The organism is Amycolatopsis sp. NPDC051903 (assembly GCF_044452505.1).
Classification (GTDB): Bacteria; Actinomycetota; Actinomycetes; order Mycobacteriales; family Pseudonocardiaceae; genus Amycolatopsis.
In genome coordinates, this window is sequence record NZ_JBITBT010000012.1 from 1 (window position 1) to 96,883 (window position 96,883).

General features: G+C 70.3%; 100 protein-coding genes, 1 tRNA gene and 1 pseudogene. 41 read left to right on the forward strand and 61 right to left on the reverse strand.

Features of this window, described 5'->3' with window-relative positions; all coding sequences use genetic code 11:
* Nucleotides 1-193: pseudogene (locus ACIA77_RS24520) on the forward strand (IS5/IS1182 family transposase); the annotation flags it as partial.
* A 704-nt stretch (nt 194-897) separates the two neighbouring features.
* On the opposite strand, the gene gcvH reads toward ACIA77_RS24520, so the two are convergent.
* Entirely contained in the window at nt 898-1,299 is a 402-nt protein-coding gene (gene gcvH / locus ACIA77_RS24525; RefSeq protein ID WP_395888294.1) for a glycine cleavage system protein GcvH, read from the reverse strand.
* Between the two features lie 115 nt (nt 1,300-1,414).
* Entirely contained in the window at nt 1,415-2,212 is a 798-nt protein-coding gene (locus ACIA77_RS24530; protein ID WP_395888295.1) for a DUF427 domain-containing protein, read from the reverse strand.
* Between the two features lie 1,020 nt (nt 2,213-3,232).
* Here ACIA77_RS24530 and ACIA77_RS24535 point away from each other — a divergent pair.
* From ACIA77_RS24535 to ACIA77_RS24550, 4 genes are all read left to right on the forward strand, one after another.
* Nucleotides 3,233-4,099 carry a DUF427 domain-containing protein gene (locus ACIA77_RS24535; protein ID WP_395888296.1) on the forward strand — a complete coding sequence of 289 codons (867 nt, stop codon included), beginning with the start codon at nt 3,233-3,235 and terminating at the stop codon, nt 4,097-4,099.
* Nucleotides 4,096-6,819, forward strand: a complete 2,724-nt coding sequence (locus tag ACIA77_RS24540) for an AAA family ATPase (protein ID WP_395888297.1) — start codon at nt 4,096-4,098, stop codon at nt 6,817-6,819. Before ACIA77_RS24535 ends, ACIA77_RS24540 begins: the two co-directional genes overlap by 4 nt.
* Before the next feature lie 68 nt (nt 6,820-6,887).
* Nucleotides 6,888-7,037 carry a hypothetical protein gene (locus tag ACIA77_RS24545; RefSeq protein WP_395888298.1) on the forward strand — a complete coding sequence of 50 codons (150 nt, stop codon included), beginning with the start codon at nt 6,888-6,890 and terminating at the stop codon, nt 7,035-7,037.
* A gap of 38 nt (nt 7,038-7,075) precedes the next feature.
* On the forward strand, nt 7,076-7,435 hold the full coding sequence (locus ACIA77_RS24550; RefSeq protein WP_395888299.1) for a hypothetical protein: 360 nt from the start codon (nt 7,076-7,078) through the stop codon (nt 7,433-7,435).
* Between the two features lie 44 nt (nt 7,436-7,479).
* On the opposite strand, the gene ACIA77_RS24555 is transcribed toward ACIA77_RS24550, so the two are convergent.
* Together ACIA77_RS24555 and ACIA77_RS24560 are read right to left on the reverse strand one after the other, a co-directional pair.
* Nucleotides 7,480-10,245, reverse strand: a complete 2,766-nt coding sequence (locus ACIA77_RS24555; RefSeq protein WP_395888300.1) for an ATP-binding protein — start codon at nt 10,243-10,245, stop codon at nt 7,480-7,482.
* Between the two features lie 248 nt (nt 10,246-10,493).
* Nucleotides 10,494-11,036 (reverse strand): hypothetical protein, encoded by a 543-nt coding sequence (locus tag ACIA77_RS24560; protein WP_395888301.1) that lies wholly within the window; start codon nt 11,034-11,036, stop codon nt 10,494-10,496.
* Between the two features lie 405 nt (nt 11,037-11,441).
* Here ACIA77_RS24560 and ACIA77_RS24565 point away from each other — a divergent pair, with 405 nt between their 5' ends.
* The 3 genes from ACIA77_RS24565 (at nt 11,442) to ACIA77_RS24575 (ending at nt 14,560) form a co-directional block, all read left to right on the forward strand.
* Entirely contained in the window at nt 11,442-11,741 is a 300-nt protein-coding gene (locus ACIA77_RS24565) for a putative quinol monooxygenase (RefSeq protein ID WP_395888302.1), read from the forward strand.
* A gap of 536 nt (nt 11,742-12,277) precedes the next feature.
* Nucleotides 12,278-13,177, forward strand: coding sequence for an alpha/beta fold hydrolase (locus tag ACIA77_RS24570; RefSeq protein ID WP_395888303.1), 900 nt, complete (start codon nt 12,278-12,280; stop codon nt 13,175-13,177).
* A 756-nt stretch (nt 13,178-13,933) separates the two neighbouring features.
* A complete protein-coding gene (locus ACIA77_RS24575) occupies nt 13,934-14,560 on the forward strand; it encodes a nitroreductase family protein (protein ID WP_395888304.1) in 627 nt (208 codons plus the stop codon).
* A 31-nt stretch (nt 14,561-14,591) separates the two neighbouring features.
* Here the strand turns inward: ACIA77_RS24575 and ACIA77_RS24580 are convergent, their stop codons facing one another.
* The 4 genes from ACIA77_RS24580 to ACIA77_RS24595 form a co-directional block, all read right to left on the reverse strand.
* Entirely contained in the window at nt 14,592-15,101 is a 510-nt protein-coding gene (locus tag ACIA77_RS24580; protein ID WP_395888305.1) for a MarR family winged helix-turn-helix transcriptional regulator, read from the reverse strand.
* Between the two features lie 89 nt (nt 15,102-15,190).
* A complete protein-coding gene (locus tag ACIA77_RS24585; RefSeq protein ID WP_395888306.1) occupies nt 15,191-16,315 on the reverse strand; it encodes an NADH:flavin oxidoreductase in 1,125 nt (374 codons plus the stop codon).
* A gap of 120 nt (nt 16,316-16,435) precedes the next feature.
* Entirely contained in the window at nt 16,436-16,999 is a 564-nt protein-coding gene (locus ACIA77_RS24590) for a redoxin domain-containing protein (protein ID WP_395888307.1), read from the reverse strand.
* Nucleotides 17,000-17,105: 106 nt separating this feature from the next.
* On the reverse strand, nt 17,106-17,792 hold the full coding sequence (locus tag ACIA77_RS24595) for a metal-dependent hydrolase (RefSeq protein WP_395888308.1): 687 nt from the start codon (nt 17,790-17,792) through the stop codon (nt 17,106-17,108).
* An 866-nt stretch (nt 17,793-18,658) separates the two neighbouring features.
* On the opposite strand from ACIA77_RS24595, the gene ACIA77_RS24600 reads away from it, so the two are divergent.
* Entirely contained in the window at nt 18,659-18,844 is a 186-nt protein-coding gene (locus ACIA77_RS24600; protein WP_395888309.1) for an NADPH-dependent FMN reductase, read from the forward strand.
* Here ACIA77_RS24600 and ACIA77_RS24605 read toward each other — a convergent pair.
* Nucleotides 18,769-19,026 (reverse strand): NADPH-dependent FMN reductase, encoded by a 258-nt coding sequence (locus tag ACIA77_RS24605; protein ID WP_395888310.1) that lies wholly within the window; start codon nt 19,024-19,026, stop codon nt 18,769-18,771. The genes ACIA77_RS24600 and ACIA77_RS24605 overlap by 76 nt on opposite strands.
* 516 nt (nt 19,027-19,542) lie before the next feature.
* On the opposite strand from ACIA77_RS24605, the gene ACIA77_RS24610 reads away from it, so the two are divergent.
* Nucleotides 19,543-20,880: an MFS transporter gene (locus ACIA77_RS24610; protein WP_395888311.1), complete on the forward strand. Its 1,338-nt coding sequence runs from the start codon at nt 19,543-19,545 to the stop codon at nt 20,878-20,880.
* A gap of 349 nt (nt 20,881-21,229) precedes the next feature.
* On the opposite strand, the gene ACIA77_RS24615 is transcribed toward ACIA77_RS24610, so the two are convergent.
* Nucleotides 21,230-21,640, reverse strand: a complete 411-nt coding sequence (locus ACIA77_RS24615; RefSeq protein ID WP_395888312.1) for an Lsr2 family protein — start codon at nt 21,638-21,640, stop codon at nt 21,230-21,232.
* Nucleotides 21,641-22,167: 527 nt separating this feature from the next.
* Nucleotides 22,168-22,240, reverse strand: a tRNA-Asn gene (locus tag ACIA77_RS24620).
* A 167-nt stretch (nt 22,241-22,407) separates the two neighbouring features.
* Here ACIA77_RS24620 and ACIA77_RS24625 point away from each other — a divergent pair.
* Entirely contained in the window at nt 22,408-22,587 is a 180-nt protein-coding gene (locus ACIA77_RS24625; RefSeq protein WP_395888500.1) for a hypothetical protein, read from the forward strand.
* 103 nt (nt 22,588-22,690) lie between these two features.
* Here the strand turns inward: ACIA77_RS24625 and ACIA77_RS24630 are convergent, their stop codons facing one another.
* From ACIA77_RS24630 to dnaG, 3 genes are read right to left on the reverse strand one after another with little or no spacing between them, the layout of a single operon-like run.
* Complete coding sequence (locus ACIA77_RS24630) at nt 22,691-23,461, reverse strand: trans-aconitate 2-methyltransferase (RefSeq protein ID WP_395888313.1); 771 nt, start codon at nt 23,459-23,461, stop codon at nt 22,691-22,693.
* Between the two features lie 56 nt (nt 23,462-23,517).
* Nucleotides 23,518-24,042 (reverse strand): hypothetical protein, encoded by a 525-nt coding sequence (locus ACIA77_RS24635; protein ID WP_395888314.1) that lies wholly within the window; start codon nt 24,040-24,042, stop codon nt 23,518-23,520.
* 1 nt (nt 24,043) lies between these two features.
* Nucleotides 24,044-25,963, reverse strand: coding sequence for a DNA primase (gene dnaG / locus ACIA77_RS24640; protein WP_395888315.1), 1,920 nt, complete (start codon nt 25,961-25,963; stop codon nt 24,044-24,046).
* A gap of 52 nt (nt 25,964-26,015) precedes the next feature.
* Here dnaG and ACIA77_RS24645 point away from each other — a divergent pair, with 52 nt between their 5' ends.
* Nucleotides 26,016-26,954, forward strand: coding sequence for a sigma-70 family RNA polymerase sigma factor (locus ACIA77_RS24645; RefSeq protein WP_395888316.1), 939 nt, complete (start codon nt 26,016-26,018; stop codon nt 26,952-26,954).
* A 4-nt stretch (nt 26,955-26,958) separates the two neighbouring features.
* Here ACIA77_RS24645 and ACIA77_RS24650 read toward each other — a convergent pair whose 3' ends face one another.
* The 13 genes from ACIA77_RS24650 to ACIA77_RS24710 all read right to left on the reverse strand — a co-directional run bounded on the left by ACIA77_RS24650 (nt 26,959) and on the right by ACIA77_RS24710 (nt 40,260).
* Nucleotides 26,959-27,525: a carboxymuconolactone decarboxylase family protein gene (locus ACIA77_RS24650; protein ID WP_395888317.1), complete on the reverse strand. Its 567-nt coding sequence runs from the start codon at nt 27,523-27,525 to the stop codon at nt 26,959-26,961.
* Nucleotides 27,526-27,594: 69 nt separating this feature from the next.
* Nucleotides 27,595-29,427, reverse strand: coding sequence for a glycosyl transferase (locus tag ACIA77_RS24655; protein ID WP_395888318.1), 1,833 nt, complete (start codon nt 29,425-29,427; stop codon nt 27,595-27,597).
* Entirely contained in the window at nt 29,427-30,515 is a 1,089-nt protein-coding gene (locus tag ACIA77_RS24660; protein WP_395888319.1) for a serpin family protein, read from the reverse strand. The genes ACIA77_RS24655 and ACIA77_RS24660 overlap by 1 nt, the downstream gene beginning before the upstream one ends.
* Nucleotides 30,516-30,595: 80 nt before the next feature.
* Nucleotides 30,596-31,873, reverse strand: coding sequence for a deoxyguanosinetriphosphate triphosphohydrolase (locus ACIA77_RS24665; protein WP_395888320.1), 1,278 nt, complete (start codon nt 31,871-31,873; stop codon nt 30,596-30,598).
* A 30-nt stretch (nt 31,874-31,903) separates the two neighbouring features.
* A complete protein-coding gene (locus ACIA77_RS24670) occupies nt 31,904-32,557 on the reverse strand; it encodes a YdcF family protein (RefSeq protein WP_395888321.1) in 654 nt (217 codons plus the stop codon).
* Between the two features lie 51 nt (nt 32,558-32,608).
* Nucleotides 32,609-33,214: a response regulator gene (locus ACIA77_RS24675; protein WP_395888322.1), complete on the reverse strand. Its 606-nt coding sequence runs from the start codon at nt 33,212-33,214 to the stop codon at nt 32,609-32,611.
* Nucleotides 33,211-34,350, reverse strand: a complete 1,140-nt coding sequence (locus ACIA77_RS24680) for a sensor histidine kinase (RefSeq protein ID WP_395888501.1) — start codon at nt 34,348-34,350, stop codon at nt 33,211-33,213. Before ACIA77_RS24680 ends, ACIA77_RS24675 begins: the two co-directional genes overlap by 4 nt.
* 111 nt (nt 34,351-34,461) lie before the next feature.
* Nucleotides 34,462-35,202 carry an ABC transporter permease gene (locus ACIA77_RS24685; RefSeq protein ID WP_395888323.1) on the reverse strand — a complete coding sequence of 247 codons (741 nt, stop codon included), beginning with the start codon at nt 35,200-35,202 and terminating at the stop codon, nt 34,462-34,464.
* Nucleotides 35,199-36,161 (reverse strand): ATP-binding cassette domain-containing protein, encoded by a 963-nt coding sequence (locus ACIA77_RS24690; RefSeq protein WP_395888324.1) that lies wholly within the window; start codon nt 36,159-36,161, stop codon nt 35,199-35,201. Before ACIA77_RS24690 ends, ACIA77_RS24685 begins: the two co-directional genes overlap by 4 nt.
* A 143-nt stretch (nt 36,162-36,304) precedes the next feature.
* A complete protein-coding gene (locus ACIA77_RS24695) occupies nt 36,305-37,693 on the reverse strand; it encodes a glycine--tRNA ligase (protein ID WP_395888502.1) in 1,389 nt (462 codons plus the stop codon).
* Between the two features lie 94 nt (nt 37,694-37,787).
* A complete protein-coding gene (locus ACIA77_RS24700) occupies nt 37,788-38,429 on the reverse strand; it encodes a class F sortase (RefSeq protein ID WP_395888325.1) in 642 nt (213 codons plus the stop codon).
* A 79-nt stretch (nt 38,430-38,508) separates the two neighbouring features.
* Nucleotides 38,509-39,147, reverse strand: coding sequence for a class F sortase (locus ACIA77_RS24705; RefSeq protein ID WP_395888326.1), 639 nt, complete (start codon nt 39,145-39,147; stop codon nt 38,509-38,511).
* Between the two features lie 6 nt (nt 39,148-39,153).
* Nucleotides 39,154-40,260: a hypothetical protein gene (locus ACIA77_RS24710; protein ID WP_395888328.1), complete on the reverse strand. Its 1,107-nt coding sequence runs from the start codon at nt 40,258-40,260 to the stop codon at nt 39,154-39,156.
* Nucleotides 40,261-40,744: 484 nt separating this feature from the next.
* Here ACIA77_RS24710 and ACIA77_RS24715 point away from each other — a divergent pair, with 484 nt between their 5' ends.
* Nucleotides 40,745-41,050, forward strand: coding sequence for an ArsR/SmtB family transcription factor (locus ACIA77_RS24715; RefSeq protein ID WP_395888503.1), 306 nt, complete (start codon nt 40,745-40,747; stop codon nt 41,048-41,050).
* A 2-nt stretch (nt 41,051-41,052) separates the two neighbouring features.
* Entirely contained in the window at nt 41,053-41,487 is a 435-nt protein-coding gene (locus ACIA77_RS24720; protein WP_395888329.1) for a Fur family transcriptional regulator, read from the forward strand.
* A 5-nt stretch (nt 41,488-41,492) separates the two neighbouring features.
* Here ACIA77_RS24720 and ACIA77_RS24725 read toward each other — a convergent pair whose 3' ends face one another.
* From ACIA77_RS24725 to hrcA, 18 genes are all read right to left on the reverse strand, one after another.
* Complete coding sequence (locus ACIA77_RS24725; RefSeq protein WP_395888330.1) at nt 41,493-42,338, reverse strand: TIGR03943 family putative permease subunit; 846 nt, start codon at nt 42,336-42,338, stop codon at nt 41,493-41,495.
* A complete protein-coding gene (locus tag ACIA77_RS24730; protein ID WP_395888331.1) occupies nt 42,335-43,351 on the reverse strand; it encodes a permease in 1,017 nt (338 codons plus the stop codon). The genes ACIA77_RS24725 and ACIA77_RS24730 overlap by 4 nt, the downstream gene beginning before the upstream one ends.
* Before the next feature lie 123 nt (nt 43,352-43,474).
* On the reverse strand, nt 43,475-43,891 hold the full coding sequence (locus ACIA77_RS24735; RefSeq protein ID WP_395888504.1) for a YbjN domain-containing protein: 417 nt from the start codon (nt 43,889-43,891) through the stop codon (nt 43,475-43,477).
* Nucleotides 43,892-43,896: 5 nt separating this feature from the next.
* Nucleotides 43,897-44,715, reverse strand: coding sequence for an isoprenyl transferase (locus tag ACIA77_RS24740; protein ID WP_395888332.1), 819 nt, complete (start codon nt 44,713-44,715; stop codon nt 43,897-43,899).
* A gap of 83 nt (nt 44,716-44,798) precedes the next feature.
* Nucleotides 44,799-45,578: a DNA repair protein RecO gene (recO, locus tag ACIA77_RS24745; protein ID WP_395888333.1), complete on the reverse strand. Its 780-nt coding sequence runs from the start codon at nt 45,576-45,578 to the stop codon at nt 44,799-44,801.
* 49 nt (nt 45,579-45,627) lie between these two features.
* On the reverse strand, nt 45,628-46,095 hold the full coding sequence (locus tag ACIA77_RS24750) for a CD225/dispanin family protein (RefSeq protein WP_395888334.1): 468 nt from the start codon (nt 46,093-46,095) through the stop codon (nt 45,628-45,630).
* Nucleotides 46,096-46,161: 66 nt separating this feature from the next.
* On the reverse strand, nt 46,162-47,367 hold the full coding sequence (locus ACIA77_RS24755) for an RDD family protein (protein WP_395888335.1): 1,206 nt from the start codon (nt 47,365-47,367) through the stop codon (nt 46,162-46,164).
* Between the two features lie 197 nt (nt 47,368-47,564).
* Complete coding sequence (locus ACIA77_RS24760) at nt 47,565-48,014, reverse strand: DUF2752 domain-containing protein (protein ID WP_395888336.1); 450 nt, start codon at nt 48,012-48,014, stop codon at nt 47,565-47,567.
* The gene (locus tag ACIA77_RS24765; RefSeq protein ID WP_395888337.1) at nt 48,011-48,349 is read right to left on the reverse strand and encodes a CD225/dispanin family protein; all 339 of its coding nucleotides are present in this window, start codon (nt 48,347-48,349) and stop codon (nt 48,011-48,013) included. Before ACIA77_RS24765 ends, ACIA77_RS24760 begins: the two co-directional genes overlap by 4 nt.
* 63 nt (nt 48,350-48,412) lie before the next feature.
* On the reverse strand, nt 48,413-49,312 hold the full coding sequence (era, locus tag ACIA77_RS24770; protein WP_395888338.1) for a GTPase Era: 900 nt from the start codon (nt 49,310-49,312) through the stop codon (nt 48,413-48,415).
* Nucleotides 49,312-49,647: a cytidine deaminase gene (locus tag ACIA77_RS24775; RefSeq protein ID WP_395888339.1), complete on the reverse strand. Its 336-nt coding sequence runs from the start codon at nt 49,645-49,647 to the stop codon at nt 49,312-49,314. Before ACIA77_RS24775 ends, era begins: the two co-directional genes overlap by 1 nt.
* On the reverse strand, nt 49,640-50,989 hold the full coding sequence (locus tag ACIA77_RS24780; RefSeq protein WP_395888340.1) for a CNNM domain-containing protein: 1,350 nt from the start codon (nt 50,987-50,989) through the stop codon (nt 49,640-49,642). Before ACIA77_RS24780 ends, ACIA77_RS24775 begins: the two co-directional genes overlap by 8 nt.
* 9 nt (nt 50,990-50,998) lie before the next feature.
* Nucleotides 50,999-51,562, reverse strand: a complete 564-nt coding sequence (gene ybeY / locus ACIA77_RS24785) for an rRNA maturation RNase YbeY (protein ID WP_204094687.1) — start codon at nt 51,560-51,562, stop codon at nt 50,999-51,001.
* A complete protein-coding gene (locus tag ACIA77_RS24790; RefSeq protein ID WP_395888341.1) occupies nt 51,559-52,635 on the reverse strand; it encodes a PhoH family protein in 1,077 nt (358 codons plus the stop codon). Before ACIA77_RS24790 ends, ybeY begins: the two co-directional genes overlap by 4 nt.
* A 108-nt stretch (nt 52,636-52,743) precedes the next feature.
* Complete coding sequence (locus ACIA77_RS24795) at nt 52,744-53,100, reverse strand: histidine triad nucleotide-binding protein (protein ID WP_395888342.1); 357 nt, start codon at nt 53,098-53,100, stop codon at nt 52,744-52,746.
* Nucleotides 53,101-53,687: 587 nt separating this feature from the next.
* The gene (locus ACIA77_RS24800) at nt 53,688-54,440 is read right to left on the reverse strand and encodes a 16S rRNA (uracil(1498)-N(3))-methyltransferase (RefSeq protein WP_395888343.1); all 753 of its coding nucleotides are present in this window, start codon (nt 54,438-54,440) and stop codon (nt 53,688-53,690) included.
* Between the two features lie 3 nt (nt 54,441-54,443).
* The gene (gene dnaJ / locus ACIA77_RS24805; RefSeq protein ID WP_395888344.1) at nt 54,444-55,607 is read right to left on the reverse strand and encodes a molecular chaperone DnaJ; all 1,164 of its coding nucleotides are present in this window, start codon (nt 55,605-55,607) and stop codon (nt 54,444-54,446) included.
* A 35-nt stretch (nt 55,608-55,642) separates the two neighbouring features.
* Entirely contained in the window at nt 55,643-56,668 is a 1,026-nt protein-coding gene (gene hrcA / locus ACIA77_RS24810; RefSeq protein WP_395888345.1) for a heat-inducible transcriptional repressor HrcA, read from the reverse strand.
* 212 nt (nt 56,669-56,880) lie between these two features.
* Here hrcA and ACIA77_RS24815 point away from each other — a divergent pair, with 212 nt between their 5' ends.
* The 5 genes from ACIA77_RS24815 to ACIA77_RS24835 all read left to right on the forward strand — a co-directional run bounded on the left by ACIA77_RS24815 (nt 56,881) and on the right by ACIA77_RS24835 (nt 60,033).
* Nucleotides 56,881-57,468 (forward strand): YbaB/EbfC family nucleoid-associated protein, encoded by a 588-nt coding sequence (locus tag ACIA77_RS24815; RefSeq protein WP_395888346.1) that lies wholly within the window; start codon nt 56,881-56,883, stop codon nt 57,466-57,468.
* The gene (locus ACIA77_RS24820; RefSeq protein ID WP_395888347.1) at nt 57,468-57,791 is read left to right on the forward strand and encodes a type VII secretion target; all 324 of its coding nucleotides are present in this window, start codon (nt 57,468-57,470) and stop codon (nt 57,789-57,791) included. Before ACIA77_RS24815 ends, ACIA77_RS24820 begins: the two co-directional genes overlap by 1 nt.
* Nucleotides 57,788-59,056: a WXG100 family type VII secretion target gene (locus tag ACIA77_RS24825; protein WP_395888348.1), complete on the forward strand. Its 1,269-nt coding sequence runs from the start codon at nt 57,788-57,790 to the stop codon at nt 59,054-59,056. Before ACIA77_RS24820 ends, ACIA77_RS24825 begins: the two co-directional genes overlap by 4 nt.
* Entirely contained in the window at nt 59,053-59,544 is a 492-nt protein-coding gene (locus ACIA77_RS24830) for a hypothetical protein (RefSeq protein ID WP_395888349.1), read from the forward strand. Before ACIA77_RS24825 ends, ACIA77_RS24830 begins: the two co-directional genes overlap by 4 nt.
* A gap of 192 nt (nt 59,545-59,736) precedes the next feature.
* Entirely contained in the window at nt 59,737-60,033 is a 297-nt protein-coding gene (locus tag ACIA77_RS24835) for a hypothetical protein (RefSeq protein WP_395888350.1), read from the forward strand.
* Here ACIA77_RS24835 and ACIA77_RS24840 read toward each other — a convergent pair.
* The 4 genes from ACIA77_RS24840 to ACIA77_RS24855 form a co-directional block, all read right to left on the reverse strand.
* Complete coding sequence (locus tag ACIA77_RS24840; protein ID WP_395888351.1) at nt 60,020-60,595, reverse strand: TetR/AcrR family transcriptional regulator; 576 nt, start codon at nt 60,593-60,595, stop codon at nt 60,020-60,022. The genes ACIA77_RS24835 and ACIA77_RS24840 overlap by 14 nt on opposite strands.
* Nucleotides 60,588-61,415: an oxidoreductase gene (locus tag ACIA77_RS24845; protein ID WP_395888352.1), complete on the reverse strand. Its 828-nt coding sequence runs from the start codon at nt 61,413-61,415 to the stop codon at nt 60,588-60,590. The genes ACIA77_RS24840 and ACIA77_RS24845 overlap by 8 nt, the downstream gene beginning before the upstream one ends.
* The gene (locus ACIA77_RS24850) at nt 61,412-62,275 is read right to left on the reverse strand and encodes an aldo/keto reductase (RefSeq protein WP_395888353.1); all 864 of its coding nucleotides are present in this window, start codon (nt 62,273-62,275) and stop codon (nt 61,412-61,414) included. Before ACIA77_RS24850 ends, ACIA77_RS24845 begins: the two co-directional genes overlap by 4 nt.
* Before the next feature lie 111 nt (nt 62,276-62,386).
* On the reverse strand, nt 62,387-63,883 hold the full coding sequence (locus tag ACIA77_RS24855) for a CoA-acylating methylmalonate-semialdehyde dehydrogenase (protein WP_395888354.1): 1,497 nt from the start codon (nt 63,881-63,883) through the stop codon (nt 62,387-62,389).
* A 141-nt stretch (nt 63,884-64,024) separates the two neighbouring features.
* On the opposite strand from ACIA77_RS24855, the gene ACIA77_RS24860 reads away from it, so the two are divergent.
* Nucleotides 64,025-65,683, forward strand: a complete 1,659-nt coding sequence (locus ACIA77_RS24860; protein ID WP_395888355.1) for a PucR family transcriptional regulator — start codon at nt 64,025-64,027, stop codon at nt 65,681-65,683.
* 28 nt (nt 65,684-65,711) lie between these two features.
* Complete coding sequence (locus ACIA77_RS24865; protein WP_395888356.1) at nt 65,712-66,080, forward strand: SSI family serine proteinase inhibitor; 369 nt, start codon at nt 65,712-65,714, stop codon at nt 66,078-66,080.
* On the opposite strand, the gene ACIA77_RS24870 is transcribed toward ACIA77_RS24865, so the two are convergent.
* The 3 genes from ACIA77_RS24870 to ACIA77_RS24880 form a co-directional block, all read right to left on the reverse strand.
* A complete protein-coding gene (locus ACIA77_RS24870) occupies nt 66,077-67,723 on the reverse strand; it encodes a DUF4153 domain-containing protein (RefSeq protein WP_395888357.1) in 1,647 nt (548 codons plus the stop codon). The genes ACIA77_RS24865 and ACIA77_RS24870 overlap by 4 nt on opposite strands.
* Before the next feature lie 217 nt (nt 67,724-67,940).
* Nucleotides 67,941-68,987: an ATP-binding protein gene (locus ACIA77_RS24875; protein WP_395888358.1), complete on the reverse strand. Its 1,047-nt coding sequence runs from the start codon at nt 68,985-68,987 to the stop codon at nt 67,941-67,943.
* Nucleotides 68,984-69,679: a response regulator transcription factor gene (locus ACIA77_RS24880; protein ID WP_395888359.1), complete on the reverse strand. Its 696-nt coding sequence runs from the start codon at nt 69,677-69,679 to the stop codon at nt 68,984-68,986. Before ACIA77_RS24880 ends, ACIA77_RS24875 begins: the two co-directional genes overlap by 4 nt.
* Before the next feature lie 220 nt (nt 69,680-69,899).
* Here ACIA77_RS24880 and ACIA77_RS24885 point away from each other — a divergent pair, with 220 nt between their 5' ends.
* The 6 genes from ACIA77_RS24885 (at nt 69,900) to ACIA77_RS24910 (ending at nt 76,663) form a co-directional block, all read left to right on the forward strand.
* On the forward strand, nt 69,900-71,441 hold the full coding sequence (locus ACIA77_RS24885; RefSeq protein WP_395888360.1) for an NCS1 family nucleobase:cation symporter-1: 1,542 nt from the start codon (nt 69,900-69,902) through the stop codon (nt 71,439-71,441).
* Nucleotides 71,392-72,234 carry a nitrilase-related carbon-nitrogen hydrolase gene (locus ACIA77_RS24890; RefSeq protein ID WP_395888361.1) on the forward strand — a complete coding sequence of 281 codons (843 nt, stop codon included), beginning with the start codon at nt 71,392-71,394 and terminating at the stop codon, nt 72,232-72,234. Before ACIA77_RS24885 ends, ACIA77_RS24890 begins: the two co-directional genes overlap by 50 nt.
* Nucleotides 72,234-73,622 (forward strand): dihydropyrimidinase, encoded by a 1,389-nt coding sequence (gene hydA, locus ACIA77_RS24895; protein ID WP_395888362.1) that lies wholly within the window; start codon nt 72,234-72,236, stop codon nt 73,620-73,622. Before ACIA77_RS24890 ends, hydA begins: the two co-directional genes overlap by 1 nt.
* A gap of 10 nt (nt 73,623-73,632) precedes the next feature.
* Nucleotides 73,633-74,631 carry a TIGR03842 family LLM class F420-dependent oxidoreductase gene (locus ACIA77_RS24900; protein WP_395888363.1) on the forward strand — a complete coding sequence of 333 codons (999 nt, stop codon included), beginning with the start codon at nt 73,633-73,635 and terminating at the stop codon, nt 74,629-74,631.
* Between the two features lie 163 nt (nt 74,632-74,794).
* Entirely contained in the window at nt 74,795-75,313 is a 519-nt protein-coding gene (locus ACIA77_RS24905; RefSeq protein WP_395888364.1) for a pyridoxamine 5'-phosphate oxidase family protein, read from the forward strand.
* 189 nt (nt 75,314-75,502) lie between these two features.
* Complete coding sequence (locus tag ACIA77_RS24910; protein ID WP_395888365.1) at nt 75,503-76,663, forward strand: type I restriction endonuclease; 1,161 nt, start codon at nt 75,503-75,505, stop codon at nt 76,661-76,663.
* 49 nt (nt 76,664-76,712) lie between these two features.
* On the opposite strand, the gene ACIA77_RS24915 is transcribed toward ACIA77_RS24910, so the two are convergent.
* From ACIA77_RS24915 to ACIA77_RS24925, 3 genes are all read right to left on the reverse strand, one after another.
* Nucleotides 76,713-77,933, reverse strand: coding sequence for a serine hydrolase domain-containing protein (locus tag ACIA77_RS24915; protein ID WP_395888366.1), 1,221 nt, complete (start codon nt 77,931-77,933; stop codon nt 76,713-76,715).
* A gap of 10 nt (nt 77,934-77,943) precedes the next feature.
* Entirely contained in the window at nt 77,944-78,759 is an 816-nt protein-coding gene (locus ACIA77_RS24920; RefSeq protein ID WP_395888367.1) for a siderophore-interacting protein, read from the reverse strand.
* A gap of 81 nt (nt 78,760-78,840) precedes the next feature.
* Nucleotides 78,841-79,248: an SgcJ/EcaC family oxidoreductase gene (locus ACIA77_RS24925; RefSeq protein WP_395888368.1), complete on the reverse strand. Its 408-nt coding sequence runs from the start codon at nt 79,246-79,248 to the stop codon at nt 78,841-78,843.
* A gap of 98 nt (nt 79,249-79,346) precedes the next feature.
* Between ACIA77_RS24925 and ACIA77_RS24930 the strand changes: the two genes are divergently transcribed.
* Nucleotides 79,347-80,054, forward strand: coding sequence for a TetR/AcrR family transcriptional regulator (locus tag ACIA77_RS24930; protein ID WP_395888369.1), 708 nt, complete (start codon nt 79,347-79,349; stop codon nt 80,052-80,054).
* Here the strand turns inward: ACIA77_RS24930 and ACIA77_RS24935 are convergent.
* Nucleotides 80,044-80,964, reverse strand: a complete 921-nt coding sequence (locus ACIA77_RS24935) for an NADP-dependent oxidoreductase (RefSeq protein ID WP_395888370.1) — start codon at nt 80,962-80,964, stop codon at nt 80,044-80,046. The two genes, ACIA77_RS24930 and ACIA77_RS24935, sit on opposite strands and share 11 nt — an antisense overlap.
* A gap of 72 nt (nt 80,965-81,036) precedes the next feature.
* Nucleotides 81,037-82,257 carry a radical SAM family heme chaperone HemW gene (hemW, locus tag ACIA77_RS24940; RefSeq protein WP_395888371.1) on the reverse strand — a complete coding sequence of 407 codons (1,221 nt, stop codon included), beginning with the start codon at nt 82,255-82,257 and terminating at the stop codon, nt 81,037-81,039.
* A 261-nt stretch (nt 82,258-82,518) separates the two neighbouring features.
* On the opposite strand from hemW, the gene ACIA77_RS24945 reads away from it, so the two are divergent.
* From ACIA77_RS24945 to ACIA77_RS24985, 9 genes are all read left to right on the forward strand, one after another.
* Entirely contained in the window at nt 82,519-82,605 is an 87-nt protein-coding gene (locus tag ACIA77_RS24945) for a putative leader peptide (RefSeq protein ID WP_350540000.1), read from the forward strand.
* A 118-nt stretch (nt 82,606-82,723) separates the two neighbouring features.
* Entirely contained in the window at nt 82,724-84,415 is a 1,692-nt protein-coding gene (locus ACIA77_RS24950) for a nitrite/sulfite reductase (protein ID WP_395888372.1), read from the forward strand.
* Nucleotides 84,412-84,570 carry an Insertion element protein gene (locus ACIA77_RS24955; protein WP_395888373.1) on the forward strand — a complete coding sequence of 53 codons (159 nt, stop codon included), beginning with the start codon at nt 84,412-84,414 and terminating at the stop codon, nt 84,568-84,570. The genes ACIA77_RS24950 and ACIA77_RS24955 overlap by 4 nt, the downstream gene beginning before the upstream one ends.
* Entirely contained in the window at nt 84,567-85,262 is a 696-nt protein-coding gene (locus tag ACIA77_RS24960) for a phosphoadenylyl-sulfate reductase (RefSeq protein WP_395888374.1), read from the forward strand. The genes ACIA77_RS24955 and ACIA77_RS24960 overlap by 4 nt, the downstream gene beginning before the upstream one ends.
* 10 nt (nt 85,263-85,272) lie before the next feature.
* Entirely contained in the window at nt 85,273-86,250 is a 978-nt protein-coding gene (gene cysD / locus ACIA77_RS24965) for a sulfate adenylyltransferase subunit CysD (protein WP_395888375.1), read from the forward strand.
* Nucleotides 86,250-87,512 (forward strand): sulfate adenylyltransferase subunit 1, encoded by a 1,263-nt coding sequence (locus ACIA77_RS24970; RefSeq protein ID WP_395888376.1) that lies wholly within the window; start codon nt 86,250-86,252, stop codon nt 87,510-87,512. Before cysD ends, ACIA77_RS24970 begins: the two co-directional genes overlap by 1 nt.
* Entirely contained in the window at nt 87,509-88,240 is a 732-nt protein-coding gene (locus tag ACIA77_RS24975) for a sirohydrochlorin chelatase (protein WP_395888377.1), read from the forward strand. Before ACIA77_RS24970 ends, ACIA77_RS24975 begins: the two co-directional genes overlap by 4 nt.
* A 183-nt stretch (nt 88,241-88,423) precedes the next feature.
* Nucleotides 88,424-89,050 (forward strand): cyclase, encoded by a 627-nt coding sequence (locus ACIA77_RS24980; protein WP_395888378.1) that lies wholly within the window; start codon nt 88,424-88,426, stop codon nt 89,048-89,050.
* 84 nt (nt 89,051-89,134) lie between these two features.
* On the forward strand, nt 89,135-89,908 hold the full coding sequence (locus ACIA77_RS24985) for an enoyl-CoA hydratase-related protein (protein ID WP_395888379.1): 774 nt from the start codon (nt 89,135-89,137) through the stop codon (nt 89,906-89,908).
* 302 nt (nt 89,909-90,210) lie between these two features.
* Here the strand turns inward: ACIA77_RS24985 and ACIA77_RS24990 are convergent, their stop codons facing one another.
* Genes ACIA77_RS24990 through ACIA77_RS25000 form a run of 3 tightly spaced genes read right to left on the reverse strand, consistent with a single transcriptional unit; the run spans nt 90,211 to nt 91,246 of the window.
* Nucleotides 90,211-90,576, reverse strand: a complete 366-nt coding sequence (locus ACIA77_RS24990) for a barstar family protein (RefSeq protein ID WP_395888380.1) — start codon at nt 90,574-90,576, stop codon at nt 90,211-90,213.
* Nucleotides 90,573-91,037 (reverse strand): ribonuclease domain-containing protein, encoded by a 465-nt coding sequence (locus tag ACIA77_RS24995; RefSeq protein ID WP_395888381.1) that lies wholly within the window; start codon nt 91,035-91,037, stop codon nt 90,573-90,575. The genes ACIA77_RS24990 and ACIA77_RS24995 overlap by 4 nt, the downstream gene beginning before the upstream one ends.
* 11 nt (nt 91,038-91,048) lie before the next feature.
* Complete coding sequence (locus ACIA77_RS25000) at nt 91,049-91,246, reverse strand: hypothetical protein (protein WP_395888382.1); 198 nt, start codon at nt 91,244-91,246, stop codon at nt 91,049-91,051.
* Between the two features lie 60 nt (nt 91,247-91,306).
* Between ACIA77_RS25000 and ACIA77_RS25005 the strand changes: the two genes are divergently transcribed.
* The 3 genes from ACIA77_RS25005 (at nt 91,307) to ACIA77_RS25015 (ending at nt 95,029) form a co-directional block, all read left to right on the forward strand.
* A complete protein-coding gene (locus ACIA77_RS25005; RefSeq protein WP_395888383.1) occupies nt 91,307-92,272 on the forward strand; it encodes a zinc-binding dehydrogenase in 966 nt (321 codons plus the stop codon).
* Nucleotides 92,273-92,432: 160 nt separating this feature from the next.
* On the forward strand, nt 92,433-93,455 hold the full coding sequence (locus ACIA77_RS25010) for an alpha/beta fold hydrolase (RefSeq protein WP_395888384.1): 1,023 nt from the start codon (nt 92,433-92,435) through the stop codon (nt 93,453-93,455).
* Nucleotides 93,456-93,562: 107 nt separating this feature from the next.
* Nucleotides 93,563-95,029 carry an amino acid permease gene (locus ACIA77_RS25015; RefSeq protein ID WP_395888385.1) on the forward strand — a complete coding sequence of 489 codons (1,467 nt, stop codon included), beginning with the start codon at nt 93,563-93,565 and terminating at the stop codon, nt 95,027-95,029.
* A 40-nt stretch (nt 95,030-95,069) separates the two neighbouring features.
* On the opposite strand, the gene ACIA77_RS25020 is transcribed toward ACIA77_RS25015, so the two are convergent.
* Entirely contained in the window at nt 95,070-96,119 is a 1,050-nt protein-coding gene (locus ACIA77_RS25020; RefSeq protein ID WP_395888386.1) for an NAD(P)H-dependent flavin oxidoreductase, read from the reverse strand.
* A 211-nt stretch (nt 96,120-96,330) separates the two neighbouring features.
* Here ACIA77_RS25020 and ACIA77_RS25025 point away from each other — a divergent pair, with 211 nt between their 5' ends.
* Complete coding sequence (locus ACIA77_RS25025; RefSeq protein WP_395888387.1) at nt 96,331-96,777, forward strand: pyridoxamine 5'-phosphate oxidase family protein; 447 nt, start codon at nt 96,331-96,333, stop codon at nt 96,775-96,777.
* Nucleotides 96,778-96,883: the final 106 nt, after the last annotated feature.

Below are 96,883 nucleotides of genomic sequence, written 5' to 3' on the forward strand. Positions count from 1 at the left end.
CGACGGCACCGATCTTCCGGAATGGAAGGAACAACTCAACGCCGGGCATCGCAAGGTCCGGGCCCGTGTCGAGCACGCGCTGGCGCGGATGAAGTGCTGGAAGATCCTGCGGGACTACCGGCGCGCCGCCATCACGCTGGGCGACACGGTCTCCGGAATCGCACACTTGCACAACATCCTCCTCGCTGGCTGACCGCAACACCCAGCAACACCAACAACAGCATCAGTTACGAGACATCACTTAGGAGCCAACCAGGTGCGATCGCTTCATCACGCGGCTCTTTCTGCCCCCCGGCGACAGCGTCGTGGCCCACACACCGGCTTACCCCGGCGGGCTGCAATTGTTCCAAGACGCCGGCGCGCTGATCGCGCCGGCGGACGTGGACAGTGTGGCGGCAGCTGCCACCGAGCATCGTCCGCAGCTCGTTGACTGGCGAAGAATTCTCCGGCACGGCCGTCACCAGCACCCCGTCGCGAGGCAAACGGAGGGACACACCACCGGCGACCGCGGTGCTCGCCGGGCGGCGACGACGCCACCGATGTTGCGAGGTTCTTCGCTTCCGCCGTCGACGGCATCACGGCCCCGGCAAGTGACGCGTCCGCAGCCTCACCACACACGGTGAAATCGGGTCGGCAGGCGGCAAGGTCCGCTGACCACGGCCAGCTCGGAACGCCATTCGACCGGGCCGGCCAAGACCGGAGCGTCGAACCGGTTCGCCAGCGCCCGCAAGCCCTCGAACAACTCGACGCGCACGAGAGCCGTCTCCAACCAGCGGGTCGAAGCAGAGCAGGGGCGGACCGGCCGCGCGACGTCGAAGACCTTGTGACAGCTGACCGCGTCGCGTGACAACTTTGCTTCCCCAGGAGGGATCGGGTCGGCCACACCAGCCGGCGCTTTCACCCGGCCGTGATTCTCCGGTACTCGTCGGCGGCCAGCAGCTTCTCCTCGCCCGAGCCCTGCGCGGCAGAGTCGTCGATGACACTGAGCTCGACCAGCCAGCCGTCCTGGTACGGGTCGTCATTGACGATCTCCGGACTATCGGCGAGGAGCCTGTTGACCTTGGTGACGACTCCGGACACCGGGGCGTACACCTCGGACACGCTCTTCGTCGATTCGATCTCGCCGAACACCTCTCCGGCCACGAACTCCTCGCCCACCGCGGGGAGGGTGAGCGTGATCAGGTCGCCCAGGGATTCCTGGGCGAAGTCGGTGATTCCCACCCTGGCAACACCGCCGGGCAACATTCGCACCCACTGGTGCTGGGCGGTGTACCGGACGTCGGGATCCACTTCGGCCATCGTTGCACAACCCTCTCTGACGGAATGACGTTTCGGACAGGGAGCCGGTTTCCCCGTCCGCCGGCGAGCGCCACCGGCTTCTCAACGCCCTGCGGCGCGCGGTGGACGAGTCAAGTCAGCGACGCGGCTGCGGCGCGGGCACGAGGACACCGTCCAGCTCGATCTCGATTAGTCCTGGGTCGAACCCGACGAGATCCCCCGGCTCAGGGCTCGGTGCCTTCCACAGCCGAGCCGCGCGCTGCACACCAGCCACGTCGAAGTAGCTCAAGTCGTCCCCAGGTGTGCCGTCCTCGTGCGGGGCGCTTTCAACCAGAATCGAGGGCTCGACGTCCGCCCGCGGGACGCACCAGCGAGGAAGACAGCCGGTCTCGTAGACCACGGCCGGCCTGCTCGAGGCAACTACAACGGTGCCGCCGACCTTGACCACGAGCCTTCGCGAGGTCCGGCGCACATCGACCCTCCGATACGGATCTGGTGCCCCGGCGGCGATGCACTCGCCTTCTTCGCAGAACTCGTCGATCGCGCGCACGCAGAACCCGATCATCTGCGAGAAGTCCGTCGCGTGGGCGGGCGGCTCGATGTGGTGGAAAGCAGCTCGCTCGTAGGTCCGATCGCCTGTGTTCACCGCGTACCAGGCGGTCTTCCCCAAGTCGACGTGACTGGTCACCACGCTCCGGAAGTCAAGGCACTCGACCCGGACGTCCGCCGCGGGAAAGTAGACCACCGGCCGACGTTCTGGCTCGTGCAGCAACACTGCCCTCTCGCTGTCGGCCAGCCAAGTCGAGTCGAAACGCACCCGTAGCCGCCGACGGGCGGGCTCGACGTAAGGCAGGCGTGCAGGCAGCGAGCCGGGTACCAGGAACCGGCCGCGCGGCCGTTCCTTCTGCGGTACCGCCAGCCATGGCAGGGGCACTGTTCACAACTCCTCATCGACCGGATTCGCGAGCAAAGCCGGCTGGCTCCGTCAACAAGTCCCAGTGGGAATCAAACTACGACCGTTCAACTGTCCACTTCGCTGACCACTTCACGGTGTCAGTCTTTCGTAAGACGTCCGAACCTCGGGGACAGCCGGGAGATCCGAGCGCGTGCCCGGCCCATCATGGTGTCGCCCGGGGGTTCGTCGACGCAGGACTTCACCGGCACTTTGACCGAAGGACCGTCAAATCGTGGCGGTGCGGACCTCGCCTGCGATCCGGCCGTGACAAGCCGGCTCGAGCCACGCCGTGGACAGGAGCGGGGCCACCTTCGAATCGCAACTCACTGAGGCAGGCGCTCCATCGAGAGACGACTGCGTCATGATCGAGCACGGCCGCTCGAAGCACCGCGTCGCACGAGCGAAGCACGGCGGTTCCTCCTCCTGGGTGCGAATGTTCCTCCTGCGACACCCAAGCTGCCGGTCGATTGTTGCGATCGACTTGAGCGACCTTTGATCACCGAAAACGATCAAGGGCAGGGTGTCATCCCCGCCCACGCGCGTTTCCCCACCGTTCCGGCACGCGGAACGATGTCATTCTACCGAGTGCTCGAGAGAAGCCAACTCGGGAAGCGCCGACCCGTTGCGCACACCGCTCACCTGGCATGACCCGGGTCTGTCAGGGATGACACCACAGCGCGTCGCGTACCCGGGAGGGGTCCGGCTACCCACCGGGGGATGCACTCAAGACGCCACCGGCCGCAGGCTTGGCCAGTGGATTCGCGAGGCGTGGTGCGAAGAACGACCGATTTGCCCCAGCTGATGCCGAGGACGGTACTCAGCGCGGACTCCGACAGCAAGGACCCCACCAAGAGAGATTGCGCAGCGCGGCCGGCTTGCGCGAAAAGCACCTTGGTTCAGGGCGCGGAGCGCCTCCTCGATGCCGACCGCGCCGGGCCGACGTCGTCACGCGGACAACGGCTCGCAACCCGGCCACGCCTCATCGAGAAAGTTGCACTCATGGGCCTCTCCTGGCACCAAGGCCCGCTCGCGCCGGACGCGGCCGGGCGGTTCCTCACAACCGTCCCGCTGCCCGAGCGGATGCCGTTCGCCGAGCCACTCGGCCGGCGGATGCGCGTCCGGTTCGCCGGCACCTGGATCGCCGACAGCGAGGACGTCGTACTGCTCCACGAACCGAGCCGCCACCCGGTGGCGTACTTCGCCGTTGAAGACATCCTCGAGGAGGTTCTGGTGCCCGCCCGACACACGACGCATCACCAGGACTGGGGAAAGACCACCTGGTACGACGTCAGGACTTCCTCGAAGTCCGCGCGGCACGCCGCCTACCGCCACACCGACCTGCCGGACTACGCGGACGATCTGCGAGGCCGGGTCGCGTTCGTGGGGCGTGCGATGGAGAGCTTCTTCGAAGAAGACGATCAAATCCTCGGCCCCGCCACGGACCCTTACCATCGCGTCGACATCCGACGAGCCGACCGCCACCTCACGGTCGCCGCCGATGGCCGGATCATCGCGGATACGAAAAAACCGTTGGTTTCCTACGAATCGAACTTCGCACCACGGTGGTTCGTCCCCAGGACAGATATCGACCTTGACGCCCTGACCCTGATGGAGTGCCGCACGGTCAGCCCGTACAAGGGCGACTGCAGCTACTACGCGGTGCTGGGACGCCCTGCGGCGGCGTGGTCGTATGAACGGCCGCCGACGGAGGTGCAGCGTCTCGCCGGGCTGGTGTCCTTCGAACCGAGTTCGCTCGAGGTCCGCGTGGACGAGGTGCTCTTGGCTACGGAACCCGAGCAACCGGGCCAATTCGAACACGTCGCCGCCGGCCCCAGAGGTGGGCGAACACCAGGAGGCCGGGCATGACCACGGTGGCGGAAAGCCGGAGAGCGGCGCCCGTGCCGGCCACCCTTGAAGCAACCAAGACTGCAGCCAGCCCCCTCACCGGGCGCAAGTGGGAGATCGCGCGGCTGAACGAACTCGTGCACTCGGCGGTGACCGGCCATGGCGCCGGCCTCGTAGTCCGAGGGGTCGCGGGGATCGGCAAGTCCGCGCTGCTCGCCCAGCTGGCGGAGCTCTCCCCCGCGCACCGGGTCATCCGTCTCGACAGCGCTGCCGCAGAGGCCAACCTGCCCTACTCGGCTCTGCACCAGCTCTGTTCCGAGCTGTCGCACGAGCTCCAGCAGCTCGAATCCCACCATCGGCAAGCGCTGGAGACTGCCATCGGCCGGCGACCGGCTGACGGCGACGACCGGCTCCTCACCTGCGTCGCGCTGGTCGAGCTGCTCTCCCGCGCGGCCGAGCCGCAGCCCCTGGTCTGTCTCGTCGACAACGCACAGTGGACCGACCGCGCCTCCGCGGATGCTCTGGCGTTCGCCGTCCGTCGCCTCAGCTCGGTGCCCGCAGCACTGGTGTTCGCGTCCCGCGTCAGCTGCTTCGCCAGTCTCCCGGAACTCTTGCTCGAAGGGCTGGAGCACGCCGGCGCGCGTTGGCTTTTCGAGTCGGCGCTGCCCGCGCCGTTGGACGAACGGGTGGTCGACCGGATGGTGGTCGAAGCCGACGGCAACCCCCGAACGCTCCTCGAGTCGGCGCGATCGAGCTCCCCGTCGGACCTCGCCGGCGGTTACGGCGTGGTCGTGCCGGCGCAGCCACGTGACACCACCGCCGTCGAATCGCTGACACACGACGGCAAGCTTCTCCTGCTACTGGCCGCGGCCGAGCCACTCGGTGATCCGGTGCGGCTCTTGCGAGCCGCGGCCCAGCTGGGCATCGATCCGCCGGCCGCCGACGAAGTCCGATCGGCCGGCTTGCTCTCCTTCGGAGCGTGGGTCACTTTCCCCGACCCCCGGTGGCGCGGCTCCTACTACGGAACCGCATCCGCGGCCGATCGACGTCGCGCTCACGGTGCGCTGGCAGCTGTCACAGATCCGGCGCAAGAACCCGACATCCACGCGTGGCACCTTGTCCACTCCCGCGTCGATCCTGATGATGCGATCGGCGACGGCTTGGCCAGTGCGGCGGCCATCGCGCGCGATCGCGGAGGCCGCCCCGCCCAAGCGGCTTTCCTCGAACGTGCGGCGACGTACACAGTGGACCCCAGGCTACGGACAGCCCGCGCGGTCGCGGCCGCTGACGTGAGCTACGCGGCCGGCGCCGCCGACACGGCTGCCCGCCTTCTGGCCACGGCGGAGCTCGGGAGCCTCGGTGCCGCGGACCGAGCCCGCGCGGACCACCTGCGCGCCGTGATGGAGTTCGACCTCCACCGCAGCCCCTCCACCGTCGCGGGGCTGGTCGAATCGGCGAAGGGAATCGAGCTCATCAACCCCCAGCTGGCTCGGCCCGCCTACCTCGAGGCACTCAGCGCGGCGATCTTCACCGGTCAGGTCGACGCAATTCGAACGGTGCTGCCCCGGCTCGCCGAAGAGACCCCGAAAGGCTCCGACCGGCTGCTCGAGGGTGTGATCGAACGGTGCACAGGCGGTTACGCCGGTGCGGTGGAATCGCTGAAGCTCGCTTTGAAGACGCTGGACAGCGACCACGAGGAGAGCGCACGATCGCGGGTGCTCGCCTGTTTGGTCGCGGCCGACTTGTGGGACGACGGCACCTGGCACGATCTGACCGCAGCGGAAGTCGATCGGGCCAGGCGCTCCGGCTCTCGTTCCGTCCTGCCGTACTTCCTCACCCACCGGGCACTCGTGGAGATCCACACAGGACATTTCGACGTCGCCCGCTCACTCGTCGCCGAGGCCAGGACAATCACTGACGCGACCGGGCGGCCACCGTTCCCCCATGCAGAAGGTGTGCTGGCGGCCTGGCGCGGGGAAGCGCCCCACGAATTGTCTGCCGCCGCGGAACGGGGAGCGGGCTCGATGAGGTCGCTCGCGCAGTACGCGACGGCCGTCCTCGGCAACGGAACGGGTCACTACGCACGTGCCGCGGAGGCGACCCGCGACTCGTGCATGGGCGATCGACTCGAACTGCAGGGCTGGTCCGTCGTCGAGTTCATCGAGGCCGCCGTTCGCTCGGGCGACCGCGACGCGGCGTCAACCGCGCTCGAGCGCCTCTCGGACCACGCATTCCTCACCGGCACCGAGTGGGCGCTGGGTGTCGAAGCTCGATCACGCGCACTCTTGCGCGAAGGCCGTGACGCCGAGGACCTCTACCTCGAAGCGATCGAGAGGTTGAACCGCTCCTGCATCGCCACCCAACTGGCCCGCACGCAGCTCGTCTACGGCGAATGGTTGCGCAGGCAGGGCCGGCGTATCGACGCTCGCAAAGAACTACGAGCCGCATACGACGCGTTCGCCGGGATGGGTGCGAACGCGTTCGCCGGCCGAGCCTTGCGTGAGCTGCTCGCCACCGGTGAACGAGCTCGGCGGCGCACCGCGGGGACGAGCTCCCGACTGACCCCTCAGGAACAGCGGATCGCCTCGCTCGCCCGGGACGGCCGGTCGAACCCGGAGATCGCTTCCGTGCTCTCGATCAGTCCGCGGACCGTCGAATACCACCTGCACAAAGTCTTCAGCAAGCTCATGATCACCTCACGAAACCAGCTTCACCTCGTGCTGGCGTCCTCCGAAACCTGAACTTCGCGTCATCGTCAGCGTTCTCCGATGACCGGACACGCCGCGCCGACAATCGCAGAGTGGCGGTAATGGCCGTGCTCGATCTGGCCGGGTTCCTCCGTGAGCACGACACCGAGGTCCTCAAGATCCGGCGACCGGTGCCGCTTGACCACGTCGGGGCGCTGGTCGGCGAGGCGACGAGCACGACGATCCCGAGACCGGGCAGGACAACCAGATGAACCCGCGCTGCGGAGTCAACGACGCTCTTCCGCTGGCAATGGGATCCCGTTTCCTGAACACGAAGATGGTGGTCGCGGTCGACCCCGACGTCGACGTCCACGACCCTCGCGACCTGCTGTACGCGATGGCCACCAGGGGCCGCCCCGACCGGGACGTGATCACCCTGGGAAACACGCGGGGCTGGCCGTTCGACCACTCCGCGGACCCGATCACCGCAGCGCTGCCGGACACCGCCGACACCCGTTACGCGAGTCTGTCCGGCCGCTGGGGCATCGACGCCACCGAGCCACCACAACACCACGCGCCGGCTCGAACCGCCTACGAACGCGACTGGCCCGCCCACTGGGGTCGCGTCCGGCTGAACGGCTACCTGAAAAACCCCGTAGTGGAGGCCTGATGTGGTGGATCGAGCATGATCGGATGAATCCTGCCCGCCGGCGGTCAAAGTCCGTCCGGTAGCTCGGTCTGCAGCTGGCTACGCGACGTGATGCCGAGCTTCACGAACACCTTGCGCAAGTGGTACTGCACGGTGTGCGCACTGATGAACAACCGCGCCGCGATCTCCGCATTCGACAGCCCGTCCTTGGCCATCCGAGCTATGTGCCCTTCCTGCGCGGTCAGCTCGTCAGGTCTGGTCGCATCGACTCGTTTGCTCACTCCTCCGCCGGCTGCCTTCAGTTCCCGGCCCGCTCGTTCCGCGAACGCCACAACACCCATCGTCTCCAGCATCTCGTGAGCCGTGCGCAACTGCTCACGAGCTTCGTTCTGGCGGCGCTCCCGGCGAAGCCACTCCCCGTAGAGCAGGTGGGCGCGCGCGAGGTCCACGCGGAGATTGGTGTGGCCGAAGCGGGTGATGGACTCTTGGTACAGCGTCTCGGCTTCGCAGCCCTCGGAAATCAAGGCCTTCGAACGGAACTGAACGCCCAGCGCCCAATCGGAGCCGGCGACACTGGTCGTCTCGGCGAGACGGCGGTAGGCGTTCTCCGCCGTCTCGGTGTCCTGGCTGCGAACGGCGGCTTCGATCAGTTCTACGTGGGGCCACAAGAGCGTGACCGGGCTCGCGTCGAAACTCGCCGCGCGCCGGCCCATGGTGAGAGCCTCGCGATAACGTCCCAGTCCGTTGTAGAGGACTGCGCTGGCCCACTCGGCCGCAGTCGACCCCGCCCCCTCTCCGCGCCGAGTCGCGTCCAACAGAGCCTTTTCCTGCACGCTGGCGCCGATCGCCGCATCGCCGCGAAGGGCCGCCAAACCCACTCCGCCGTAAGCGGTGAGGCCGGCGCCCGTCGCGGCCAAGATCGCCTGCGCTTCGTGCGACACTCGCGCCGCCTCGGTCAGTTCCCCGAAAAAGAGGCAGGCGAGGGCACGCACGTCCAGAGCGAGCGACAGTTCCGGGAACGACCCCATCTCGCGGGCGAGCCGCACGTGGAGTGCCGAGAGCACATCCCAGCGCTCGTCGTCCCAGACTCGCATGGCGTTCGTGCTCGCAAACCACAACCAGCGCAACGTGCTCTCCGGCGACATCCCGGTTCCGTACTCGGCCAACCCCCGGCGGATCGTCGGCAGCCCGGCTTCGTAGCCGCAGGTGAACGAAGCGACCAGCCCGTCCAGGAAAAGGTCGGGTGCGCGGGACTCGGCAGGTTGTGGTGCGGCTGCCGCCGCTCGGGCGACGGCAGCGAGGTCTCCTCCGGGACTGGCGAGCCGGCCCACGAAGATGGCCGCGGCCATCGCCTCCAGGTAGGTTTCACGAGACTGCACGACGTCGATGGGAGCCAGGCGACTCGCCGCTTTCAGCAGCAGCGGGGGTCCGCTGCCCCGGTTCGTGACGAACGCCAGCTGCGCGCGGATCACGTCGATCAGAGCGAGCTGTGATTCGTCGAGCGGACCGGATTCGGCCACCGATAGCAGGTCAGGTACCGCATCGAGAGCGCCGGCCTTCACGTGGATGCGGGCGGCAGCGAGCGCCCGCGTGGTGCGGCGTGCCGGGTCCAGCGTCAGCATCGTCGCGCGCCGAAGAAATCCGGCTGCGGCCGCCAGACCACCGCGAGCCTGTGCCCTGGCGGCCGAGTGCTCGAGCGCCGCGGCGACCGCTTCGTCCGGTCCGACCGCGGCTTGGCCGCGGTGCCAGGCACAGCGGTCGGGGTCGGTCTCACGATCGATGGCTTCAGCAAGGGCCCGGTGGGCCTGCTGTCGCGCTGGCACCGTCGCCGATCGGTAGACCGCCGACCGCGCCAACGGATGTCGAAACCGGACGCGGGTGCCGAGCTCGACCAGACCCTGCTCGATCGCCGGGGTGATCGACGCCGCGTCGATCCCCAGCCAATCGGCAGCGCGCCACAACAGTGCGGGATCGCCGGACGGCTCGCTGGCCGCTACCAACAGCAATCGTCTGGCCTCGTCGGGTAGTGCTTCGACCCGGCGGCCGAAGCTCCCTTCGATGCTGCCGGACAGCGACACGGCGCCGGGCAGCCCGAACCCACCGGCGAGCTCGGTGGGAGTCAGCCCCTTGGGCAGCTCCAGCAGGGCGAGGGGGTTCCCGTGGGTCTCGGCAACGATCTGGCGCCGGATCCGCGAATCCACCGGCCCGCTGAGGACCGTCTCCAGCAGCGTTTCCGCCTCGGCCGGTGGCAGGCCCGCCACGGAGCGCTCAGGCAGACCAACGAGGTCATCGCTCACCACGCGGGTGGCGACGAGCAATCCGATGGACTCCGTACCGAGCCGCCGAGCGACGAAGGCGAGCGCCTGCGCGGACGCTGTGTCGAGCCATTGGTGATCGTCGACGATGCAGATCAGTGGCTGTGTTTCGGCCGCCGCGGAGAGGAGGCTCAACGCGGCAAGGCCGACCTGGAACCTGTCCGGGCTCGGCCCCTCGCAGAGGCCGAAGGCGGTTCGCAGCGCCCCGCGCTGAGGTCCAGGCACCTGATCGAGCCGGTCGAGCAGGGGAACGCACAACTGGTGGAGCCCGGCGAACGGCAAGTCGATCTCCGATTGCACCCCGTTGCTGCGCACTACCCGGCAACCCAGAGCCTGCACCGCCACGTAGTCCAGCAGCGCCGTCTTCCCCATGCCCGGCTCGCCGTGCACGACCAGGGCACGGCTCTCGCCGGAGCGGACATCGCGGATGAGCTGATCGACTACGGCGCACTCGGTCCGCCTGCCGATCAGCTCCGCCGCCCGTCGCCATTGGGGCAGTCCTTGGGGCAGTTCCACGCCGCTACGATAACTACTCGTCAGCAAGCTGTGGAATACCTGATTGAGCCCGTAAGGATGTGATAATGGCACCCTGCTAAGAGCGGCCCGTCCACTGGCCGCAAGCCCCGGGATGCCAGGTGAACAACGTGAAACCAATTCCGGCCGTTGACCGATTAGTCAGGTCATTCGATTTGTTTGTTCGTCGCACTTGAACTCCGTCCAGCTCAGCGCGGCGAACCGCACACCAACCGATCTCGCGGTCGACATCAGGGCGCCACGGCCTCGGCGCGCTCCCAGCCGCGAGGCCGGGCTGTCGTCCTCCCGTTGTCGGCAATGGAGGACACGCGCCACTCACCCGACTGCTTGAGCAAGCTCAGGATGTTCGTTCCCCAATGGTGAACCGCGCCATCAACCAAGAAGTCGTAGTGCGCCCACACCATCGCGATGTCGTCGTCGACTCGGACGAGCGGGTCGTGGAATCGCTCGTCAAGTTCGGCAGTACCGCCCGGCAGGAGATCGGGGAAGTCCGCGAACGGTACCAGCTGAACCTCATGGTCGCGCGAACGCACAGAAACGCCGCCGGGAACCAACAATGCCCGCATTCCTTCCTTGTCGCGACGCGCAACGGTGTCAAGCAGGCGCGCGACAGCGTCGAGCACCTCCAGCTCGTCCTTTGAAACCCGAGAGCGGAAGCCGCCCCGCCCGTCTCCCATGTCGATCCTTCCAGGATTCAGCTCGTGGAGCACGCCGAACTGCTCCGCCACGGCCAACGGGGCTTGGTTGCTCAGCATGACGCCACCGCCCCCCACGGAGATACGAGATTTGTGTCGGCGATCTGGGCGATCAAAACTGCCGGCGCCGGAGTTGCACTGGCCGCCGAAGCGTGATGCTCCGCGACCCGGAAGCGGTGGTAGCCGCCGAGCAGATCAAACCTTTTTGCGAGCTCGACAGTCACGCGGAGGGCCCCGGACCGATCCCGTTCAATGGTGGAAATGTCGAGCACGGACAACGGAACTGACAACACAAGGTCAATTATAACAGAACCCACAGTGCCCCGTGGCACGACTTTTGTTGCTCGTAACAGCAGCGAAGGACCACAGGTTCCGGTTATCCACCCTCGACCAGGTAGCACACCAGGGGAACCACAGATGCGAGGCAAGCAACACTGTGATTGGCTCGAAGCTGCCAAGGAGCACATTTCCAGGAGATTCTTCATGACTGTGGCACAAATCGTCTACATCAGCCCTCAAGACGGCAAGATGGCCGAGGTGGAGCCTTACCTGCGCCGTCTCGTCGAGGCCGCCGGCCGGGAAGACGGCACCTTGATCTACCTGCTGAACGAGAAAGATGGCGAATTCGTGCTGTACGAGATGTACGCGAGTGAAGACGCCATGAACCTTCACAACGAGAACGAAGCACTGCACGAGCTGGGCAGCCGCGCCGGCGAGCTCCTCACCGCCCCGCCCACGATCGAGCGGGTCTCCTACCTCGCCGGGACGGGCCAAGCCGGCTGAGTCTGCACCGCTGGTCACCGCCGTGAGCGGTCTGGTCAGTGGACCGCTCACCGAGCGCACTGGGCCGAAGAGCCATCGGCAGCTGATCCGTTCGCGACCGTCGCCGCGCATCGAGTGGTTTCCCCGCCTCGGCCCCCGAGCCTGTGGGGAAACCACTCTTCCGCGGAGAGCACAGCTTCGGCCCTTGTCTTTTCTTCTCCTTGCATCGAGCACGTCGCAGCGACGCCGCGGGGAATCCCCTGTGGCGACGCCGTGAACCGAGTACCTCTCACCCGGCCTGATAATGTGGTTCCTCTGCGTGGACCCACGATGATCCGTGCGCTGCCACCGCTTCGCATCGGGGCAAACCCCGGCAAGCTCCCCAGCCGATCACCGAGACCGTCCTTGCTCTGGCCACGAGCGATCTTCACCGACATGCGCATCCGCCCGCGCAACAGCCCGGGATGGCGAACATCGCTACCCATCGGGGGATGCGCCCGTTCGCCCGCTGCCGTCATCGTGGGCTGACCGCAGCGGGCGCGCCGAACGGAGCAAACATGGCATCGGTCCACCACCGCAACGCGAGCGTGGACGGGCAACGGCTGTTCTACCGGGAAGCCGGTCCGAAGGACGCGCCCACGGTCGTTCTCCTCCACGGCTTTCCCACGAGTTCGTGCACGTTCCAGAACCTGATCCCGCTGCTGGCCGACCGTTACCACGTCATCGCCCCCGATCACCTGGGGTTCGGCTTCTCGGATGCCCCACCGGTCGACGAGTTCGAGTACACCTTCGACGCACTCGCGAACCTGACCGCCGGCCTGCTCGGCCAGCTCAAAGCCGAACGGTTCGCCCTTTACGTGCAGGACTACGGGGCTCAGGTCGGCTGGCGGCTCGCGCTGGGAAACCCCGGCGCGGTCACCGCGATCGTGTCGCAGAACGGCAGTGGCTACGAGGTCGGTTTCGCCGACGAGTTCTGGAAGCCGGTGCGGGCGTACTGGGCTGAGAGGACACCTCGGACCGAAGCCGCCCTGCGCCAGGCATTGACGCTGGACGCCGTTCGGTGGCAGTACATCCACGGCGTACCGGATCCCAGCCTGATCGGCCCCGACAAGTGGTACCTGGACTTCGCCATGCTGTCCAGACCGGGTAACGACCTCGTGCAACTGCGGCTCATGGCCGACTACGCGCGAAATCTCATCCTGTATCCGCGCCTGCACTCCTACCTGCGCGAGAGCAAGGTTCCGCTCCTGGTCATCTGGGGCCGCAACGACGAGATCTTCCGGCTCGAGAGCGCGCTGGCCTTCACCGCCGACGCCCCGCACGCCGAGGTGTACCTGCTCGACGGCGGACACTTCCTCCTGGAAAGTCACCTCGATACCGCCGCCGGCGCGACCCGCCACTTTCTCGACCGCGCGCTGCTGCCGGCTCCCGTGAGGAGAACTCCCGTTGCACCTTGACGCAGAGACAGAGCTGTCGGTGGCCGGCCCCTCAGCTCACCCCTCGGGCACGGGCACCCGGCGCCGCGCCGGTCGATGACGACTCCGAAAGAGGACGACACAACCCCCGTGATCACACCCGCAATGGGCCCGATCCCACCCCTCTACGTGCCTTGGGCGTCGGAGGGAGCGCGGAAGAAAGCTCGGCCCTGGTCTGCCGTGGCCCGTGCCGTTCATCAGCTCGGCCGCATCTTCCACCGGAGCGGACAATGACAATCTTTCCTACATCCCCTGCGATCCCCGGAAGACGCGCAGATCGAAGCGACGACCGCCACCGCCTTCACCGGTCATTTCGACGCTGTCCAGCCAATGCTGGCCCCGTTGGCGACATGACGGCCGAAAGGCACCAGCAGTGTTGTCGCACCACAGGGCGATCGCACCTGCCCTGGTGAACGTCCGCATCGGCGAACACCCCCAAACTGCAGTCCCTTGTCGACAGTGGTGATGAATCCACTGCAGTTACCGATCGCCGGGAGTCCCGGGCGGACTACCGTCGGGTGGCCGTCGCCACCTCCGGATGTCCTTCACGCTAATCCAGTTCGGATTATCGGACCACGCACTGTGCACCTCGGCGAGAATGATCGAAGAGGCGACAATCCAGTGGCTGTTCGGTCAGTCGGCCACGTACCGCACCATTCTGGCTGCGGGCCTAAGCCGCACTGAAGTAGCTTTCTCATAGACCCTTTTCGACCCTGCGCGAGGCATCACGGAGCTCTCATGGATTTCGACCACATCTTGGCCACCACACCTGCCGTTCGGCGCAAGCTCGACCTCACCCGCCCGGTGGAAACGGAAGTGCTCGCCGAGTGCCTCGAACTCGCGCTGCACGCCCCCTCACCGGCCAACCAGCAGTCGTGGCGGTGGATCGTCGTTCGCGACCAGCAAGTCAAGAACCGGCTCGGAAAGCTCTTCCGCGAGATCGGTCTTCCCTATCTGGAGCAGTATCGGCCCCTGGCTGAGGCCGACCCCACCTTCGCACGATCGTTCGCGTCGGGACGTCACCTGATCGACGTGATCGATCAGGTTCCGGTATTCGTGGTGCCCTGCGTCGAAGGTCGTCCCACCGGGAACAACGCCTCCGACGCGGTGCTCTACGGTGGCATCTTCCCCGCGGTGTGGAGCTTCTTGCTGGCCCTCCGGTCACGCGGTCTCGGCGCACCCATCACGTCCTACCACCTCCAAGCGGAGGCCGAAGCGGCAGAGATCCTCGGAGTACCGGAAGGGTACAGCCAGGCTTGCCTGCTCCCGGTGGCCTACACGACCACCCGTGATTTCAAGCCCACACCGCGCCGGCCGGTGTCCGAAGTGGCGTCCCTCGATCACTGGGACAACCCGCTTTTGTGAGCGGCTGTCGCGGCTCGTCATGACGACGAGTTCAGGGGGCCGAGTGGAAGCCTCCGCCTCCTGAACTCGCGGTACCGGGTTCCGTGGGATACCCGCAATCGGGGGTGTGCCGCAACCGGCCCACCAACGTGGTGAGAAGATGCCGCAGGGTCTTCAATTCCTCTTCCCGCAGCCCCATGGCATCGCCGACGACTTGAGGCACCCGCGCTGCCCGGGCACGAAGTGCAGCGCCATCGTCGGTGAGCGCGATCGAAACTGACCGCTGGTCATCTGATCGCCGTACCCGGCGGACCAGACCGTTTGCCGCCAGGCGCTTCAGCAAGGGCGACAGCGTGCCGGTTTCCAGGTGCAGGGCAACGCACAGGTCCTTGACGGAACTGTCGCCGTACTCCCAGAGTGCCAGGAGCACGAGATACTGGGGATAGGTCACGCCCAATTGGTCCAGCAGCGGCCGGTACAGCGAGGTCACCGAACGGCTGGCCGTGTACAGGACGAAGCTCAACTGGTCATCGAGCACGCAAGATCTGCGCGCGGCGTCCATCCGAACCTCCGATACTTTCCGTGTGCGAAGTCGCCGAATCGGCACCCGGACTGTCGCGGTACACCGTGGGAGTCCGGGCGCCGACCGGCTCAGAGGTCGAGTTCCCAGTCTTTGATGTCGGCCAGCGGCCTGAACGTGTCCGGGTGGGGCTCGCCGGAAATCTCCAGTCCCGAACGAACGCGCTGGGGCCAGTCGCGCTGCGCGAGCGCTCCCGCGCCGATCGCCACAACGTCGGCGGTCCCGGACTCCAGGATGAACAGGGCGTCCTTCGGGTCGTGCAGGTGCCCGTTGACGATCACCGGCAGCCCGCTGAACTTCTTCGCCAGCCCGGCAAGAGTTGCACCTCCAGACGCGAACGCCGGCTGCAACGCCCGGTACTCAGTGGTGTGGAGGAAATGCACGCCAGTGCGAGCGAGGGCGCTGAAGATGATTTCGGCGTCCTCCTCGCCTCCGGCCCAGCGGTGTTCGTAGTCGCTCACCTTCGACTGGGAGATGCGGATGCCGACCGCGATCTCCGAGCCAACCGCCTGGAGCACTTCGTCAACGACCTCGACCGCCAAACGGAGCCGGTTTTCGACGCTGCCGCCGTATTCGTCGTCTCGCCGGTTGAGGTAGTCAGTGAGGAACTGGTCGATCAGGTAGCCGTTCGCACCGTGCACCTCGACTCCGTCGAACCCGGCCGCCTGGGCTCGGCGAGCGGCGTCCGCGAAACCTCGGCGGATGGTCACGATCTCGCGCGCGTCCAAAGCCCTCGGGGTGGGGTAGGGTCCGTGCCCCCGGTAGAACGCAAGCTGCTCACCCTTGGGGGCAACGGCTGACGGCCCCACCGTCTCGCGGCGATGGCGGTTGCCCTGAGACTGCGCGCCGGCGTGCATGAGCTGAGCGAACATGGCACTGCCCTCCGCGTGCACTGCGCCGACCACCGGGCGCCAGGCATCGGCCTGCGCCGACGTCGCCAGACCTGGCTGGTGCAGGTACCCCTGGCTGTACTCCGCGTCCGGGTAGACGCCCTCGGTGATGATCAGCCCGAACCCGCCACGCGCGAATCCCCTGTAGTACCGCGCATTCCGGTGCGTGACCAGGCCGGTTTCCGTCGCGCTGATGCGAGTCATCGGGGACAGCGCCGCGCGGTTGCGGAGGCCCACACCTCCGATGCTGTACGGAGTGAACAGAAGCTCGTCGGTCGTGCGACGCCGTCCGGCGAGGTCGCTCATGGCTGTCTCCAGGGGTCGGGAGGTACACGGCGGCAACGGATCGCCGTCGCGTGGATGCGGGCGCGAACGAATTCGGCCGACCGCGGTGGTGAGCCCGACGGCTCACCACCGCAAGCAGCCCTACTTGTACGGGTAGTGACGGGAGTGGTCACCCGCCTCCCAGGCCGCGACCAGGTCCGGAGTCGTCGGGTCCCAGTCCAGGCGGATCTCGCGAGTGACGTCACGCAGATCGCGGCGCAGATCTTCGATCGACGGGCGGCCCCAATACCAATAGCCGTTGTACACGCTGTGAACCACCAGACCCGGCTTCAGCACCAACGTGTACGGGACCATCGGGTTGTGCGTGGGGTCCGTGTACTCCTGGATCTCGAGATCCTGCTGCACCTTGCGTCCCACATCGGACAAGAAGGTCCACTGCGCGCCCACGGCGTCGCGAAACTCGTTCAGCTCGAACTGGTTGTCCGTGGCGATGGTGACGACCTGCGTGTACGAGACCCTGATCTCCGGGTGATGAGCCGCCAGCTGCAGGTGCTGCTGGTGGTCCTTCGGGCAGAAGTGCCCGCGCGAGAGAACGAGGATCAGGGGATCGCCACCCTGGAGTTCACTCAGTTTCCGGCGAGTCCTCGTGTGATCGGTCAGCTCGTAGTCCGGGAAGATTCCACCCGGCACGATGTCGGCACGCATCTTCTTCTCCTTGTGTCGCGGACGGCGTAACAGCACCACAGGAACTTCTCCGCGGCGTCACCGTGGACCGAGCGGACCTCGCCCGGCCCACGAAGGTGGCACCCCGTCAGACTTCCGTCGACTGACCCGGCTCGAGAATGACGGTCTTGGCCCGGGTCGCCGCGGCCACCGCCTCGGAGAACGCGACAGCATCCGCGGCGATCGTCGGGAATGTGTTGTAATGCCCCGGAATCACGACCTTCGGCCGCAGCTTCGCCACCGCCTTGACCGCGTCCGCCGCGTCCATCGTGTACTGACCACCGATCGGCAAGATCGCCACGTCGAGGCCCTCGTCGCCGATCAGCTCCATGTCCTGGAACAACGCGGTGTCACCGGCCACATAGATCGTCCGCCCACCCAGGCGAACCACGAAACCCGAAGGCACACTGGCCGCAACGAACGCGCCGTTGTCGTCAACGGTGGAACTGTGTACCGCCGGCACGAACTTCACGGTCGCAGCGCCGGCCGTCACCGTGCCGCCGATGTTGCCCGGCGTCACGTTCACGCCCTTCGCTCCCAAGAACAGGCCCAGCTCATATGCGGCGACAATCGGAGCATCAGTCCGCTTGCTGATATCGAAAGCGTCGCCCAGGTGGTCGCTGTGCCCGTGCGTCACCAGGATCGCCGTCGGATTGAGCTCGTCAGCCGCGATCGCCGCCGTCGGATTCCCGGTGAGGAACGGGTCGACCAGCAACACCGTGTCCTCGTGCGCGATCGTGAAAACCGCGTGGCCGTACCAGGTAACAGTCGTCATACTGATGCGCTTCCTTCTCGATGAATACAGCAGCGAACAGACAGGACGGTTCAGGGCACGCGAGGCGCCGGGACGCGCCTGTACTCGAACGCTCGGTCAAGGTCCGACTGCGATAGTGGGTACGACTGCCGCCGCTTCGCATCGGGGCCGCCCCTAGCCAACTCCCCAGCGGATCATCATCGGGGTGTTTTCCCTGCTCGAAGTGATGCCGATTGCGACAGGCGCGGGGTAATCAGCGGTTCGGCGGTACGACGGCAAGCGAACCCGCGCCGAGGTGAGCGCAAGACTCGCTACCCGCCGGGGGATGCCCCGGTCCCGCGGCGGGCTCCAGCACACGACCGCCGTGAACACCGCCCGCGGATCCGTCCGCGCACGCCCACCACCCTGCGCACGCACTTGCCAGAAAGTCCAAAAGAGACACGCTCTCAGTCTTTCAGTGGAGTATTTCTGCGTTCCGACGCAGGAGACCGCAGCCATCACAGCACGTGACTCACGAATCTCCTGTCGGCTGAGCCTGCCGACGGCCGCGAACCCGGCATGGGTGCTGCCACCGCGCTCGTTCGAACGCCAAGCCGGCATCACGACGGGTGCCTACCGGGACACCTTCGGCACAAGCTCCACCCAGCCCGACTCGTCCGTGTGGGGTACCTCGCAGAACCCGGCACGCCGAAAACTTGAACGCTCAAGTCAGAGTCGATACGTTGACATGAACGTTCAACTGTCAACGGTGAGTTCAACCCGCGCGCCGCGTGGCAACGAGCGGGTTCCGCCCGAACCCCGGTTCACCCAGCCCGGCGGATCGACGGTCGGCAGCGCAGCTCAGCGACCGACCTCGAACCGTGCGGTCCCTGAATGGAACCAGCCCCGTGAGTGACCTGAAGATCGCCGTCATCCTCGGCAGCACCCGGCCCGGCCGCAACGGCAAGCAGGTGGCCGACTGGGTCTTCGAGAAGGCCAAGGGCCGCGCGGACGCCGACTACGAACTCGTCGACCTCGCCGAGTTCCCGCTGCCGCACCTGGACGTGGCGCGGGCGCCGCCGAGGGAGCCGTAGGACACGAAGGCCGCGGCTTTGTTGTTCCACTCGCCGTAGAGGTAGTCGATCGCGTTCTTCAGCACCGCCGAGGTCGAGTGGTTGTACTCGGGGGTCACGAAGATGAAGCCGTCGTAGGAGGCGATCTTCGCGGCCCACGCTTTGGTGTGCTCGCCGGCGTACTGGCCCAGGCTCGGCGGCATCGCCTATCGAGCACCTGCGCGCCATCTGCAGCGAGCTCCAGCTGGCGCACGTGCGCCAGCAGCTGTCGTTCTCCCTGTTCACCGACTTCGAGAACTTCTCCCAGTTCACCCCCGCCGCGCAGCACGACCACGCTGTTCGACCAGCGCGAGACCTGGACACGGGCACTCAACGCAGTGCGAGCCTGATCTCCACGCCAATCGACCAGGTGGCTCCAGAGCCGTGCTCGCAGTGTCCTGGAGCCACTACATCGTTTCCTCATCGGCAACCTCTGCCGCTGCACCGGATACGTGAACCTCGTCGCGGCGACGCGCGAAATCGCCTGCCGTCGGAGGAATGACAAGGCGATACCAGAGTCCTGATCCGTGAACCTACCGTTGTTGCTCGTTTATGACGAGTTCAGCCGCCGATACCTCCCGCGCCCTCTCGCTGCGCCTTCCGGCTGCACTCCTTCTTCCTCGCGGTGACGTCGGCACACTCGCTTGACGAGCGACTCCTCGTGGACTTGGATCCGCTCCATGTCAACGAAGACATCCGCACCCGGTAATCGAATCCTCACCAAGGTCGCCATCCGGATCATGCCGTTCCTGACCTTGTTGTACTTCGTCAACTACCTCGACCGCGTGAACATCGGGTTCGCCGGCCCGAACGGAATGAGCAAGGAGCTCGGGCTCTCCGCTACGGCGTTCGGGTTCGCGTCGGGCATCTTCTTCCTGGGGTACTTGATCCTCGAGGTCCCGAGCAATCTCGCGCTGCACCGCTTCGGCGCGCGGCGCTGGCTCGCCCGGATCATGATCACGTGGGGTGTGCTCGCGACCGCGCTGGCGTTCGTCCCCAATGCGACCACCCTGATCATCCTGCGGTTCCTGCTGGGTGTTGCCGAAGCCGGCTTCTTCCCCGGCATCATCCTGTACCTGACCTATTGGTTCCCCGCGGCGCAACGCGCGAAGGCCGTCGCGTTGTTCATGGCGGCGATTCCCGTTTCATCGGCCATCGGCTCGACCATCTCGAGCCTGCTCATCGCGCACGGGAACGGCGCCTTCGGCCTCACGGGCTGGCGGTTCATGTTCCTCGTGGAGGGCATCCCCTCGATCCTGCTCGCGTTCGTCACCTGGTTCTACCTCACCGACCGGCCGGAGAAGGCCAAGTGGCTCACCGAGGACGAGCGCACGTGGCTCTCCGACCAGCTCGCCGCGGAGCGCCGCGTCACCGAGACCGAGCACCACTGGCCCCTCAAGAAGGCGCTCACCCACCCTCGGATCCTCGCGCTCGCTTTCGTGTACTTCGGGATCGCCTACGGGTTGTACGCGCTGGGCTTCTTCCTGCCGACCATCATCTCCGGCTTCGGCGCCGAGTTCGGCACCAAGCTGTCGGTGACCCAATCCGGCCTCGTCACCGCGATTCCGTACGTCATCGCGGCCGTCGTCATGGTGTTCTGGGCCCGGCACGGCGACCGCACCGGCGAGCGGAAGTGGCACGTCGCGCTCCCGATGATCATCGGCGGCATCGCGATCCCCATCGCGTTGTACCTCGGCAACCCCTACGCCGCGATGGCGGCGGTGACCATCTGCGCCGTCGGCGTGTGCTGCGCGCTGCCGACGTTCTGGGCGCTGCCGTCGAACTTCCTGGCGGGCACGGCGGCCGCGGGCGGGATCGCACTGATCAACTCACTGGGCAACATCAGCGGGTTCGCCGCGCCCTACGTCACCGGTTGGCTACGCGATCTCACCGGCAGCCAACGCACCGGACTGTGGGTCGTCGGCGCCTGCATGGTCGCCGGAGCTCTGGTCGCCGTCGCACTTGGTGCGAAGCCGCGGACTGTCTCCCCCACCACAACGAGCAAGGCCCGCCGCTAGCTCCTGAGGATCAATGGCGCCGAGCGGGCGAATTCGGACTTGCCGAATTCGCCCGCTCGCCAGAGATCCTTTCCTTCGGGGCGAGGATGTCTGTGTCTCGCAAGTGCCGTTCACAGAACCGAACCACGATGTGAGATCGCTGATCTTCTTGGCGTTGAAGGACAACCCTGAGAACGCGCCTTCGGCGGCGACACCCCATACAACACCGCACGTCGCGACGCCACCGATGCTCGGGCCGGCGGCTGCGAGACATGAGTTGGCGGTAGCGGCCGCCGAGCCTGGCCGGGCCACACAGAGAAGCGGCCATCCGGCCATCCCTGGCACTCGAGAACCAGACCCGGCGTCAACCTCAGCTTCGTTTCCGTGCGGCCGCGACCTTTTTTCGCGTGCGGCGCTGGCGCGGGCCCTGCTCGTTCGCCACCTGTTGAGACTCCTCGTACGCGGTAACGATCTCGGACGCGAGCCGGCCACGGTCGGATACTGCGTAACCATTCTCGAGAGCCCACGCGCGAATTGCCCTCGAGCGTTCACGATCAGCCGTCGTCGCGGCCGCCGGCCGCTCGGCCACGGTGCGAGTCTTCCTGCCACCCACTCGCCGTCCCGCAGCGATATAGCCGGCGAGCTCCTCGCGCAACGCAGCAGCGTTGCCGTCCGAGAGGTCAATCTCATAGGCGACCCCGTCCATACCGAACTGGACCGTCTGGCTCGCCAAGCTGCCGTCGATGTCGTCGAGCATCTCGATCAAGACTTTCTGCGCCATACCTCACCTCTCAAAGGTCTGGTCATCATTACAGCCCCCAACACGACCAAACAATAGCATTGTCCAAAATGGGCGACACCCATCATTAAGTGCGTCAGTCAGTAAGCAACAGCAACTCGCCAAACGTAAAGTGGACACGCGACTTTGAGCGACGCCGACTTCGGCCACCCAGCCGATCGCACTGCCAGCGACTGCGACCCACCAGATCTAGTCCGACACGAAGCGCGCACACCCGCCCGGCGATCCACCAGCCAGCGGCGCCACGGCCCGCACATCGCCCGCTCGCACCTGGCGACCGCGGATGCGGCACCCGGACACCCACCGGCCTCGGAAGCCCGCCCGCCCAGCGGGCAGCTCACCCGCCACCCGATCCACGGGCCAGGACAAGCGGCAACTGTGAGTTATCAATTCGTTACCTTCAGGTTCGGCACCTGAGCAGACGGGACGACAACGAACCAGCAGTGGTCCGCTAAATCGCGCCTACTCAGGGGTAACGAAAAAGCCCAGGTCGCTGACCTGGGCTTGCGCTCCCCCGCTTGGACTCGAACCAAGAACCCTCCGGTTAACAGCCGAATGCTCTGCCAGTTGAGCTACAGGGGATCGTATTTCGTTGTGGTGGCCGGATCGCTCCGGCCGATGGAAAGAACTTTAGCGCATGCCTCCCACCACCCGAACAGGGGGCCCCGGTGTAGGGATCACGCCCCGGGGGCACCGGATTGCTGGACAATGGAGAGTCGGGAGTCCGACGAACGAGAGGCGTGGCGCAGATGAAGAAGTTCCTGCTGGGCGTAGGTCTGGGGTACGTGCTGGGGACCAAGGCCGGCCGGGGACGGTACGAGCAGATCGTGCGCACCTACCGCAAGGTGATCGACCACCCGATGGTCCAGGGCGCGGCCGGGGTGGCGCGGGCGAAGGTCGGCGAGAAGTTCGAGCGGGGCCGCGGCTGAGGCGGCCCCACCGGCGACGAGGGCGTGAGCGTGCCCGGAAGCGGTGAGCACGCTCGGCCCGTCGTGCGCGGACGCCCAGCGGACGAGCCAGGCCCCGCGTGGATCAGGCTTCCGGGATCCGGGCGACGAAGAAGATCCGCCGGAACTCGAACCACGTGGTGCCGTCGGGGCGAGGTGGGTAGGCGTCGTCGAGGAGGGGGGCGAGTTCGTCGCGGAAGCGGGCCCAGTCGGGGTCCGGGAGGGCGGCGCGGACGGGGCGCAGGGCGGTGCCGGTGATCCACTCCAGCACGGCGCGGTCGCCGGCCAGGCGCTGCATGTAGGTGGTCTCCCAGGCGTCCACGAGGCAGCCCGCGTCGGCCAGCAGGGACGCGTATTCCAGCGGCGACGAGACCGCCTCGTTCTCGCGCAGGACGAGGGAGCCGAGGCGCGACGACCAGGCCGGTGAGCCCGCCAGTTCACGCGTGATGCGGTGGGACGGGGCGCCGAAGTTGCCCGGGACCTGCACGGCCAGCACGGCGCCCGGCGGCAGCTGCGAGACCCACCGGCGCAGGAGCTCGTCGTGGCCGGGCACCCACTGGAGGACGGCGTTGGAGACGACGACGTCGGTGTCGGGCTGCGGGGACCACGACCGCACGTCCTCGAGGCGGGCGTCCACGCCGCGTTCGCGGGCGGCGGCGACCATCTCCGGCGAGCTGTCCAGTGCCTCCAGCGCGGCGCCGGGCCAGCGGCGGCCCAGGTCGAGGGTCAGGTTGCCCGGCCCGCAGCCCAGGTCGACGACGCGGCGCGGCGCGTCAGCCGGAATTCGCGCGATGAGGTCGTAGAACGGGCGGGCCCGCAGGTCCGCGTAGTCGAGGTACTTGGCCGGATCCCACATGCGTGAACCTCCCGGGTAGATAAACCGTACGCCCGTACTGAGTACGAGCGTACTGCTCACTCCCCCGGGTTGGCCAGCTTCGCGGCGACTTCGCCCGCGATCGCCTCCACGAGCGCCAGGTCGGTGCCCGGATCGGGGCGCACCTGGATCACCACGCCGTCGCGGCCGGGGAGCTTGCGCTGCACGAACCACGCGCCGCCGGTGCCGAGTTCCTGGCGGTGGCGCGAGCGCACGGACCCGTCGACGCGCAGGCGCACCTGGTGCGGCACCTTGCCCGGCGCCGGCAGCCGGTACCGCACCGGCGCGCGGTCGACGAGCACCACGACGTCGCCGTAGTTCCCCGTCTCCTCGGATTCCGTGAGCACGAACTCGCCCTCGCCCCAGGTCGCCTTGCCCACGAGGTGCCACCCGACGCGCCGGGCGCCGCCGCCGTCCCCGGGGATCCACAGGCCGAGGCTGGTCACCACCAGGTGGCCACCACCCTCGACGGCCGCGACCGCGACCACGTTCTCACCGCGCTCGAGCTCACCGGGGAACCCCGCCGGAAGCCCGCTGCCGAACAGGCGGCTCAGCACACCCATGTCAGTCCCACCCGGACGCGGCCTGCTCGCGCAGCGCCTTGCGGTACTGCTCCAGCGCGACGAGGTCACCGAACAGCGCGCGGTAGTCGTCGGGCGCCTCGACCGGCGAAAGCCGTTGCAGCTTCGACTTGATCTCGCCGATCTGCCGGCCCACGAGGTTCTCCTGCACACCCGCGAGCACCCCGGAGATGTAGCGGGAATCGACTTCACCCTTGGCGCGCAACGGTTCCACGGCCAGCTCGCTCAGCACGCGCCGCACCGTCCCTTGCGGACAGTGCTGGGCCGCCGCGTCCAGCAGCGCCGGCCCGGTGAGCCCGGACGCGGCCCCGCCGGCCTTGAGCACGGCCAGGTGCACGGCGACGTACGCGGGGTGCGTGAACGCCTCTTCCGGCAGCGAGTCGTACTCCGGCCCGGCGATCGCGGGCTGCTGCAGCGCGGCCTTGAGCGCCTCGCGCTGCCCGATGAACCGCGGGTCGTTCGGCGCGGGCCGCGGCAGGTCCTGGTCGGGCGCGGCCGGAGCGGCGGCCTGCTGCTGCCGCGCGGACGGGCGCAGCTGCTGCTGAGCGGGCTGCCCGCCGCGCTTGGCCGCGGCCCCGGCGGCGCCGCGCACGCGGTTGACCACCTGCGCCACGTCCTGCCAGCCGACCCACCACGCGAGCTTCGAGGCGTAGCCGTCGCGGCTCGCGCGGTCCTTGATGGCCGCGACCATCGGCACGGTCTTCTGCAGCGCGGCCACCTGGCCGTCGACCGAATCGAGGTCGAACTGCTTCAGCGTGCTCTTGATCACGAACTCGAACAGCGGCGTCCGGCGCGCCACGAGGTCCTTCACGGCGGCGTCGCCCTTGGCGATCCGCAGGTCGCACGGGTCCATGCCGTCGGGCGCGACCGCGATGTAGGTCTGCCCGGCGAAGGTCTGGTCGCCTTCGAACGCCTTCAGCGCCGCCTTCTGGCCCGCCTCGTCGCCGTCGAAGGTGAAGATCACCTCGCCGCGGAAGGCGTCGTCGTCCATCATCAGCCGGCGCAGCACCTTCATGTGGTCCTCGCCGAAGGCCGTGCCCGACGAAGCGACGGCCGTGGGCACGCCGGCGGCGTGCATCGCCATCACGTCCGTGTAGCCCTCGACCACCACCACCTGGTGCCGCTTCGCGATCTCGCGCTTGGCCTGGTCGAGCCCGAACATGACCTGCGACTTCTTGTAGATCTGCGTCTCGGCCGTGTTGAGGTACTTCGCCTCGATGCGGTCGTCGTCGTAGAGCCGCCGCGCGCCGAAGCCCACCACGTCGTTGCCGACGTCGCGGATCGGCCAGACCAGGCGCCGGTGGAAGCGGTCCATCGGGCCGCGCTGGCCCTCCTTGGACAGCCCCGACGCGATCAGCTCCTTGACCTCGAACCCGCGGTTGAGCAGGTGCTTCGTGAGCTTGTCCCAGCCGCCCGGGGCGTAGCCGCAGCCGAACTGCTTGGCCGCCGCCGCGTCGAACCCGCGCTGGGACAGGAAGTCGCGCGCCGGGCGCGCCTCGTCGGTCACCAGCTGCTCGATGTAGAACTCGCTCGCCGCGCGGTGCGCCTCGATGAGCCGCGCGCGCGTGCCGCGGTCGCGCTGCACGCTCCCGCCGCCGCCCTCGTAGTTCAGCCGGATGCCGACCCGGTCGGCCAGCCGCTCGACCGCCTCGACGAACGAGACCAAGTCGATCTTCTGGATGAACTTGATGACGTCGCCGCCCTCGCCACAGCCGAAGCAGTGGAACGTGCCGTGGGTGGGGCGCACGTTGAACGACGGGGTCTTCTCGTTGTGGAACGGGCACAGCCCCTTCAGGCTGCCGCCCCCGGCGCGCCGCAGCGCGACGTACTCCCCCACGACCTCGTCGATCCGGTTGCGCTCACGCACCTCCGCGATGTCGCTCTCCCGAATCCGTCCTGCCACGGAAACCACAATAGTTCTCCCTCCCCGGTGGCTTTGCGGCACACTCGGCCTCATGGGCACATCGACCGCTCTGGACGACTACGCGACCGAGTTCGCGGCGCACCGCGGCCACCTGATCGGGGTGGCCTACCGGCTCACGAGCACGCGGTCGGACGCGGAGGACGCCGTTCAGGAGGCGTGGCTGCGCCTGGCCGCGCTCGACGACGCCGGGCGCGCCGGCATCCGCGACCTGCGAGCGTGGCTGACGACGGTCGTCGGCCGGATCTGCCTCGACCGGCTGCGCTCGGCGCCCGCGCGCCGCGAGCAGTACGTGGGCCAGTGGCTGCCGGAGCCGATCGTGACGCCGTTCGGGGCGCCGGTGAGCGAGGACCCGCTCGAGACGGCGGTGCGCGACGACGGCATCCGGATGGCCGCGCTCGTGGTGCTCGACAAGCTCACGCCCGAGCAGCGTGTGGCGTTCGTGCTGCACGACGCGTTCTCGCTGCCGTTCGCCGAGATCGCCGGCATCCTCGGCGTTTCGGCCGACGCGGCCCGCCAGCACGCCTCCCGCGCTCGGCGCGCGGTCGACCACGCCGACCCGCCGCCGCGCGCCGAGCTGGCCGAGCAGCAGCAGCTGCTGGAGAAGTTCCTCACCGCGCTGCTGGCCGGCGACGTGCACGCGATGACCGAGGTGCTGCACCCGGACGTCGTCCTCATCGGCGACTCCGACGGCAAGGGCCGCACGACGCGCCAGATCATGGTCGGCGCCGACAAGCTCATGCGCTTCTTCCTGGGCCTGATCCAGAAGTACGAGCCGGGCGTGATGACGCGGGGCGCGCCGGTGTTCGTCAACGGCGACCTCGGCGTGTGGCTGCCGCCGATGCCCGGCCGCGACGGGTTCCTGGCCGTCGACGAGCACGTGCAGTCGATGAGCGTGCGCGACGGCCGCATCGTGGCCATCTACGACATCGTGAACCCCGACAAGCTCACGCGCATCACGCGCCCCGCCTGAGCGGTCACGGCATGGGTACGCGGCACGCGTCGCCCGACGTGAAGCCCTGGTCGACGATGCCCAGTGCGCTGTTCACGCGGGCGCGGGAGTTCTCGAGGCCGATCTGGTAGGTCAGCTCGACCACGCCGGCGCGCCCGAACTCGGCCTCGAGCTCGGCGACCTGCTCGTCGGTGACGGTCACCCGCTCGCCGGTCATCGCGTCGGCGTAGGCCAGCGCGAGCCGCTCGGGGCGGGTGAACGCCGGTGAGGTGGCGTAGTCGTCGATGTGGCGCAGCCGCTCGACGTCGAGCCCTTCGTGCAGCTGCAGCATCGTGCCGAAGTCCACGCACCACGAGCAGCCGATGCGCGTGGCCACGCGGTAGACCGCGAGTTCGCGCACGGTCGCGGGCAGTTTCGTCGACGCCCGCTGCGCCAGCGTCTCGTGCACGACGGTCGCGCGCAGCAGCCCCGGGTGGTGCGCCACGACGGCCATCGGCTCGGGCACGGCCCCGTAGCGCCGCCCGGCCATCCGGTAGAAGAGCTTCAGCAGCGGGCCGGCCTCGGCGGTGCGTTTCGCGGGAATCCGGGTCATCGTCGTCTCCTCCTCGGGTCGGGTCCTTCGGAGGGGGACGAGACGGCCGTGCCCGATGTGACAGCCGGGCTAGCGGCGCGCCGTGACCGCCCGCACGTCCCAGATCCACACCCCGTCGACGAACTGCGCCGGCTTGCGCAGCAGCAGGTCGACGGTGGCGCGGTAGGCGTCGGCGTGGTCGCGCGGGATGAGCACCAGCACGCTGGCGTTCCAGTAGCGCAGGTCCTTGATCGTCTGGTCGCGATCGGCGTCGGTCACGGCCTGCACCTCGCCGGTGTCGCGGACGCGGTCCAGCATCGCCGACGTCGACACCTGGTACGAGCCGTACCGGCCGCGCTTGTCGTCCGGCCCGCTCGGGCCGACGAAGTAGCCCTCGGGCATCGCGTAGTCCAGGCCCGCGTCCATCTGCCAGTGCAGCGGTTCCGACTCGCCCGACCCGGGCAGCGGCACGGGTACGACAGTGCCGCCGGGCGCGACGTACGTGCGCCAGGTGCCGTCGGCGAAGAACGCGGGGGTGGGCGGGCGGTCCTTCACGAGCAGCTGGGTCGGGGCGATCGGCAGGAGCACCGCGATCACGGCGCCGAGCCACAGCAGCCGCAGCGGCAGGCGGTGCTTGCCCGGCTCCGGTTCGGGCAGCGCCTCAGCAGTCGCGAACACGCGGTCGCTCGCGATCGCGAGCAGCGCGCCGATCGCGGGCACGCACGCCATCGCGAGGCGCGACTCCAGCAGCGATTCGAACAGCGGCAGCTTCGCCAGCAGCTCCCAGGGACCGGGCACGCCGGAGTTCTGGTGCACCACCACGATCTCGACGCCCATCGACAGCCACGCCATGAGGAACATCGAGATGGCGATCGACCGCGCCACGACCTCGCGCCACAGCCAGACCGTGACCACGACCATGAGCACGATGAGCGGCCAGCCGAAGAACGCGTTCTCCTCGGTGCGGTTCATCGACACGTCGGCGGCCTCGGCGGGCTGGCCGGCGATCGACTGCGTGGCGAAGCGCGTGAACGCCGCGAGGTCGTTGCCGACCTGGCCGTGCTCCAGCCCGGAGTAACTCTGCGGGCCGAAGAACTGCCACCACAGGGGGTAGACCACGAGCACGCCCGCGATCACCACGGCGAGCCCGCCGCCGAGCAGCAGGGGCCGTACCATCGCCTTGATCTCCCGCGGGCGCGAAAGGACGTACGCGACGCCGAAGATCACGAAGCCCAGCGCGAAGATCAGCAGCGGCTCTTCGCCGAGGAAGATCTGGTACGCCGTCAGCACGCCGAGCCAGCTGCCGTTGCGCACGACCTTGCGGCCTTGCGCGAGGTGGATCACCTTGAGCGCCAGGAACGGCAGCACGAACCACGCGACGAAGTTCGGGTGCGCGTTGGCGTGCGAGATCATCGACGGCGCGAAGCCGGCCACCGCGCCGCCGATCGCGGCGGGCGCGCGACGCTGCACGAGGTGGCGCGAGAACACCCAGTACCAGGCGGCGGCGGTGCCGGCGAGGCTGCCGGTCAGGGCGATGGCCCACGTGACGGTGGGGCCGAACGCGAGCGTGATCGGCGTGAGCGGCACGCCGATGCCGAGCATGGCCGTGTTGGCCATCATGTTCACGCCGAGCGGGTAGTTCTGCAGGCCCGACGTGAGCGGGTTCTGCAGGTGCAGCACCGACTTCGCCGTGACGTCGAAGAACCACTCCCACAGGTTCTGGTCCGACGCGCTGTTCCACAGGTAGCCGGTGCCGAGGTCGGCCCACAGGCCGCCGAACAGCACGAACGCGAACGCCAGGTACGCCGCGATGATGCCCGCGTCGGCCCACGACGGGCGCATCCGCGGTTCGGCGACGGGCCCGGTCGGCTCCGGGACGGCGGGGATCAGCTCGGTTCTCGCTTCCGGTTGGAAGAGGCTCACTACGGGCGCACCACCCGCGCGAAGAAGTACACCGCGCCGGTGCGGGCGTGCCGGACGAGCAGCAGGAACGGCCGGTCGACCCGCACTTCGAGCGGCTCGGCCCGCGACATCGACAGGGTGCGCATCTGGATGGCGGTGGCGGCCGCGCCTTCGAGGCCCTGCTCGTCGAGGCGCAGCACGGCCTGGTGCACGACGCTGTCGACCCACAGCGGGCGCGTGGCGGTGAGCCCGGTGAGGTCGGCGTCCTGGGTGAACAGCTCGCGCACGCCGAGGCCGCGCAGGGCGGTGTCCAGATCGGTGCGCACGTCGAGCTCGATCTTGGGCAGGGTCAGCCTGAGCAGCCGGCGCTGGGGGCGGTCCAGCAACGTCGCCAGCGCGGCCGGATCCAGCGCGGCTTCGGCGGGTTCGAGGTCGCCGTCGGGCAGCAGGATCGTGGCCTCGACGCCGCCGTGGGCCGGGAGGCTGACTACCTGCCAGCCGTCGTGGCGCTGGTACCCGATGGTCGCTTCCAGGCGCATGGTCGGCACGCGCCGCGGCCCGCCGGGGCTGTGGAAGTCGGCGGGGGCGGTGGCGCCTTCGGGGAACGGGTGGCGCCACGCGGTTTTGAGGTAGAGCGCGTTGACGAGGCTGGCGCGGGTGTCGGCGTGCACGGCGCCGGGCTGCAGCAGCTCCGGGATGAGGCCGTGGGTCGTCCGGTCCACGTCGGTGTTGATCAGCTCGCGCGCCGCCTCGGGGTCCGTGGCGAACGGCGCGGTTTCGGCCTTGCCGCCGGGCCAGGTGACGAGCTGTTCGAGGAACGCGCCCTCGACCGTGACGGCGTCGGACGCCCACAGCGTGTTCGCGACGGCGAGCTGCGCTTCGTCATCCAGCGCGCCGGCTTCGCGCAGCACGGCGGCGTGCGCGTCGAGGTCCTGGCCGCCGGACGCCAGGAGCGCCCGCAGCTCGTCGGCGGTCCGCCCCCGCGCCGCCCGCGCGGCCAGCCCCAACGCGCTGGCGGCCGAGTACGGCGAAAAACACGCGTCGTCCCCGCCCCCCGCCGCGGCCCGGCACAGGGCGAGCGTGAAGTCCAAGTGGCTGTCCACGGCCATGTCGCGACCGTACCCGACCGGGTGGTTCCCCCGGCACGGAACCGATCACCCGGCACCGAGCTGCGACCTGCGGGACGGCTTCAGGGGTGCCGGCCGACGTGCCAGCGGTGCCATTCGTGGGCCTGGGCGTCGGTGAGGGACGCGACCTGGTCGACCACCACCCGCAGCCGCGCGGCGTCGTCGGGAGCGGCGTGCCAGGAGGGGACGAACAGCGGGTCCAGCGATTCCGGCGCGCGGCGGCCGAGTGCGGCCACCAGCTGGGCGATGAGCTCCCGCTGGCCGTCCTGCATCGCGAGGCGGCGGCGGTCGCTCATGACGTAGCGCAGGGCCAGGGCCTTGAGCAGCGCGACCTCGGCCGCGACCTGGTCGGGCACGGCCAGCCGGGCGCCGTAGCGGGTCAGGGGCCCCTCGCCGTAGACGCTGCGGGTGCCGGTGACCGCGGCGGACGCGAAGCGGCCCACGAGCTCGCTCGTCAGGCGCTTCAACGCCACCTGGGCGCCCAGGGAGCCGTCGGGTGCCGTGCGCACCAGCGAAGCCACCACGGGCAGGTCGAGCAGCTCCTTCGCCGCGCCCTCCAAAGTGGACGCCGAGAGCGTGGAGAAGTGCCGCGCCGCGGCTTCGGCGACCGCGGCGCGCTCCTCCGGATCGGCCAGCACGCTGAGCGAGATGCGCCCCGCCAGCACCCCGTCCTCGACGTCGTGCACCGAGTACGCGACGTCGTCGGACCAGTCCATGATCTGGGCCTCGAGGCACCGCCGCTCGCCGGGCGCGCCCTCGCGCGCCCACTCGAACACCGGCACGTCGTCGGTGTACACGCCGTACTTCGGCTGCCCGGGACGGCGCTGCCACGGGTACTTCGTGGTCGCGTCGAGGCACGCGCGCGTGAGGTTCAGGCCCGCCGCTTCGCCGGAGTCGTCGACGGCCTTCGGTTCGAGCCGGGTCAGGATGCGCAGCGTCTGCGCGTTGCCCTCGAACCCGCCGCACGCCTGGGCGACCTCGTCGAGCGCCTGCTCGCCGTTGTGCCCGAACGGCGGGTGCCCGATGTCGTGCGCGAGCCCCGCGGTGTCGGCGAGGTCCGGGTCCGCCCCCAGCTCCTCGGCGATGCCGCGGCCGATCTGAGCGACCTCCAGGGAGTGCGTGAGCCGCGTGCGTGGCACACCACTGACCTCGGCGCCCTCTCCGGGACCGACCACCTGCGTCTTGCCGGCGAGCCGCCGCAGCGCCGCCGAGTGCAGCACGCGGGCGCGATCGCGCGCGAAGTCGCTGCGCCCGTCCGGCCGCGCGCCCGACAGGGCCGCGCCCTTGGGTGCCTCGGCCAGCACCCGGGCGCGGTCGTGCTCGGTGTACCCGTCGCTCACCCGGTCAGCTTAAGCGCGGCCACCGACAAATCAGCCCAGCACGGTGTCGAACAGCTCGTCGGCCGGCGACTTCGTGAGCTCGTAGAACAGCAGCGCCCCGGTCTCGCGCACGATGTAGCGCACCTGCGTGCTGCGCTCCTGCACGATCGGCCCGCTGTGCGTCGGCGCGACCCACGCGTCGAGCCCGAGGTCCTCGGACATCGTCCGCGCGCGGTAGGAGTGCCACGGGTCGCTCACGAGCACCACGGTGTGCCAGCCGCGCGCCTGCACCTGCTCGGCGACAGCCCGCAGACTCCGCAGCGTGTCGCTGCCCTCCCCGACCGCGAGCGTCGCCGAGCGCGGCACGCCGTGCTGCGTCAGCCACCGCGCCCCGGCCGCCGCCTCGGTGTAGTTGTCGGCTTCCTTCTTGCCGCCGGCGGTCACCACGGTCTTCGCGACGCCGGCGGCGTAGAGCTGCCGCGCCTTCTCCAGCCGTGCCGAGAAGATGTCCGACGGTTTGCCGTTGTACTGCGCGGCACCGAGCACGACGATCACGTCGGCCGGCGTGCGGTCGTTGTCGCGCGCGACCTGCCACACGCGGAACGCCGTGCCGCCAACCAGAGCCAGCACCACGAGCACCAGACCGAACGCGATCCGGCGCAGCCAGCTCACCTTCGTCGGCGGGGTCCTCACGGCGGAACTCATGCCCGCCATCTTTTCAGAGGCGGCCGCGATCTCCGCGCAGGCACCCCGGCGTCAGAGCCAGCCGCGTTCTTCGGCCAGCCGCACGGCTTCGGCCCGCGTCCGCGCGCCCGTTTTGCCGATCGCGGCCGACAAGTGGTTGCGCACCGTGCCTTCCGACAGGAACAGCGCCTTCGCGATGTCGGCGACCGTGCTGCCGTCGCGCGCCGTCGACAGGACGTCGCGCTCGCGCCCGGTGAGCGGGCTCGCCCCCGTCGCCAGCGATTCGGCCGCCAGCGCGGGATCCACCACGCGCAGTCCACTGTGGACCCGACGTACGGCTTCCACGAGCTGCTCCGGCGGCGCGTCCTTCACCACGAACCCCGACGCCCCCGCGGCCATCGCGCGGGCCAGGTACCCCGGCCGGCCGAACGTGGTGCAGATGATCACCCGGCACGAGGGCAGCACCGCGTGCAGCTCCGCCGCCGCCGTGAGGCCGTCCTTGCCGGGCATCTGCACGTCGAGCAGCGCGACGTCGGGGGAGGTCTCCTTGGCCGCGGTCAGCACCTCGTCCCCCGAGCCGACCTGCCCGACGACCTCGATGTCCGACTCCAGGTCGAGCACGGTGGCCAGCGCCCCGCGCACCATCGCCTGGTCGTCGGCCAGCAGCACGCGGATCACGCCAGTCCTCCCGCGGGTTCGGCACGCACCGCCGGGGCGGCCGCCGACGCCGGACCCGGGTCCGGCACCTCCGCGCGGACGACCCATCCTCCCCCGGACCGCGGACCGCTGCGCAAGGTCCCGCCGAGCACCCCGACCCGTTCGGTGAGCCCGCGCAGCCCGTTGCCGGGCGCGGCCTCGGCCCCCGTGCCGTCGTCGTCGACCTCCAGCCAGTCGCGGCCGAGCCGCACGCGCACCCGCTTGGCCGCGGAGTGCCGCAGCAGGTTGGTGACGGCCTCGCGCAGCACGTACCCGAAGGTGCTCTGCAGCTGCGGCAGCACGTTGTCCACGGCGTAGGGCAGGTCCGCCTCGATCTCCGCGGCCCGCAGCGCCGCGCGCGCCCCGGCGAGCTCGGCGGCCAGCGACACCTCGCGGTACTCCGACACGGTCAGCCGCACGTCGGACAGCGCGCTGCGGGTCAGCGTCTCCACCTCGCGGATCTCCTCGACCGCCCGCCCGACGTCGGCCGAGCTCTCCAGCACGCGCCGCGCGAGACCGGCCTTCACGGTGATCGTGGTGAGGCTGTGGCCCAGCAGGTCGTGCAGGTCGCGGGCCACGCGCTGGCGCTCGTTGGCCACGGCCAGCGTCGCGATCTCCTCGTTGGCGCGTTCGAGGCGGCGGACCGCCCGGATGAGGTTGGCCATGAAGAACATCGCCAGGGTGATCCCGCCGACGGAGATCAGGTCGCCGCCGTCGGCTTCGAGCCGGCCGTCGATCAGCAGCACCACCACGACCGACCCCAGCGCCAGCGCGTCGAGGATCACCGCCCAGCCCGCCGGGAAGAGGAAGGCCAGCGTGGCCGTCGCGTAGAGCAGGATGTACGGGCTCGAATCCAGCAGCAGCGTCGAAAGCAGGCCCAGCGCGAGCATCACTACGCCGAAGGTGAGCTTGACCCGGCGGGGCTTGCCGAACACGACCGGGAAGACCACGTAACACGCACCGTAGGCGTACATCACGAGCGTCAGCAGCACCCGTGCCCACACCGGGCTGTCCCCGCCGAAGAGCTCGCGGGTCGCCGGGACGAAGAACGGCAGCAGGAAGAGCACCGCGAAGATCGGCCAGCCGACCTTGTTCGGACCACCCCGGTGCCCGACCATCGGGTCGTCCCACCACGAAGCCCGGTCTCCCAGCGCGAACCGGAACCGCGTGACCGCGATCGACTCGGGCTGTTCCTTCGTGCGCTGCACCGTCGTTCCCTCCCGCCCCGGTCAGACCCGGGCGCTGTCCTTACGGTAACGCCTGATCACGAACACCCCGAGCACGATGGTCCAGCCCGCCAGCACCGCCACCGCGGCCGGAAAACTCGCCAGGAGCTCGTTGGTCACGGCCGGGCGCACCAGCCCGATCAGCCAGTAGGTGGGCAGCAGTTGCGCCACGTCGTGCATCCACGAGGGCATGCTCTCGATCGGGATCCAGAGCCCGCCGAGGAAACCCATGCCGAGCATCACGATCATCGAGATCGGCTGCAGTGACTCCGGTGTGGCGAGCTGGCCGAGCAGCAGGCCCAGCAGCACCAGCGGGATGGTGCCGAGCCACAGGCCGGCGATGATGCGCACCCAGTCGCCACCGCCGAGGTGCACGTGCTCGACGAAGATCGCGACGAGCGGCACCAGCACCAGCGCGGGCAGGCCCACGAGCAGGCCGGACACGGCCTTGCCGCCGAGGTAGGACGCGCCCGAGAGCGGGGTCAGCCGCAGTTGCCGCTGCCAGCCGCTCGCGCGTTCGATCGCGAGCCGGGCACCGTTGGTGGTGGCGGCGGCGAACAGGCCGAACGCCATCATGTTGACCATGACCACGGCCACGATGGCCGCGTGGTCCGGATCGCTCGCCTTGGTGAAGACGTTGGCCTGCAACAGGAACATCAGCACCGGGAAGGCGACGACGAAGATCAGGAACCGCAGGGACCGGAACAGCCGGCGGATCTCGACGGCGAGGTAGGAGGGGTTCATCGGGCTGCTTCTTCCGCTTCGGAGTCGTCATCGGAGGTGAGGGACAGGAACGCGCCTTCGAGGCCGACGGCGCCGATCTCGATGTCGTGCACGGCCGGCACGGCGGCCATGAGCGCACGCAGGGTGGTGTCCGACTCGCTGCTGGAGATCGCGACGCGGTCGCCGCGCAGCTCGAAGTCGGTGACGGCGGGCAGCGTCGCCACGAGGCGTTCGGTCTCCTCGGTGGCGCCCGGCAGGACCGCGCGGATGGTGCGGCCGCCGGCGAGCGCGCGCACCTGGGCGACCGACCCGTCGGCGACGACGCGGCCGGACCGCATCAGCACCACGCGGTCGGCGAACTCCTCGGCCTCCTCGAGGTAGTGCGTCGCGAACAGCACGGTGCGGCCGGTGTCGGTGAAGGAGTACATGGACTTCCAGAACTCGCGCCGCGTGCCCACGTCCATGGCGGCCGTCGGCTCGTCCAGCACCAGCAGATCGGGGTCCGACACGAGCGCGACGGCGAAGCGCACGCGCTGCTTCTGCCCGCCGGACAGCTTGTTCGCCCTCCGGTCGGCGATGTCCTCGATGCCCGCGCTCGCCAGCGCCTGCTGAACCGGCATCGGCGTGCGGTGCAGCTTCGCGACCATGCGCACGGTCTCGCGCACCGTGAGGTCGTCGAGCAGCGCGCCGCCCTGCAGCATCGCGCCGATCATCCCCGCGCGCACCGCGTCGGCGGGGGTCTTGCCGAAGACGGTGACGCCGCCCGCGTCGGGTTTGCTGAGCCCCAGGATCAGGTCCACCGTCGTCGACTTGCCCGCGCCGTTCGGCCCGAGCAGCGCCACCACCTCGCCCGGCGCGATCGTCAGGTCGACCCCGTCGACGGCCCGCACCTGGCCGTAGTGCTTCTTCAGCCCGCTCAACCGGACGGCGGCCCCCGCCGCGACGTCCCGCGCCCCTCGCGTTGCCTGTGTGGTTTCCATGCCCTGAAGCGTGCCGCCGCGGCGGGCTTCGTCCGCAGGTCGAGCGTCACGACGTGACCGTGACAGGTGTCAGGGGTCGCTGCACACAGCACGACGGCCCTCCCCCGGGAGCCGGGGAAGGGCCGTCGGTCAGGTGCCGGTGCTCAGCAGCCGAGCAGGCGCGGAGCCAGGTACTCCTCGACCTTGTCGATCGCGACGCGCTCCTGGGTCATGCTGTCGCGCTCGCGGACCGTGACGGCCTGGTCGTCGAGGGTGTCGAAGTCCACGGTGACGCAGTACGGCGTGCCGATCTCGTCCTGACGGCGGTAGCGGCGGCCGATGGCCTGCGCGTCGTCGAAGTCGACGTTCCAGTGCTTGCGCAGGCTGGCCGCGAGGTCGCGCGCCTTGGGCGAGAGGTCGGCGTTGCGCGAGAGCGGCAGCACCGCGGCCTTGAACGGCGCGAGCCGCGGGTCGAGGTGCAGCACGGTGCGCTTGTCGGTGCCGCCCTTGGCGTTGGGCACCTCTTCCTCGTCGTAGGAATCGACGAGGAACGCCATCATCGAACGGCCCACACCGGCTGCCGGCTCGATCACGAACGGGCGGTAGCGCTGGCCCGACGCCTGGTCGAAGAACGACAGGTCCACGCCCGAGTGGTTCGAGTGCGTGGTGAGGTCGAAGTCGGTGCGGTTGGCGATGCCCTCGAGCTCGCCCCACTCCTGACCGGCGTTGAAGTCGAACCGGTACTCGATGTCGACGGTGCGCTTCGCGTAGTGCGAGAGCTTTTCCTTCGGGTGCTCGAAGTGGCGCAGGTTCTCCGGCTTGATGCCGAGGTCCTTGTACCACTCGGTGCGCTGGTCGATCCAGTACTGGTGCCAGCGCTCGTCCTCGCCCGGCTCGACGAAGAACTCCATCTCCATCTGCTCGAACTCGCGCGTGCGGAAGATGAAGTTGCCCGGCGTGATCTCGTTGCGGAACGACTTGCCGATCTGCCCGATGCCGAACGGCGGCTTCTTGCGCGACGCCTGCTGCACGTTGAGGAAGTTGACGAAGATGCCCTGCGCGGTCTCCGGGCGCAGGTAGTGCAGGCCGTCCTCGGACTCGACCGGGCCGAGGTAGGTCTTGAGCATCATGTTGAAGTCGCGCGGCGCGGTGTAGCGCCCGCGCGTGCCGCAGTTGGGGCACGGCACGTCGGACAGGTCGTCCTCGGACGTCTGCTTGCCCGTGCGCGCCTCGTAGTCCTCGGCCAGCTGGTCGGCGCGGAAGCGCTTGTGGCAGTGGAGGCACTCGATCAGCGGGTCGGTGAACACGTTCACGTGGCCGGAGGCCACCCAGACCTGGCGCGGCAGGATCACGGACGAGTCGAGGCCGACGACGTCCTCACGGCCCTGCACCACGGTCTTCCACCACTGGCGCTTGATGTTGTCCTTCAGCTCCACGCCGAGCGGCCCGTAGTCCCACGCCGACTTGGTGCCGCCGTAGATCTCTCCCGACGGGAAGACGAAGCCACGGCGCTTGCACAGACTGACGACGGTTTCGATGGTGTTGGCGGGCACTCCACGCTCCGGAAGCATGCGGGGACGGTTGTCTGACTCGGACGTCCAGCCTATCCGGCCGCCCCCGCGGTGCTTCGGGCGAGGTGAGCCGAGCTCACGGGCGGCCGGTCAGCGACGCCGTCACGACCCGGTTGTCGTCGTAGCCCTCGGTGCCGCCGACGTAGTCCCCGCCGCACGTCACGAGCACCAGTTCGTGCGGCCCGTCCGGCGAAAACAGCTTCGCGGACTCCCCGGCCAGGCCGGACTTCGGGATCGTGCGGACCTCGTCGACGCGGTAGCTCCACCGGCCGCCGGAGGTGTCCGTGACGGTCACCGTCTGCCCCTGCGTCATCCGCCAGAGCTGGTCGAACGGACCGGTGCGGCCCTGCCAGTTCACGTGGCCGGAAAACAGGGTGACGCCGTGGTCGGCACCGAGGCCGGAGCCCCACCACGCGGCTTCGCCGAGGCTCGGCGGGATCGGCAGCGCGCCGTCGTCGCCCACCTGCTCGGCCACGAGCTTCGCCGTGCCGCCCGCGGGCAGGACGACGGTGCCGGGCGTGCGGCCCGGGTCGGCCGGCTTTCCCGCGGGCTGGGCGGGGTGCTGTCCCGCGGAGACCGGCCCGGCCCCGCTCGCGAACGTCTGCTCATCCTTTCCGGTGAAGATCAGCAGCGCGGCGACGAGTGCCGCCACCACCACGGCCCCGACGGCGGCCAGTACCCACTTCGTCCGCGCGGGCCGTGCTTGAGTCCCTTGCATCGTGCTCCCTGTTCCGGTGTGTCGTGCGCAGGGAGACATGCCGCGCGCGGCACGCGGGGTTGCACGGAGTTGCAGCGGCTCAGTCCGGGCGCGAGATGAGGCTCGCCGTGACGATGCGGTTCTCGTCGTAGCCCTCGGTGCCGCCGAGGTAGTCGCCGCCGCAGGTAACGAGCACCAGCCGATGCGGGCCCGTCTGGGAGAACCACTGCGGCGCCTGCGCCGGGAGCTGTTCCTTGCGCAGGGTCGCGGCGCCGGTCACGCGGTAGAGCCAGCGGCCGCCGGAGGAGTCGACGATGCTCACGTTGTCGCCGTCGTGCAGCCGCCAGAGGTCGTCGAACGGTCCCTTCGTGCCGGCCCAGTTCACGTGGCCCGACAGCACGGCCGCGCCCTGCGCGGCGCCGAGGCGGGCGCCCCACCACGCCGCGTCGCCGAGGCCGCGCGGGATGGGCAGGATGCCGTCGCGCGTCACCTCGGTGCGCACGAGCCGCGCTTCGGACCCGTCCGGCAGCCGCACGCTGCCGGGACGCTGAACGCCGACGGGGGCGCCGTCCGCGGGCAGCTCGGCTGGCGCGCCGTCCTCACCCGGCAGCGAGCCCGGCGGCGGATCCGCGGCGGCCGCGGGCACCGGCGCCGGGCCCCAGGTCAGCACGATGACGCCCGCCGCCAGCGCGAGCACGGCGACCACCGCCGACACGACGGCCATCGCCGTGCGCACCACGGGGGCCTACTCGCCGCGCGAGCGCGCCGCGCGGCGGCGGCCGAGCCCGATCGCGAGCCCACCGAACACGAGCCCGGCGACCAGCAGGCCGAGCCCCAGCGGCATCCGGTAGTCGCTCTGCGGCGCGGCCGCGGCGGGACCGGCGTACCCGGCGGGCACCTCGGTCGGCACGGGCGGCTGCGTCGCCGCGCCGCCGTTGCCGGTGCCGTTGCCGGCCTTCGCCACGAAGTTCTTCGGGATCGAGCAGCTCACGCCGCCGAGCACCATCGTGGTCCGCACGTCCTGCAGTTGCTCGCCCGCCGCGTTTTTCACGTGGGTGGTGACGTCGACGACCCAGCCGGCCTGCGCCGTGACGTCGCCGGAGCGCCAGCCGGCCTGCTTGATCAGCTGGTCGAAGGACGTCACGCGCGACACGACGACGTCCGACAGGGTCTTGCCGTGGTCGGCTTGCGGAACATCGCCCGGCGCGCCCATGCGGAGGTTGCTCACGCGCAGCGAGGCCGGGCTCGCGGGCATCGCGACCTGGCGCAGCGCGTCGTCCTCGCCGCGGAGCCAGAGCCGGGTGAGCGTGGTGCTGCCGATGGCCTTGTTCGGGGCCGAGCAGTCGACGCTGCTGCGGGCGTTCTCGAGGACCAGCATCGTGTCGTCGGACGGCTTGGCGCCGTTCCGCGCTTTGTCGCGCAAGGCGTAGTTGGTCTCGGCGACGGCGCTCGGCACGTTCGTCTGCTGCAGCGCCGCGGCGACGTTGTGGTCGCGGCTCGCGATGCCGGCCGGGTACGGGCTCTCGGAAGCGTTCGCGAACTTGCCGAGGTCGATCTCCCAGTGGCCGCCGAACGTCGAGCTCTCGCCCTGGTCCTTGGGCACGGCCACGCGGGCGGTGCCGAGCTTCGACTGGCCGGGGGCGAGCGGCGAGCGCTGGGTCTCGGTGATCAGCGAACCGCTGTGCTGCGGATCGGATCCCAGCCGCACCGACGCCACGTTGGCGAACGACACCGGGCCGGTCTTCTCGTCCACCGCCTGCGCCGTCTGCGCGGACGCGGCCGGTGCGAGCACCGGCAGCACCAGCACAGCCGCGATCGCCGTCTTCGCCGCCTTCGTCACGAAACGAGTCATGTCTCCCCACTGCCTCCGGCTCACTTCGAGCGGGTCGTCAGCGTACGAGAAGCGACGAAACGCCCCCGCGACAACCTTGCACCGTCGGCCACCAGTTGCGAAGCCGAAGTGCCGATTCCCCACGAACTCACCCGATCGGGTGAGCCCGGTGCGTGGGACCGGTGACCGTCGGGGGTCGCGCGCGGGAACACTACGATGGCGGTGACCGTTGTCGACAATGACATCCGACTTCGGAACCCGGCCTCGTCGGCGGGTGGCCCGCAGCGGTTTCAGGGCTTTTCAGTGGTACGCAACCGGGGAGGCAACCATGGCACCGCCGAGCACGGGCGCCCTTTCGACCGGCCCGGGCGCGGCCGGCGGCCCGGTCGCGAACCCGCGCGCCGCCGGTGGCCCGACCACCGGCTCGCCGGTGTCCGAAGAGGACACTCGCGCACCGGCGGCCCCGCACGAGGCGCCCGGCGGGCCCGCCGCTGCGCCCGGTAGCGTGACCCGTCCGCTCACCGCGTCGAACTCGGCCCTGGCCGATGCCGGCGACCTGCTGCGCGCGCTGGCCGCCCCGGTGCGGATCGCGATCGTGCTGCAGCTGCGGGAGGCGGACCGGTGCGTCCACGAACTGGTGGACGCGCTGGACGTCGCGCAGCCGCTGATCAGCCAGCACCTGCGGGTGCTCAAGACGGCGGGCGTGGTGCAGGGCGAGCGCCGCGGGCGCGAGGTCGTCTACCGGCTGGTGGACGACCACCTGGCCCACATCGTCGTCGACGCGGTCGCCCACGTGCAGGAAGGGAAGTGACCATGACCTCGGCTTCGGCCCCCACCCCCGCCCCGGTGCCCGGCCGCCGCTCGACCAAGCAGCGCGCGGCCGTGGTCGACCTGCTCAACACCGTCGACGACTTCCGCTCCGCCCAGGAGCTGCACGACGAGCTGCGCAAGCGCGGCGACGGCATCGGCCTGACCACGGTGTACCGCACGCTGCAGTCGCTGTCGGAGGCCGGCGAGATCGACGTGCTGCGCACCGATTCGGGCGAGGCCATCTACCGCCGCTGCTCCACGCACCACCACCATCACCTGGTGTGCCGCGTGTGCGGGCGCACGGTGGAGGTCGAGGGCCCCGCCGTGGAGCGCTGGGCCGAGAAGATCGCCGCCGAGAACGGCTTCTCCGACATCAGCCACACCGTCGAGATCACGGGCACCTGCGCGTCCCACGCGCAGGTGCCCGCCGCCCGCTGACCGGCTCAGTACTCGTAGGGGTCCTGCGGCGCGGCGATCCGCTCGACGGTCGTGGGGACGAAGTCGGGCGTGTACCCGTTGGCCTCGTTCGCCGTGCCGGGCACGACTTGCCCGGTGACCTTCAGCCACGTGTCGCTGGGGAACCGGTCGGCAGCACCTCCCTTCACGTGCACGGTGACGGGTGCCGCGTCGGCCGCGCAGCAGCTGATCACCAGGCGCGCCAGCAGGGTGCGGCCCTCGGTGTGCACGACGAACCCGGACATGCCGATGGTGCGGCCGTTGAGCGTTCCGTTGGCGTCCCAGCCCGCGCGCGTGACGACCTCGTTCACCGGCAGGTCCACGACCTTCCCCGCGGGCAGCGGCGGGAACGCCGCCGCCGACGTGGTCGCGGCGCTCTGCGGCACGCGCGCCTCGGTGCGGGTGACCGAGTCGGCGCCGAGCGCCGGCGGGGCCACCAGGAACACGGCGAGCACCGGCACGACCAGCAGCCACGCCGACCGCGCCGGGTGCGCGTGGCCGTGCCCGTCGTCGCCCGCCGGCGCGGCGAACGCGAAGCCGCCGCCGTGCTCGTGGCCCGCCGGGTCGAGACCACCGTGCTCGTGGCCCGCCGGGTCCAGACCACCGTGGGCCGCGACCAGCTCCGGCTCCTCCTGTGCCTTGGCCGCCGCTCGCGCCGCGAACAGGTCGCGCAGGATCGCGACCGCCCCCAGCACCAGCATCACCACGCCGCCCGCGATGATCCACGGCTGCTGGGCCGGCTTGACGTAGCGCAGGTAGTCGCCGTTCACCGCGATCTTCACCAGCGCGCCGCCGAGCAGGATCAGCAGCACGTTCTGCGTTTCGCGCCTCACCGCACACCCCCGAGCAGCAGAACTCCGGCGACGGTGCCGCACGCGAGGGCCACCACGAAGGTCACCGGCGCGAACCGCACTGCGAACGACTTCCCGAACGTGCCCGCCTGCAGTGCGAACAGCTTCACGTCGATCGCCGGGCCGACCACGAGGAACACCAGCTTCGGCAGCAGCGGCACGGCCGTGAGCGAAGCCGCGACGAACGCGTCGGCCTCACTGCACAGCGCCAGGACCACGGCCAGCACCGCCATCACGAGCACGCCGACCACGGCCTGGTCGGCCAGCACCCCGAACCACTTCGCGGGCACGAGCACGTTGAGCGTCGCCGAGATCAGCGCGCCGAGGACGAGGAACCCGCCGGCTTCGACGAGGTCCGTGCGGGCGGTCTCCGCGAAGACCCGCCACCGCTGCCCGGGCTCGACGTCGGGCAGCCGCCGCAGCGCGCGTTCGGTGATCCACGAGAGCTTGCCCCAGCGCGCCCAGATCCAGCCCATCACCATCGAGGTGCCCAGCGACCCGGCGAACCGCGCCAGCACCATCTCCGGCCGCCCGGGGAACGCGACGGCCGTGGCCACCAGCACCACCGGGTTCACCGCGGGCGCGGCCAGCAGGAACGTCAGCGCCGCCGCCGGCGCGACCCCCTGGCCGATCAGCCGCCGCGCCACGGGCACCGACGCGCACTCGCACCCCGGCAGCGCGACCCCGGCGAGGCCCGCGACACCCACCGCCGCCCCGGCGCGGCGCGGCAGCACGCGCTCCAGCACCCGCGCGGGCACGAACGCGGCGATCGCCCCGCTGATCAGCACACCGAGCACGAGGAAGGGCAGCGCCTGCACGCACACCGCCACGAACACCGTCGAACCGGTGCGCAGCGCGGGCACGTCGAAGAGGTCCTGCAGCTTGCCCTGCGCGAGGATCGCGACGAGCAGCACGGCGCAGAGGAGCTCGATCGAGCTGATCCGGACCCGCCGCGCGCGTTTGCGCTCAGGCGGGTTGTCGACAAGCGTTTTCACGAGGCCCGATGATGCCAGCCCGCACCGACGCGATCACAGCGGGACGCGGCGCGAAGGGACCGCTCGGACCGTTTTCGGTCCGAATCCGCCGTTCGCTCCCCCGGAAACCGGACGAACCAGGCCTCAGCTCAGCCCCGGCAGCTCCGTGCGCACCTGCGACGCCGTCGACACCACGAGCATCAGCAACGTGCCCAGCGCCGCCGGGTCCATACCCTCGGCCGGGAACGCGTAACGCAGAGTCACGTCGACCCCGCTGTCGGTGTGCCCGACCCCCAGCGTGCCGAAGAGGCCCTGGCCGGCCCGCTCGGCCACGGCGACCGCGAGCGCCGGGTCGTCGGGCAGGTCCCAGGCGACGACGCAGGTCAGGCTGAGGACGGTGAGACCGTCGGCCAGCCGGGTGGCCTGGATGACGCACGGGACTTCCGCGTGCCGGAAGGTGATCGCGCCGTCGTCGTCGACGTGGACTTCGAGGTAGCGCTCGAGCGACTCGCGGGCGAGGGCGAGCAGGTTGGCGGTGTCGGCCGCCTCGGAGGTGCTCACGGTGGTCACGACTTCCCTTCGGCGCGGTCGATCGCGGCGCCGAAGCGGCGGTCGCGCTTGGCGAACTCGAGGCACGCGTCCCACAGGCGCGTGCGGTCGAAGTCCGGGAACAGCGTGTCCTGGTAGACCATCTCCGCGTACGCCGACTGCCACAGCATGAAGTTCGACGTCCGCTGTTCACCCGAGGGCCGCAGGAACAGGTCGACGTCCGGCATCTCGGGCTGGTACAGGTACTTCGCCACGGTGCGCTCGTCGATCTTGTCCGGCTTGAGCTTGCCCGCCGCGACCTCCTGCGCGATCCGGCGCATCGCGTCACCGAGCTCGGCGCGGCCGCCGTAGTTGACGCACATGGTCATGTTGAGCTTGGTGTTGTTCTTGGTCTTCTCCTCCGCGATCTGCAGCTCCTTGATCACGCTGGCCCACAGCTTCGGCCGGCGCCCGGCCCAGCGGATGCGCACGCCGATCGAGCCGAGGTAGTCGACCTGGCGGCGGATGGTGTCGCGGTTGAAGCCCATCAGGAAGCGCACCTCCTCGGGGCTGCGCTTCCAGTTCTCGGTGGAGAACGCGTAGACCGAGAGCCACTTGACGCCCAGCTCGACCGCGCCGCTCGCGACGTCGATCATCACGGCCTCGCCGCGCTTGTGCCCCTCGATCCGCGGCAGGCCGCGCTGGTTGGCCCAGCGGCCGTTGCCGTCCATCACCAGCGCCACGTGCTTCGGCACCAGCTCGGCGGGGATCTCCGGCGGCTTGGCGCCGGAAGGGTGCGGATCCGGTGCCCGCAGCTCGTACTCCGACGCCTTGACCTCGCGTCCCCTGCGCAGCACTTCACGCCTCCTGAAAGAGTGAATTCCTTACCCGGCTGACCCTACTTGCCCCGGATCGGCGGCTTGACGGCGCTTGTCCGCCGTCACGAAGCCGGTCGCCCGATCTCACCGGCGGCGGTGGCCTCCCGGACACGCCGTTCGACGAGCGGCAACGAGCGCAGCTGGCGTTCCAGGTGCCACTGCAGGTGGGCCGCGACCAGGCCCGACGCGTCGCGCCGGGTCACGCCGTGGGTCGCCTCGGCGACGTCCCACTCGCCGTGCAGCAGGGCCTCGAGCAGCGTCAGCACCTCGGGCGCGGGGTGCACGGAGCCCGCGATCCGGCAGTCCGGGCACATCGACCCGCCCGCGGCGACGTTGAACGCGGCGTGCGGGCCGGGCAGGCCGCAGCGGGCGCACTCGGTGATGGCGGGCGCCCAGCCGGCGTAGGCCATCGCCCGCAGGAAGAACGCGTCGAGGACGAGCGACGCGTCGCGTTCGCCGGCCGCGAGCGCGCGCAAGGCGCCGACGACCAGCAGGTACAGCTTCAGGACCGGCTCGCCCTCTTCGGCCGACAGCCGGTCGGCGGTCTCGGCGATCGCGCTCGCCGCGGTGTAGCGCTGGTAGTCGGCCACCAGCGGCAGGGCGAACGCGTCGACGGTCTCGACCTGGGTGATCACGTCGAGGGTGCGGCCGGTGTAGAACTGCACGTCCACGTGCCCGAAGGGCTCCAGCCGCGCGCCGAACCGCGACGAGGTGCGGCGCACGCCCTTGGCCACGGCACGAACCTTGCCGTGCCGGCGGGTCAGCAAGGTGACGATCCGGTCGGCCTCACCCAGCTTGTGCGTGCGCAGCACCACTCCGGTGTCGCGGTAGAGGTTCACCACCCCGCCATCGTCCCACCAGGGGCCGGGGACGGGGTGGTGACACCCTGGTTCAGCAGTAGTAGCCCGTGCAGTAGGTCGACACGGTGGCGGCGGTGGCGATCGCGATGATGATCATGATGATCGCGAACACCCAGCCGATGCCGCCGATGATCGTGGCGATCAGGCACAGCGTCTTCGTGGTCTGCGACGCCTGCTGGGCCATGGCGTAGTTGCCCTGCATCTTGAAGGTGCGGACCTCGTTCGACTTCATGATCGCGAAGATCGCGAGGATCCACATCAGGAAGATGCAGCCGATCGCCCAACCCTTGTACTCCTTGATGGCGTTGATGTCGCCACCACCCGGCATCCCGCCCGGCATGCCCATGCCCGGGCCGTAACCGGGCTGCCCGAACGGCGCCTGCTGGCCGTACTGCCCCTGCTGGCCCTGCTGGCCGTAGGGCGCGGGCATGCCGCCGGAGGGCGTGCCGTAGCCCTGCTGGCCGTAGGGCGGCTGCGGCTGGCCGTACGGATTGGTCATGACGGTTCCCCAAACTCCTCGTGGTTCCCGGCGAGCTCCCCCGCCGCGGGTCTAGCGGACAGTAAGTCAGTGCTGCGGCGGCTGCTGACCGAACTCGCCCGGCTGGATCTTCTGCGTGGCCTCGGGCTGCGCCGGAGGCGTCGCACCGGGCTGCAGCATCTGCGTGCGCTCGGCGCCGTCGAACGCGCCGCTATCGGGCTGCGCCCCGCCCGGCCTGAGCATCTGCGTCGGCTCGGCCTGCTCGAGCGCGCTGGCGCCGGAATGCTCACCCGCGCCCGGCTGCGCGAACCCGCCGGTGCCCGGGGCGCCCGCCGGCTGGCCGAAGCCCCCGGGCTGGCCGAACCCGCCGGGAGCCGGCTGTTGAGGCTGACCGAACCCGCCGGAGGGCGGCGGGAACCCGCCCGGCTGCTGGCCGAACCCGCCCGGCTGCTGCCCGGCCGGCGGGAACCCGCCGCCGAACGGCTGCGGCTGGCCGAAGCCCGGCTGACCGAACTGCCCGCCCTGCGCGGCGGGCGCCGCGTCGGCCGGGACGACGACCGTGCCGATGATCTTGTCCGAGAACGTCTGCGACTTGTCGTCCCACAGCGGCCACAGGAAACCGATGGCGCACGCGACGTTGTCCAGGACGTGCGCGAGATCGCGCACGAAAGCCATGGCGGGGCCGATCGGCTGCCCGGTCGACTCGCTGATGAGCTTGATGCCGACGACCCGCTTGCCGAGCGACTGGCCCGTGTTGCCGCCGGTGATCCACCGGTTGTAGATCGTCCAGCCGATGTTGCCCAGGATCGCCAGCCAGTAAATGATTCCGCCCACGGTCGGCGACGCGATCGTCACCAGTGCCGCGATGATCACGACAACGAGGAACGGCCCGAAGTCGATCAGGTAGGCACCCGCGCGCTGGCCCCAGTTCGCGTACCCGCCACCGGGCGGGCCGTACGGGCTCGGCTGGCCGAAGCCACCGGGCTGCCCGTACGCCGGGGGCTGGCCGAAACCACCCGCACCCGGCTGTCCGAACCCGGGCTGGCCCGGCGCTTGGCCGAACCCACCGGGCTGCTGGCCGAAGCCGGGCTGCGGCGCGGCCCCGACCGCCGCGGGCTGGCCGAAGCCACCCGGAGCCTGGCCGGCGTCGGGTTGCTGGGGGAACCCGCCCGAGGGCGGTTGCTGGCCGAAGCCGCCGGGCTGCTGTCCGAACGGCTGCTGCCCCGGACCGGACTGTCCGAAGGGCGGCTGGCCCTGCGGCTGCCCGGTGGGCCCGCCGTAGGGATCGGTCATCGTGTTCTCCCCCTCGTTCGTCGTGGCTCGCGCGCGAGGCGGCGCACGAGAACCGGCCGAGTCCTACGTGGACGGGGCCGGTGCGCGGGAGCGTACCCGGTCCCGGCGCACTCGGCCCAGGTAGGCGCCCGCATCGGGCGACGGCCCGAACCCCTCCGACGCGGCGGGGCCCGAACCGGTTCCCCGCGAAGGGAAATTCAGACGGACAACGAGGTGAACGGCGCGAAGGGCAGGTTGCGCACCACGAACCAGACGGCGAACACCACGGCGACGGTGATCGGCGTCCAGCGCCAGTGCAGCCACGACCGCACGGCCCGCCCGCGCAGCCTCCCGACGGTCCACGCGACGCCGCTCCAAGCGAACAGCGCCACGAACACCAGCGCCACCGCGTTGTAGTGCACCGCGCCGGCGAGGTCTCCGTGCATGAGGCTGTAGGCCATCCGCATGCCGCCGCAACCGGGGCAATCGATGCCGAAGAGGAACTTCGTGGGACAAACCGGCAACGGACCGCCGGGGGTGGTCGGGTCGCCAAGCCACACGGCCGCGCAGCACACACCGATCCCGGCGACCGCGGCCGCCGGGCCGGACAGGGCCCGCGCGGTGGCCCGCAGGCCCTGCACCGGGACTCCCGTGTAGACGGTGCTCACGACGGGAACATCCCGGCGGCGGAGCCCGCGATCAGGAACACGATCAGCACGAACAGCAGGTACGCCCCGATGCCGATGGCGATCGACAGCGCCGACCACATGGCCCACTTGCCCGCTTGGTCCGCGGCCCGGTGGGCTTCGGCGAAGCGGCCCTGGTACCACAGGGAGTTGACCTCGGAGGCCTTCACGATCGCCACGATGCCGAACGGCAGGCAGCAGAAGATCGTGGTCAGGATCGCCCACACCATCCGGTTGTCCGGCGGCGGCCCGTAGTTCGGCGGCGGCGCGCCGTAGTAGTACGGGCCACCCGGGGGTGGCGGGTACGGGCCGGTCATCGCGTCCCCCTGCTCGTGTGGTGCTGCGCTACGGGTGCTGACGCTACCGGGCGCGGCCGCGGCTCAAAAGCCGAGGCGGCGCAGCTGCTTCGGGTCGCGCTGCCAGTCCTTGGCCACCTTGATGTGCAGATCGAGGTACACCTTCGAGCCCAGCAGGCTCTCGATGTGCCGCCGCGCGGTCGCGCCGACCTCGCGCAGGCGTTCACCCTTGTGGCCGAGGATGATGCCCTTCTGGCTGGGCCGCTCCACGTACAGCAGCGCGTGGACGTCGACGAGGTCGTCGCGCCCTTCGCGCGGCAGCATCTCCTCCACCGTCACGGCGATGGAGTGCGGCAGCTCGTCGCGCACGCCCTCGAGCGCGGCCTCGCGGATGAGCTCGGCCACGAGCGTCTGCTCGGGTTCGTCGGTGAGCTCGCCACCGGGGTAGAGCTGCGGGCCTTCCGGCAGCCGCGCCACGAGCAGGTCGGCCACCGTCTGCACCTGGAAACCGTCCACAGCGGACACCGGCACGAGGTCGGCGAACTCCATCACGTCCTGCAGGGCGAGCAGCTGCGCCGCGACCTGCTCGGGCTTCACGAGGTCGGTTTTCGTGACGACACCGATCACCGGGGTGCGCCGCGCGATCTTCTTCAGCTCCGCGGCGATGAACCGGTCGCCAGGGCCGACTTTCTCGTCGGCCGGCACGCAGAACCCGACGACGTCCACTTCGGACCACGTCTCGTGCACGATGTCGTTGAGCCGCTCGCCGAGCAGCGTGCGCGGACGGTGCAGGCCGGGGGTGTCGATGATGACCAGCTGCGCGTCTTCGCGGTGCACGATGCCGCGGATCGCGTGGCGGGTCGTCTGCGGTTTGCTGGAGGTGATGGCCACCTTCGAGCCCACGAGCGCGTTGGTGAGCGTCGATTTGCCGGCGTTGGGCCGGCCGACGAAGCACGCGAAGCCGGAGCGGTGCGGCTGCGTCATCAGCTCAGCACCTCGACGACGTCGCCCTTCGGGTCGGCGAGGATGATCGGAGCGGCCTTCGCGACGTCACGCACGGCGTGCACCGACGCCTCCTGCACCAGCGCGTCGGCGGTGACCACGGCGGCGGCCTCGAGCCCTTCGGCGCCGCTGGAGAGGGCGGCGGCCACGGCGGCCTGCACGGCGGTGAGCTTGAACGACGGCTGGTCGACCGTCGCCGCGCTGTACGTGCGGCCGTCGGTGTCGCGCACGGCGGCGCCCTCCTCCGCGCCGGTGCGGGCGCGCGCCGAGCGGGCCAGCGTGACGAGCTTCTGGTCCTCGGCGTCGAGGTCAGGCATGTTCGACTCTCCTGTCGCGTTCTTCGGGCTGGGGCACGCGGGTGCGCCGGCGGTTGCCGGCGTCGGTCACCGCGTCGGCGTCGGCCGGGTGGACGACGACCGACGTGATCCGCATGCGGCCGCGACGGTCCTTGCCCCCTTCGGCGAACAGCCGAAGACCGGCGACCTCGGCTTCGGCCCCCGGCAGCGGGACCCTACCCAGTCGTTCGGCGAGCAGCCCGCCCACGGTCTCCACGTCGTGGTCTTCGAGGTCGATGCCGAACAGCTCACCGAGGTCGTCGACGCTCAGCCGCGACGACACGCGCACCGCGCCGCCTTCGAGCTCTTCGACCTCGGGGCGCTCGTCGGTGTCGGACTCGTCGGTGATCTCGCCGACGATCTCCTCGAGGATGTCCTCGATGGTCAGCAGGCCCGCCGTGCCGCCGTACTCGTCGACCGCGATCGCCATGTGGTGGTGGGTCAGCTGCATCTCCTTGAGCAGCTCGTCGAGCCGCTTGGAGTCGGGCACGAAGCTCGCCGGGTTCATGACCTGGTCGACGACCGTGCTCGGCCCGTCCGGGTCCATGTACGCCGGCATCAGGTCCTTGATGTTGACCACGCCGACGATGTCGTCCACGGACTCGTCGATCACCGGCACGCGCGTGAACCCGGTGCGCAGCGCCAGCGCCAGCGCCTGGCGCACGGTCTTGGTGCGCTCGATCCAGACGATCTCGGTGCGCGGCACCATCACCTCGCGCGCGATCGTGTCGCCGAGCTCGAACACCGAGTGGATCATCTCGCGTTCGGAGTCCTCGACCACGCCGCGTTCCTGCGCGAGGTCGACGAGTTCACGCAGCTCGACTTCCGAGGTGAACGGGCCTTCGCGGAACCCGCGGCCGGGAGTGATCGCGTTACCGACGACGATCAGCAGCCGCGACAGCGGGCCGAGGACGTGCCCGAGCACGCGCACGGGCCCGGCGACGATCATGCCGACGCGGTAGGGGTGCTGGCGGCCGATGGTGCGTGGCCCGACGCCGATGAGCACGTAGCTCACCACCACCATCACCACGGCGGAGACGAGCACGGCGAGCCACAGCTTGCCGAACCAGGCGAGGAACGACACGGTGACGAGCACCGTGGCCGTGAGCTCGCAGCCGAGGCGCAGCAGCAGGAGCAGGTTGATGTGGCGGCGGCGTTCGGCGACGACGGCGGCGAGCTGGCGTGCGCCGGCGCGGCCGATGCGCACGAGCCCTTCGGTGCGGGCCTGCGAGACGGTGCTGACGGCCGCGTCGGCGGCCGCGAACACCCCGGCCAGCAGCACCAGCGCCACCGCGACGACGAGCTGTGCCGTGGGACTGCCCATGATCGCTGCCTAGGACGTTTCCTCGGCCGGGTTCGGCGCGGCCGAGGCGTCGAGGCCCGCGATGCCGAGCACCCGGTCGTCGGCGTTGCGCTGCGCGTTGCGGCGGTCGAGGGCGGCCACGGCGGACTGGAACTCGCCGAGGATGCGCTTCTGCAGCCCGAACATCTCGCGTTCCTCGGCCGGCTCGGCGTGGTCGTAGCCGAGCAGGTGCAGCACGCCGTGGACGGTGAGCAGGTGCAGCTCGTCGATCAGCGCGTGGCCGGCGGTCTTGGCCTGGTCCTTCGCGAACGCCGGGCACAGCACGATGTCGCCGAGCAGCGCCGGCGACGCGTCGGGCGCGTCGGGACGGCGCGACGAGTCGAGCTCGTCCATGGGGAAGGCCATCACGTCGGTGGGGCCGGGCAGGTCCATCCACCGTTCGTGCAAGTCTTCCATCACCTCGAGGGTGACGAGCAGGATGGACAGCTCCGCGAGGGGGCTGACCTCCATCTTGTCGAGCGCGAAGCGCGCGGCCGAGACGATGGACGTCTCGTCGACGGTGACGCCGGATTCGTTGGCGATCTCGATGCTCATCGGCGGTTGCCCTTCCAGCCGCCCTGCGGTTCCTGGGCGTCCTGCACCGCCTGCCACTTCTCGTACGCGTCGACGATGTCGCCGACGAGCCGGTGGCGCACCACGTCCTGGCTGGTCAGCTCGGCGAAGTGGAGGTCTTCGACGCCGTCGAGGATCTCGCGGACCACACGCAGGCCGCTCTTCTGCCCGGTGGGCAGGTCGACCTGGGTGATGTCACCGGTGACCACGATCTTCGAGCCGAAGCCGAGGCGGGTGAGGAACATCTTCATCTGCTCGGGCGTGGTGTTCTGGGCCTCGTCGAGGATGATGAAGGCGTCGTTGAGCGTGCGGCCCCGCATGTACGCGAGCGGCGCGATCTCGATGGTCCCGGCCTGCATGAGGCGGGGGATGGATTCGGGTTCGACCATGTCGTGCAGCGCGTCGTAGAGCGGACGCAGGTACGGGTCGATCTTCTCGTTGAGCGTGCCCGGCAGGTAGCCGAGGCGCTCGCCGGCTTCGACGGCCGGGCGGGTCAGCACGATGCGGGTGACCTGCTTGGCCTGCAGCGCCTGCACGGCCTTGGCCATGGCGAGGTACGTCTTGCCGGTACCGGCGGGGCCGATGCCGAAGACGACGGTGTGCTTGTCGATGGCGTCGACGTAGCGCTTCTGGTTGAGGGTCTTGGGCCGGATCGTCTTGCCGCGGCGGGAGACGATGTTGAGGCTCAGGACCTCGGCCGGGGAGGCGTCGCCGGACGACAGCATGCCGACGGTGCGGCGGACCGTGTCGGGCCCGACCTGCTGGCCACCGGTGGCGAGTTGCACGAGGTCGGTGAACACGCGCTCGGCGAACGCCACGTCGGCGGGTGTGCCGGTGAGGGTGACCTCGTTGCCCCGCACGTGCACGTCCGCGGCGAGGAGTTCCTCGGCGACGCGCAGGTTCTCATCGCGCGAGCCCAGCAGGCTCAGCGCTGCTGCGTCGGGGATGGGGAATCGGGACTGGGCCACGGGGGTGGCATCGTCGTTCTTCGACTGTGACGCCTTGCTGACGGCGGCGTCGGGACGGGCGGCTCCACCCTGTGCGGTTCCGGCCACGTGGCCTCTGGCCTGCTTTCTGCGCTTCCGGCACGCTGCTTACGGACTCTGGACCCCATCGATGCTACTTGCTCCCCGAACCCTGCCGCAGTCCGGTTTCGGCCTCGCTCAGGCGTGTCGCCCGAACAACCCCAGCTGCTCCCCGCCCAGCACGTGCGCGTGAACGTGGAACACCGTCTGCCCCGCGTCCCCGTCGGTGTTGAACACCACCCGGTACCCGGACTCCACGATCCCCTCCAGCTCCGCGACCTTCCGCGCCGCGAGCACCACCGCACTCAGCAGCTCCGGATCACTCGCCGCCAGCTCGCCCACGTTCCGGTACCGCTTCCTCGGCACCACCAGCACGTGCACCTTGGCCTGCGGCTTGATGTCCCGAAACGCAAACGTCTTGTCGTCCTCGTACACGACGTCCGCCGGAATCTCCCCGGCGATCACCCGTTCGAACAGCGTCTCCGCATCACTCATGCGCCCACCCTAGGCCGCGCCCACCCCGCCCCACCGACCCCACTCCGCAAGCCACCCACACCCACCAACGCCACCTCCGCAGGCACCCACGCCGACTCGTTCACCGATCGCACTTCCGGAAGGCGACCACGCTGGATTGGCCACCGATACGACTCCGCAAGACACCCACGCCGGATTGGCCACCGATACAACTTCGAAAGACACCCACGCCGGATTGGCCACCGATACAACTTCGAAAGGCACCCACGCTGGGTTGGCCACCGATCGCACCGCGGGGGTCCGGGGGGCTCGGCCCCCCGGGAAATACGCGGAACCGCCCCGGGGCGAAGGGGGCGTGCGAAGCACCCCCCGAAGACGCCGCGGCGCGGTGGAGCCTGGGGGTCGCTCCACCGCCGCCGCGGCTCCGCCGGACCGAGGGGGGAGGTGCCCGGCGGGGTTCGGGTACGCGCGACGGGGTTACCCACCCAGTGGCGCGCCGAAACGTCGTGGTGCGCGAACGTCGTGTTGCGCGTTGGTGACGAGCGTAGCTGCCCGGAGTGTGATCGCGCCATGACTCGCCGCAAAATGTGGGGTTTTCTGCGGTGCGGTCACGTCCAGCGGCTGGTGAGCGCCCCCAGCGCGCCGAGGGCGACGGCGGCCGCGGTGGACGTGCGCAGCACTGTCGGGCCGAGCCGGACGGCGAGGGCGCCGGCCGCTTCGAGGGTGGCGAGTTCTTCGTCGGTGACGCCGCCTTCGGGGCCGACGACCAGCAGGATGTCGCCGGTGTCGGGGAGGGGGACGTCGGTGAGGCGGCTGGTCACGCCGGACTCGAGCACGAGGGTGCGTGACATCGTGGCGGCGAGCTGGGCGAGTTCGCGGGTGCTGACGGGTTCGGTGACGTCGGGCACGTGGGCGCGCCGCGCTTGTTTGGCGGCGGCCCGGGCGGTGGCGCGCCAGCGGGCGAGGGCTTTGTCGCCGCGGGGGCCGTCGTCCCAGCGCGCGACGCTGCGGGCCGCGCGCCAGGGCACGATCGCGTCGGCGCCGGCTTCGGTGGCGAGCTCGACGGCGAGTTCGCCGCGGTCGCCTTTGGCCAGCGCTTGCGCGACGTGCACGCGCAGCGCCGGCGCTTCCTCCGTCCAGCGTTCGACGACGGTGAGCGTGAGCGACGCGTCGCGGCCGGCCTGGACGGCGTCGACGACGCAGCGGGCCATGGCGCCGGCACCGTCGGAGAGCACGAGCTGCTCCCCCACGCGCAGCCGGCGCACGGTCGCCGCGTGCCGGGCCTCCTCGCCGTCGAGCACGGCCGAACCGCGGTCGGGCACGGCCGTGGCGAGGAAAACCGGCAGCGTGGTGTCGGGCACGGGTCAGCGGTGCTTCGTTCGCAGCTTGGAGAACAGGCCGCCGTGCTTGCTGCCGTTGGCCGCGAGCGTGGGCACCTCTTCGCCGCGCTGCTGGGCCAGCTCCACGAGCAGGTCGCGCTGCGCTTCGTCGAGCTTGGTCGGGACCACGACGTCGATGTGCACGTGGAGGTCGCCGCGGCCGTCGACGCGCCCGGACGAGCGCAGCCGCGGCATGCCCTTGCCGGTGAGCACGAGCTCGGTGTTGGGCTGCGTGCCGGGTTCGACGTCGAGTTCGTAGTCGCCGTCGACGAGCGTGGTGATGGGCACGGTCGCACCGAGCGCCGCCGTGGTCATCGGGATGCGGAAGTTGCAGTGCAGCTCGTTGCCCTCGCGGACGAACACCTCGTGGGGCAGCTCGTCGATCTCCACGTACAGGTCGCCGGCGGGGCCGCCGCCGGGGCCGACCTCACCCTGGCCCGAGAGCCGGATGCGCATGCCGTCGCCGACGCCCGGCGGGATCTTCGCCGTGACGTTGCGGCGCGCGCGGATGCGCCCGTCGCCGCCGCACTGGCGGCACGGGTCGGGGATGACCTCGCCGAAGCCGCGGCAGACCGGGCACGGGCGGGCCGTGACGACCTGGCCGAGGAACGAGCGCTGCACCGACTGGACCTCGCCGGCGCCACCGCAGGTGTCGCACGTCTTGGTGGTCGTGCCCTCCGCCGTGCCAGCACCGCGGCACAGGTCGCACACGACGGCGGTGTCGACGGTGATCTCGCGGTCGGCGCCGGTGGCGCACTCCTCGAGCGTGAGCGCCAGCCGGATGAGGGCGTCGGAGCCCGGCTGCACCCGGCTGCGCGGGCCCCGGCCCCGGCCGGCGCCACCGCCGGCGGCTCCGAAGAACGCGTCCATGATGTCGCCGAGCCCGCCGAAGCCGGCGAACGGGTCGCCGCCACCACCACCGCGGCCGCCCGAGTCCATCGGGTCGCCGCCGAGGTCGACGATCTTGCGCTTCTGCGGGTCGGAGAGCACCTCGTAGGCGGTCGTCACCTCCCCGAACTTGTGCTGCGCGTCCTCCGACGGGTTCACGTCGGGGTGCAGTTCACGGGCCAGCTTGCGGTACGCGCGCTTGATCTCCTGATCCGACGCGTTCTTGGCCACCCCGAGGATCCCGTAGTAGTCCCTCGCCACGTTCTTCTGCCTTCTCCTTCTGCTCCGCCCGGGCCTCAGCGGCCGGACAGGATCTGCCCCACGTAGTTGGCCACCGCGCGCACGGCCGCGATGGTGCCCGGGTAGTCCATCCGGGTGGGTCCGACGACGCCCATACCCCCCAGCAGCATGTCCTCCCGGCCGTAGCCGATCGACACGACCGAGGTGCTGCGCATCTGCTCGTCCTCATTTTCCTCGCCGATGCGGACGGTGACCGTACCGGGGTTGCGGACGGCGGCGAGCAGCTTGAGCACGACGACCTGTTCCTCGAGCGCTTCGAGGACCTGGCGCAGCGAACCGGGGAAGTCCGCGACGTTGCGGGTGAGGTTGGCCGTACCGCCGAGCACCAGGCGTTCTTCCGGGTGTTCGACGAGCGACTCGACCAGCACCGTGCAGATGCGGGTGAGCGCGTCGCGCAGCTCGGTGGGCGCCACCTCCGGCAGCTCCGCGACCCGCGCGGCCGCCTCGACGAGCCGGCGGCCGGCGAGCGCCCCGTTGAGGACGGTGCGCAGGCGCAGCACGCTCTCCTCCGTGAGGACGTCGCCGAGGTCCACCGTCCGCTGGTCGACGCGGCCGGAGTCGGTGATGAGGACGAGCATCAGGCGGGCGGGCGTGAGCGGGACCACCTCGAGGTGGCGGACCGCCGCGTTGGTCAGCATCGGGTACTGCACCACGGCGACCTGCCGGGTGAGCTGGGCCAGCAGCCGGACCGAGCGGCGGAGCACGTCGTCGAGGTCGGTGCCCGAATCGAGGAAGCTCGTGATCGCGCGGCGCTCGGCGGGCGAGAGCGGCTTGATCTCGGAAAGCCGGTCGACGAACAGCCGGTAGCCCTTGTCGGTCGGGATCCGGCCCGCGCTGGTGTGCGGCTGGGCGATGTACCCCTCTTCCTCGAGCGCGGCCATGTCGTTGCGCACGGTCGCGCTCGACACGCCCAGGTTGTGGCGCTCGACGATCGTCTTGGAGCCGACCGGCTCCTGGTTCGAGACGTAGTCGGCGACGATCGCGCGCAGCACCTCGAAGCGACGCTCGTCCGTGTTGGCCACCGGCACCTCCCTGATCTCGGCCCGCTACTCACAACGAGTTTACGGAAGCCTGAGTGCCCGCCGCTCAACCCGGCTCGCGCCGGCCCACGATCGGGCCGGGCACGCGAAGGTAAAGGAATGCCAAAACACAATTAATCACGGCGAACCGGACAATTAATTTCCTGGCTTGCCCGGGGAACCGATTGCCGGTTTGCTGCCTCAGAGACTACGTGGTGGGAACGGACAACTCGAGGGCAATTGTGGACAATAACGCGCGCGCACCCGAAATCGCCGAAATCGGACGCCGGGCCGCCGAGGCCCAGGAGCGCCTCAAGCACGTCGCCGCCACGGCGACGAGCAGTGACGGCGCCGTCACCGTGACCGTGAACACGAGCGGAGCTCTGCAGCAGGTCAGCTTCGGCCCGCGCGCCGAGGAGATCTCGCGCAGCGCCCTGGCCGCCGCCGTGGTCGCCACGGCGCACCGCGCCCAGGCCCAGGCGGCCCAACAGCTGAAATCGATCATGGCTCCGGTCATCGGCGAGAACAGCGACGCAATGCATTTTCTCGAAGAACAGATCCCCACCCCGGAAGTTCCCGAGGAACAACAACCCCCGGCTCCGGAACCGCGACAGTTCTTCAACCGCGAGGACGACGCGCCTCCGCCGCCGCGCCCGCCGGCTCCCCCGGCCCCGCCCGCCAGTGGGATGCGTCACCCGGCGCCGCCGCCCACGCGCCCGTCCCGCCCCCAACGGCCCCCGGCGGACCCCTCGGACGACGACGACTACTACAACGGCGGCTCGATCCTGGGGAGGCGTAACTGATGGCAGGCGACCTGCAGGTCCACCTTCCGGCACTGCAAGCACACAAGGGTGAGGTACAGGACATCGCCGCGGGGGTGCACACGGCCGCACAGGCGACCGTCGACGGCCAGGCGATGGGCGACGACGCGTTCGGGATCGTCGGCGCGCCGTTCGGCGCGGCGATGGAGATCTGGACGGGCATCGCGTCGATCTTCATCAACCACGTCGCCGACACGGCCGACGGGATCGCCGACAAACTCCAGAACGCCCACGACGCGTACGACAGTCACCAGCAGAACGCGTCGACCAACCTCAACTCGACGCGCGGGGAGCTGCCGGCATGACCGAGACGCAGGAGAACCCGCTCGTCGCCCGCTCGGAGTCGCCCAGCGGCCTTACGACGAACATGGGCTCGTCGAGCAACGAGATGAACAACCTCAACGCACAGACCTCCGGTGCGGGCATCCTCAACGACATCGCCTCGGGGATCACCGACGGCCGCAACGGCGACTGGCTGAACCTCGCCGCCGACGGGGTGACGGTCGGGCTGGACCTGCTCGGCGTGGTGATGGACCCGCTGGGCTCGCTGGCCAGCGCGGGCGTCGGCTGGCTGATCGAGCACATCAGCTTCCTCAAGGAAGGCCTCGACAAGCTCGCGGGCAACCCGGAGGCGGTCACGGCCAAGGCTCAGACCTGGGACAACGTCTCGAAGCAGCTGGAGGAGAGCGCCGGCCAGTACGAGCAGGCGGCGGCCAAGGTCGCCCCCGACTTCCAGGGCCAGGGCGGCCAGGCGTACCAGGACATGGCCAAGGGCTACGCCGCGACGCTGCACGGTGCCTCTGGCCAGGCCCACGCCGCGTCGATCGGCATGAACGTGGCTGCCGCACTGGTCGGTACCGAGCGCGGCCTGATCCGCGACATGATCTCGTCGTTCGTGGGCGAGCTGATCATCAAGGCCGTCGCCGCGCTGGCCGCGTCCTGGTGCACCTTCGGCGGCACGGTCGCGGCGTTCATCGCCGACACCGTCGTCGAGGGCGGTATCCTCGCCGAGAAGATCAGCGGCCGCATCGCTCAGGTCGTGGAGAAGCTCGAGAAGCTGATCCAGAGCGCCGGCAAGTCGCGCGCCGCCATCGAGGACGCCACCAACGCGCTCAAGAAGCTCGGCACCACGGCCGACAAGATCACCAACAAGAGCGTCGACGTCGCCGCAGCCGCCGAGAAGAAGGGCAACGAACTCAAAGACGCCGCCCGCGCAGCCGGCAAATCCCACGTGGACGAAGGCGTCGCCGCGAAGGCCGACCGCTGGACCGAGGGTGCGAAGCCGAACCTCGGGGAACACGTCAACAAGGCCGGTGAGACGTGGTCCGAAGACGGTCGCAGCTTCTTCAAGTCCGACGAGTGGAAGAAGTCCGGCGGCGAGCCTCCCGCGTGGTCGCGAGGCGACACCGCGGGCGTCGTCACCGAAGGGCGTCGCCAGGAGAACGAACAGTTCGATCGCAGCAAGGAAGCGAACGAGGCGTACGAGGACGAGCGCAAGGAAGCCGAGGCCGAAGGCGGCAGGGGCGAGGGCGAAACGGCGTCCGAGGGCGGCGGGGAAAAGCCGGAGTGAAAGCCGACGCCGAGGAAGTCGCCCGCGTCAACCGCAGCGGGCGGCTTCATCCTTCGCAGCGGGGGAAGATCCTCAACTTCTACTTCTGGTTCTCGGTCGTGCTTCTCGCTCTCGGGATCTGGGTCCTGACGATCATCCCGGGCTACTCGCAAGGCTCGGGCTTCATCCTCGCGGCCCCGGTCATCGTGATCATGGCGTTGCTGATCTGGTTCTGCGTGTTCCGGCTGCACGTGCTGCGCCGGGGAACGCTGACCTCGTTCACCGGGTACACCCACGACATCGATCGACACCGGCCGCTGCCCGACCAATACCCGGTGCTGCTCTACACCGTGATGAGCCAAGGCAACAATCCGCACTACTACGTGCGCTTCAACGGCAAGCGGTTCGCGATCTTCAGCGACATGCACGCCAAGTTCCGGCCGGAGCAGGAGAACACGATCTACCTCACGCCCAACGGCCGCACCATCGTCAACGTGGTACCTGCATGAAAACCGACCCCGAGGAAGTCGCCCGCGTCAACCGCAGCGGGCGGCTCCACCCGTCGCAGCGCTGGAAGATCCTCGACTTCAACTTCTGGTTCGCAGCCGCGCTCCTGGCCATCGGGATCTGGGTCCTCGCGGATCATCCCGGGGTACTCCCAAGGCTGGGGCTTCATCCTCGCGGCCCCGGTCATCGTCATCATGGCCCTGCTCATCTGGTTCTGCGTCTTCCGGCTGCTCGTCCTGCGCCGCGGCACGCTGACCTGGTTCACCGGCTACACCCACGACGCCGAACGACACCGCCCCCTGCCCGACCGCTACCCGATCCTGCTCTACGCACAGATGAGCCAGGGCCAAAACCCGCACTACTACGCGCGCTTCAACGGCCGCACCTACACCGTCTACAGCGACATGCGCGCCAAATTCCAGGCCGAACAGGACAACACCGTCTACCTCACCCCCAACGGCCGCACCATCGTCAACGTCATCCCCGCTTGAGCAACCCCTCCAACGCCGCCGACGAGATCGCGTCGGCCTCGGTGGCGGTGAGGGGCGCGTGGCCGGTCAGGCGGCGGAAGATCAAGGGGCCGAACAAGAGGTCCGTCGCGGTGTCCGTGTCCACTGAGGACAGGCCGGCGGCGACCAACCGTTGCCACAGCACGGAAATCGCGGCGCGGCGGCCGTCCAGGAAGTAGCGGCGGAAGTACGCGGCGGCTTCCGGGTCGGTGACGCAGGCGGCCAGCAGTTGCGCGAACACCGTGCCGGTGGGGCCGGCGTAGAACGCGCTCACGCGGCGGACCTGCTCCACCACGTCGGCGCGCGGGTCGCCGGTGTCGGGCAACGGGATCGCGTCCGCCATCTCCCGGCCGAACGCCTCGGCCGCCAGCGCGGTGCGGCTGGGCCAGTGCTTGTACAGCGTGGCTTTGCTGACGCCCGAGCGAGCGCTGATCGCGTCGACCGTCGCGGCGGGGAGGCCGCCCTCGGCCAGCAGGGCGCGCGCCGCCGCCAAGGCGGTTTCGTGGGCGCGCGCGCTGCGCGGCTTCAAGGGCAGTTCAGGCATGGTCCGTCGACACCGACAGCGCGCGCCACCGCGAAAGCTCGTCGCGCACGAAGTCCAGCTTCGCCTCCACGCGGGCGACCGAGTCGGCGCCGAGCTGGATTCGCAGCGGCGGCTCGTCGGACGCGACGACCGAGACGATCGCCTGCGCGGCCTTGCGCGGGTCGCCCGGCTGCTCGTGGTTGCGGGTCGCCGCCCCGGCCCGGGTGGCGCCGGCCGTGGTCGCGTAGTCGGCGATCTCGCTGTCCGCGCGGTGCAGGCTCGACGAGTCGAGGAAGTCCGTGCGGAACAACCCCGGCTCCACCACCGTCACGCGCACGCCGAGCGGCGCCAGTTCCGCGTGCAGCGCCTCGGAAAGCGCCTCGACGGCGAACTTCGTCGCGCCGTACACGCCCCAGCCCGGCCCGGTCGTGAAGCCGCCGACGGAGCTGAGGTTCACCACGTGCCCCGCCCGCTGACGCCGCAGCACCGGCAGCACGGCGCGCGTCACGGCGAGCAGCCCGAACACGTTCGCGTCGAACACCGCGCGCACGGCCTCGTCCGACGCCTCCTCCACCGCGCCCAGCAGTCCGCGCCCGGCGTTGTTCACCAGCACGTCGATGCGCCCGAACCGGTCCAGCGCCGCCCCGACGGCGGCGGCCGCCTGTGCCTCGTCGGTGACGTCCAGTGCCACCGCGAGCACGTCCGGATGACCGGGGAACTCCTTCTCCACGGCGGCCGCCCGGCGCGCGGTCGCCACCACCTGGTCGCCGCGCTCCAGCGCCGCCCGCACGACCTCGAGCCCGAAGCCGCGCGACGCGCCGGTGACGAACCAGACGCTCATCGCGCCACCGCGCTCAGCGCCGCGAACTCGTCGTCGCTCAGCTCGAGCTCGGCCGCCGCGGTGTTGTCCTCCAGGTGCGCGACGCTGGAGGTGCCGGGGATCGGCAGCATCACCGGCGAGCGCTTGAGCAGCCAGGCCAGCGCGAGCTGCGAAGGCGACGCGCCGTGCTCGGCCGAGAGCTTCGCCAGCGGGCTGTCCGCACCCGCGAGCGAACCGGTGGCCAGCGGGAACCACGGGATGAACGCGATGCCCTCGGCCGTCACGTGGTCGAGCAGCGCCTCGGAGTGGCGGTCGGCGAGGTTGAAGCGGTTCTGCACCGAGACGATCGTCGCCGTCTGCTGCGCCTCGCGGAGCTGGTCGATCGAGACCTCCGACAGGCCGATGTGCCGGATCTTGCCCTCCGTCTGCAGTGCGGCGAGCTCCCCGACCTGCTCGGCGACGGGCACCTTCGGATCGATGCGGTGCAGCTGCAGCAGGTCGATGCGCTCGAGGCCGAGGTGGCGCAGGCTCAGCTCCACCTGCTGGCGCAGGTACTCGGGCCGGCCGACGGGGATCCACTGGTTCGGTCCCTGCCGCGTGAAGCCGGCCTTCGTCGCGATCACGAGGTCGTCGGCGTAGGGGTGCAGGGCCTCGCGGATGAGCAGGTCGGCCACGAACGGGCCGTACGCGTCGGCGGTGTCGATGAGCGTGATCCCGAGCTCGACGGCCCGGCGCAGCACGCGCACCGCACCCTCCGGGTCACGCGACTCGCCCCACACACCGGGGCCGGGCAGCTGCATCGCGCCGAAACCGAGCCGCACCACGGGCAGGTCACCGCCGATGGTGAACGTCCCCGACGCCTGCGCGGGCTGTGCGGACATGCCATCCTCCTCAAAGTGAACTGAACGTACAGTTCACTTTAGGCGGGTCCGCCCGGCCCCCGCAACCTCGTCCGGGGAAGCACCCCCTCGGAGTTTCCCCGGACGAGGAGGTCAGGTGTTCTTCGGGAACCCGAGGTTCACCCCGGCGTGTGAGGTGTCGGGCCAGCGCGACGTGACGACCTTGGTGCGCGTGAAGAAGTGGAAGCCCTCGGGCCCGTACGCGTGCGTGTCGCCGAACAGCGAGTCCTTCCAGCCGCCGAACGAGTAGTAGCCGACCGGCACGGGGATGGGCACGTTGACGCCGACCATGCCCACCTCCACCTCGTTCTGGAAGCGCCGCGCGGCGCCGCCGTCGCCGGTGAAGACCGCGGTGCCGTTGCCGTACGGGTTGGCGTTGACCAGGTTCAGCGCGTCGTCGAAGCTCGCCGCCCGCGCGACGGACAGGACGGGACCGAAGATCTCGTCGGTGTAGACCGACATCTCGGGCCGCACCCGGTCGAACAGCGTCGGGCCGAGCCAGAAGCCGCCCTCGGCGCCGTCGACCTCGATCCCTCGCCCGTCCACGACGAGTTCGGCGCCTTCGCCGACCCCGGCGTCCACATAGGACGAAACGCGGCCGTGGTGCGCCTTGGTCACCAACGGGCCCATCTCCGATTCCGGATCGCGCCCGTCCCCCACGCGCAAGCGCTCCATCCGCTCGGTGATCTTCGCGACGAGCTCGTCGCCGATCGGGTCGACGGCGACGACCACCGACACGGCCATGCACCGCTCCCCCGCCGACCCGAAGCCGGCCGACACGGCGGCGTCGGCCGCGAGGTCGAGGTCGGCGTCGGGCAGCACGACCATGTGGTTCTTCGCGCCGCCGAGCGCCTGCACCCGCTTGCCGTGGCTCGTGCCGGTCTCGTAGACGTAGCGCGCGATCGGCGTGGAGCCGACGAAGGAGATCGCCTTGACGTCGTGGTGCTCCAGCAGCCCGTCGACCGCGGCCTTGTCACCGTGCAGGACGTTGAAGGCGCCGGCCGGCAGCCCGGCCTCGGCCAGCAGCTCGGCGATGAACAGCGCCGCCGACGGGTCTTTTTCACTCGGCTTGAGCACCACGGTGTTGCCGCACGCCAGCGCGTTGGGCACGAACCACAGCGGCACCATCGCGGGGAAGTTGAACGGCGAGATCACGCCGACGACGCCCAGCGGCTGCGCGATCGAGTACACGTCGACACCGGTGGACGCGTTCTCGGTGAAGCCGCCCTTGAGCAGCTGCGCGGCGCCGCACGCGTACTCGACGTTCTCGATCGCCCGCGCCACCTCGCCCGCCGCGTCGGACTCGACCTTGCCGTGCTCGCTCGTGATGATCTTGGCGAGGTCGTGCTTGCGGGCGGCGAGCAGCTCGCGGAAGGCGAACAGCACGCGCGTGCGCCCGGCCAGCGACGTGCCGCGCCACCCGGGCAGCGCCGCCGCGGCCGCGGCCACCGCCAGGTCGACCTCGGCCGGTCCCGCGAAGTCCACCTTCGCCCGGACCTCGCCGGTCGCCGGGTCGTACACGTCGCCGGTGCGCCCGGCCGCGCCGGTGAACGGCTTGCCGTCGATCCAATGGCTGATGCGGTCGGTCACGACGTCGGCTCCTTCTCTCGGGTCGGTGTCCACCCGAGTCTCCGGGCGGGCGCCACGCGGACGCCATCGGCAACGTGTACGGACTCCCGCGCGCGGCCGTACAGTCTGTGCCTGCCGGTGCGGAAGGAGGGCCGAGACCGGATGTACCCGACCGTCTCCGACGTACTCGCGCTGCCGGTGCTGCGCCAGGGCCGGCCGCACGTCGTGGCGGGCAGCACGGGGCTCGACCGGCCGGTGCGCTGGGCGCACGTCGCCGAGGTCGCCGACATCGCCCACCTGCTGCGCGGCGGCGAACTGGTGCTCACGACCGGCGTCGCGCTGCCGGACGACGGGCCGTCCCTCGCCCGCTACGTCGCCGACCTCGCCGACGTGGGCGTGGCCGGCGTGGTCGTGGAGCTCGTGCGGCACTGGCACGACCGGCTGCCGAAGACGCTGGTCGAGACGGCCGAAGAGCGCGGCCTGCCGCTCATCACACTCTCGCGCGAGACGCGGTACGTCGCCGTGACCGAGGCCGTGAACGGGCTGATCGTCGACGCGCAGGTCGCCGAGCTGCGCGCGGCCGAACGCGTGCACGAGACGTTCACCGCGCTCACGGTCGCGAGCGCGGAGCCCGGGGTGGTGCTCGGCGAGGTCACGCGGCTGACGGACCAGCCGGTGGTGCTCGAGACGCTGGCCCACGAGGTGCTCGCCTACGACGCGGCGGGCACCGATCCCGGCGAACTGCTCACCGGCTGGCCGGCGCGGTCGCGGGTGGTGCAGCTGGGCGAACGGACGGGCTACCACGCGGGCGCCGGCTGGCTCGTGACCGTGGTCGGCGCGCGCGGCCACGACTGGGGCCGGCTCGTGCTGGTCTGCGCGGAGCCACCGCCGCACCGCTACCGGGTGGTGGCCGAGCGCGCGGCGTCGGCGCTGGCCGTGTACCGGCTGGTCACGCGGGACACCGACACGCTGGAACGGCAGGCGCACCGAGCGGTGCTCACCGAGCTGCTGGCCTCGCCGGCGCCGTCGGCGGAGCTGCTCGCGCGGGCGTCGGCGCTGGCTGTGCCGCTGCCAGGGCGGCGGCTGGTCGGGCTCGCGGTGCGGCCGCGGGTCGCGGCGTCGACGCGGCCGTCGCTGTCGACCCCGCCGCTGCTGCGGGAGCTGGCCGAGGCGACGGTGCTCGCCGCGCGGCGGGCCAAGGTGTCGGCGCTCGTGGCGGCGGACGAAACGGGCGTGCGGGCGCTGCTCGCGCTGTCGCCGGAAGCGCACATCGACGCGGTGCTGTCGCGGTTGGCCGCCGACATCCACGAGGCGCGGGCCAGCGCGCCCGGCGTGATCGCGGTGGGCACGACGGTCACCGGGCCCGCGGAGGCCCGCCGGACGCTGGTCGAGGCCGGACAGGTGGCCGCGGCGGCGCTGAGCGAAGGCGGTGACGGCAACGAGCGTCCGCTGCACCGGCTGCGAGACGTCCGGTTGCGGGGGCTGCTGCACCTGCTCGAGGGCGACGAGCGCGTGACGGCGTTCGCCGCGCGCGAGCTGGGACCGCTGCTGCAGCGCGACGCCGCCACGGGCAGCCGCCTGGTGCAGGCGCTGCGGCACTACTGCGCGCACGGCGGCAACAAGTCGGCGGCCGCCGTCGCGGCCCACACGTCGCGCACGGCGTACTACCAGCAGCTCGCGCGCATCGAGCAGGTGCTCGGGGTGCGGCTGGAAGACCCGGAGTCGATGCTCTCGCTCTACGTCGCACTCCTCGCTCACGACCTCACCGGTGACCCCACTCTTCCGGGGGAGGAAAGCTCACCCGGACGAGGAACACAGTGATCAGGTTCCGGCTGCCGATAGCCGATGTATGGTGTTTTCTTCCTTCGCTCCGATCGCGGCGGCCGTGCTCGGCCTCAGCGGGGTTTCGGCCCCGGCGCCCGCGTCGGCGCTCCAGCTGACCATGCACGAGACGACGGGCCGCATCAGCGCCGTTTCGCTCACCTGCGACCCCGCCGGCGGCACCCACCCGAAGGCCGGCGAAGCCTGCGCGACGCTCACGGGCGTCGACGGCGACATCTCGCGGATCAAGCCCCGGCTGCAGCGCTGCACGATGATCTACTCGCCCGTCGACGTCGCGGCGTTCGGCACGTGGCACGGCCAGCCGGTCACGTTCCACGCGACGTTCGCGAACAAGTGCGCCGCCGACGCCCAGACCGCGGGTGTGTTCGGCTTCTAACCACAGGGCGCGGGCGGGATTCGCGCGTCGAGGGCCCGGGCCCGGCTGAGGTTCCAGCCGGGCCAGCCGGCGCCGTCGACCAGGTCGTCGTCGTCCAGGCGCAGCACGATCGGTCCCGCCACGCACTCGGCGTTCGGCAGGCGCTCGACGACCACCGGCACGACGTCGGCGGAGAACCCCCGCAGGTACCGCACGTCGAGCGGCTTGCCCTGCTCCGCGCGATCGATGTTCGCGCCGGCGATGAGCGCCTCCGGATTCGCGACGGCCAGCGCCAGCACCGCCGCGACCGCCGTCCCGATCGCGGCGCGCGGCAGCCACGCCGAGCGCAGCGTGAGCAGCGCGGCGCCGACGAGCAGGAACACACAGCCGAGCCAGATCTCGCAGACCTCCACGAGCAGGCGCAGCACGGTGAAGCCGTAGGCCTCCTGGTAAGTCCACATGCGACTGAGTGCGGACAGGACGAGGACCAGGCTCAGCGCCGCGAGCGCACCCAGCAGGATCCGTTGCCGCAGGCGGTCTCGCGGCGTCGCCCGGGGCGCCCAGCGCAGGGCGGCCATGACGATGCCGAGCGTGAGGACCGTGCACGCGCACAGCTGCCAGAAACCGCCGCGGGCGTATTCGGCCGAGGTGAGGCCGCCGGTGTGCAGCACGTAACTGGTGCCGCCGAACAACTCGACGACCCGTACGAGCAGGTACACGGCGAAGAGCACGACCAAGGTCACGAGCGGGACCGTCCACACCAGACTGTCCTTGGTCGGCTTCGCGGTTGTTTCCCCGGCGCGGTGCGGCGGCCCGGCCAGGAGGTAGAACGCGCCGGCCGTGCCGAACAGCCCGGTGCAGAACAGGAATCCCCACCGCACGGCCGAATCCAGCCGCAGATCGGGCACGAGCTCTCCGACGAAGTGCGCGAAGGTCTCGTCGGCGCTCGTCAGCAACGGCACGAACACCACGAGCACCGCCCCCGCCGCCAGGACTGCGCCGAGCACCCGTCCGCGCCCCGTCCCCCTCCCTCTCAGCCCCCGCGCGACCCACGGCACCGCCCGGACCGCTTCGATCGGCACGGCGAGGGCGTCGTAGAACGCGGAGTTGACGGTGCGCGGCCCCACCACCGCCAAGGATCCGGCCACCCCCGCGGCCACCACGCACAGCACGAACAACCACTCCGACGTCCGCACCGCGCCGACCCCCAGCAGCAGGACCGCGAGCACCGCCCACGCGACCGTCGCCTTTCCCCGCTTCGGAGTTTCGGGCGTCCGCGCTCTCCGATCCACCAGGACGAGCACCGCCGCCACCACCAGCCCCGCGAGCACCCACCCGATCCCCGGCCGGTCGAGCGGCACCAGCGCCGCGGCCGCCACCCCGGCCACCCCCGCGGCCGGCAGGACCCCCGCCGCCATCGGCACGAGCGCCGACTTCGGCACCGGCCTCAGCAGCACCGGCGTGAACCCCTCCTCGGGCGGCGCCGCCACGGCCACCCCGGACTGCTGCTGCCCGACCGCCTCGCCGGGCTCCCCCGCAGCCGTGCGCTCGCCCGCCCGCAATGCACCGCCGGCCGCCGTGGCGCGCTCGGCACCCAGCGGCTCCTCGGCCTCCGGCGCGGCCGCACGTTCGGTCCCCTCCGACCCGTCTGACACTTCCGCCACGCCGCGCTCCCCGTCGGCCGCGCGCACGGTGCCAGCAGGCTCGCCGGCTGCCGGTTCGTCCGCTGGGGCGGCCCCCTCGGCTGCCCCAGCCGAACTGATCTCCGGCGGCGCCGCGTGCGCCGGCCTCGGCATTTCCTCGCTCAAGAAAAGTCCTCCGTGTTCGCGTTAGCAAATGTCGTTGCCTGGAAGCGCTCCAGACCACCGAGCGTGGAAACGATCAGGCCGGCAACGTGACGCGGATCCGGCATCCCGGCGTCGCGCCAGGAACCACGACCCCGGCCGGCTCCACGACGCCGATCGTCCCGCCGTGGAGTTCGACCACCCAGCGCGCGATGGCCAGCCCCAAACCCGTGCCGCCGCCGCCGGCGCGTTCGCCGCGGGTGAAGCGCTCGAAAACGCGGTCCCGGTCGGCGGCGGGAATGCCGGGGCCCTCGTCGCGGACCTCGATCCGCGCCTCGCCGGGCCGGACGACCGCGCGGACCTCCACCGAACCGCCGGCAGGGCCGTGCCGGGCTGCGTTCTCCAGCAGGTTCACCACGACCTGGTACAGGCGCTCGCGGTCGGCCGTCACGGCCGCGCCCGGCGGCGACACCGACACGTCGAAGCGCACCCCGCGCCCCGCGGCGGCCGCCATGGCTTCGGCTTCGGCGGCGACCTCGGCGAGCAGTTCTTCGAGGTCCACGCGCGAGAGGTCCAGTGGCAGCGTGCCCGCGTCGATCCGGGACAGGTCCAGCAGTTCGGTGACCAGGCGGCCGAGCCGTTCGGTCTGGTGCAAGGCCGTGCGCAGCGTCGCGGTGTCCGGGGAGGCGACGCCGTCGACGAGGTTCTCGAGCACGCCGTTCAGCGCGGTGATGGGCGTGCGCAGCTCGTGGGAGACGTTCGCGATGAGCTCGCGCCGCTGCTGGTCGGCGGTGGCGAGGTCGGCCGCCATCTGGTTGAACGCGTTCGCCAGCGAGCCCACCTCGTCGCGGGCGGTGGCGCGGATGCGGCGCGGGTAGTCACCCTTCGCCATCGCGCGGGCCGCCGCCGTCATCTCGCGCAGCGGCCGCGTCATGCCGTGCGCCAAGATCTGCGACGTGACCAGAGCGATGAGCATCGCGGTCACCGTCGTCGCGGGCGGCAGCCAGCCGATGCGGGCCCAGAAGAAGAGGAACGCGATCGCGCCCGCGGCCAGCATGAGGATCGCCAGCTTGAGCTTGATCGACCGGATCGGGTCGAGCGGTCTCGGCAGCAGGTCGACGACCTTCGACAGCAGCACCTTCACGCCGGCACCTCCAGTGCGTAGCCCACCCCGTGGACGGTGCGGATCAGGTCCGCGCCGAGCTTGCGCCGCAACGCTTTGATGTGGCTGTCGACCGCCCGCGTCCCCGCCCCGCCAGCCGGCACGGCCCAGTCCCACACCTCGCTCAGCAGCCGTTCGCGCGGCTGCACCGCCCGCGGCCGCCGCGCGAAGTGCACCAGCAGGTCGAACTCGATGGGCGTCAGCTGCGCGGCGACGCCGGCGCGCGCCACGCGCCGCTGCTCGATGTCGATCTCCAGGTCGCCCAGCACGATCCGCTCCGGCGCCGCCGCCCGCGCCGACCGCTCCACGCGGCGCAGCAGCGCGGAAACCCGGGCACTGAGCACCCGCATGGAAAACGGCTTGGTGAGGTAGTCGTCGGCCCCGACGCCCAGCCCCACGAGCAGGTCCGTCTCGTCGGCGCGCGCTGTCAGCATCAGCACCGGGACCGGCCGGCGCGCCTGGATCCGGCGGCAGACCTCCAGCCCGTCGAACCCCGGCAGCATCACGTCGAGCACCACGAGGTCCGGGTCCGCCGCGGCGTCGGCTTCCACCGCGGCCGGTCCGTCGTGCGCCAGGTCGACGGTGAACCCCTCCGCGCGCAGCCGGGCGGCGATCGACGCGGCGATCGTGAGGTCGTCCTCGACGACCAGCACCCGCCGTCCCCCTCTGTCCATGCCGCTGACTCTAGGGAACCGCTGTGGAGCCCATCCGGGTGAGCTGTGGAGATCTTGTGGAGATGTGACGTCCGGATTGCCCGGTTGTTACGACCGTAGTGTGACGCACGTCATGCACGGACCGGACGCGGAACGCAATCGACAGTCTGCGCCGAGGGCGTCCGAAGAGTGAACAGTCTGCCTCTGCCACCCGCCCGCGCACGGCGCGCACGATTCCGAAATGGAGGCGACGACACGTACGCACGCCGACGGCCGGGTGGAACTCGGCGACGTCCGGTCTCTGGAGGGCAGCCGGTTCTTCAACGCCGAACTGGCCCCGGTCCCGGTGAAGAAGCGAACCTGGACCACGTACAACTACTTCGCGCTCTGGATGGGGATGGCGCACAACATCCCCAGCTACGCCCTCGCGGCGTCGCTCATCGCGCTCGGCATGAACTGGGTGCAGGCGCTCATCACGATCACGATCGGCAACCTCATCGTGCTCGTGCCGATGCTCCTCAACAGCCACGCCGGCACGAAGTACGGCATCCCGTTCCCGGTGTTCGCCCGCGCCTTCTACGGCCTGCGCGGCGCCAACCTCGCCGCGCTGCTGCGCGCGTTCATCGCGTGCGGCTGGTTCGGCATCCAGACGTGGGTGGGCGGCGAGGCCATCTACGTGATCGTCGGCCGCCTCGCCGGCTCCGGCTGGCGCGATTCCGCCGTGGTCTGGGGCCAGCACTGGACGCTGTGGCTCAGCTTCGGGGTGTTCTGGATCGTGCAGATGCTCATCATCTGGCGCGGCATGGAAGCGGTGCGGAAGTTCGAGAACTGGACGGCGCCGCTCGTGTCCGTCGGCTTCCTCATCCTGCTCGGCTACGTGCTGGTGAAGGCGGGCGGCCTCGGCCCGATCCTCGAAGACGGCGGCAAGCTCGGCTGGGGTTCGGACTTCTGGAAGGTGTTCGCGCCGTCGCTGATGGCGATGATCGCGTTCTGGTCCACGCTCTCGCTCAACATGCCGGACTTCACGCGGTTCGGCGGCAGCCAGCGCAAGCAGGTACGCGGCCAGATCCTCGGCCTGCCGACGACGATGACGTTCATCGCGATCGTCGCCATCCTGACCACGTCGGGCGGCCACGTGCTCTACGGCGAGGACATCTGGGACCCGGCGCAGCTCGCGGACCGCTTCTCCAGCCCCGTCGTGGTGGTCGTCGCGCTGGTCGCACTGGTGCTGGCGACGATCTCGGCGAACCTCGCGGCCAACGTCGTGAGCCCGTCCTACGATTTCTCCAACGCTTTCCCGAAGCGCATCACGTTCGCGCTCGGCGGCCTGATCACGGGGATCATCGGCATCGCGATCCAGCCGTGGCGGCTCTACTCCGACCCGAGCATCTACATCTTCGCGTGGCTCGGGTTCTACGGCGGCCTGCTCGGCTCCGTCGCCGGGGTGCTCGTCGCCGGCTACTGGGTGATCAACCGGACCCGGCTGCGGCTGCTGGACCTCTACACCCGTGACGGGAGCTACTGGTTCCGCGGCGGCTGGAGCTGGCGCGCCCTCGTCGCGACGCTGGTGGGCGCGGTGCTCGCCGTCGGCGGCGCGTACGGCGGCCCGTTCCCCGCGGACGGTCTCATCCCGTTCCTCAAACCGCTCTACGACTACAACTGGGTGATCGGCTTCGCCGCGGCGTTCGTCGTCTCCGTGCTGCTCGCCCTGCCCATCACGAAGGAGGAGACAAGTGAGCGACCTGGTCCGAGCCGGATTGATCCAGCAGCGGTGGACGGGTGACAAGGAGTCCATGATCGCGAACGCCGTCGACGCCATCGGCAAAGCGGCTTCGCAGGGCGCCCAGGTCATCTGCCTGCAGGAGCTGTTCTACGGCCCGTACTTCTGCCAGATCCAGGACGCCGATTACTACTCCTACACCGAGGGCATCCCCGACGGGCCCACCACGAAGCTCATGCAGGAGGTCGCCGAGCGCCACGGGGTGGTGCTGGTGGTGCCGATGTACGAGCAGGAGCAGCCGGGCGTCTACTACAACACCGCGGCGGTGATCGACGCGGACGGGAAGTACCTGGGCAAGCACCGCAAGAACCACATCCCGCAGGTGCAGGGGTTCTGGGAGAAGTTCTACTTCCGCCCCGGCAACCTCGGGTACCCGGTGTTCGACACGGCGGTGGGCCGCATCGGCGTGTACATCTGCTACGAGCGCCACTTCCCCGAAGGCTGGCGCGCGCTGGGCCTGGCGGGCGCGAAGATCGTGTTCAACCCGTCGGCGACGAGCCGGGGCCTGTCGGAGTACCTGTGGCGGCTCGAGCAGCCGGCGGCCGCCGTGGCCAACGAGTACTACGTGGGCACGATCAACCGCGTCGGCGTGGAACCGCTGGGCGACAACGACTTCTACGGTCAGTCGTACTTCGTGGACCCGCGCGGTCAGCTCGTGGGCGAGGCCGCCTCGGACACCGAGGAGGAGATCGTGGTGCGCGACCTCGACCTGGGCCGGCTCGCCGAGGTGCGCGACCTGTGGGCGTTCTACCGCGACCGCCGCCCGGACAGCTACGGCCCGCTGGCGGAGGCCTGATGTCGACGACGCTCATCAAGGGAGGCCAGGTCGTTTCGCCGTCGGGCGCGGTGGCGGCCGACGTGCTGGTGGACGGCGAGCGCATCGCCGCCGTCGCCGCGCCCGGCGCGCTGCCACCGGCGGACGAGACGATCGACGCGACCGGCAAGTACGTGCTGCCGGGCGGGATCGACGCGCACACCCACATGGAGATGCCGTTCGGCGGCACGCACTCGGTGGACACCTTCGAGACCGGCACGATCGCGGCGGCGTGGGGCGGCACGACCACGATCGTCGACTTCGCCGTGCAGGCCAAGGGCACGTCGCTGCAGTCCACTCTGGACAAGTGGCACGGTAAGGCCGACGGGAACTGCGCGATCGACTACGGGTTCCACATGATCGTGTCGGACGTGAACGACTCCACGCTCAAGGAGATGCAGTCCTGCGTGGACGCCGGGGTCGGCAGCTTCAAGATGTTCATGGCCTACCCCGGCGTGTTCTACTCCACCGACGGCGAGATCCTGCTCGCGATGCAGAAGGCCCGCGAGATCGGCGCGACGATCATGATGCACGCCGAGAACGGCATCGCGATCGACCAGCTGGCCGCCCAGGCGTTCGAGGCCGGCCGGATCGACCCGCTGCAGCACGGGCTCACGCGGCCGCCGGAGCTGGAGGGCGAGGCGACCTCGCGCGCCATCCGGCTCGCCGCGGTCACGGGCGCGCCGCTCTACATCGTGCACCTCTCGGCGGCGCAGGCGCTCGCGGCCGTGGCGGAGGCGCGCAACGACGGGCAGAACGTGTTCGCGGAGACGTGCCCGCAGTACCTGTACCTGTCCATCGAGGACCTGGCGAGGCCGGGCTTCGAGGGCGCGAAGTTCGTGGCTTCCCCGCCGCTGCGGGAGAAATCGCACCAGGCCGACCTGTGGCGCGGGCTGCGGACCAACGACCTGTCGGTGGTTTCTACGGACCACTGCCCGTTCTGCTTCAAGGACCAGAAGGAGCTCGGCCGCGGCGACTTCCGCGCGATCCCCAACGGGATGCCGGGTGTCGAACACCGGATGGACCTGCTGCACCAGGGCGTGGTGGCGGGCGAGATCTCGCTGGGCCGCTGGGTCGAGACGTGCTCGGCGACGCCGGCGCGGATGTTCGGGCTGTACCCGCGCAAGGGCGTGATCGCCGCGGGGTCCGACGCGGACATCGTGGTCTACGACCCGGCAGCGAAGCAGACGCTCTCGGCCGAGACGCACCACATGAACGTGGACTACTCGGCGTACGAGGGGTTCGAGCTGACGGGGAAGGTCCACACGGTCCTCTCGCGCGGCCGGGTCGTGGTGTCGCCGGCCGGGTTCACGGGTGCGCCCGGGCACGGCACGTTCCTGTCCCGCGACCTGAACCAGTACTTGAGCTAGGGAGGCCGCCGTGGATTTCGGGGTCGTGCTGCAGACCGATCCGCCGGCGTCCGACGTCGTGCGGTTGATGAAAGCGGCGGAGGACCGGGGGTTCCGCTACGGCTGGACGTTCGACTCGTGCGTGCTGTGGCAGGAGCCGTTCGTGATCTACTCGCGGATCCTGGCGGAGACGTCCTCGCTGGTGGTCGGGCCGATGGTGACGTCGCCGGACACGCGCGACTGGTCGGTGATGGCGTCGACCTTCGCCACGCTCAACGACATGTACGGCAACCGCACGGTGTGCGGCATCGGCCGCGGCGACTCGGCCCACCGCGTCGTCGGCAAGCCACCGTCCACTTTGGCCACGGTGCGCGACTGCATGCGTGTGGTGAAGGACCTCGCCGAGGGCCGTGAGGTCACGATGAACGACACGACCGTGCGGATCCCGTGGGTGCGGGGCGGCCGGCTCGAGATGTGGATGGCGGGCTACGGGCCGAAGGCGCTGAAGACCGTGGGCGAGCACGCCGACGGCTTCATCCTGCAGTGCGCCGACCCGGCGATCGCGCGCTGGACGATCGGCTCGGTGCGCGAAGCCGCTCGGGAGGCCGGACGCGATCCGGGTGGCATCACGGTCTGCGTGGCGGCGCCCGCGTACGTCGGCGAGGACCTGGCGCACCAGCGGGAACAGCTGCGCTGGTTCGGCGGCATGGTCGGCAACCACGTCGCCGACCTCGTCGCGCGCTACGGCGACTCGGGGCCGGTGCCCCACGAGCTCACCGACTACATCAGCGCGCGCACGGGTTACGACTACAGCCACCACGGCCGGGCGGGGAACCCTTCGACGGACTTCGTGCCCGACGAGATCGTCGACCGGTTCTGCCTGCTGGGTCCTGCCTCCGCGCACGTCGCGCGGCTGCAGGAACTCGCGGCGCTGGGTGTGGACCAGTTCGCGCTGTACCTGATGCACGACCAGCGCGAGGAGACGCTGGCCGCGTACGGCAGTGAGGTCGTCGGGAAGCTCGTGACGTGAGCGTTCGGCGGTGCTCCGGTGCTCGGGGCACCGCCGATGCTGCGCCGGGAGCCGGTCGGCCTACGAGTGGTCTGATCCGCTGGATTCGCGGGCGTGGCCGGCACCGGCGGTGTTCTTTCGGCGGACCTTGTCGATCCCGCGCCGGCTCGTTCGACGCGTAGGCATGACTGAACTCACCGGAACCAAGAACCTCGACAACTACGGCAACGCGGAGCTCCCCTGGAGCCGCCCGCTCGACCTGCTCGTCCGCGACACCCCCACGGCCGACCTGGCCTTCTTCCTCACCACGGTCCGCGCCGACGGCCGCCCGCACACGGCCGCCGTGGGCGCGGTCTGGCAGGACGACACGCTCTACTTCGTCAGCGGCCCGGGCACCCTGAAGTCCCGCCTGATCTCCGGCAACCCGCACTGCGCGGTCGGCGTGCGCCTCGAGGGCGTCGACCTCACCCTCGAAGGCACGGCGACCCGCGTGACCGACCCGGCGGACCTCGAGCGCCTCGCCGCGGTCTACCGCTCCGGCGGCTGGCCCGCCACCGTCGCCGACTCCGCCTTCACGGCGCCCTACAGCGCCCCCAGCGCGGGCCCCGCCCCGTGGCACCTCTACCGCCTGTCCCTGCGCCGCGCCGTGGGCGTCGCCGGCGCGGAGCCGTACGGTGCCACGGAGTGGACGTTCGCGCAGTGAAGCCACCTTTCCCGCACGGGTGACGCGACCGGAGGGCCCGGCCGCGTCACCCTTTACCCGTGCCGCGAAGCGGTTCAGTCGACGTCGTTCATTTCAGCCTGGTTGCAGGAAATATTCGCGAGTAGCGCACCTGGATCGAACGCCGATCCACCACTGACGAATCGGCTTTCAGGCAAGGACGGCACCACCATGGAGATCGCGGAACGCGCGCAGGCCCTCGCGCTCAAGATCCGCAAGCACAAAGACGGCATCGAAACCGAGGAGGCGACCAAGAACGCCTTCGTGATGCCGTTCATCAGCACCGTCCTCGGGTACGACGTGTTCAACCCCGCCGAGGTGATTCCCGAGTTCACCGCGGACGTTGGCATCAAGAAGGGCGAGAAGATCGACTACGCGATCGCCCACAGCGGCCAGGTCCAGGTCCTCATCGAGGCCAAGAAGGTCAACGAACCCCTCCGCATCGAACACGCGTCCCAGCTGTTCAGGTACTTCTCGGCCACCAACGCGCGAATCGCGATCCTGACCAACGGCGAGGTGTACGAGTTCTACACGGACCTTGACGCCCCCAACCGCATGGACGCCAAGCCGTTCCTCGTGCTGGACTTCGCCGACATCGACGAAACCCTGCTGCCCGAACTGGCGAAACTGACCAAGGAGTCGTTCGACCTCGACTCGGTCATCAGCGCGGCCGGTGAGCTCAAGTACATCGGCCAGCTCAAGCGCATCCTCACCGCGCAGTTCAAGCAGCCCGAGGACGAATGGGTGCGGTTCCTGACGACGCGCGTGTATGACGGCGCTTTCACCCAACGTGTGCGGGAACAGTTCGGCCCGCTCGTGGAAAAGGCGATGCGCCAGTTCCTCAACGAGCAGGTCAACGACCGGCTCAAGAGCGCACTGGGTGGCCCGGACGGTGCCGCCTCGTTCTCCATCGGCTCGACGTCCAGGGCGGAGGCCGGGCCGGTGACGACGGCCTCCCCCGCACCAGCCGGGAGCGAGGAACAGAAGATCGTCACGACCGAAGAAGAGCTCGAAGGCTACCGGGTGATCCGCGCGATCGTCTGCGGCCAGGTGGCGGCCGAACGCGTCGCCGCGCGGGATGGGCAGACGTATTTCGCGGTGCTGCTCGACGACAACAACCGGAAGCCGATCGCGCGGTTGTGGTTCAACCGGGCGAAGAAGTACCTCGGGGTGTTCGACGAGAACAAGGCGGAGACCAAGATCCCCATCGCGGGCGTCGAAGACCTCTACCGGCACGCTGACCAGCTGCGTGCCACCGTCGCCCGGTACCTGGACCCGACGACCTCGGCGACGCCTGAACCGGCCGTCGCCGAGAACGGTGCCTCCTGGTGAGCCGAAGGCGGTGCGCCCGGATCGCCGAGGCGCACCGCCGGAAGACGGCTCAGTCGACGATGGCCTGGTAGACCAGCTGCCGCAGTTGTTGCCGGATCGGGTGGGTGCTCGAGGGGAGGAGCTGGGTGTAGAACGCGACCGTCAGGTCTTCCACCGGGTCCACCCAGAACGCCGTCGACGCGGCGCCGCCCCAGGCGAATTCGCCGGGGCTGGAGAGGGTTTTCGCCTTGATCGGGTCTTCGAGGACGGAGAAGCCGAGGCCGAAGCCGAAGCCGTCGAAGGGCATTTCGGCGAAGAGGGGGCGGCCGTAGGCCTCCAGGTCCACGTGGCCTGGCAGGTGGTTGCTGGCCATCAGGTCCACCGTCCGCGGCCCGAGCACCCGCACGCCGTCCAGGGAGCCGCCGCGCAGGAGCATCTGGGTGAAGCGGTGGTAGTCGGCCGCGGTGGAGACCAGGCCGCCGCCGCCGGAGAAGCAGTCGGGGCGAGCGGTGCCGAGGGCGCCGAAGGCGTCGTTGCGCACGGGCTGCTTGGTGCGCGGGTGCGCGAGGTACAGCGTGGCCAGGCGGTCGGTTTCCTTGGTCCAGAAGCCGGTGTCCGTCATGCCGAGCGGGCCGAAGATGCGTTCCGCGAAGACCTCGTCCAGCGGCTTGCCCGCGAGCACCTCCACGAGCCGCCCGAGGACGTCGGTGGCGACGGAGTAGTTCCACTCGCTGCCGGGCTGGAACACGAGCGGGAACCCGGCCCACGCGCGGCTGCAGGCGGCCAGGTCCAGACCCGGTGGCGTGCCCCACTCGTAGCCCTGCGCGCGGTACATCGCATCGATCGGGTGCGTGTGGTGGAAGCCGTAGGTCAGGCCGGCCGTGTGCGTGAGCAGGTGCCACAGCCGGATCGGCTCGGTCGCCGCCTCCGTGACGGGCCGCAGCGCCGAGCCCTTGGCGTAGACCTGCGGCACCGCGAACTCGGGCAGCCACTGGGAAATCGGGTCGGTGAGGTCGATCAGGCCCTCTTCGACGAACGTCATGGCCGCCACCGAGGTGATCGGCTTCGTCATCGAGAAGATGCGCCAGATGGTGTCGTGTTCGACGGGCGCGCCCGACTCCGTGTCGCGGTCGCCGTGGGAGGCGACGTGCACGACGCGCCCGTGCCTGCTGACCACCGCGAGGTAACCGGGCAGCCGCCCGTCGTCCACGTAGGCATCGAAGTGCCGGTCGATCCGCTTGAGCCGTTCACCGTCGAACCCCGCCGAAGACGGGTCGGTCTCCACGTTCATGGCCGCCAGGTTAGCGGTTTTCCGCGGCCCGTTCGGCCGCCTTCTCCTCGCGCCACGCCTCGTCGTTCTTGCCCTCGCGCCAGTACCCGGAGATCGAGAGCGCCTCCTTCGGCACCCCGCGCTCCCCGAGCAGGTACCGGCGCAGCTCGCGGACGAACCCGGCCTCGCCGTGGACGAACGCGTGCACGCCGGCCCCCGGCCACGGCAGCGCCTTCACCTCGGCGGCGAGATCGGCGCCCGCCGAGCGGTGCAGCCAGGTGATCTGCGCGTCGGCCTTCGTCACGAGCGGCTGCTGCTCCGCCGCGTCGGACACGAGAAGGAACACGTGGGCGCGGGCCCCGGCCGGCAGGACCTCCAGCGACGACGCGATGGCCGGCAGCGCGGCTTCGTCGCCCACGAGCAGGTGCCACGCCGCGTCGGGCCGCGGCGAATACACGCCACCCGGGCCGGAGACCAGCAGCTCGTCGCCGGCCTGGGCGCGCATCGCCCACGGCCCGGCGAGCCCCTCGTCGCCGTGGACCACGAAGTCGAGCACGAGTTCGCCGGCCGCTTCGTCGTAGGAGCGGACGGTGTACGAACGCATCCGCGGGCACTGCTCGCGCGGCAGCTCCGCGCGGATGCGTTGCAGGTCGAACGGCTCCGGGTACTCGACGCCCGGCACCTTGAAGATCACCTTCACGTACGCGTCGGTGAAGTCGTTGGGCGTGAACTCACGCAGACCCTCGCCACCGGCCACGATCCGGATCATGTGCGGAGTCAGGTTCTCCTTGCGCAGAACCGACAGGCGCACGGCCGGCCTCCCCTTGCGCGCCGGAGCTTCGGCCATCGGACACCACCCATTCACTAAGGTTTGCCTAATCTCGCTCCACCGTACGCGCCCGCCCCCCGCCCCGCCTAGCGGTACTCGTCACGCGGCCGCACGCGGATCGCTCACCCGCGTGTTCTGGAACGACGTGACCAACCAGCCCGCGGTCTCGCGGACCAGCACGAACGTCACCGTGCTCACGCGGCCCTGCGCTGCGGCGTCGCCCCCGTCGAGCGCCGAACCGCCGCCGGACACGACGATCGCGACGTCTTCACGCGGGAACCGCACCGACGCTTCGCCGAAACCGCCCAGCTTCGACCCGCGCAGCGGCCCCTCGAACAACGCGCGGTGCGAGCTCTCGATCTGCTCGCGGCCGGGCAGGTTCAGCCCGAAGAACGTCACGTAGTCGGCGTCTTCGGTGAAGAGCTCGGCATACGCGGTGGCGTCGCCGCTGTTCCAGGCGTCGGCGAGGCGGCCGAGCACGGCGAGGACTTCTTGCTGACGAGTCATGGGTTGCACTCCTTGTCGAACGGCGTTCGCCTCAACGAACACCGTTCTACTCGCGAACACCGTTCGCGTCAAGCCGCACGACGGCTACCCTGATCGCCATGACCGTTCCGCCGCCGCCCTGGCGCCGCGCCCCGAACCCGCGCCGGCGCGCGGAAAAACCCGTGCTGTCCCGGGACCTGGTGGTGAAGACGGCGCTGGGCATCCTCGCCACCGAGGGCTTCGAAGCCGTCTCGATGCGGCGGGTCGCGCAGCAGCTGGAGACCGGGCCGGCGTCGCTGTACGCGCACGTGGCCAACAAGGAGGAGCTCGACGAGCTCATGCTCGACGCGGTGCTCGGCGACGTGCCGGCGCCCGAGCCGGACCCGGCGCGCTGGACCGAACAGGTCAAGGAACAGGTGCGCGAGCAGGTGCGCGCGATGGTCGCGTACCCGGGCATCGCGAAGGTCGCGTGGCACACGCCGGTACCGGTTACGCCGAACTCGCTGCGGCAGGGCGAAGTGATGCTGAAGATCCTGCGCGCGGGCGGCCTCGACCTGAAGCAGGCGATGTACGCGGGAGACGCGTTGAGCTTGTACGCCAAGGCGTACGCGTACGAGGCGAGCAGCTGGACGTTCGGCGACTACGACGAAGCCGAGGTCGCCGAACGCGGGCGCCAGATGGCGGACTACATGCGGTCGCTGCCGGCGGGGGCGTTCCCGAACCTGCTGCACGCCGGGGAGTTCTTCACCGAGAACACGAGCACGGAACGCTTCGAGTTCGCGCTCGCGCTGTTCGTCGGCGGGTTGCAGGCGCTCGTCAGGACGTGAGCACGATCTTGCCGCGCGTGTGCCGCTGCTCCAGCTCGCGGTAGGCGTCCTGCACCAGCGCCAGCGGGTACGTCGCGGCGATCGGCACCTCGAGCAGGCCCTTGTCCACCAGCGCGGCGAGGTCGCGGACGACGTCGGCGCTGGCCGCGGCCGAGTTGCCGTCGGTCTTCACGTTGTACTTCTGCGCGGCGGCGAAGTCGATGACGGTGTCGATCCGTCCCGTGTAGACACCCAGGCGCAACGCCAGGTCCACGTAACCGTTTCCGAAGGTGTCGATGAACGCGTCGACCTTGCCGCCGGTGACCTCGCGGATCCGGTCCTCGAGCCCCTCGCCGTACGCCACGGGGACCACGTCGTGCTCACGCAGCCACGCGTGGTTGGCCTCGCTCGCGATGCCGACGACGGTCGCGCCGGTGAGCTTCGCCAGCTGCACGACCAGCGAGCCGACGCCGCCCGCGGCACCGGAGACCACCAGGGTGTCGGGCTCGCGCACGTGCGTCGCGCGCACCGCGGCGTACGCGGTGGTGCCGGCGACGAACAGCGCGCCCGCGACCTCCCACGGCACGTCGGCGGGCTTCGGCGTCAGGTTCCCCGCCTCGGCGACCACGAACTCGGCCTGGCTGGACCGGGTGTGCACGAAGCCGATGACCTCGTCCCCCACCTGGATCTCGTCGACGCCCGCGCCCACCTCGGCGACGACGCCGGCGAGGTCGCTCCCCTGGCCGGACGGGAACGCCGAGGGCCACTGCTGCGCGAACGCGCCTTCGCGGATCGCGGCTTCACCGGGGTTGATGCCGGCGGCTCTGACCTGCACGAGAACTTCGCCGTGGCCGGGCACCGGACGAGGGACGTCCTCGACCCGCAAGACGTCGATCCCGCCGTGTTCGCTGTACCTGACCGCATGCGGCATGAGCGACTCCCTCGTTCGTCGATACTTCGACCAACGAACCATCAGCTCCGTTTATGCCCGCTGAGCGGAAATTCAGCCGACCAGGCGGCGGACCACACCGTCTGCGAGCAAGCGCCCGCGGTCCGTCAGCACCGCGCGGCCGCGACTGTCCAGAAGGGACGGCTCCAGCAGTCCTTCCGCCGCCGCGGCGCGGGCTTCGGCGACGCCGGCGGCGTCGAGCGCGTCGAGCGGAAGTCCTTCTGCGACACGGAGTTCGAGCATCACTCGTTCGAGGTGGCGGTCTTCGTCGGTGAGCACCTCACGACCCGCCTCGGGACTCGTGCCCTCGGCGAGCAGCGACGCGTACTTGGCCGGGTGCTTGACGTTCCACCAGCGCACGCCGCCGACGTGGCTGTGCGCGCCGGGGCCGGCGCCCCACCAGTCGCCGCCCTGCCAGTAGCCGAGGTTGTGGCGGCAGCGCGCCCCCTCGTCCGCCGCCCAGTTCGACACCTCGTACCAGCGCAGCCCGGCGGCCGAGAGCACGGAGTCGATCACCTCGTAGTCGGTGGCGAGCACGTCGTCGTCGGGCGCGGGCAGTTCGCCGCGGCGCACCCGGCGGGCGAGCGCGGTGCCCTCCTCGACGATCAGCGCGTACGCCGACACGTGGTCGACTCCCGCGGACAGCACGGCGTCGAGCGAGGCCCGCAGGTCCTCGGGCCGCTCGCCCGGCGTGCCGTAGATGACGTCGAGGTTCACGTGCTCGAAGCCGGCGGCCCGCGCCTCGCGCGCGGCGTCGACCGGCCGGCCCGGCGTGTGGACGCGGTCGAGCACCTGCAGCACGTGCCGCGCCGCCGACTGCATCCCGAGCGACACGCGGGTGTACCCCGCCGCGCGGATGCGTTCGAAGAACTCCGGCGACGTCGACTCCGGGTTCGATTCGGTCGTCACCTCCGCGCCCGGTGCGAGGCCGAACGCGCCGCGGACCACGTCGAGCACCTCGCCCAGCCCGTCGGCCCCGAGCAGTGACGGCGTGCCCCCGCCCACGAACACCGTCTCCGCGGCGGGCGGCTCACCCAGCACCCGCGCGGCCAGCTCCAGCTCGCGCCGCAGCCCGTCGAGCCACGACCGCGGCGAAGCCGCCGAGCCCAGCTCACCGGCGGTGTAGGTGTTGAAGTCGCAGTACCCGCAGCGCGTGGCGCAGAAGGGCACGTGCACGTACACCCCGAAGGGCCGTTGCCCCAGCCCGGCCAGGGCGTTTTCGGGCAATCCGGTCTCGAGGGGCTCAACGACGTCACGCACAGGCACGATGTCCATTGTCCCTCTCCGCGCCGGGTGCCCGGGACGGCCCCGCGCCACCCAGGCGGAACTTCGGCAGCCGAACGAAGCGCGGCGGCACCGGCCGTCCTCCCAACCGCGCGCCACCGCCGCCGGGAATACGTCCTCCGGGAGCGTAAAACCGCAGGCAGGGGGCACCCGCCAGCCACATCCGGAGCGCGTGCGCAAGCCCCCGGTGAGGCTTCTCCCACGATCCGGACGCGCCTGGACCACGTTCTGGACGCGTGGTTATCTGGTCGCGTGAGTCCTGCCGGTGTCCTGCTCGTGGCGCGTCGCCACGTCGACCTGTTGCGCGTCGCGAGCGCGCTCTGCCGGCCTGTCCGCTGACTCCCGACGCCCGACCAGCCCACCACACCTGGACAGCCGGCGCCGGACCCGCCGCGATCCACGCTGCCCGGAAAGCGGGCCGAACGCGGGCCGGAGCCACGAACCCGGAGGACTCCTCATGGCCTCTCCCACGCGCGAAACCCCCGCGAAGAGCCGTCCGCGGCAGAAGCGCGGTGAGGGACAGTGGGCGCTCGGCTACCGCGAACCGCTGAACCCCAACGAACGCTCGAAGAAGGACGACCACCCGCTCAACGCCCGCGCGCGCATCGAGAACATCTACGCCCACCGCGGCTTCGACTCGATCGACCCGGGTGACCTGCGCGGCCGCTTCCGCTGGTTCGGCCTGTACACGCAGCGCAAAGAAGGCATCGACGGCGGCCGCACGGCGACGCTGGAGCCCGAAGAGCTCGACGCCCGCTACTTCATGATGCGGGTGCGCATCGACGGCGGCATGCTCACCACGCAGCAGCTCGCCGTGCTGGCGGAGATCTCGCAGACGCACGCGCGCGGCACCGCGGACATCACCGACCGGCAGAACATCCAGTACCACTGGATCCAGATCGAGGACGTGCCCGCGATCTGGCAGAAGCTCGAGAACGCCGGCATGACGACCATGGAGGCGTGCGGTGACAGCCCGCGCGTGATCCTCGGGTCGCCCGTCGCCGGGATCGCGGCCGACGAGATCATCGACGGCACGCCCGCCCTCGAGGAGATCAAGCGCCGCTACATCGGCGACCCGCAGTTCGCCAACCTGCCGCGCAAGTTCAAGACGTCGATCTCCGGGCAGCAGGACGTGGCCCACGAGATCAACGACGTCGCGTTCGTCGGCGTGAACCACCCGGAGCACGGTCCCGGCTTCGACGTCTGGGTCGGCGGCGGCCTGTCGACCAACCCGATGATCGGCCGGCGGCTCGGCGCGTGGGTGCCGCGCGACGAGGTGCCCGACGTCTGGGCCGGCGTGATCGGCGTCTTCCGCGACTACGGCTACCGCCGGCTGCGTTCGCGGGCCCGCATCAAGTTCCTCGTGAAGGACTGGGGCCCGGAGAAGTTCCGCGAGGTGCTCGAGAAGGAGTACCTCAAGCGCGAGCTGATCGACGGCCCCGCGCCCGAGGTGCCGCCGAACCCGATCGACCACGTGGGTGTGCACGAGCAGGTCGACGGCAAGTTCTACGTCGGCGCCGCCCCGATCGCCGGTCGCGTGAACGGCGAGACGCTCCTGGCCGTGGCGAAGGCCGCCGAGCGCGCCGGCTCCGAGCGGGTGCGGCTCACGCCGCAGCAGAAGCTCGTGGTCCTCGACGTGCCCGAGGCCGAGGTGCCGGGTCTGGAGACCGAGCTCGCCGAGCTGGGCCTGCAGACGAAGCCCTCGCCCTGGCGGCGCAGCGTGATGGCCTGCACGGGCCTGGAGTTCTGCAAGCTCGCGATCGTCGAGACGAAGGCCCGCGCGCAGGCGCTGGTCGCCGACCTGGAGCAGCGGCTCGCCGACATCCAGGGCGACCTCGAGAACCCGGTGACCGTGCACCTCAACGGCTGCCCCAACTCGTGCGCCCGCGTGCAGACCGCCGACATCGGGCTCAAGGGCCAGATCGTCACCGACGCCGAGGGCAAGCAGGTCGAGGGTTTCCAGGTGCACCTGGGCGGCGGCCTCGGCGCTGACGCCGGGTTCGGCCGGAAGCTGCGCGGGCACAAGGTGATCGCCGACGAGCTGTCGGACTACGTCGAGCGTGTGGTGCGCGCCTACCTCGCCGGCCGCGAGCCGGGCGAGCGGTTCGCGCAGTGGGTCGCGCGCGCCGACGAGGGCGTGCTGCAGTGACCTCGACCGAACGGGCGGTGCCCTACTACTGCCCGTTCTGCGGTGACGAGGACCTGCGCCCGGCCGACGACGGCGGCTGGCTCTGCGGCGGTTGCCGGCGCCGGTTCTCGGTGAAGTTCCACGGACTGTCCCTACCGGAGGAGACGCTTCGATGACGGCCACAGCTGACTACCGGACCCTGGCCGAACGCGCGGAGAAGGAGCTGGCCGAGGCGACGGCGGCCGAAGCACTGCGCTGGACGGTCGAGCAGTTCGGCGACGACTTCATCGTCGCGTCGAACATGCAGGACGCCGTGCTCATCGACCTGGCCACGCAGGTGAAGCCGGACGTGAACGTGCTGTTCCTCGAGACCGGCTACCACTTCGCCGAGACCATCGGCACGCGCGACGCGGTCCAGACCGTGTACCCGGGGGTGAACATCGTCAACGCGCAGGCCGAGCAGAGCGTGGCCGAGCAGGACGCGGAGTACGGGAAGAACCTGTTCGAACGCGACCCCAACCAGTGCTGCTTCCTGCGCAAGGTCGTGCCGCTGCGCTCGACGCTCTCGCAGTACTCGGCGTGGGTCACCGGCGTGCGCCGCGTGGACGCGCCGACGCGCGCGAACACCCCGATCGTCACGTGGGACGAGCGCAACGGGCTCGTGAAGATCAACCCCATCGCCGCGTGGTCCGACGACGAGTTCAACGGTTACATCCGCGACCACGGGATCCTCGAGAACCCGCTGGTGTCGGTGGGTTACCTGTCGATCGGGTGCGCACCGTGCACCGCCAAGGTGGAGCCGGGACAGGACCCGCGCAGCGGCCGCTGGGCCGGCCAGTCGAAGACCGAGTGCGGACTGCACGGCTGAGGAAGGACCGATGACCACTCTCGAACCCGCCACCGACGCCCCGCCGTCCGGCGCCGTGCCCGGGGAGCGAGCTCCGCAGGAGCCCGCCACCGCGATCGCCTCCGACAACCTGGCCGCGCTGGAATCCGAGGCCATCCACATCTTCCGCGAGGTCGCGGGCGAGTTCGACCGGCCCGTGATCCTGTTCTCCGGCGGCAAGGACTCGACGCTGCTGCTGCACCTGGCGATCAAGGCCTTCTGGCCCGCGCCGGTGCCGTTCCCGTTGCTGCACGTGGACACCGGCCACAACTTCGACGAGGTCATCGCCTTCCGCGATCACGTCGTCGAGAAGCACGGGCTGCGCCTGGTCGTGGCGAAGGTGCAGGACTGGATCGACGACGGTCGCCTCGAAGAGCGCGCCGACGGCATGCGCAACCCGCTGCAGACCACGCCGTTGCTCGACACGATCGCGGAGAACAAGTTCGACGCGGTCTTCGGCGGCGGCCGGCGCGACGAGGAGCGCGCGCGGGCGAAGGAGCGGATCTTCAGCCTGCGCAACGCGTTCGGCCAGTGGGAGCCGCGCCGGCAGCGCCCGGAGCTGTGGAACCTCTACAACGGCCGCCACCGCCCCGGTGAGCAGGTGCGGGTGTTCCCGTTGTCGAACTGGACCGAGGCGGACGTGTGGAACTACATCGCCCGCGAGGAGGTCGAGCTGCCCTCGATCTACTACGCGCACCGGCGCGCGGTCTACCAGCGTGACGGCATGTGGCTCACCGAAGGCCCGTGGGGCGGGCCGCGCGCGGGCGAAGACGTCCGCGAGCTGTCGGTGCGGTACCGGACCGTGGGCGACGGTTCGTGCACGGGGGCGATCGAGTCCACCGCGAGCACGGTGGACGAGGTGATCGCGGAAGTGTCGGCGTCGCGCTTGACCGAGCGCGGCGCGACGCGGGCCGACGACCGGATGTCGGAGGCCGCGATGGAGGACCGCAAGCGGGAGGGCTACTTCTGATGAGTTCGCTGCTGAGGCTCGCCACCGCGGGCAGCGTCGACGACGGCAAGTCGACCCTGGTCGGGCGGCTGCTGTACGACACCAAGTCCGTGCTGGCCGACCAGCTCGACGCCGTCACGCGAGCGTCTGTCGACAAGGGACTGTCCACTCCGGACCTGTCGTTGCTGGTGGACGGGCTGCGGTCCGAGCGCGAGCAGGGCATCACCATCGACGTGGCCTACCGCTACTTCGCCACCCCGAAGCGCTCGTTCGTGCTGGCCGACACGCCGGGGCACGTGCAGTACACGCGCAACACCGTCACCGGTGCCTCGACCGCGCAGCTGGCGGTGCTGCTGGTGGACGCGCGCAAGGGCGTCGTGGAGCAGACCCGGCGCCACGCCGCGGTGCTGGCGCTGCTCGGGGTGCCGCGGCTCGTGCTGGCGGTGAACAAGATCGACCTCGTCGACTACGACGAGGAAACCTTCACCGTGATCGCGAAGGAATTCACCGCCCACGCCGAATCACTGGGTTACCCGCGCGACGCCGTCGTGACCATCCCGGTCTCGGCGCTGGAGGGCGACAACGTCGCCACGACGTCGGAGCGCACGCCGTGGTACGACGGACCGTCGCTGCTGGCACACCTGGAGACGGTGCCGGTCGCGCCGGACCCGCACGAGGCCGCGTTCCGCTTCCCCGTGCAGTACGTCATCCGCCCCCGCACGCCCGAGCACCTCGACTACCGCGGCTACGCCGGGCAGATCGCCGCCGGCACCGTGCGCCCGGGTGATGAGGTCGTGGTGCTGCCCGCCGGCCTGCGCAGCACGGTGGAGCGCATCGACACGGCCGACGGCCCGCTCGACGAAGCCGGCGCGGGTACCTCGGTGACGCTCCTGCTCGCCGACAACCTCGACATCTCGCGCGGCGACCTGATCGCCGTGGCCGACCGGCCGCCGCGGATCACCGACGAGCTCACCGCGACTCTGTGCTGGCTGTCGTCCAAGCAGCTCAAGCCGGGCGCCCGGGTGCTGGTGAAGCACGGCACGCGCACGGTGCAGGCGATCGTCACCGGACTGACCGCTCGCTTCGACGAGCAGACGCTGTCCAGTGTGGACGAACCGGAGTCGCTGAAGCTCAACGACATCGGCCGCGTCGAGCTGCGGCTGGCGGAGGCGCTGGGTGTCGACGACTACGCCGCGAGCCCGCGCACGGGCGCGTTCCTCGTGATCGACCCGAAGGACGGCGACACGCTCGCCGCCGGGCTGGTCGGCGAACGGTTCGCGTGACGCCGCCCCTCGTCCCCGTCGCGCACGGCAGCCGCGACCCCCGCTCGGCGGCGACCGTGCGGGGGCTCGTGGAGCGCGTGCGCGCGCAGGCGGCGGACCTCGAGGTGTACGAGTCGTTCCTGGACCTCTCGGAGCCGCGCGTCACCGACGTCCTGCGCCGCTTGTACGAGCAGGGCCACCGGTCGGCGGTCGTCGTGCCGCTGCTGCTGGGCAGCGCGTTCCACGCGCGGGTGGACCTGCCCGCGCTCGTCACCGAGGTCCAGGGCGAGTGCCCGGGTTTCGACGTGCGCGTGTCCGACGTACTCGGCGTCGATCCCGTGCTCGAAGAGGTCGCCCTCGACCGGCTGGCCGGCGCGGGCCTCGGACTCGGCGACGGGGTTGTGGTGAGCGCTGTCGGCTCGTCGAACGCGGGAGCCAACGCGGCCGTCGCGGATCTGGCCGCGCGCTGGGAGGCGGACCTGGACCTGCCCGTCACCGAGGCGTTCGCGAGCGCCGCGCAGCCCGACGTGCCGGCCGCCGTGGCGCGGCTGCGGGAGCGCGGGGTGCGGCGGGTCGTCGTGGCGTCGTGGTTCCTCGCGCCGGGCCTGCTGCCCGACCGGATCGCGGCGCTGGCGCGCGAGGCCGACCGGGGCGTGTTCCTGGCCGAACCGCTGGGCACCGACCCGCGCGTGGCGGCCGCGGTGCTGCGCCGCTACGACGGAGCCGTGCTCAAGGTACCGGCTCAGTAGCACGGTCCGCCGCAGGTCAGCGGGTAAAGCTGAATCTGATACGCGTTTTGGTGCACGTCATTGCCAGATCTTCACCGTCCGCACCTGGGAACGGGAAATCCTTGACGGACTAGGTGACCCGTCGGTAACTACCTAAGCGTCGCGACTTCCCTCCCGTCCCCGTACCGGAAACAGGTGGAGCAGATGAAGTCAGCCCTGCGCGAGATCGTTCCCGTGGCCGCCCTCGCCGCCGGCGGCGTGCTCACGTTCGCCGTTCCGGCCTCGGCCGCCACCACCGTCACGTTCGACTGCCAGGCCGACGCACCCGTCGTCGGCCCGCAGCAGCTCACCCTCACGCAGAACGCCGACGTGACCGCGCCCGCGACCGTCGCGCCCGGCGGCACGCTCGACGTGGTGGTGGACCCGGCGGCCAATGCCGTGCCCGCCGAGGTCAGCGGCTACCAGGTGAAGGAGATCAAGGACTTCGCCCTGAAGATCCCCGTGCCGGCGAACTCGACGTTCGTCGGCGCCGACCTCACGGGCGGTTCGGGCCTCGGCTCGACGCCGCCGGAGATCACCGTGTCCGGCGGCGTCGCCACGCTGGCGTTCCCCGGCCCGATCGCCGGCGGCGCGTCGTTCGAGCTGCCGACCGTGACCGTGCACCTCACGGCGGGCTCGGCCGGCACGATCGAGACGAAGCTGGCCGGCACGAGCTACGACGACCCCGGCCTCACCTTCACGGCCGTCGTGAACCAGCTCGTCGACATTTCGGCGCCGACGGCGTGCTTCCCGTCGCCGAGCCCGGTGTTCACGACCACCACCGTCGGCTGACGGCACTCCGGGGGCCGCCCCGCGCGGGGCGGCCCCGGCGCACGTCACAGCGGTCGCCGCGGTCCGGTGTGCGAGGGTGGTGCCATGGTTGACGAACTGGTGCACTACGACGTGGTGGGCGGCACCGCCACGATCACCCTCGACTCCCCGCACAACCGCAACGCCCTCTCCGCGCAGTTGCGCCGCGAGCTGTCCGGCTCGCTCGACAAGGCCATCGCGGACGACGCGGTGCGCGTGGTGCTCCTGACCCACACCGGCCCCGTCTTCTGCGCGGGCATGGACCTGAAGGAAGCCCGCGGCGCGGGCGCCGGCGACCAGGGCGTCAACGAGTTCCCGAAGATCCTGGACCAGCTCTGGACGAGCCCCAAGCCCGTCGTCGCGCGCCTCGCCGGCCCCGCCCGCGCCGGCGGCATCGGCATGGTCGCCGCGTGCGACATCGCCATCGCCGCCCCCGAAGCGACGTTCGCCTTCTCCGAAGTCCGCATCGGCGTGGTCCCGGCGATCATCTCGCTCACCGTGCTCCCCCGCCTGAACCCCCGCGCCGCCCACGAACTCTTCCTCACCGGCGACGTCTTCGACGCCCAGCGCGCCGCGGAGATCGGCCTCCTCAACGCCGTCGTCCCCGCCACGGAACTCGACGAGACCGTCCAGAAGTACCTGAACTCCCTCACCCTCGGCGGCCCCAAGGCCCTGGCAGCCACCAAGACCCTCCTGAGCCAACCCCGCCCCGCCACCCCCTCCGACGGCTTCGCGGCGATGAACGAACTCTCCACCACCTTCTTCGCCAGCGAAGAAGGCCAAGAAGGCATTTTGGCCTTCGCCCAAAAACGCAAACCAAACTGGGTCCCCGAAGACTAACCGAACCAACCCAGCCCACACACAAAGAAAAACAACCGCACCTTCACCACACAACTCACCAGTGCACCCAGCCCTGGCCCTGCACCTCGATCCCCGCCTTCTCCGCGGTCTGGACCACGTGTCAAGGTACTCTTTCCCGCCTTGACTCGTGGTCCAGACCGTGGCGACCATCAAAGATCGGGGTGCCCACGCAACCACCCCGTGCGCAACGTTGCGCGCCAGCGCAACGAGCCGCCCGACCAAACCGCACCGGCCAGGCCTAGCCGCGTTGGTGCGTGGCGTAAGAGGCGCTGCGGCAACGATCAAGACTCGGCGAGAATCACCGTCAACCGCCAGGAATCCGCTTTCCCACCAGCCGGCCCCAACGCCCGCTGAGCGTCCGACAACACACTCCGTACCGCCAGATACGTCTTCGGATCCGCCTGCTTCAACACATCCGACCCCGTCCAGATCAGCACGTGCTCCCCGGCCGGCAGCCACGACAGATCCGTCAACAGGTCGTACAGCGCATCCAGGTTCCGCCCGAAGTACTCCGGAAACGACATCGCCGCCGCGATCGCGTCGAGCGTCGTCGCCTTGTCGGCCGTCGCACCGTTCACCACGTGGGGATACGCGCCCCTCGCGAAGGCTTCGTCCGCGGCGGCCTTCGCGTCGCCTCCGGTGGTCACCGGTTCGGGTCCACGACGACGAACGACGCGTAGTGGTCGCCGGTGTAGAACAGTTCCTTCTGCTCCCCCGTCACGAGGCGCCGAGGGCCGCGGTCGGGGCTGTTCGGCGTTTTCACCGTGTATTCGTGGTAGTAACCCGTTTGCTTCCGCGGCAAGAGCTTCTCACGATTCTCGAACACGACGTCGTCGTTGCGCGGGTAGGGGAACGGGCCGCCCGCCACGATCAGCTTCCACGTGTCGCGCGCCTGCGACGGCAGAGACGACAGGGAGGCGACGGGGAGCCCGGAATCACTGCCGGGCAGCTTCGCGGCGACGCCCGCCGCGCCGGCGGTGGCGGAGGTGCTCGGCGTCGTGGGCGCCGAGGAGGACGAGCCTCCCACGGACTCCTTCACCAGCCAGCCCCCGAGCACCAGCACGAGGAGACCGACGAGTGCCGCGGTGATCCGCCTTCGGTTGACCATGGTGCGCCAGCTTAGGAGTCGCGGCCGTCGTCGTCGCGAGCCGGGCCGAACCAGCGCGCGAAGCGGCCCACGAGCTTGTCGATGGCCCAGGCGGCGAGCAGGCACAGCGGCACGACCACGACCATGACCAGCACGAACTGGACGGGGAACCACGCCTGGGCGAGCCAGAGCTCGACCCCGTCCCACCAGTCGGCCAGCCCGTTGAACACGGGTGTGAGCCTACGCGCGCCAGGCTGCGTCGGCCCACCCAGGGGCGGTAGGTTGCTGCCATGTTCGCCGTATACGCGAAGGAACCCAACGCCGAGTCCCCGCTCGACTCCCTGGTCGTCGGCGAGCGTCCCGACCCCGAGGTGCCCGAAGGCTGGGTCCGGGTGCACGTGAAGGCCGCCAGCCTCAACATGCACGACCTGTGGACGCTGCGCGGCGTCGGCATCAAGCCCGACCAGTTCCCCATGATCCTGGGCTGCGACGGCGCCGGCACGCTGGACGACGGCACGGAGGTCGTCCTCCACTCCGTGGTCAACGCGCCGGGCTGGCAGGGCGACGACACGCTCGACCCGAGGCGCACGCTGCTCACGGAGAAGTACCAGGGCACGATGGCCGACCAGGTCGTGGTGCCCGCGCGCAACGCGGTCCCGAAGCCGGCCGGCCTCACGTTCTCCGAGGCCGCGACGATGGGCACGGCGTGGCTCACCGCGTACCGCATGCTCTTCGTGAAGTCGGGCCTGCGCCCCGGCCAGACTATGCTCGTGCAGGGCGCCTCCGGCGGCGTGTCGACGGCGCTGATCGCGCTCGGGCGCGCGGCGGGCTTCCGCGTGTGGGTCACGGGCCGCAGCGAGGAGAAGCGCGCGCTGGCCGAAGCCGTGGGCGCGCACCAGACCTTCGAGTCCGGCGCCCGGCTGCCCGAACGCGTCGACGCAGCGTTCGAAACCGTGGGCAAGGCCACGTGGGGCCACAGCCTGAAGTCGCTCAAGCCGGGCGGCATCGTGGTCGTGTCGGGTTCCACCAGTGGCCCGGACCCGTCGGCCGACCTGCAGCGCGTGTTCTTCCTCCAGCTGCGCGTCGCGGGCTCGACCATGGGGACTCGCGAGGAACTGGCCGACTTGCTGGCCTACCTCGACCTCAAGGGGATCAAGCCGCAGATCGGCAAGGAACTCCCCCTCACCGAAGCTGCCGACGGCTTCCGCGCCATGTTCGACGGCGACACCGCGGGCAAGATCGTGTTCACCCGCTGAGTCGACAGAACAGCTCCGGCCTGGGCTTTTCCGTGGAGGATGGGCCCGGGCCGGTGCTTATAACCCGCGTTTCGTGAACCGTCAACACCCCGAGTTCGCAATCGGCTTGTTACCCCCGAAGTTCGACCAGAACTCGACCTTGGACGGTTAACCTGTAGACATGACCGCATCGAAGCGGCCCGCACCGGCTGTCCGGGGCGGCCGGGCCACCAGCGAACCGGACCCGATCCGGGTTTCCTTCCGGCGCTTCGCCGGCGTGCTGACCCGTGTGCTCGAGGTCGGTCCCCCGGTGGCCGAGGCGCCCAAGCGCTCGCGCAAGCACCCTGCGGACAAGCCCCGCGCCCCGCGGCTCGTGCTGCTCCACGGGTACTGCGACAGCGCGGACACCTGGCGCCCGGTGCTGCAGGAGCTCGACGCCGCGGGCATCGCGGCCGTGGCCGTGGACCTGCCCGGGTTCGGCGACGCGCAGCCACTGCGGCCGGGTCCGATGCTGCCGCAGCTCGACGCGTTCGCCGCGGGCGTCGTGCGCGAACAGGCCGTGCTCGGCCCCATCGTGCTGGCCGGCAACTCCCTCGGCGGCACGCTGGGCCTGCGCGCGGCGCAGAACACGCGGCTGCCGGTCATCGGGGTCGTGTCCATCGCCGCCCCCGGGTTCGTCGATTCGTGGCTCGTGCGCACGGTCGCGCGCAACCCGCTTCCGCTGCGGCTGTACTCCGCGCTTCCCTTGCCCGTTCCGGGTTTCGTGGTGCGCGCCGTCGCCGAGCAGGTCGTGCCCCGGCTGCTGTACGCCGACTCCGGAACCGCCGACGCGGGCCAGGTCCGCCGGTTCACCACGCTCTTCCCCGACTACCGCGCCACGACCACGCGGCTCGAGCAGGCGCGCCAGCTCGTCACGGAGCTGGCCGACGCCTACGAGCTCGACCGGGTCCGGGTGCCGCTGCTGGTCGTGGCCTGTGGCAAGGACAAGCTCGTCACGTCGGCCGCCGGGCGGCGGCTGCACACGCTCGTGCCGCACAGCCGCCTGCTGGTGCGCGAGGACTGGGGCCACTGCCCGCAGCTGGACGACCCGCCGGAGATCGCCGAGCTGCTCACGTTCTTCGCCGCCGGCGCGGTGCGCGCGGGCGGCACCAAGCCGGCCACCGCGTCCGCCGCGGGGGCCGCCGAGGACACCGCCGCGGGCTGACGTTTCGCCCACGCCGCAACGTCGGTGACAGACCGGACACGGCCTAGTACGGTGCGCCGTCAGAGCCCGTGATCCGGGCTCGGTTCACGACGGATGAGGAGACATCGATGACCGCTGGGCGAAACCTGGGAACCGGGTCCGGGATCTTCCGCCGCAAACCGATCGAAAACATCGAGTCGACCGCGGAAGGCGGCCTGCAGCGCACGCTCGGGCTGCGCCAGCTGACGGCGATCGGCGTCGGCGGCATCATCGGCGCGGGCATCTTCTCGCTCGCGGGCGCGGTGGCCAACCAGACGGCCGGTCCCGCCGTGCTGATCTCGTTCCTCATCGCCGGCATCGCGAGCGCGGCCGCCGCCTTCTCGTACGCGGAGTTCGCCGGGCTGATCCCGCGCGCCGGCTCCGCCTACACCTACGGCTACGCGGTGCTCGGCGAGATCGTCGGCTGGTTCATCGGATGGGACCTGCTGCTGGAGTACACGGCGATCGTCGCGGTGGTGGCCATCGGCATCTCCGGTTACTTCAACGACCTGCTGGGCTTCCTGCACGTGTCGCTGCCGGCGTGGATGTCGGGCGCACCGGGCACCGAGTCCGACGGCGTGGCCCCGCACTCGTACGTGGTGAACCTGTTCGCCGTGGTGCTGTGCCTGCTCATCGCGTTCATCCTCAACCAGGGCATGAAGAACGCGGCGCGGTTCGAAACGCTGCTGGTGTACCTGAAGGTCGGCCTCGTCGTGCTGGTGATCGTGGTCGGCGCGTTCCACATCAAGACGGGCAACTACAGCAACTTCTTCCCGTTCGGCATCAGCGGCGCCTTCACCGGCGCGGCCACGGTGTTCTTCGCGGTGTTCGGCTACGACGCGATGTCGACCGCGGCCGAGGAGTCGAAGGACTCCCAGAAGCACATGCCGAAAGCGATCATGTACTCGCTGGGGATCTCGATGGTCCTGTACGTGCTGGCCTGCCTCGTGCTCACGGGCATGGTGAAGTACACCGACATCGACCCGGAGGCGGCGTTCTCCAGCGCGTTCGCGAAGGTCGGTCTCGGCTGGCTCGGCGCGGTGATCGCGGTGGGCGCCATCATCGGCATCCTCACGGTGCTGTTCACGTTCCTGCTCGGCGCCACGCGCGTGGGCTACTCGATGAGCCGCGACGGCCTGCTGCCGAGGTGGTTCGGCAAAACGCACCCGGTGCGCAAGGTGCCCACGCGCACGACGTGGATCCTCGGGGTCGCGTCGGCGATCATCGCCGGCTTCCTGCCGATCAGCGAGGCGGCGGAGCTCACGAACATCGGCATCCTGCTGGCGTTCGTCGTGGTGTGCATCGCGGTGATCGTGCTGCGCTACAAGCGGCCCGACCTGCCGCGCACGTTCCGCACGCCCGGCATGCCCGTGGTGCCGATCATCGGCGTCGTGTTCTCGATCTGGCTGATCACGTTCCTCAAGCCCGAGACGTGGCTGCGGTTCGCGATCTGGTTCGTGATCGGCATGATCGTGTACTTCGGCTACAGCCGCCGCCACTCGCTGCTGGCGCGCAGTTCGGCGGAGCCGGGCACCGACAAGTCCACTTCGGACTGAACCGGTCCGGGGGGGGGCCGCGCGGCCCCGCCCCGGTTCGTCAGCGGAGCCGGTCGAGCCGTTCGACGGCTGCCTTGGCCTCGGCGCGCAGCCGTTCCACCACCGACGCGGCGGACCCGTCCGGGGCGAGCGGGTAGGTCTGTCCCGCCCACAGGGACATCGCTTCGGGGTCGTCGGCGCGCGCGGCGGCGGCGCGGATCGGCTTGGACAAGTGGTGCAGCTGCGGGTACGCGGCCGGCGCATGGGCCGAGAGATCACTCAGCACGCGGTTGACCAGACCACGGGCCGGACGGCCGCTGAACGCGCGCGTGAACGCCGTCAGCCGCCCGCCTTCCGCCAGCGCGCGACGCTGCGCCGAGGCCGTGCCCGCTTCGTTCGTCTGCAGGAACGCCGTCCCCAGCTGAGCCGCGGACGCGCCGGCGGCCAGGACGGCGGCGACGTCGGCCCCGTGCACGAGCCCGCCCGCCGCGACGAGCGGCAGGCTCGTGCGCGCGGCGATCAGCCGCAGCAGGGCGAGCAGGCCGTACTGCTCGCCGCCCGCCGGGTCCGTCGCGTCGTCGGTGAACAGGCCGCGGTGCCCGCCTGCTTCGAAGCCCTGGACCACGAGCGCGTCGGCGCCGCGCGCGGCCGCCAGATCGGCCTCGTCGGGGCTCGTGACGGTGACGGCGACCCGGCCGCCCGCCTCGTGGACCCGGTGCGCCTCGGCCGACGTCGGCGCCCCGAACGTGAACGACACCAGCGGCACCCCGTGCCGCACGACCAGGTCGAGCTTCGCGGGGTACTCGTCGTCGTCCCACACCGGCTCGCCCGGCTCCACGCCGTAGCGCAGCGCCTCGGTGACCATGCGCTCGTGGTGATCGGTGAGGTCCACGGCCGACTTGCTGCCGGGCACGAACAGGTTCACCCCGAACTTCCCGCCGGTCAGCTCGGCGGTGCGGGTGATCTGCTCGTCCAGCGCGGCCACCGCGAGGTAGCCGCCCGCGAGGAACCCGAACCCGCCCGCGGCCGTGACCGCGGAGACGAGTTCGGGTGTCGTCGGGCCGCCCGCCATCGGCGCCGCGATCACGGGGAACTCGAGGTCTTCGAACATGCTCCGGAGCCTAGAGCGTGGCCGGTGAACACCGTGACCCGCGGCGGTCCCCGATCTTCGAACCAAAGCCAGTGAGGCCCACCGCGACCCAGAATCGACGGCTCAACGCTGGGCCCCGGTCGTGAACGCGAGACCCACCGAAGCGGAATTCACTTGAACCGGCGACGGCGGATGGCGAATACCTTCGCGGCTTCAGGCGTTGAGTGGGGGCATGACCGCCGATCTGGAACACGTCCGCAAGCTCTCGCTCCAGGAGAACGGCCTCGCGACCGTCTCGACCACGCGCGCCGACGGGACGGTGCACTCGTCCGTCGTGAACGCCGGGGTACTGGCCGACCCCGTCACCGGCGAGCCCGGCGTCGCCTTCGTGGCGGCGGGCGCGGCCCACAAGCTGAAGCTGCTGCGCAAGGCCGGGAACGCGACGCTGACCTTCCGCCGCGGCTGGGACTGGGTGTCCGTCACCGGGGCGACGCACCTGCTCGGCCCGGACGACCGCGACCCCGCCTTCGACCCGGCGGGCCTGCCGACCTTGCTGCGCGACGTCTTCAAGGCCGCCACCGGCACGCACGACGACTGGGCCGAATTCGACCGCGTGATGGCCGCCGAGCGCCGCGTCGCCGTGTTCATCACGGCGGGGCGGATCATCTCCAACAGCTGACGGACCTCGGGGCGAGCCCGCGCGGGCGCGCCCCGGCCGTCTCTTGGTGGCCTGGGCGCGGTGCTCCGTGGACCGAGCCGCGGCGAGGGGCTCCGGCGGGAGCTCG

Coding starts and splice junctions, on each gene's coding strand:
- ACIA77_RS24795 (WP_395888342.1), bottom strand. CDS start 53,100: ATGAGTGATGCGGAGACGCTGTTCGAACGGGTGATCGCCGGGGAGATT.
- ACIA77_RS24575 (WP_395888304.1), top strand. CDS start 13,934: ATGGATTTCGACCACATCTTGGCCACCACACCTGCCGTTCGGCGCAAG.
- gcvH (WP_395888294.1), bottom strand. CDS start 1,299: ATGGCCGAAGTGGATCCCGACGTCCGGTACACCGCCCAGCACCAGTGG.
- ACIA77_RS24980 (WP_395888378.1), top strand. CDS start 88,424: ATGAAGTCAGCCCTGCGCGAGATCGTTCCCGTGGCCGCCCTCGCCGCC.
- ACIA77_RS24860 (WP_395888355.1), top strand. CDS start 64,025: ATGTACCCGACCGTCTCCGACGTACTCGCGCTGCCGGTGCTGCGCCAG.
- ACIA77_RS24915 (WP_395888366.1), bottom strand. CDS start 77,933: ATGAACGTGGAGACCGACCCGTCTTCGGCGGGGTTCGACGGTGAACGG.
- ACIA77_RS24595 (WP_395888308.1), bottom strand. CDS start 17,792: ATGACGACTGTTACCTGGTACGGCCACGCGGTTTTCACGATCGCGCAC.
- ybeY (WP_204094687.1), bottom strand. CDS start 51,562: ATGAGCATCGAGATCGCCAACGAATCCGGCGTCACCGTCGACGAGACG.
- ACIA77_RS24585 (WP_395888306.1), bottom strand. CDS start 16,315: ATGAGCGACCTCGCCGGACGGCGTCGCACGACCGACGAGCTTCTGTTC.
- ACIA77_RS24820 (WP_395888347.1), top strand. CDS start 57,468: ATGGCAGGCGACCTGCAGGTCCACCTTCCGGCACTGCAAGCACACAAG.
- ACIA77_RS24580 (WP_395888305.1), bottom strand. CDS start 15,101: ATGGACGCCGCGCGCAGATCTTGCGTGCTCGATGACCAGTTGAGCTTC.
- ACIA77_RS24610 (WP_395888311.1), top strand. CDS start 19,543: ATGTCAACGAAGACATCCGCACCCGGTAATCGAATCCTCACCAAGGTC.
- ACIA77_RS24680 (WP_395888501.1), bottom strand. CDS start 34,350: ATGGTCGGGCACCGGGGTGGTCCGAACAAGGTCGGCTGGCCGATCTTC.
- ACIA77_RS24865 (WP_395888356.1), top strand. CDS start 65,712: ATGGTGTTTTCTTCCTTCGCTCCGATCGCGGCGGCCGTGCTCGGCCTC.
- cysD (WP_395888375.1), top strand. CDS start 85,273: ATGACCACTCTCGAACCCGCCACCGACGCCCCGCCGTCCGGCGCCGTG.
- ACIA77_RS24935 (WP_395888370.1), bottom strand. CDS start 80,964: ATGCCGCATGCGGTCAGGTACAGCGAACACGGCGGGATCGACGTCTTG.
- ACIA77_RS24545 (WP_395888298.1), top strand. CDS start 6,888: ATGGCCGTGCTCGATCTGGCCGGGTTCCTCCGTGAGCACGACACCGAG.
- ACIA77_RS24970 (WP_395888376.1), top strand. CDS start 86,250: ATGAGTTCGCTGCTGAGGCTCGCCACCGCGGGCAGCGTCGACGACGGC.
- ACIA77_RS25020 (WP_395888386.1), bottom strand. CDS start 96,119: ATGTTCGAAGACCTCGAGTTCCCCGTGATCGCGGCGCCGATGGCGGGC.
- ACIA77_RS24750 (WP_395888334.1), bottom strand. CDS start 46,095: ATGACCAATCCGTACGGCCAGCCGCAGCCGCCCTACGGCCAGCAGGGC.
- ACIA77_RS24540 (WP_395888297.1), top strand. CDS start 4,096: ATGACCACGGTGGCGGAAAGCCGGAGAGCGGCGCCCGTGCCGGCCACC.
- ACIA77_RS24535 (WP_395888296.1), top strand. CDS start 3,233: ATGGGCCTCTCCTGGCACCAAGGCCCGCTCGCGCCGGACGCGGCCGGG.
- ACIA77_RS24930 (WP_395888369.1), top strand. CDS start 79,347: ATGACCGTTCCGCCGCCGCCCTGGCGCCGCGCCCCGAACCCGCGCCGG.
- ACIA77_RS24985 (WP_395888379.1), top strand. CDS start 89,135: ATGGTTGACGAACTGGTGCACTACGACGTGGTGGGCGGCACCGCCACG.
- ACIA77_RS25025 (WP_395888387.1), top strand. CDS start 96,331: ATGACCGCCGATCTGGAACACGTCCGCAAGCTCTCGCTCCAGGAGAAC.
- ACIA77_RS24645 (WP_395888316.1), top strand. CDS start 26,016: ATGGGCACATCGACCGCTCTGGACGACTACGCGACCGAGTTCGCGGCG.
- ACIA77_RS24625 (WP_395888500.1), top strand. CDS start 22,408: ATGAAGAAGTTCCTGCTGGGCGTAGGTCTGGGGTACGTGCTGGGGACC.
- ACIA77_RS24755 (WP_395888335.1), bottom strand. CDS start 47,367: ATGACCGATCCCTACGGCGGGCCCACCGGGCAGCCGCAGGGCCAGCCG.
- ACIA77_RS24910 (WP_395888365.1), top strand. CDS start 75,503: ATGGAGATCGCGGAACGCGCGCAGGCCCTCGCGCTCAAGATCCGCAAG.
- hydA (WP_395888362.1), top strand. CDS start 72,234: ATGTCGACGACGCTCATCAAGGGAGGCCAGGTCGTTTCGCCGTCGGGC.
- ACIA77_RS24720 (WP_395888329.1), top strand. CDS start 41,053: ATGACCTCGGCTTCGGCCCCCACCCCCGCCCCGGTGCCCGGCCGCCGC.
- ACIA77_RS24925 (WP_395888368.1), bottom strand. CDS start 79,248: ATGACTCGTCAGCAAGAAGTCCTCGCCGTGCTCGGCCGCCTCGCCGAC.
- ACIA77_RS24630 (WP_395888313.1), bottom strand. CDS start 23,461: ATGTGGGATCCGGCCAAGTACCTCGACTACGCGGACCTGCGGGCCCGC.
- ACIA77_RS25010 (WP_395888384.1), top strand. CDS start 92,433: ATGACCGCATCGAAGCGGCCCGCACCGGCTGTCCGGGGCGGCCGGGCC.
- ACIA77_RS24840 (WP_395888351.1), bottom strand. CDS start 60,595: ATGCCTGAACTGCCCTTGAAGCCGCGCAGCGCGCGCGCCCACGAAACC.
- ACIA77_RS24570 (WP_395888303.1), top strand. CDS start 12,278: ATGGCATCGGTCCACCACCGCAACGCGAGCGTGGACGGGCAACGGCTG.
- ACIA77_RS24710 (WP_395888328.1), bottom strand. CDS start 40,260: ATGACTCGTTTCGTGACGAAGGCGGCGAAGACGGCGATCGCGGCTGTG.
- ACIA77_RS24590 (WP_395888307.1), bottom strand. CDS start 16,999: ATGCGTGCCGACATCGTGCCGGGTGGAATCTTCCCGGACTACGAGCTG.
- ACIA77_RS24850 (WP_395888353.1), bottom strand. CDS start 62,275: ATGTCCGCACAGCCCGCGCAGGCGTCGGGGACGTTCACCATCGGCGGT.
- ACIA77_RS24885 (WP_395888360.1), top strand. CDS start 69,900: ATGGAGGCGACGACACGTACGCACGCCGACGGCCGGGTGGAACTCGGC.
- ACIA77_RS24605 (WP_395888310.1), bottom strand. CDS start 19,026: ATGCCGCCGAGCCTGGGCCAGTACGCCGGCGAGCACACCAAAGCGTGG.
- ACIA77_RS24950 (WP_395888372.1), top strand. CDS start 82,724: ATGGCCTCTCCCACGCGCGAAACCCCCGCGAAGAGCCGTCCGCGGCAG.
- ACIA77_RS24995 (WP_395888381.1), bottom strand. CDS start 91,037: ATGGTCAACCGAAGGCGGATCACCGCGGCACTCGTCGGTCTCCTCGTG.
- ACIA77_RS24765 (WP_395888337.1), bottom strand. CDS start 48,349: ATGACCGGCCCGTACCCGCCACCCCCGGGTGGCCCGTACTACTACGGC.
- ACIA77_RS25005 (WP_395888383.1), top strand. CDS start 91,307: ATGTTCGCCGTATACGCGAAGGAACCCAACGCCGAGTCCCCGCTCGAC.
- ACIA77_RS24690 (WP_395888324.1), bottom strand. CDS start 36,161: ATGGAAACCACACAGGCAACGCGAGGGGCGCGGGACGTCGCGGCGGGG.
- ACIA77_RS24775 (WP_395888339.1), bottom strand. CDS start 49,647: ATGCCTGACCTCGACGCCGAGGACCAGAAGCTCGTCACGCTGGCCCGC.
- ACIA77_RS24685 (WP_395888323.1), bottom strand. CDS start 35,202: ATGAACCCCTCCTACCTCGCCGTCGAGATCCGCCGGCTGTTCCGGTCC.
- ACIA77_RS24920 (WP_395888367.1), bottom strand. CDS start 78,759: ATGGCCGAAGCTCCGGCGCGCAAGGGGAGGCCGGCCGTGCGCCTGTCG.
- ACIA77_RS24565 (WP_395888302.1), top strand. CDS start 11,442: ATGACTGTGGCACAAATCGTCTACATCAGCCCTCAAGACGGCAAGATG.
- ACIA77_RS24550 (WP_395888299.1), top strand. CDS start 7,076: ATGGGATCCCGTTTCCTGAACACGAAGATGGTGGTCGCGGTCGACCCC.
- ACIA77_RS24905 (WP_395888364.1), top strand. CDS start 74,795: ATGACTGAACTCACCGGAACCAAGAACCTCGACAACTACGGCAACGCG.
- ACIA77_RS24780 (WP_395888340.1), bottom strand. CDS start 50,989: ATGGGCAGTCCCACGGCACAGCTCGTCGTCGCGGTGGCGCTGGTGCTG.
- ACIA77_RS24700 (WP_395888325.1), bottom strand. CDS start 38,429: ATGCAAGGGACTCAAGCACGGCCCGCGCGGACGAAGTGGGTACTGGCC.
- ACIA77_RS25015 (WP_395888385.1), top strand. CDS start 93,563: ATGACCGCTGGGCGAAACCTGGGAACCGGGTCCGGGATCTTCCGCCGC.
- ACIA77_RS24825 (WP_395888348.1), top strand. CDS start 57,788: ATGACCGAGACGCAGGAGAACCCGCTCGTCGCCCGCTCGGAGTCGCCC.
- ACIA77_RS24650 (WP_395888317.1), bottom strand. CDS start 27,525: ATGACCCGGATTCCCGCGAAACGCACCGCCGAGGCCGGCCCGCTGCTG.
- ACIA77_RS24615 (WP_395888312.1), bottom strand. CDS start 21,640: ATGGCGCAGAAAGTCTTGATCGAGATGCTCGACGACATCGACGGCAGC.
- ACIA77_RS24660 (WP_395888319.1), bottom strand. CDS start 30,515: ATGGCCGTGGACAGCCACTTGGACTTCACGCTCGCCCTGTGCCGGGCC.
- ACIA77_RS24835 (WP_395888350.1), top strand. CDS start 59,737: ATGGCCCTGCTCATCTGGTTCTGCGTCTTCCGGCTGCTCGTCCTGCGC.
- ACIA77_RS24845 (WP_395888352.1), bottom strand. CDS start 61,415: ATGAGCGTCTGGTTCGTCACCGGCGCGTCGCGCGGCTTCGGGCTCGAG.
- ACIA77_RS24670 (WP_395888321.1), bottom strand. CDS start 32,557: ATGAGTTCCGCCGTGAGGACCCCGCCGACGAAGGTGAGCTGGCTGCGC.
- hemW (WP_395888371.1), bottom strand. CDS start 82,257: ATGGACATCGTGCCTGTGCGTGACGTCGTTGAGCCCCTCGAGACCGGA.
- ACIA77_RS24880 (WP_395888359.1), bottom strand. CDS start 69,679: ATGGACAGAGGGGGACGGCGGGTGCTGGTCGTCGAGGACGACCTCACG.
- era (WP_395888338.1), bottom strand. CDS start 49,312: ATGACGCAGCCGCACCGCTCCGGCTTCGCGTGCTTCGTCGGCCGGCCC.
- ACIA77_RS24960 (WP_395888374.1), top strand. CDS start 84,567: ATGACGGCCACAGCTGACTACCGGACCCTGGCCGAACGCGCGGAGAAG.
- ACIA77_RS24635 (WP_395888314.1), bottom strand. CDS start 24,042: ATGGGTGTGCTGAGCCGCCTGTTCGGCAGCGGGCTTCCGGCGGGGTTC.